This is a genomic window from Rhizobium esperanzae (assembly GCF_002204185.1).
GTDB classification, from domain to species: Bacteria; Pseudomonadota; Alphaproteobacteria; order Rhizobiales; family Rhizobiaceae; genus Rhizobium; species Rhizobium esperanzae.
Genome location: NZ_MXPU01000016.1, coordinates 1 through 109425 on the forward strand (window position 1 = coordinate 1; position 109425 = coordinate 109425).

General features: G+C 62.1%; 107 protein-coding genes, 1 tRNA gene and 6 pseudogenes. 56 read left to right on the top strand and 58 right to left on the bottom strand.

Translation table 11 applies throughout. The features are described 5' to 3' along the window. Nucleotides 1–375, top strand: a 375-nt coding sequence (locus tag B5E41_RS21930; RefSeq protein ID WP_141098796.1) for a transposase, incomplete at its 5' end; no start/stop codon positions are given. 168 nt (nucleotides 376–543) lie between these two features. Here the strand turns inward: B5E41_RS21930 and dxs are convergent. Continuing rightward, nucleotides 544–2460 carry a 1-deoxy-D-xylulose-5-phosphate synthase gene (dxs, locus tag B5E41_RS21935; RefSeq protein ID WP_088396034.1) on the bottom strand — a complete coding sequence of 639 codons (1917 nt, stop codon included), beginning with the start codon at nucleotides 2458–2460 and terminating at the stop codon, nucleotides 544–546. Between the two features lie 263 nt (nucleotides 2461–2723). Between dxs and B5E41_RS21940 the strand changes: the two are divergent. After that, nucleotides 2724–4699: pseudogene (locus B5E41_RS21940) on the top strand (phospholipase D-like domain-containing protein). Between the two features lie 36 nt (nucleotides 4700–4735). Here B5E41_RS21940 and B5E41_RS21945 read toward each other — a convergent pair. The 4 genes from B5E41_RS21945 to B5E41_RS21960 form a co-directional block, all read right to left on the bottom strand. After that, entirely contained in the window at nucleotides 4736–5659 is a 924-nt protein-coding gene (locus B5E41_RS21945; protein WP_077991009.1) for a pirin family protein, read from the bottom strand. 84 nt (nucleotides 5660–5743) lie between these two features. After that, on the bottom strand, nucleotides 5744–6511 hold the full coding sequence (locus tag B5E41_RS21950) for an SDR family NAD(P)-dependent oxidoreductase (RefSeq protein ID WP_088396035.1): 768 nt from the start codon (nucleotides 6509–6511) through the stop codon (nucleotides 5744–5746). A gap of 85 nt (nucleotides 6512–6596) precedes the next feature. Next, on the bottom strand, nucleotides 6597–6848 hold the full coding sequence (locus B5E41_RS21955) for an exodeoxyribonuclease VII small subunit (protein ID WP_012482899.1): 252 nt from the start codon (nucleotides 6846–6848) through the stop codon (nucleotides 6597–6599). Nucleotides 6849–6850: 2 nt separating this feature from the next. After that, complete coding sequence (locus B5E41_RS21960; RefSeq protein ID WP_088396036.1) at nucleotides 6851–7786, bottom strand: histone deacetylase family protein; 936 nt, start codon at nucleotides 7784–7786, stop codon at nucleotides 6851–6853. A gap of 186 nt (nucleotides 7787–7972) precedes the next feature. On the opposite strand from B5E41_RS21960, the gene B5E41_RS21965 reads away from it, so the two are divergent. Beyond that, nucleotides 7973–8374, top strand: a complete 402-nt coding sequence (locus B5E41_RS21965) for an acyl-CoA thioesterase (RefSeq protein ID WP_088396037.1) — start codon at nucleotides 7973–7975, stop codon at nucleotides 8372–8374. Between the two features lie 7 nt (nucleotides 8375–8381). Here B5E41_RS21965 and B5E41_RS21970 read toward each other — a convergent pair whose 3' ends face one another. Next, the gene (locus B5E41_RS21970) at nucleotides 8382–9032 is read right to left on the bottom strand and encodes a GntR family transcriptional regulator (RefSeq protein WP_088396038.1); all 651 of its coding nucleotides are present in this window, start codon (nucleotides 9030–9032) and stop codon (nucleotides 8382–8384) included. Nucleotides 9033–9192: 160 nt separating this feature from the next. Here B5E41_RS21970 and B5E41_RS21975 point away from each other — a divergent pair, with 160 nt between their 5' ends. The 4 genes from B5E41_RS21975 (at nucleotide 9193) to B5E41_RS21990 (ending at nucleotide 14948) form a co-directional block, all read left to right on the top strand. After that, nucleotides 9193–10614, top strand: a complete 1422-nt coding sequence (locus tag B5E41_RS21975; protein ID WP_088396136.1) for a malonyl-CoA decarboxylase — start codon at nucleotides 9193–9195, stop codon at nucleotides 10612–10614. Beyond that, the gene (locus B5E41_RS21980) at nucleotides 10611–12125 is read left to right on the top strand and encodes a malonate--CoA ligase (RefSeq protein ID WP_088396039.1); all 1515 of its coding nucleotides are present in this window, start codon (nucleotides 10611–10613) and stop codon (nucleotides 12123–12125) included. The genes B5E41_RS21975 and B5E41_RS21980 overlap by 4 nt, the downstream gene beginning before the upstream one ends. 93 nt (nucleotides 12126–12218) lie before the next feature. Beyond that, entirely contained in the window at nucleotides 12219–13568 is a 1350-nt protein-coding gene (locus B5E41_RS21985) for an SLC13 family permease (RefSeq protein WP_088396040.1), read from the top strand. Nucleotides 13569–13844: 276 nt separating this feature from the next. Then, on the top strand, nucleotides 13845–14948 hold the full coding sequence (locus B5E41_RS21990) for a helix-turn-helix transcriptional regulator (RefSeq protein ID WP_088396137.1): 1104 nt from the start codon (nucleotides 13845–13847) through the stop codon (nucleotides 14946–14948). 49 nt (nucleotides 14949–14997) lie between these two features. Here the strand turns inward: B5E41_RS21990 and B5E41_RS21995 are convergent, their stop codons facing one another. Next, entirely contained in the window at nucleotides 14998–15384 is a 387-nt protein-coding gene (locus tag B5E41_RS21995; RefSeq protein ID WP_011424271.1) for an ectoine synthase, read from the bottom strand. A 176-nt stretch (nucleotides 15385–15560) separates the two neighbouring features. Here B5E41_RS21995 and B5E41_RS22000 point away from each other — a divergent pair, with 176 nt between their 5' ends. The 3 genes and pseudogenes from B5E41_RS22000 (at nucleotide 15561) to B5E41_RS22010 (ending at nucleotide 18695) form a co-directional block, all read left to right on the top strand. Beyond that, nucleotides 15561–16445, top strand: coding sequence for a LysR substrate-binding domain-containing protein (locus tag B5E41_RS22000; RefSeq protein ID WP_088396138.1), 885 nt, complete (start codon nucleotides 15561–15563; stop codon nucleotides 16443–16445). A 234-nt stretch (nucleotides 16446–16679) separates the two neighbouring features. Further along, a pseudogene (locus B5E41_RS32345) lies at nucleotides 16680–16925 on the top strand (methionine--tRNA ligase); the annotation flags it as partial. Nucleotides 16926–17555: 630 nt separating this feature from the next. Next, nucleotides 17556–18695, top strand: coding sequence for an acyltransferase family protein (locus B5E41_RS22010; RefSeq protein WP_088396041.1), 1140 nt, complete (start codon nucleotides 17556–17558; stop codon nucleotides 18693–18695). A 200-nt stretch (nucleotides 18696–18895) separates the two neighbouring features. Here the strand turns inward: B5E41_RS22010 and B5E41_RS22015 are convergent, their stop codons facing one another. Genes B5E41_RS22015 through B5E41_RS22025 form a run of 3 tightly spaced genes read right to left on the bottom strand, consistent with a single transcriptional unit; the run spans nucleotide 18896 to nucleotide 20766 of the window. After that, entirely contained in the window at nucleotides 18896–19459 is a 564-nt protein-coding gene (locus tag B5E41_RS22015) for a biotin transporter BioY (protein WP_011424275.1), read from the bottom strand. A gap of 24 nt (nucleotides 19460–19483) precedes the next feature. Next, nucleotides 19484–20092, bottom strand: coding sequence for an energy-coupling factor transporter transmembrane component T family protein (locus B5E41_RS22020; protein ID WP_088396042.1), 609 nt, complete (start codon nucleotides 20090–20092; stop codon nucleotides 19484–19486). Further along, complete coding sequence (locus B5E41_RS22025; RefSeq protein WP_088396043.1) at nucleotides 20092–20766, bottom strand: energy-coupling factor ABC transporter ATP-binding protein; 675 nt, start codon at nucleotides 20764–20766, stop codon at nucleotides 20092–20094. The genes B5E41_RS22020 and B5E41_RS22025 overlap by 1 nt, the downstream gene beginning before the upstream one ends. A 345-nt stretch (nucleotides 20767–21111) precedes the next feature. On the opposite strand from B5E41_RS22025, the gene B5E41_RS22030 reads away from it, so the two are divergent. Beyond that, nucleotides 21112–22302: a winged helix-turn-helix domain-containing protein gene (locus tag B5E41_RS22030; RefSeq protein ID WP_088396044.1), complete on the top strand. Its 1191-nt coding sequence runs from the start codon at nucleotides 21112–21114 to the stop codon at nucleotides 22300–22302. Between the two features lie 305 nt (nucleotides 22303–22607). Here the strand turns inward: B5E41_RS22030 and B5E41_RS22035 are convergent, their stop codons facing one another. Beyond that, a complete protein-coding gene (locus B5E41_RS22035; RefSeq protein ID WP_088396045.1) occupies nucleotides 22608–23522 on the bottom strand; it encodes an NmrA/HSCARG family protein in 915 nt (304 codons plus the stop codon). A gap of 144 nt (nucleotides 23523–23666) precedes the next feature. Between B5E41_RS22035 and B5E41_RS22040 the strand changes: the two genes are divergently transcribed. Beyond that, a complete protein-coding gene (locus tag B5E41_RS22040) occupies nucleotides 23667–24653 on the top strand; it encodes a LysR family transcriptional regulator (RefSeq protein ID WP_088396046.1) in 987 nt (328 codons plus the stop codon). 79 nt (nucleotides 24654–24732) lie between these two features. Here B5E41_RS22040 and ribB read toward each other — a convergent pair whose 3' ends face one another. Then, entirely contained in the window at nucleotides 24733–25836 is a 1104-nt protein-coding gene (ribB, locus tag B5E41_RS22045; protein ID WP_088396047.1) for a 3,4-dihydroxy-2-butanone-4-phosphate synthase, read from the bottom strand. Between the two features lie 8 nt (nucleotides 25837–25844). Further along, nucleotides 25845–26942: a chorismate synthase gene (gene aroC, locus B5E41_RS22050; RefSeq protein ID WP_088396139.1), complete on the bottom strand. Its 1098-nt coding sequence runs from the start codon at nucleotides 26940–26942 to the stop codon at nucleotides 25845–25847. A 328-nt stretch (nucleotides 26943–27270) separates the two neighbouring features. Between aroC and B5E41_RS22055 the strand changes: the two genes are divergently transcribed. The 3 genes and pseudogenes from B5E41_RS22055 (at nucleotide 27271) to B5E41_RS32350 (ending at nucleotide 28092) form a co-directional block, all read left to right on the top strand. Beyond that, a complete protein-coding gene (locus B5E41_RS22055; RefSeq protein ID WP_003569889.1) occupies nucleotides 27271–27531 on the top strand; it encodes a DUF1344 domain-containing protein in 261 nt (86 codons plus the stop codon). A 119-nt stretch (nucleotides 27532–27650) separates the two neighbouring features. Further along, complete coding sequence (locus B5E41_RS22060; RefSeq protein WP_088396048.1) at nucleotides 27651–27893, top strand: DUF1902 domain-containing protein; 243 nt, start codon at nucleotides 27651–27653, stop codon at nucleotides 27891–27893. A 4-nt stretch (nucleotides 27894–27897) separates the two neighbouring features. Then, nucleotides 27898–28092, top strand: a pseudogene (locus tag B5E41_RS32350) (type II toxin-antitoxin system HicA family toxin). An 18-nt stretch (nucleotides 28093–28110) separates the two neighbouring features. Here B5E41_RS32350 and B5E41_RS22070 read toward each other — a convergent pair. From B5E41_RS22070 to B5E41_RS22085, 4 genes are all read right to left on the bottom strand, one after another. Further along, nucleotides 28111–28701: a histidine phosphatase family protein gene (locus B5E41_RS22070; protein WP_088396049.1), complete on the bottom strand. Its 591-nt coding sequence runs from the start codon at nucleotides 28699–28701 to the stop codon at nucleotides 28111–28113. A gap of 20 nt (nucleotides 28702–28721) precedes the next feature. Then, a complete protein-coding gene (fabI, locus tag B5E41_RS22075; RefSeq protein WP_011424285.1) occupies nucleotides 28722–29540 on the bottom strand; it encodes an enoyl-ACP reductase FabI in 819 nt (272 codons plus the stop codon). Nucleotides 29541–29661: 121 nt separating this feature from the next. Then, a complete protein-coding gene (locus B5E41_RS22080) occupies nucleotides 29662–30870 on the bottom strand; it encodes a J domain-containing protein (protein ID WP_088396140.1) in 1209 nt (402 codons plus the stop codon). Between the two features lie 298 nt (nucleotides 30871–31168). After that, the gene (locus B5E41_RS22085; protein WP_088396050.1) at nucleotides 31169–31627 is read right to left on the bottom strand and encodes an RT0821/Lpp0805 family surface protein; all 459 of its coding nucleotides are present in this window, start codon (nucleotides 31625–31627) and stop codon (nucleotides 31169–31171) included. 65 nt (nucleotides 31628–31692) lie between these two features. Between B5E41_RS22085 and pdxH the strand changes: the two genes are divergently transcribed. Further along, a complete protein-coding gene (gene pdxH / locus B5E41_RS22090) occupies nucleotides 31693–32313 on the top strand; it encodes a pyridoxamine 5'-phosphate oxidase (RefSeq protein WP_088396051.1) in 621 nt (206 codons plus the stop codon). A gap of 4 nt (nucleotides 32314–32317) precedes the next feature. On the opposite strand, the gene B5E41_RS22095 is transcribed toward pdxH, so the two are convergent. Then, nucleotides 32318–33355 carry a polysaccharide deacetylase family protein gene (locus B5E41_RS22095; RefSeq protein WP_088396052.1) on the bottom strand — a complete coding sequence of 346 codons (1038 nt, stop codon included), beginning with the start codon at nucleotides 33353–33355 and terminating at the stop codon, nucleotides 32318–32320. Nucleotides 33356–33567: 212 nt separating this feature from the next. Between B5E41_RS22095 and B5E41_RS22100 the strand changes: the two genes are divergently transcribed. Continuing rightward, nucleotides 33568–34851 (top strand): D-alanyl-D-alanine carboxypeptidase family protein, encoded by a 1284-nt coding sequence (locus B5E41_RS22100; protein WP_088396141.1) that lies wholly within the window; start codon nucleotides 33568–33570, stop codon nucleotides 34849–34851. Nucleotides 34852–34927: 76 nt separating this feature from the next. Next, nucleotides 34928–35245, top strand: coding sequence for a nucleoside triphosphate pyrophosphohydrolase family protein (locus B5E41_RS22105; RefSeq protein ID WP_088396053.1), 318 nt, complete (start codon nucleotides 34928–34930; stop codon nucleotides 35243–35245). A gap of 45 nt (nucleotides 35246–35290) precedes the next feature. Here the strand turns inward: B5E41_RS22105 and B5E41_RS22110 are convergent, their stop codons facing one another. Next, on the bottom strand, nucleotides 35291–36304 hold the full coding sequence (locus B5E41_RS22110) for an inorganic phosphate transporter (RefSeq protein WP_088396054.1): 1014 nt from the start codon (nucleotides 36302–36304) through the stop codon (nucleotides 35291–35293). After that, complete coding sequence (locus tag B5E41_RS22115; protein ID WP_088396055.1) at nucleotides 36304–36945, bottom strand: DUF47 domain-containing protein; 642 nt, start codon at nucleotides 36943–36945, stop codon at nucleotides 36304–36306. Before B5E41_RS22115 ends, B5E41_RS22110 begins: the two co-directional genes overlap by 1 nt. A 259-nt stretch (nucleotides 36946–37204) precedes the next feature. On the opposite strand from B5E41_RS22115, the gene B5E41_RS22120 reads away from it, so the two are divergent. Then, nucleotides 37205–37702 (top strand): NUDIX hydrolase, encoded by a 498-nt coding sequence (locus tag B5E41_RS22120; RefSeq protein WP_088396142.1) that lies wholly within the window; start codon nucleotides 37205–37207, stop codon nucleotides 37700–37702. Between the two features lie 32 nt (nucleotides 37703–37734). On the opposite strand, the gene B5E41_RS22125 is transcribed toward B5E41_RS22120, so the two are convergent. From B5E41_RS22125 to B5E41_RS22135, 3 genes are all read right to left on the bottom strand, one after another. After that, complete coding sequence (locus tag B5E41_RS22125) at nucleotides 37735–38226, bottom strand: GNAT family N-acetyltransferase (protein WP_088396143.1); 492 nt, start codon at nucleotides 38224–38226, stop codon at nucleotides 37735–37737. Between the two features lie 16 nt (nucleotides 38227–38242). Then, nucleotides 38243–39658 (bottom strand): metalloprotease TldD, encoded by a 1416-nt coding sequence (gene tldD / locus B5E41_RS22130; RefSeq protein ID WP_088396056.1) that lies wholly within the window; start codon nucleotides 39656–39658, stop codon nucleotides 38243–38245. Between the two features lie 407 nt (nucleotides 39659–40065). Next, nucleotides 40066–40722: an invasion associated locus B family protein gene (locus B5E41_RS22135; RefSeq protein WP_088396057.1), complete on the bottom strand. Its 657-nt coding sequence runs from the start codon at nucleotides 40720–40722 to the stop codon at nucleotides 40066–40068. A 316-nt stretch (nucleotides 40723–41038) separates the two neighbouring features. On the opposite strand from B5E41_RS22135, the gene coxB reads away from it, so the two are divergent. The 8 genes from coxB (at nucleotide 41039) to plsY (ending at nucleotide 47912) form a co-directional block, all read left to right on the top strand. After that, nucleotides 41039–41923 (top strand): cytochrome c oxidase subunit II, encoded by an 885-nt coding sequence (gene coxB / locus B5E41_RS22140; RefSeq protein ID WP_064800920.1) that lies wholly within the window; start codon nucleotides 41039–41041, stop codon nucleotides 41921–41923. Nucleotides 41924–41941: 18 nt separating this feature from the next. Continuing rightward, nucleotides 41942–43642, top strand: a complete 1701-nt coding sequence (ctaD, locus tag B5E41_RS22145; RefSeq protein WP_088396058.1) for a cytochrome c oxidase subunit I — start codon at nucleotides 41942–41944, stop codon at nucleotides 43640–43642. Nucleotides 43643–43708: 66 nt separating this feature from the next. Continuing rightward, a complete protein-coding gene (locus B5E41_RS22150) occupies nucleotides 43709–44659 on the top strand; it encodes a heme o synthase (RefSeq protein ID WP_088396144.1) in 951 nt (316 codons plus the stop codon). Continuing rightward, complete coding sequence (locus B5E41_RS31845) at nucleotides 44659–44799, top strand: hypothetical protein (protein ID WP_004672998.1); 141 nt, start codon at nucleotides 44659–44661, stop codon at nucleotides 44797–44799. Before B5E41_RS22150 ends, B5E41_RS31845 begins: the two co-directional genes overlap by 1 nt. Beyond that, on the top strand, nucleotides 44796–45404 hold the full coding sequence (locus tag B5E41_RS22160) for a cytochrome c oxidase assembly protein (RefSeq protein ID WP_064809744.1): 609 nt from the start codon (nucleotides 44796–44798) through the stop codon (nucleotides 45402–45404). The genes B5E41_RS31845 and B5E41_RS22160 overlap by 4 nt, the downstream gene beginning before the upstream one ends. 60 nt (nucleotides 45405–45464) lie before the next feature. Then, the gene (locus tag B5E41_RS22165) at nucleotides 45465–46343 is read left to right on the top strand and encodes a cytochrome c oxidase subunit 3 (protein WP_064800923.1); all 879 of its coding nucleotides are present in this window, start codon (nucleotides 45465–45467) and stop codon (nucleotides 46341–46343) included. Nucleotides 46344–46713: 370 nt separating this feature from the next. Continuing rightward, nucleotides 46714–47193, top strand: coding sequence for an HIT family protein (locus B5E41_RS22175; RefSeq protein WP_088396060.1), 480 nt, complete (start codon nucleotides 46714–46716; stop codon nucleotides 47191–47193). A 32-nt stretch (nucleotides 47194–47225) separates the two neighbouring features. Continuing rightward, nucleotides 47226–47912 carry a glycerol-3-phosphate 1-O-acyltransferase PlsY gene (gene plsY, locus B5E41_RS22180; RefSeq protein WP_088396061.1) on the top strand — a complete coding sequence of 229 codons (687 nt, stop codon included), beginning with the start codon at nucleotides 47226–47228 and terminating at the stop codon, nucleotides 47910–47912. Between the two features lie 339 nt (nucleotides 47913–48251). On the opposite strand, the gene B5E41_RS22185 is transcribed toward plsY, so the two are convergent. After that, the gene (locus B5E41_RS22185) at nucleotides 48252–48893 is read right to left on the bottom strand and encodes a chloramphenicol phosphotransferase CPT family protein (RefSeq protein WP_088396062.1); all 642 of its coding nucleotides are present in this window, start codon (nucleotides 48891–48893) and stop codon (nucleotides 48252–48254) included. Nucleotides 48894–49011: 118 nt separating this feature from the next. Between B5E41_RS22185 and B5E41_RS22190 the strand changes: the two genes are divergently transcribed. The 5 genes from B5E41_RS22190 (at nucleotide 49012) to rnhA (ending at nucleotide 52689) form a co-directional block, all read left to right on the top strand. After that, nucleotides 49012–49392 carry a DUF983 domain-containing protein gene (locus B5E41_RS22190; RefSeq protein ID WP_088396063.1) on the top strand — a complete coding sequence of 127 codons (381 nt, stop codon included), beginning with the start codon at nucleotides 49012–49014 and terminating at the stop codon, nucleotides 49390–49392. Next, nucleotides 49385–50140: an SURF1 family protein gene (locus B5E41_RS22195; RefSeq protein WP_088396064.1), complete on the top strand. Its 756-nt coding sequence runs from the start codon at nucleotides 49385–49387 to the stop codon at nucleotides 50138–50140. The genes B5E41_RS22190 and B5E41_RS22195 overlap by 8 nt, the downstream gene beginning before the upstream one ends. Nucleotides 50141–50216: 76 nt before the next feature. Beyond that, nucleotides 50217–51218: a 4-hydroxy-3-methylbut-2-enyl diphosphate reductase gene (gene ispH, locus B5E41_RS22200; protein ID WP_088396065.1), complete on the top strand. Its 1002-nt coding sequence runs from the start codon at nucleotides 50217–50219 to the stop codon at nucleotides 51216–51218. A 53-nt stretch (nucleotides 51219–51271) separates the two neighbouring features. Next, the gene (locus tag B5E41_RS22205; RefSeq protein WP_088396066.1) at nucleotides 51272–52237 is read left to right on the top strand and encodes a homoserine kinase; all 966 of its coding nucleotides are present in this window, start codon (nucleotides 51272–51274) and stop codon (nucleotides 52235–52237) included. After that, on the top strand, nucleotides 52234–52689 hold the full coding sequence (gene rnhA / locus B5E41_RS22210; RefSeq protein ID WP_088396067.1) for a ribonuclease HI: 456 nt from the start codon (nucleotides 52234–52236) through the stop codon (nucleotides 52687–52689). Before B5E41_RS22205 ends, rnhA begins: the two co-directional genes overlap by 4 nt. A 274-nt stretch (nucleotides 52690–52963) precedes the next feature. On the opposite strand, the gene B5E41_RS22215 is transcribed toward rnhA, so the two are convergent. The 3 genes from B5E41_RS22215 to B5E41_RS22225 all read right to left on the bottom strand — a co-directional run bounded on the left by B5E41_RS22215 (nucleotide 52964) and on the right by B5E41_RS22225 (nucleotide 55043). Next, a complete protein-coding gene (locus tag B5E41_RS22215) occupies nucleotides 52964–54040 on the bottom strand; it encodes a zinc-binding metallopeptidase family protein (protein ID WP_088396068.1) in 1077 nt (358 codons plus the stop codon). An 86-nt stretch (nucleotides 54041–54126) separates the two neighbouring features. Then, nucleotides 54127–54318 carry a CsbD family protein gene (locus tag B5E41_RS22220; protein ID WP_088396069.1) on the bottom strand — a complete coding sequence of 64 codons (192 nt, stop codon included), beginning with the start codon at nucleotides 54316–54318 and terminating at the stop codon, nucleotides 54127–54129. A gap of 119 nt (nucleotides 54319–54437) precedes the next feature. After that, nucleotides 54438–55043, bottom strand: a complete 606-nt coding sequence (locus B5E41_RS22225; protein WP_088396070.1) for a YqgE/AlgH family protein — start codon at nucleotides 55041–55043, stop codon at nucleotides 54438–54440. A gap of 141 nt (nucleotides 55044–55184) precedes the next feature. On the opposite strand from B5E41_RS22225, the gene B5E41_RS22230 reads away from it, so the two are divergent. From B5E41_RS22230 to B5E41_RS22250, 5 genes are all read left to right on the top strand, one after another. Continuing rightward, nucleotides 55185–56021, top strand: coding sequence for a protein-disulfide reductase DsbD domain-containing protein (locus tag B5E41_RS22230; protein WP_176439459.1), 837 nt, complete (start codon nucleotides 55185–55187; stop codon nucleotides 56019–56021). Nucleotides 56022–56101: 80 nt separating this feature from the next. Next, the gene (locus tag B5E41_RS22235; RefSeq protein WP_020920584.1) at nucleotides 56102–56587 is read left to right on the top strand and encodes a peroxiredoxin; all 486 of its coding nucleotides are present in this window, start codon (nucleotides 56102–56104) and stop codon (nucleotides 56585–56587) included. A 403-nt stretch (nucleotides 56588–56990) separates the two neighbouring features. Then, on the top strand, nucleotides 56991–57740 hold the full coding sequence (locus B5E41_RS22240; RefSeq protein WP_088396071.1) for a metal ABC transporter ATP-binding protein: 750 nt from the start codon (nucleotides 56991–56993) through the stop codon (nucleotides 57738–57740). Beyond that, nucleotides 57737–58609: a metal ABC transporter permease gene (locus tag B5E41_RS22245; protein WP_088396072.1), complete on the top strand. Its 873-nt coding sequence runs from the start codon at nucleotides 57737–57739 to the stop codon at nucleotides 58607–58609. Before B5E41_RS22240 ends, B5E41_RS22245 begins: the two co-directional genes overlap by 4 nt. Before the next feature lie 16 nt (nucleotides 58610–58625). Further along, nucleotides 58626–59528: a metal ABC transporter solute-binding protein, Zn/Mn family gene (locus B5E41_RS22250; protein WP_088396073.1), complete on the top strand. Its 903-nt coding sequence runs from the start codon at nucleotides 58626–58628 to the stop codon at nucleotides 59526–59528. A 32-nt stretch (nucleotides 59529–59560) separates the two neighbouring features. Here the strand turns inward: B5E41_RS22250 and B5E41_RS22255 are convergent. From B5E41_RS22255 to thrC, 7 genes and pseudogenes are all read right to left on the bottom strand, one after another. Continuing rightward, nucleotides 59561–60082: pseudogene (locus tag B5E41_RS22255) on the bottom strand (molybdate ABC transporter substrate-binding protein); the annotation flags it as partial. Nucleotides 60083–60124: 42 nt separating this feature from the next. Continuing rightward, nucleotides 60125–60433, bottom strand: a complete 309-nt coding sequence (locus tag B5E41_RS22260; RefSeq protein WP_088396075.1) for a Dabb family protein — start codon at nucleotides 60431–60433, stop codon at nucleotides 60125–60127. Between the two features lie 107 nt (nucleotides 60434–60540). Continuing rightward, nucleotides 60541–60960, bottom strand: a complete 420-nt coding sequence (locus tag B5E41_RS22265; protein ID WP_088396076.1) for a hypothetical protein — start codon at nucleotides 60958–60960, stop codon at nucleotides 60541–60543. A 108-nt stretch (nucleotides 60961–61068) separates the two neighbouring features. Then, nucleotides 61069–63981, bottom strand: a complete 2913-nt coding sequence (locus tag B5E41_RS22270; protein ID WP_088396077.1) for a sensor domain-containing phosphodiesterase — start codon at nucleotides 63979–63981, stop codon at nucleotides 61069–61071. Then, nucleotides 63978–64592 (bottom strand): GNAT family N-acetyltransferase, encoded by a 615-nt coding sequence (locus B5E41_RS22275; RefSeq protein ID WP_011424324.1) that lies wholly within the window; start codon nucleotides 64590–64592, stop codon nucleotides 63978–63980. Before B5E41_RS22275 ends, B5E41_RS22270 begins: the two co-directional genes overlap by 4 nt. A gap of 28 nt (nucleotides 64593–64620) precedes the next feature. After that, the gene (locus B5E41_RS22280) at nucleotides 64621–65916 is read right to left on the bottom strand and encodes a M16 family metallopeptidase (RefSeq protein ID WP_088396078.1); all 1296 of its coding nucleotides are present in this window, start codon (nucleotides 65914–65916) and stop codon (nucleotides 64621–64623) included. Between the two features lie 3 nt (nucleotides 65917–65919). Then, nucleotides 65920–67344, bottom strand: a complete 1425-nt coding sequence (gene thrC, locus B5E41_RS22285; RefSeq protein WP_088396079.1) for a threonine synthase — start codon at nucleotides 67342–67344, stop codon at nucleotides 65920–65922. Nucleotides 67345–67606: 262 nt separating this feature from the next. On the opposite strand from thrC, the gene B5E41_RS22290 reads away from it, so the two are divergent. Continuing rightward, on the top strand, nucleotides 67607–68254 hold the full coding sequence (locus B5E41_RS22290) for a hypothetical protein (RefSeq protein ID WP_176439464.1): 648 nt from the start codon (nucleotides 67607–67609) through the stop codon (nucleotides 68252–68254). A gap of 687 nt (nucleotides 68255–68941) precedes the next feature. Here the strand turns inward: B5E41_RS22290 and B5E41_RS22300 are convergent. Together B5E41_RS22300 and B5E41_RS22305 are read right to left on the bottom strand one after the other, a co-directional pair. After that, entirely contained in the window at nucleotides 68942–69631 is a 690-nt protein-coding gene (locus B5E41_RS22300) for an HAD family hydrolase (protein ID WP_088396082.1), read from the bottom strand. A gap of 157 nt (nucleotides 69632–69788) precedes the next feature. Beyond that, nucleotides 69789–71174, bottom strand: coding sequence for an MFS transporter (locus tag B5E41_RS22305; protein ID WP_176439460.1), 1386 nt, complete (start codon nucleotides 71172–71174; stop codon nucleotides 69789–69791). Nucleotides 71175–71291: 117 nt separating this feature from the next. Between B5E41_RS22305 and B5E41_RS22310 the strand changes: the two genes are divergently transcribed. Beyond that, nucleotides 71292–72191: a LysR family transcriptional regulator gene (locus B5E41_RS22310; protein WP_088396083.1), complete on the top strand. Its 900-nt coding sequence runs from the start codon at nucleotides 71292–71294 to the stop codon at nucleotides 72189–72191. Nucleotides 72192–72311: 120 nt separating this feature from the next. Here the strand turns inward: B5E41_RS22310 and B5E41_RS22315 are convergent, their stop codons facing one another. From B5E41_RS22315 to B5E41_RS22330, 4 genes are all read right to left on the bottom strand, one after another. Further along, nucleotides 72312–72755: a hypothetical protein gene (locus B5E41_RS22315; protein ID WP_020920598.1), complete on the bottom strand. Its 444-nt coding sequence runs from the start codon at nucleotides 72753–72755 to the stop codon at nucleotides 72312–72314. A 9-nt stretch (nucleotides 72756–72764) separates the two neighbouring features. Continuing rightward, the gene (locus B5E41_RS22320; RefSeq protein ID WP_011424337.1) at nucleotides 72765–73109 is read right to left on the bottom strand and encodes a hypothetical protein; all 345 of its coding nucleotides are present in this window, start codon (nucleotides 73107–73109) and stop codon (nucleotides 72765–72767) included. A gap of 51 nt (nucleotides 73110–73160) precedes the next feature. Beyond that, nucleotides 73161–73631 (bottom strand): hypothetical protein, encoded by a 471-nt coding sequence (locus tag B5E41_RS22325; RefSeq protein WP_064686239.1) that lies wholly within the window; start codon nucleotides 73629–73631, stop codon nucleotides 73161–73163. 230 nt (nucleotides 73632–73861) lie between these two features. Beyond that, nucleotides 73862–74548, bottom strand: coding sequence for an ArsR/SmtB family transcription factor (locus tag B5E41_RS22330; RefSeq protein ID WP_020920601.1), 687 nt, complete (start codon nucleotides 74546–74548; stop codon nucleotides 73862–73864). 69 nt (nucleotides 74549–74617) lie between these two features. On the opposite strand from B5E41_RS22330, the gene B5E41_RS22335 reads away from it, so the two are divergent. From B5E41_RS22335 to B5E41_RS22345, 3 genes are all read left to right on the top strand, one after another. Next, on the top strand, nucleotides 74618–74947 hold the full coding sequence (locus B5E41_RS22335) for an NIPSNAP family protein (RefSeq protein ID WP_088396084.1): 330 nt from the start codon (nucleotides 74618–74620) through the stop codon (nucleotides 74945–74947). Then, complete coding sequence (locus B5E41_RS22340; protein WP_088396085.1) at nucleotides 74944–75294, top strand: antibiotic biosynthesis monooxygenase family protein; 351 nt, start codon at nucleotides 74944–74946, stop codon at nucleotides 75292–75294. The genes B5E41_RS22335 and B5E41_RS22340 overlap by 4 nt, the downstream gene beginning before the upstream one ends. 105 nt (nucleotides 75295–75399) lie before the next feature. Continuing rightward, on the top strand, nucleotides 75400–76542 hold the full coding sequence (locus tag B5E41_RS22345) for a site-specific DNA-methyltransferase (RefSeq protein WP_088396086.1): 1143 nt from the start codon (nucleotides 75400–75402) through the stop codon (nucleotides 76540–76542). A 98-nt stretch (nucleotides 76543–76640) separates the two neighbouring features. On the opposite strand, the gene B5E41_RS22350 is transcribed toward B5E41_RS22345, so the two are convergent. From B5E41_RS22350 to mutY, 3 genes are read right to left on the bottom strand one after another with little or no spacing between them, the layout of a single operon-like run. Continuing rightward, nucleotides 76641–77006 carry a nuclear transport factor 2 family protein gene (locus tag B5E41_RS22350; RefSeq protein ID WP_088396087.1) on the bottom strand — a complete coding sequence of 122 codons (366 nt, stop codon included), beginning with the start codon at nucleotides 77004–77006 and terminating at the stop codon, nucleotides 76641–76643. 4 nt (nucleotides 77007–77010) lie between these two features. Further along, complete coding sequence (locus tag B5E41_RS22355; protein ID WP_088396147.1) at nucleotides 77011–77625, bottom strand: HAD family hydrolase; 615 nt, start codon at nucleotides 77623–77625, stop codon at nucleotides 77011–77013. 2 nt (nucleotides 77626–77627) lie between these two features. Continuing rightward, the gene (gene mutY / locus B5E41_RS22360; protein ID WP_088396088.1) at nucleotides 77628–78731 is read right to left on the bottom strand and encodes an A/G-specific adenine glycosylase; all 1104 of its coding nucleotides are present in this window, start codon (nucleotides 78729–78731) and stop codon (nucleotides 77628–77630) included. 96 nt (nucleotides 78732–78827) lie between these two features. Here mutY and B5E41_RS22365 point away from each other — a divergent pair, with 96 nt between their 5' ends. The 6 genes and pseudogenes from B5E41_RS22365 to B5E41_RS22390 all read left to right on the top strand — a co-directional run bounded on the left by B5E41_RS22365 (nucleotide 78828) and on the right by B5E41_RS22390 (nucleotide 86046). Continuing rightward, the gene (locus B5E41_RS22365; RefSeq protein ID WP_088396148.1) at nucleotides 78828–79319 is read left to right on the top strand and encodes a DUF721 domain-containing protein; all 492 of its coding nucleotides are present in this window, start codon (nucleotides 78828–78830) and stop codon (nucleotides 79317–79319) included. 76 nt (nucleotides 79320–79395) lie between these two features. Beyond that, on the top strand, nucleotides 79396–79671 hold the full coding sequence (locus B5E41_RS22370; protein WP_064800958.1) for a type II toxin-antitoxin system ParD family antitoxin: 276 nt from the start codon (nucleotides 79396–79398) through the stop codon (nucleotides 79669–79671). Further along, nucleotides 79661–79963, top strand: a complete 303-nt coding sequence (locus tag B5E41_RS22375; protein ID WP_088396089.1) for a type II toxin-antitoxin system RelE/ParE family toxin — start codon at nucleotides 79661–79663, stop codon at nucleotides 79961–79963. The genes B5E41_RS22370 and B5E41_RS22375 overlap by 11 nt, the downstream gene beginning before the upstream one ends. A 143-nt stretch (nucleotides 79964–80106) precedes the next feature. Continuing rightward, nucleotides 80107–80877: a DsbA family protein gene (locus B5E41_RS22380; protein WP_176439465.1), complete on the top strand. Its 771-nt coding sequence runs from the start codon at nucleotides 80107–80109 to the stop codon at nucleotides 80875–80877. 323 nt (nucleotides 80878–81200) lie between these two features. Further along, a complete protein-coding gene (locus B5E41_RS22385) occupies nucleotides 81201–84662 on the top strand; it encodes a chromosome segregation SMC family protein (protein WP_088396091.1) in 3462 nt (1153 codons plus the stop codon). A gap of 239 nt (nucleotides 84663–84901) precedes the next feature. After that, nucleotides 84902–86046, top strand: a pseudogene (locus B5E41_RS22390) (IS4 family transposase). A gap of 243 nt (nucleotides 86047–86289) precedes the next feature. Here B5E41_RS22390 and B5E41_RS22395 read toward each other — a convergent pair. Then, entirely contained in the window at nucleotides 86290–86940 is a 651-nt protein-coding gene (locus tag B5E41_RS22395) for a glutathione S-transferase family protein (protein WP_088396092.1), read from the bottom strand. Nucleotides 86941–87418: 478 nt separating this feature from the next. Here B5E41_RS22395 and B5E41_RS31850 point away from each other — a divergent pair, with 478 nt between their 5' ends. After that, nucleotides 87419–87577, top strand: a complete 159-nt coding sequence (locus B5E41_RS31850; RefSeq protein ID WP_164517758.1) for a hypothetical protein — start codon at nucleotides 87419–87421, stop codon at nucleotides 87575–87577. Between the two features lie 185 nt (nucleotides 87578–87762). Further along, the gene (gene ppdK / locus B5E41_RS22405; protein WP_088396094.1) at nucleotides 87763–90429 is read left to right on the top strand and encodes a pyruvate, phosphate dikinase; all 2667 of its coding nucleotides are present in this window, start codon (nucleotides 87763–87765) and stop codon (nucleotides 90427–90429) included. 10 nt (nucleotides 90430–90439) lie between these two features. On the opposite strand, the gene B5E41_RS22410 is transcribed toward ppdK, so the two are convergent. Together B5E41_RS22410 and B5E41_RS22415 are read right to left on the bottom strand one after the other, a co-directional pair. After that, a complete protein-coding gene (locus B5E41_RS22410) occupies nucleotides 90440–90715 on the bottom strand; it encodes a hypothetical protein (RefSeq protein ID WP_176439461.1) in 276 nt (91 codons plus the stop codon). Between the two features lie 401 nt (nucleotides 90716–91116). After that, entirely contained in the window at nucleotides 91117–91308 is a 192-nt protein-coding gene (locus B5E41_RS22415) for a hypothetical protein (protein WP_088396149.1), read from the bottom strand. A gap of 103 nt (nucleotides 91309–91411) precedes the next feature. Between B5E41_RS22415 and B5E41_RS22420 the strand changes: the two genes are divergently transcribed. After that, nucleotides 91412–91657 carry a hypothetical protein gene (locus B5E41_RS22420; RefSeq protein ID WP_088396096.1) on the top strand — a complete coding sequence of 82 codons (246 nt, stop codon included), beginning with the start codon at nucleotides 91412–91414 and terminating at the stop codon, nucleotides 91655–91657. Nucleotides 91658–91689: 32 nt separating this feature from the next. Here the strand turns inward: B5E41_RS22420 and B5E41_RS22425 are convergent, their stop codons facing one another. After that, entirely contained in the window at nucleotides 91690–92076 is a 387-nt protein-coding gene (locus B5E41_RS22425; protein WP_088396097.1) for a hypothetical protein, read from the bottom strand. A 231-nt stretch (nucleotides 92077–92307) separates the two neighbouring features. On the opposite strand from B5E41_RS22425, the gene B5E41_RS22430 reads away from it, so the two are divergent. Then, nucleotides 92308–93213 carry a DUF1499 domain-containing protein gene (locus tag B5E41_RS22430; protein ID WP_088396098.1) on the top strand — a complete coding sequence of 302 codons (906 nt, stop codon included), beginning with the start codon at nucleotides 92308–92310 and terminating at the stop codon, nucleotides 93211–93213. Between the two features lie 409 nt (nucleotides 93214–93622). Here the strand turns inward: B5E41_RS22430 and B5E41_RS22435 are convergent, their stop codons facing one another. The 3 genes from B5E41_RS22435 to B5E41_RS22445 all read right to left on the bottom strand — a co-directional run bounded on the left by B5E41_RS22435 (nucleotide 93623) and on the right by B5E41_RS22445 (nucleotide 95865). Then, nucleotides 93623–94303 carry a peroxiredoxin-like family protein gene (locus B5E41_RS22435; RefSeq protein WP_088396099.1) on the bottom strand — a complete coding sequence of 227 codons (681 nt, stop codon included), beginning with the start codon at nucleotides 94301–94303 and terminating at the stop codon, nucleotides 93623–93625. 114 nt (nucleotides 94304–94417) lie between these two features. Next, the gene (locus B5E41_RS22440; RefSeq protein WP_088396100.1) at nucleotides 94418–95416 is read right to left on the bottom strand and encodes an extracellular catalytic domain type 1 short-chain-length polyhydroxyalkanoate depolymerase; all 999 of its coding nucleotides are present in this window, start codon (nucleotides 95414–95416) and stop codon (nucleotides 94418–94420) included. Continuing rightward, nucleotides 95413–95865 (bottom strand): NUDIX hydrolase, encoded by a 453-nt coding sequence (locus B5E41_RS22445; RefSeq protein ID WP_011424357.1) that lies wholly within the window; start codon nucleotides 95863–95865, stop codon nucleotides 95413–95415. Before B5E41_RS22445 ends, B5E41_RS22440 begins: the two co-directional genes overlap by 4 nt. A 200-nt stretch (nucleotides 95866–96065) precedes the next feature. Here B5E41_RS22445 and B5E41_RS32355 point away from each other — a divergent pair. Further along, nucleotides 96066–96236 (top strand): annotated as a pseudogene (locus B5E41_RS32355) (VOC family protein); the annotation flags it as partial. Between the two features lie 15 nt (nucleotides 96237–96251). Here B5E41_RS32355 and B5E41_RS22455 read toward each other — a convergent pair. From B5E41_RS22455 to B5E41_RS22465, 3 genes are read right to left on the bottom strand one after another with little or no spacing between them, the layout of a single operon-like run. Beyond that, entirely contained in the window at nucleotides 96252–97973 is a 1722-nt protein-coding gene (locus B5E41_RS22455) for a saccharopine dehydrogenase family protein (RefSeq protein ID WP_088396101.1), read from the bottom strand. Then, entirely contained in the window at nucleotides 97970–98419 is a 450-nt protein-coding gene (locus B5E41_RS22460) for a thiol-disulfide oxidoreductase DCC family protein (RefSeq protein ID WP_088396102.1), read from the bottom strand. The genes B5E41_RS22455 and B5E41_RS22460 overlap by 4 nt, the downstream gene beginning before the upstream one ends. Before the next feature lie 21 nt (nucleotides 98420–98440). Further along, entirely contained in the window at nucleotides 98441–99349 is a 909-nt protein-coding gene (locus B5E41_RS22465) for an MBL fold metallo-hydrolase (RefSeq protein WP_088396150.1), read from the bottom strand. A gap of 165 nt (nucleotides 99350–99514) precedes the next feature. Here B5E41_RS22465 and B5E41_RS22470 point away from each other — a divergent pair. After that, nucleotides 99515–99589: transfer RNA gene (locus B5E41_RS22470), tRNA-Gln, on the top strand. A 405-nt stretch (nucleotides 99590–99994) separates the two neighbouring features. Further along, the gene (locus tag B5E41_RS22475) at nucleotides 99995–100678 is read left to right on the top strand and encodes a hypothetical protein (RefSeq protein ID WP_088396103.1); all 684 of its coding nucleotides are present in this window, start codon (nucleotides 99995–99997) and stop codon (nucleotides 100676–100678) included. A gap of 209 nt (nucleotides 100679–100887) precedes the next feature. Here the strand turns inward: B5E41_RS22475 and B5E41_RS22480 are convergent, their stop codons facing one another. The 5 genes from B5E41_RS22480 to B5E41_RS31855 form a co-directional block, all read right to left on the bottom strand. Next, a complete protein-coding gene (locus B5E41_RS22480; RefSeq protein WP_088396104.1) occupies nucleotides 100888–102066 on the bottom strand; it encodes a GIY-YIG nuclease family protein in 1179 nt (392 codons plus the stop codon). Further along, nucleotides 102059–104128, bottom strand: coding sequence for a DEAD/DEAH box helicase (locus B5E41_RS22485; RefSeq protein WP_088396105.1), 2070 nt, complete (start codon nucleotides 104126–104128; stop codon nucleotides 102059–102061). The genes B5E41_RS22480 and B5E41_RS22485 overlap by 8 nt, the downstream gene beginning before the upstream one ends. Before the next feature lie 4 nt (nucleotides 104129–104132). Continuing rightward, nucleotides 104133–106910, bottom strand: coding sequence for a class I SAM-dependent DNA methyltransferase (locus B5E41_RS22490; protein ID WP_088396106.1), 2778 nt, complete (start codon nucleotides 106908–106910; stop codon nucleotides 104133–104135). Nucleotides 106911–107196: 286 nt separating this feature from the next. Next, a complete protein-coding gene (locus B5E41_RS22495) occupies nucleotides 107197–107970 on the bottom strand; it encodes an SDR family NAD(P)-dependent oxidoreductase (protein ID WP_088396107.1) in 774 nt (257 codons plus the stop codon). A gap of 133 nt (nucleotides 107971–108103) precedes the next feature. Continuing rightward, nucleotides 108104–108274, bottom strand: a complete 171-nt coding sequence (locus B5E41_RS31855; RefSeq protein ID WP_176439462.1) for a hypothetical protein — start codon at nucleotides 108272–108274, stop codon at nucleotides 108104–108106. Here B5E41_RS31855 and B5E41_RS22500 point away from each other — a divergent pair. Continuing rightward, nucleotides 108273–109409 (top strand): Fic family protein, encoded by a 1137-nt coding sequence (locus B5E41_RS22500; protein WP_088396108.1) that lies wholly within the window; start codon nucleotides 108273–108275, stop codon nucleotides 109407–109409. The two genes, B5E41_RS31855 and B5E41_RS22500, sit on opposite strands and share 2 nt — an antisense overlap. Nucleotides 109410–109425 lie beyond the last annotated feature (16 nt).

Genomic DNA, 109425 nt, shown 5'->3' on the forward strand with positions numbered 1-109425 from the left:
GTGCGCGAGGAACTGCTGACCTCAGTGCCGGGTGTCGGGCCGACAACGGCGCGCACGCTACTGGCCGAACTGCCCGAACTCGGCAGCCTCGATCGGCGCCAGATTGCTTCGCTGGCAGGGCTTGCCCCCTGGACGCGGCAATCGGGCAAATGGAAGGGCAAGAGCTTCATCGGCGGCGGCCGCGGCAAGGTGCGGGCCGTGCTGTTCATGGCCGCCCTCGTCGCCAGCCGCTACAATCCCGACCTCAAGGCCTTCCGCGACCGCCTGGTCGCGCAAGGCAAGCCCAAGATCGTCGCAACCGTCGCCACCATGCGCAAGCTCCTCACCATCCTCAATGCCATCATCAGGGACGGACGACCATGGCAAAACGCTTGACAAACAAGACAGTCGCTCTCCCCGAGGGGAGAAGAGATATGCCGCAACGTCTCGATTCCCTCTTCTCCCCTCGGGGGTCCGAAGGACGGGTTGAGACCCGTGGCTCAACCCCGGTCGGTGCCCGTAGGGCGGATGAGGGGGCCACACGGCGCGCCCTCACAAAGTCACTTACCCAGCAACCCCAACCGCAACCCCGCGGCCCAGCGCCCGGAACACGGTCGAGACGATCCCGGCGCGGTCGAGCCCTGCATGGGCGTTCATCGCTTCGGGCTTGGCCTGTTCCATCCAGATATCGGGCATGACGAGCGAGCGGATCTTCAGCCCGTTGTCGAGCAGGCCTTCGCCCGAAAGGTACTGCATCACCTGGCTGCCGAAGCCGCCGACGGAGCCTTCCTCGACGGTGATCAGCATTTCGTGGTGGCGGGCGAGCTGGCGGATCAGCTCGTGGTCGAGGGGCTTGGCGAAACGCGCATCGGCAACCGTGGTGGAAAGCCCGGCGGCATCGAGATCTTCGGCGGCAAGCAGACAGTCGGCAAGCCGGGTGCCGAAGGAGAGCAGCGCCACTTTGGCGCCTTCCTTGACGATGCGGCCCTTGCCGATCTGCAGGATTTCGCCGCGCGCCGGCATGTCGACACCAACGCCTTCGCCGCGTGGATAACGGAATGAGATCGGGCCGGCATCATAGGCGGCGGCCGTGCGCACCATGTGCTTGAGTTCGGCCTCATCGGCTGCCGCCATCACCACGAAGCCTGGCAGGGTGGCGAGGAAGGCGGTGTCGAAGGAGCCGGCATGGGTCGGCCCATCGGCGCCGACGAAGCCGGCGCGGTCGATCGGGAAACGCACCGGTAGTCCCTGGATCGCCACATCGTGCACGACCTGGTCATAGGCGCGCTGCAAAAAGGTGGAATAGAGGGCGGCGAACGGCTTGTAGCCTTCCGCAGCCAGGCCGGCGGCGAAGGTCACCGCATGCTGCTCGGCGATGCCGACATCGAAGCAGCGCGACGGAAAGGCTTCGGCGAGTTTGTCGAGGCCGGTGCCGTTCGGCATGGCGGCGGTGATGCCGACGATCTTGTCGTCGAGGGCAGCTTCCTGCACCAGCGCTTCGGCAAAGACGCTGGTATAGCTCGGCGCATTCGGCTTGACCCGCGCCTGCGCGCCGGTAATGACGTCGAACTTGTTGACACCGTGATATTTGTCGGCCGCGGCTTCCGCCGGCGGATAGCCCTTGCCTTTCTGGGTGACGACATGGATCAGCACCGGGCCGCGCGCATTGTCGCGCACGTTGCGCAGCACCGGCAGCAGATGGTCGAAGGAATGGCCGTCGATCGGCCCGATATGATAGAAGCCCATCTCCTCGAACATGGTGCCGCCGGTGACGTAGCCGCGGGCATGCTCGACGGCGCGGGTGATCGCCCGGTCGATATTCTTGCCGAGATAGGCCGTCAGTTTCTTGCCGAAGTCGCGGAAGCCCATATAGGTGCGCCCGGAGGCGAGGCGGGCGAGATAGGCGCTCATTGCGCCGGTCGGCGGCGCGATCGACATGTCGTTGTCGTTGAGGATGACGATGAGGCGTGCGTCGAGCGCGCCCGCATTGTTCAGCGCCTCATAGGCCATGCCGGCCGACATTGCACCGTCGCCGATGACGGCGATGACGCGGCGGTCGGTCTTCTCGAGATCGGCGGCGATCGCCATGCCGAGGCCGGCCGAGATCGAGGTCGAGGAATGCGCCGCCCCGAAGGGATCATATTCGCTTTCGGCCCGGCGGGTGAAGCCGGAAAGCCCGTTTTCCTGGCGCAGTGTGCGGATGCGGTCGCGCCGGCCGGTGAGGATCTTGTGCGGATAGCACTGGTGGCCGACATCGAAGATCAGCCGGTCATTGGGCGTATCGAAGACGCTGTGGATGGCGATTGTCAGCTCGACCACGCCGAGACCGGCGCCGAGATGACCGCCGGTGCGCGACACCGCATCGATCATTTCGTCCCGGACCTCGCGGGCAAGCTGCGGCAGCTCGCGATCCTCGAGCTTGCGCAGGTCGGCGGGATAGACGACCTGGTCGAGCAGGGGGGTCTTCGGCAGTTGTGTCACGGGCGGGCGCTCTTTCTTGCTTTTCCTCGTTTCGCTTTATTCGATTAGATCGGGGCAAAACAAGTGCATTTCAGGAACCGAAGGTTTTCACCTTAGAGCATGGCGGAAAAAAGTGTGAGCGGTTTCGGAAGATATCACTTTCTATTTCTGTGAGTTGCATTCGCCTGATTTGCCCAGCCGAGCGAACGCGCGGAAAGCCGGCGAGCAGCTTGAATATGACACGGAATGGTAGCACTGTTGCCGCACTGGCTGGGGGACAGATCATGGGAACGATTGTTGCAGCGCATGCCTATGTCAACAACGAGGTCGCCTATGTGGCCTGGGACATCGATGCCAAGATCGAGGGATGCCTCGGGTTCGAAGTCGTCCGCGTTTATCTCGACGAGCAGGGAAACGTGGCGAAAAAGCTTGATGGCAGCGAGGACCGTGTGACCTGCGCCGCCTGGGTCGCCTTCAAGGGACAGCGCAATCCGCACTGGCTGCCGCAAACCACCTCGCTCTGGCCGGTGCAGAAGTTCTCCTGGCGCGACCTGACGTTGCGCAAGCGGCGCAACGAAATGAAACGGCGGCCGGACGAGGTCCGCGTGCGCTATGAAATCCGCCCGCTCGGCAACCTGAAACCGGGCATGCAGGCCGCGCCCGATCCGACGCCTCAGACGGTCGAGATCAACAGCGGGACGACAAGGGCAAGCCGATCGAGAAGAACGGCAGCTTTGAGAAAATCGCGGTCAAGGCCTATGAAGGGCCGCCGCGGCCGCTCGGTTATCTCGGGCCGGCCGTCTCCTCCAATCCTGTGCACGTGACGCGTAAGCGCGGCCAGTTCGAATCCAGCTTCACCAACGGCATCCTTGCCGCGCAATGGTTGCGCAACGTTCTGCTGGAAGACGGTGTCAAGCAGCCGAACGAGCTGATCGACATGATCTCCAATCCGGAAAACGGCATCCGCAAATATCTTGCCGGCGATGTCATCCCGATGCTCAGGGACTTCATGAATGCGCCCGGCCGCTTCCTTGTCGCCCTCTATGAGCTGGAGGACCTGGAACTGCTCGACCTGCTGCTTGCCAACAAGGACAAGCTGCGTATCATCCTCGCCAATACGGGAAAAGTCGGAGATGACTGGGATGTGCGCAATGCCCACGCACGCACGGCGCTGATCGACGCCGGCGTCGAGATTCACCACCGTATGTTCAACAATTCGAGCCAGATCGGCCACAACAAATTCGTCGTACACATCCCGCCGGGTGGTGGCGATCGCAGCGTGTTCACCGGCAGCACCAACTGGACGGCCACCGGCCTTGCCGGCCAGTCCAACAATGCGCTGATCGTCAGTAACGATGCGGTCGCCGCGGCCTATGTTTCCTATTGGGAGCGGATGCTGGAAGACAATGCGACGCTGGAAGCGCCGGTCGAATTCGACGACGGCATGCCCGACAACCAGCAGAGCAAGGCGTTCCGGCACTCGAACGAAACGCCTTGGCTCATCCCGACCGGCAATGGCGCTTCGATCGAAGCATGGTTTTCGCCGAACATGCAGAGCCGCAAGAAGGGCAAGGCGACGCCGCCCGACCTGCGTGAAATCTACCGGCTGATGCGCCGTGCCGAGCACGCCGTGCTGTTTCTCGCCTTCTATCCCGGCCAGTCAGGCAGGGATTGCATCGTCGGCGAGGCGATCGATATCGGCCTCAAGGATCAGAAGCTGATCGTCACCGGCGCCGTTTCCAGCCCGCAGGCCATGCCCAATTACGTCGCCGGCAAGAAGAACGACCCCGACGATGAGGACGACGATGTCGACGCCGTCTCGCCCCATACGTTCGACGAGGCCAATGTCTCGATCGTCCGCGCCTCGCGCATCGACGACCGCCAGCTGCTGGCGGATTTCGGTGCGGAGGAGCTGACGGCCAAGAAAGTCGGCGCCATCATTCACGACAAGGTGCTGGTGATCGATCCCTTGTCGGAGGACTGCGTCGTCGTCCTCGGCAGCCACAATCTCGGCTTCAAGGCCTCTTACGCCAATGACGAGAACATGTTGATCGTCAAAGGCGACCGGGCGCTTGCCGAAGCCTATGCCGTCCACATCCTCGACGTCTACGATCACTACCGTTTCCGTGCCGTCGAGGCGGAGCTGAAGCGGCAGGGCAAGAAAGGCTGGTCGGGCTTTCTGAACGTCGACGACAGCTGGCAGGACGGCTACATCAATCGCACGAAGGGTGCGCTGACGCGCTATTTTGCGGCGGGTTGACGTTCGCACGTTGCCGGCGGCGCTGCATCGCCGCCGTCACCCTTCCGGCAGCGGCACGAATTCCTCTTCGTCGCCGGGAACGATATCGAAGCGGCCAGTGCGCCATTCCTCCTTGGCCTTTTCGATCCGTTCCTTCGACGAGGAGACGAAATTCCACCAGATATAGCGCTTCGAGTTCAGCGCCGCGCCGCCGAAGAGCATCAGGTGACAGCCGTCGCTGCCGGCTTCGAGTGTGATCGGATCGCCCGGCCGGAAGACCAGCAGCTGATCGGCGGCGAAACGGTCGCCCGATATGACGACCTCGCCGGAGAGCACATAGACGGCGCGCTCCTCATGGCCGGCGCCGAAGGGAAAGCGCACGCCGGGTTGTAGGTTGAGATCGACATAGAGCGTGTCGGAGAAGGTGCCGACCGGCGATGTCATGCCTTCGAACGAGCCGATGACGACCCGCCCGCGCACGCCTGATGTTTCGATCAGCGGCATCTCTGTCTTTTGCGTATGGGCGAAGGAAGGATCGATCTCCTCCTTGTCGTCGGGCAGCGCCAGCCAGGTCTGCAGCCCCGACATCAACAGCGGGTGGCCGCGCAGATTGTCGGGCGTGCGCTCGGAATGCACGATGCCGCGGCCCGCCGTCATCAGGTTGATGTCGCCGGGGCGAATAACCTTTTCGGTACCGAGGCTGTCGCGATGGCGGATCTCACCGTCGAAGAGATAGGTGACGGTCGACAGGCCGATATGCGGATGCGGCTTGACGTCGAGCGCCTCGTTGGGCTTCAGGATCGCCGGTCCCATGCGGTCGAAGAAGATGAACGGCCCGACCAGCCGCCGCTGCCTTGTCGGCAGGGCGCGCCGCACCTGAAAGCCGCCGATATCGCTGGTGCGCGGAATGATCAGATTCTCGATCGCGTCACAGGCGAAGGCATCGCCGGGCAGGGGATCTTTGCCGGGAAAGAAGGACATGCGGATCTCCGATCTCAAAACATCCACGAAAGATAGTGCCTGGAGTTCCGCGCGCCAATGAAACGCGTTTCGCAGGGCACCCGCTCAGATCGCGGTGAAGCCGTTATCGACGAAGAGGTGGGCGCCGTTGACGAAGTTCGACTCGTCGCTGGCGAGATAAAGGGCGGCCCGCGCCACATCCTCGGGCTCGCCGATCCGCCCCTGCTGGGCGGCAATGGCGGCGTCCGAGACGTCGACGCCGAGCGCCTGCAGGTCGGCCACCTCCCGCAACCCGTGCGGCGTGCGGATGAAGCCAGGGCAGACGGCGTTGCAGCGGATGTTGCGATCGCGGAATTCCACCGCAATCGCCCGGGCAAACATATGCACGGCGCCCTTGGTGGTGTCGTAAAGCACTTCCATCGGCGTGGCGGCTACCGCCGAGATCGACGAGGTGCAGACGATCGAGCCGCCGCCGGCGGCAATCATCTTCGGCAGCACGGCCTTGGTCATCAGGAACATCGAACGCACATTGACGGCGTGCAGCCAGTCCCACTCCTGAAGCGTCGTTTCCAGGAAGGGTTTGATGACGATGGTGCCGGCATGGTTGAAGAGCACGGTCGCTGCGCCGTAGCGCTCCTCGACGCCGGTGACGGCAGCATTGACGGCTCCTTCATCCGAAACATCGGCCGTCCAGTGGTCGGCCTCACCGCCGGCATCGCGGATTGCCTTGACGGTCTCGGCCGCCGCCTGGCCATTGCGGTCGATGATTGCGACACGCGCGCCTTCGGCCGCAAACAGCTTCGAGGCAGCACCTCCCATGCCGGTGGCGCCGCCCGAAATGATGGCGACCTTGCCCTTCAATCTGTCCGTCATTTGTCCGTCCCCTCATGGTTCTGGGGGATCATAGATCGGTCGCAAGCCGATCTACAAGCGCCTTCGAAAGGCTGCTTCGACCCGCTCAGGCGCCATCCAGCGGCTCGACGCCCTGCGGCTTGCCGGCGCGGTCAAGCCGGATCTTTTCGATGCGGTTTTCGGCGGCCGAAAGCAGTGTCTCGCAATGTTTCTTCAGCGCTTCGCCGCGCTCGTAGATCTCGATCGATTCATCCAGCGCCACGTCACCGCGTTCCAGCCGGGCGACGATGCTTTCGAGTTCGGCGACCGCCTTTTCGAAGGAAAGGCCGGCCACTTCCGGCTTGGCGCTGTCAGTCATTCTCAACCCTTCATCATTCGCAGAATATGCATGCCCGCCGATTCGGCGAGCCCTTCCAGATCATAGCCGCCTTCGAGCAGGCTGACGACCCGGTTCTTCGCGTGCCGGTCGGCCAGTTCCAGGACGCGGCCGGTCGCCCAATCGAAATCCTCGCCGGTCAGGTTGATCTGCGCCAGCGGATCGCGGTGATGCGCGTCGAAACCGGCGGAGATGATGATGAGATCCGGTCGGAAATCATCAAGCGCCGGCAGCACGCGCGATTTGAACGCCTCGCGAAAATGGTCGCTGCCGACATTCGGCGAAAGCGGCGCGTTGACGATGGTGTTGTGCTTGCCCTTCTCATCCTTGGCGCCGCTGCCGGGATAGAGCGGCATCTGATGCGTCGAACAGAACAGTACCGAGGGGTCGTCCCAGAAGATATCCTGGGTGCCGTTGCCGTGATGCACGTCCCAATCGACAATCGCGACGCGCTCGGCGCCATGCCGCTTCTGCGCATGGCGGGCCGCGATCGCCGCATTGTTGAAGAAGCAGAAACCCATCGCCGTCGATTTTTCGGCATGGTGCCCGGGTGGCCGGGCGGCGACGAAGACATTGTCGGCGGCGCCGGAAAAGACGTCGTCCACCGCCGCCATCGCCCCGCCGATGCCTGTCAGCGCCGCCTGCAGGCTCTTGACGCTGGCATAGGTATCGGCTTCCAGCTGGTTGATCCGATCGTCCTCCTCCGGGATCTCCCGCATCACGGCGGTCAGATGCTCCTCCGGATGCGCGAGCAGCACCGCATCCTCGCTAGCCTCAGGCGCCTGCCGGCGCTCCAGCCGTTCGAAATTCGGATGTTCCAGCGCCACATTGATGGCGCGGATCCGGTCCGACCGCTCGGGATGGCCGGAAGGCGTCACATGTTCCAGGAAGATCGGGTGTTCATAAAGACGGGTGCTCATGGAGACACTCTATCGGCCGCTTCTGTCATGATCCACAGCAGATGGGGCATTGCCCGCCGATTTCAACAAGTGCTCCCGCGGCACCATCTCGCCGGCGGCATTATAAATTCGTGTCATCTCAGCCGTTTACTTCGAAAAACCACGTGCTACTGTCGTTAACGGGGAATTTTGCAGGCAGAGTTGTTGATGAGTCAGTCGAAACGCCCGGGTGTGACGGAAATACATGTGCCGTTTCGCGATGTCGATATGACCGGCCGGATGTTCCTGGCTTCCTATATTTCCTATGCCGAATCCGTCATTGCGAGCTTCTGGTCGGCGCGGCCCGAGGTCGAGGACGAACCGGTCTATAACGCCAGCAAGATTACCTGCGTTCTCCACCGCCCGCTGCATTACGACGAGCCGGCCCTTTTTACCGCCGCCGTCGACAAGATCGGCGTGCGTTCCATCGGCTTCCTCGTTTCGATCGACACCGGCGAGGAGCGCGCCGCCGAGGTGGAAATCATCTGGCAGGCCCGCAGCGGCGAGGATCAGCAGCCGGTCTCGCTGCCGGAGGAAACGCGCGACTGGCTTTACAGGTTTTTAGATTAGAGCAACTTTATCTGGCAGCCATGCTTGCGACCAGATCGCTGAACCTTTCTCCCTGAATGCCGACATGGGTTCGCAGCAGGCGGCGGGCTTCATCTCCGTCTCCGGCAAAGATCGCGTCGACGATGGCGCAATGTTCTAAGAAGGACGTCGACAGGCGGTTGCGCACGCGCAGTTGCAGACGGCGATAGGGCCGAAGGCGTCGATGCAATTGCGCGCATTGCTCCTGCAGGAAATCGCTGCGGCTGGCGGCGTAGATGGCCTTATGGAACTCCTCATTGTCGTAATAGTAGGCATCGCTGTCACCGGCGGCGGCGGATTGTTCGCAGCGGCTGTGAGTGGCGGCGATCGCCTCGTGGGAGGCCTTGTCCAGCCGGCGGGCGGCGAGCGATCCCGCCAGCCCCTCGAGCTCGGCCATCACCTCGAACATCTCGTAAATGCGGTGCGGCCCCGGATCGATCACGACGGCGCCCCGGCGCGGACGGATTTCGATCAGCCCGATGGCGTCAAGCTGCATCAGCGCTTCGCGCACCGGCGTTCGCGATACGCCGAACCGGTTGGCAAGCACGGTTTCGTCAAGCCGTTCGCCGGGGGCGAATTCGTAGGAAAGTATCGCATTTTCAATCTCATCCCGAAGCCACCGGCCGACATTCTCGGACATTTGTCTCACATCCTTCATACATAGACGTCATTCTTGTATACACAAATATTGATCTCGTGTACGAAAGATGACAATCTACATACTACCGGCGAAGCCCGGCGATGGGAAGCGATGTCCGATGGCTGCATCGAGCGGCGTCTTCGAAAGAGAGGAGAATGGCATGCCCGAGGCTTCTTTCTTCACCGACATGCTGCAAAGCATCACGGATCACGGTCGCCAGCTTTTGTTTTCCGGCTCACGCAACACGCAGGCCGCCGCCAAAGCCGATCTTCAGACCCTCTGTGAAATGCTCCTGTCGAGCCGGGGTGAAGCATCTGGCATAGCCCTTGCTGCCGAAATACTCGATCGCTGGGGCGCGCTCGAGAGCGAGGATGCGCAGAAATTCTTTCATATGCTTCATGAGAAATTCGGGCCTGATGCAAGCAAGCTCGACCAAGCGATTGAAAATTACCGCACGGACAAGAGCTCCGCCGCGGTCATTGCGCTCCACCGGGCAGCCGAGCCGCGGCGCCAGGAACTGCTGCGCCGGTTGAACCATGCGCCGAACGGCACCGCCAGGCTGGTGCGGATGCGTCAGCAGCTGCTTGCTTCCGAAAACCGATCCGAAGCCTATCACGCGGTGGACGCCGACTTCACGCATCTGTTCGGTTCCTGGTTCAATCGCGGCTTTCTGACGCTGCGGCCCATAGACTGGACGACGCCGGCCTATATTCTCGAAAAGATCATCGAATACGAGGCCGTGCACGAGATCGCTGGCTGGGAGGAGTTGCGCCGTCGTCTGGCGCCGGCCGACCGTCGCTGCTTTGCCTTTTTTCACCCTCGACTGGCCGACGAGCCGCTGGTCTTCGTCGAGGTAGCGCTCACCCGATCCGTGCCGAAGGCGATCGCAGATGTGCTCGACGAGGGGAGGGAGCAGATCAATGCCGACGAGGCGACGACGGCCGTCTTCTATTCGATCTCCAACTGTCAGGACGGCTTGCGCGGCATCTCCTTCGGCAATTTCCTGATCAAGCAGGTCGTCGAAGATCTGCGCAAGGATCTGCCGGGCCTCAAGAATTTCGTGACGCTGTCGCCCGTCCCGGGCTTTGCCCGCTGGCTCGCCAAGGTGCGCGCGACCGGCGATCGGTCCCTATCCCAAGCGGCGTTGGAAACACTGACCATGCTCGACGATCCGAACTGGCCGGGCAGCGAGAGCAGCGCCGAAGAAGTGAAGCGCGTGCTGCTGCCGCTTGCGGCCCGCTACTTCCTGACCGAACGCACACCGGAGGGCCGCCCCGTCGATGCCGTCGCCCGCTTCCATCTCGGCAACGGCGCCCGGCTCGAAAGGGTGAATTTTCTCGGCGACCGCTCGCCCAAGGCGCTCCAGCAGGCGCACGGTCTGATGGTCAACTATCTCTACAAGCTCGACGACATCGTGGCCAACCACGAGGCCTTGGCGCAGCGCGGCGAAGTCATCGCCTCGCCCGCCGTCAAAAGCATGCTCAGCCAGAGCGACGAAGGCCGCCGTGGCGGCAATGGCCAGCAAGGTTCTCGAGCATTCGCGCAACTGATGAATTCCACGCTTGGAGGAGGGCGAAAGTGAGCAACCATCTTTTCGACGCCATGCGGGCGGCTGCGCCCGCTGACGCACCGTTCATGCGGACCGGCAGCGGGCAGACATGGAGCTATGGCGACGCCTTCGCTCTTTCCGGCCGCATTGCCGGCGCGATGGACACGCTCGGCATTCGACCCGGCGACCGGGTTGCGGTGCAGGTCGAAAAAAGCGCCGAGGCATTGATCCTCTATCTCGCCTGTGTTCGAAGCGGCGCCGTCTACCTGCCGCTCAACACCGCCTATACGCTGGCCGAGCTCGATTACTTCATCGGCGACGCCGAGCCGCGTCTGGTGGTCGTTGCCTCGGGCGCTCGCGAAGGCGTCGAGACGATCGCCAAACGTCACGGCGCGATCGTCGAAACGCTCGACGCCGATGGCAGCGGCTCGTTGCTCGATCTGGCGCGCGACGAGCCGGCCGACTTTGTCGACGCTTCGCGCTCCGCCGATGATCTGGCCGCGATCCTCTACACCTCGGGAACGACGGGACGCTCCAAAGGGGCGATGCTCACCCATGGCAATCTGCTGTCGAACGCCCTGACCTTGCGGGACTACTGGCGCGTTACCGCCGAAGACCGGCTGATCCATGCCTTGCCTATCTTCCATACGCATGGGCTGTTCGTCGCCACCAACGTGACGCTGCTCGCCGGCGCCTCGATGTTCCTGCTGTCGAAATTCGACGCCGACGAGGTCATTTCCCTGATGCCGCAGGCAACGATGCTGATGGGCGTGCCGACCTTCTACGTGCGCCTCCTGCAAAGCCCGCGCTTCGGCAAGGAGGCGGCAGCCAACATCCGCCTCTTTATCTCAGGCTCGGCGCCGCTGCTTGCTGAAACACACACCGAGTTCCAGGCCCGGACCGGTCACGCGATTCTCGAGCGTTACGGCATGACCGAAACCAATATGAACACCTCCAATCCTTACGACGGAAAACGGATTGCCGGAACGGTCGGCTTGCCGCTGCCCGATGTGACGGTGCGCGTCACCGATCCCGCCACGGGGCAAGTGCTGCCGCCGGAACAGACCGGCATGATCGAGATCAAGGGGCCGAATGTCTTCAAGGGTTATTGGCGCATGCCGGAAAAGACCGCGGCCGAATTCACCGGCGACGGCTTCTTCATCAGCGGCGATCTCGGCAAGATCGACAGCGACGGCTATGTGCATATTGTCGGCCGCGGCAAGGACCTGGTGATCTCAGGTGGCTACAACATCTATCCGAAAGAGGTCGAGAGCGAGATCGACCGGATCGAGGGCGTGGTCGAGAGCGCCGTGATCGGCGTGCCGCATCCCGATTTCGGGGAAGGCGTGACGGCCGTCGTGGTGCGCAAGCCCGGCGCGGCGCTGGATGAAAAGAGCATTGTCAGTGCCCTGCAGGATCGTCTCGCCCGCTATAAACAGCCCAAACGCATCATCTTCGCCGAGGACCTGCCGCGCAATGCGATGGGCAAGGTCCAGAAGAACATCCTGCGGCAGCAATACGCCGATCTCTACACCGGAACGTAAGACGGCCGCCCTCTGGGAGGAGGGCGAGCGGGTATCCGCATCGATATCGCAAACAGCAACCACGGCGCTGGAGGCGTCGGAGGGAGGGGAATCATGGGTATTGAAATACTGGCCATAGGCCTGCTCATCGCTATGTTCATCGTTGCGACGATCCAGCCGATCAACATGGGCGCGCTCGCCTTTGCCGGCGCCTTCGTGCTCGGCTCGATGACCATCGGGATGAAGACCACCGATATTTTTGCCGGCTTCCCGAGCGATCTGTTCCTGACGCTGGTCGCTGTCACCTACCTCTTCGCCATCGCGCAGATCAACGGCACCATCGACTGGCTGGTCGAATGCGCCGTGCGCCTGGTGCGTGGACGCATCGGCCTGATCCCCTGGGTGATGTTCCTCGTCGCCGCCGTGATTACCGGTTTCGGCGCGCTTGGGCCGGCTGCGGTCGCCATTCTCGCGCCGGTCGCCTTGAGCTTTGCCATCCAGTACCGCATTCACCCGGTCATGATGGGGCTGATGGTGATCCACGGCGCGCAGGCGGGCGGCTTTTCGCCGATCAGCATCTATGGCGGCATCACCAACCAGATCGTCGCCAAGGCCGGCCTGCCTTTCGCGCCGACCTCGCTGTTTCTCTCGAGCTTCTTCTTCAACCTCGCGATCGCGGTGCTGGTCTTCTTCGCCTTCGGCGGCGCAAAAGTCATGAAGCACGCGCCGGCAACATCACCTGGCCCCTTGCCCGAACTGCATCCCGAGGGCGTGTCGGCGTCGATCAGGGGCCACGGCGGCACGCCGGCAAAGCCGATCCGGGAGCATGCCTACGGCACGGCGGCCGATACCGCTGCGACACTGCGTCTGAACAATGAGAGAATTACCACCCTGATCGGCCTAACGGCGCTCGGCATCGGCGCCCTGGTTTTCAAGTTCAATGTCGGCCTCGTCGCCATGACCGTCGCCGTCGCCCTCGCGCTGCTGTCGCCGAAAACCCAGAAGGCGGCAATCGACAAGGTCAGCTGGTCGACCGTGCTGCTGATAGCAGGCATCATCACCTATGTCGGCGTCATGGAGAAGGCGGGTACCGTCGATTACGTGGCGAACGGCATATCCAGCCTGGGCATGCCGCTGCTGGTGGCGCTCCTGCTTTGCTTCACCGGCGCCATCGTCTCGGCCTTCGCATCCTCGACCGCGCTGCTCGGCGCCATCATCCCGCTGGCCGTCCCCTTCCTCATGCAGGGCCATGTCAGCGCCATCGGCGTCGTCGCCGCCATCGCCATCTCGACGACGATCGTCGATACCAGCCCATTCTCCACCAATGGTGCGCTGGTGGTTGCCAATGCGCCGGATGAAAGGCGGGAGCAGGTCCTCAAACAGCTGCTGATCTACAGCGCACTGATTGCCATCATCGGCCCGATCGTCGCCTGGCTGGTGTTCGTCGTGCCGGGGCTGGTTTGACGAGGAGCCGGTGAACCCCTCGCTTCCGCCGTGGGCCATTGCCCGCGGCGGTCAAAGCATTGACACGGTGGGAGAGGCATTCCGAGTTCCAAGCTGAGGTCGAAGGCGTCAACCGCAAAGATCTAATGCCGGCGGAGCTATAACGTGCTGTGGTTGTAGTATTGATCGCTTCACGAAATAGAGAAGATGTCGTTAATTCGAATTTTGTTGCAATTGCGAAGGCGAGGCTATTCAATATTCGAAGATGCTTTCATTCTGCGATGTTGAAATTTGATGATGATTCAATCGACGGACGCCTCATCTATTCTGATCGATATGATTTATGGAAGTCTCTTCGGAGAGTGCAGCTGGCAGGATTTCCTGGATCGCCTTGCACAGACGTCGCCGGGCGGCAAGGCCGCGCTTCACTACCATGACCTGGCCTCTTCGGTTGCCCATGTTCCCTTCATGTCAGGATTTTCGCAGTCCGAGATCGATCAGTTCACCAGCCACTTTGGCTCGGTCAATCCCTGGATTCCGAAACTGGATCTCGTGCCGGTTGGCCAGGGCATCTGCGGCGACGAGATCGTTCCGCGCGCGGAGCTGATCAGATCGGAATTTTACAATGACTGGCTGAAGCGGCAGGCCGGATGCGAGACGAGCATTGGCGTCTCGATCATTCGCGAGGAAAACCGCACCTTCATCCTGTCGACCTCGACGTCGTCAGCCGACCCCGATCTCAACAGCGAGGCGGCCAAGCTTTACACGCAGCTCGCGCCGCATCTGAAGAGGGCCTTCGATTTCATCCGCAAGCGCGATCTCTTCGCGCCGCACGAGCAGGTAGCGCAGACCCTGTTCGACAGCATCGGCGTCGGATTGATCTATGTCTCGGAGCAACGAAAAGCCCGTCGCTGGAATAAAAGCGCAGAGGCATTGTTGGCCGCCGGCGTGCCTGCTCGGATCGCCGCGGACGGCACGCTCGCACTTCAATGCGAGAAGACGGCTTCGGTTCTCGAATTCCTGACCTCCAGAACCGGTGTGCAGACCAAACCGCACACGGCAATCGTCAAGGGCGGGAACCAGGACAATTATCGCATCACCCTCTTCCGGCTACACTCCGATACATTCATAGAGTTCCTGGAGGGGCCGACCGTGGCGGTGATCGTCGAGCCGATGGTGGCGACGCCGCTCAACGAGCGGCGCGATTTGCTGATGCAGCTTTATAAGCTGACGGCAACGGAAATCAGGATCGCGTCGAGCATTGTATCGGGGCAATCGCCCAGAGAAGTGGCGATGGCCGACGATATCAGCTACGAGACCGTCAGAACCCACCTGAGAAACATCTATGCCAAGCTCGGGGTCAATTCCCGGGTCCGCCTGGTGTCGCTGCTGATGCGGTGAATTCTCGAGGCGCAAGCCCGGTCTTCATCCGTGTGCGGGATCGCCAGCCTCAATATTCCGAACCGCTGCTGTTGTTCAGATCGTGACGCTCCGTCCCCTTTAGCGGCGGATTGAAGATGCTGACCAGGATGAGATCCTCGTCCTTGCCACCCCGCAAATAATGGCGATCATGTTGGTCGAGAACGTAGATGTCGCCGACGCGGATGGGAAAGACATTGCCATCCATATCCTCGACTTCGCCTTCTCCCTGAATGCAATAGCAGGCTTCCAGATGGTTGCGGTACTGCAGCAGCGCTTGCGTGTTGGCGCGAACGACAGTGTGGCAGACCGTAAACCCCATGCCGTCATCCCGCGTCAGCAGACGATGGCTCGTGCCATTGCCCCAATCGACGAAACGCTCGGTCTGCTCCACGTCTTTCAGGCTTCTCACAAACATGTTCTTCTCCTCGAAAATGGCGGAGATGGTTCGATCTCCATGATCCATTAGGGCCTGAAATCTACGCTTCGTTCAAATGATCTAAATTGCGCAAACTGTTAGGATAATTTACGTGTTTTCTCCTGGGTTTGATGTGGGCAAAGGAGTCGATCCCGGCTCTCATGGAATCCAAACATATGCAGCTGCCGCCGCTGAACGCATTGAGGGCCTTCGAAGCGACAGCCCGGCTGATGAGCCTGTCAAAAGCCGGAGACGAGCTGCATGTGACCCACGCCGCGATCAGCCACCAAATCAAACATCTGGAGACGTGGCTGGGGCGCAAGCTGCTCCAAAAATCCGGACGCGGCGTTGCGCTAACGCCAGCAGGTGCCGAATATTATCTGGCCGTCTCCGGCTCATTGGCAGCCATCGCCCACGCAACGGGCAATATGCGCCGAGACCACAATATGCGCTCGATCACCGTCGGCTGCATTCCTTCGATCGCGTCGCGCTGGCTGGTTCCCGCGCTTCCGTCTTTCCGGGAGAGTGATCCCGACCTTGACGTCAGGATCGTCTATGCAAGAGCGGAAGAACGCTTCGATGACGAAAGCCTGGATGTTCTCATCACCATGGGGGAAGACCTGTCGGAAGGGCGGGAGAGCAGGCTGCTATTCTCCCGGCGCAACCAGCCGGTGGCGAGCGTCCATTATCTGGCAAAGCGGAATTGGGCTATCGAGAACGTTCCCTTTGCCACGGCCGACCTCCTGCATGACGAATCCATGGACGGCTGGAGAGAATGGTTCCGCAAGGCCGAGATAAAGCCAGCCGCGCCGATCCGCGGGCCGATCTTTCAGGACTTCAACATCCTTGCCACGGCAGTGATCGCCGGCCATGGGATCGCTCTATGTCCTGTCGAGGTGTTTCGGCGAGAGATCGAACGCGGCGACCTCGTCGTGCTTTCGGATATCTCCACGGCCGAGACCCAGGGATATTACCTGATCACCAGCTCCTCGGCGAAGAAGCCGGTGCGTCGTTTCGCGGAATGGTTCATGAAGGAATGCCAAGCCGTTGGACTGCGGTAGAACCGTGCGGAGATGGACGCTGAAGGCGAAATGCTCGGGAGGAGCGATCGGCACAAACGCGGATCAAGGTGCGCGCTTGTTCGAAACGGCCCTTGATGCTAGGAAAAGTGCATGGACAAAACCGTGATCAGCACTTTCGTGATGATGATGCCGCGCTCATAGCGTGGCGGGTTTCGTGCGTCCATAATGCACCAGCGACCGCCCTCGAGGCGGTCTTTTCATGGGTCGATCCGTCTCGCCGGCAAAACTCCGGAAGGCCGAACGGCGGCCGCTGCCCGTCTTGGCGCCAGCCTGGCGGAACAGGTATACGGCCTCGCCATCATTGCCCGTTGCCTCCTGCCGTTCCTGCCGGGCTCGGCCGCAGTGCTGCATGCCAGGCTCGGAATACCGTCTCCTCGCCTCTATCGGGATCCGTTGATCGTGGATGGGGTCAAAGCCGCCCCGCAAGCCGTCCTCTTTCCCCGAAGAACCGCCGCGTGACGGCCGCAGTCCAGACAAAATACTCTGCGCTGTAAACTTCGGCAGCGCAGAGGAGGGCCTCAAGTGACAAGGAGAGGTTTTCCAGCAAGTCATGAAACTTTCATATTGAGGCCATTGCGAAAACCAAAGAATAGTCTACACTTTTTGTCAGGAAACAAGATTTCCTGAAGCAAACGAAAGGAAACTGATTGGATTCTTATCTTCTGACGACCATGCTCGTCGCTGGTGTCCTGGCCTTTGCCCTCACGGCGGTAAGAGCAGGGACAACCACCCAGACCACCGCAAACACCAGGCGCAGTCCGGATTCAGGTGGCGATGGCGGAATTGGGATCGAGGTCTCTGATGACGGGGGCTGCGATGGCGGCGACGGAGGTGGCGGGGACGGAGGTGGAGGAGACTAGATCAAACGGAAATCGATAGAATCCCCCGACCGCCTCAAGGCGGTTTTTTGTTGCCCGAACAACACTACAAGCCCGGAATCTCAGACCCGCGCGGAGATTGCAGAACTGATCTGACGGGCTGATAGACGAGCGAATCCGGCACGCAATTCAATTTTGGGGTCGTCGCAGCAAACATGTGCCCTATCTCAGTCGGGTCGGCGCTGGGGCGAAGGTGTTGGAGACAATCAATATGGCAAAGTCTGCGGCTGGAAGCCCGTATATTTACGGGATCGACGCACTGCGATTTGTATGCGCGCTCATGGTGACCGTATTTCATCTTGGATTTGCTTCCTGGGCTTCGCCTTTATATCTCCGACCGTATCCAATGCCCGAGATCGAGAACATCGCCCAACCCGGCTGGGTCGGCGTCGAATTGTTCTTCGTCATATCGGGCTTCGTCATCGTTAACTCCGCCGCTTCCGCCAGCGCCGTGTCCTTTCTCAAAGGGCGCATTCTGCGGCTCTATCCGGCGGTATGGATCTGTGCATCGCTGACGCTCACCATCATCGCGACGCAAGACGTCAACAGGCGCATCCTCTGGAATTATCTGCGCTCGATCACGCTCTATCCCGGCGGGCCATGGATAGACGGCCAATATTGGACCCTGGCATGCGAGATCTGTTTCTATGCCATCGTCTTCATCATGTGCGCGACCCGGCAAAAGACGAGGATGCCCGCCCTGGCGCTCGGCCTGTCGTTGGCCAGCACGGCATTCATTGCGCTGTTATACGCCTTTCCCGATGCAGGCATCCCGGCCATATTCACCGAGACCGCCTGGCGGGCCATTCCCTTCTATTATGGCTGCCAATTCGCTATCGGCATCTACATATGGCTGCTGTCTCAGGGTCGGATGAACCGAATTTCCTGGCTGGGTTTCCTCTGCGCCCTGGCGACGGGGGCTGTTCAGATCTACATGGCAGGCGAGAACACCAGCGACCGTACGCTCGCCGCAGCGGGCCATGCCTTCTCGTCATTTCCCGCGATCGCAATCTGGGCAGCGGGGCTGGCGTCGATCGTTGCAAGCGTCGGATACAGCAAGCGAATCAGTCGCCTGCCGGCCTCCTTCCTTCAATCGGTGAAGACCCTCGGCTCGATGACCTACCCGCTCTATCTCCTGCATTTCGCCATCGGCGTCCAACTTCTCGACTGGCTGACTGCTCTGGGATTGGCGCCGCTCCCGGCGCTGGTTCTTGCCGTCGCGATTGTTTGCGCAATGTCACTTGCGGTGTGCAAATGGGGAGAGCCGCCGATCCGCAGGGTGCTGCGAGAGTTCCTCGACCGGCTTGGGCAGCGCGCCGCCGGATTTCAGGCGAAGGAGTCTCGGGCTTAGGGAGAATCGAGGAGAAGGTAGGCCGGAGGCGTAATGACGTCCGATTTCCCCGTCTCGGTTCTTGCCTTGAAGTTTACCCCACCCTCCGTCCTGGTCGGGCTTGACACGCGCATCCACGCGACTTCCTTCAACGCAGAATGGCCGCCTTGGCGCGGAAGGCGGCCATTGTCGGTATGCTCAGCAAGTCGGCCGTTACGCGCTCAAGCGCGCGCCGGCAGCAGGGGATAACCGACCATGACGGCGCGACCGAGGAGGGCAGCGACGACGGCCTTGATCACATCGCCCGGAATGAAGGCCATCGAGCCGACGAAGGCTTTCGTGAAGCCGAGGCCTGCGACCGTTGCGAGATAGGTGATGCCGAAGGCGTAGAGCACGACGATGCCGCCGATCATGGCGGCGAGGAAGAAGCTCACTGTCTGCACCAGACCGGACTGCCCGTGGTTGACCAGCCGCTCGCTGAGATAGCCGGTGACGAAGGCGCCGAAGATCCAGCCGACGAGGAAGCCTGCTGTCGGCGAGGCGAAGATCGCCAGACCCCCGCGGCCGCCGGAAAGCACCGGCAGGCCAATCGCGACCAAGAGCAGCACGATCAGCACGGCGATCGCGCCGCGCCGGGCGCCGAGCACGACGCCGGCCATCATGACGCCGAGCGACTGGGCGGTGATCGGCACCGGAATGAAGCCGAGCGAAATCGGCGGCAGCAGGCCGAGCGCCACGATGATCGCGGCAAAGAGGGCGGTAAGGACGAGGTCGCGGGTGCTCATCATGAACTCCGTATTAAGAAATCGTTAACTTCCATGCCGCCGAATGCGGCGCGCGTCAATCGCAGCGGCGACATTATCCGCATCCCTGAGCGTCAGAATGATGAGCGGCGCAAGCAGGCTCGTCGGCCGGACCTTCAGCCCGCGAGCTTTGTGCGCCTCGCGGATCGCCTGATAGCGGTTGACGATCTCTGGAACGAAACGCAGCACCAGGCCGAGCGCGAGGCCGATATCGTCGGCCTGGACCCGGCCGGTGCGTTCGAGCGGGCGGGCGAGCGCCGTCACCTCGTCGATGAACTCGGTAATGGTCGTCGTCGCCGTCACGCTGGCGGCGAGAAGCATCAGCGCCGTCAGTCGCAGCACCGGCACGAGTGCCGCCTGCCAAGGGTTGAAGATGAGGTTGAAGAGGGCGACAACCGCAATCGTCAGGAAGATCGGCCGCAGCCGTAGCAACGCCTCGCCGATCGGCAGGCCGACCGTACCGTAGAGAACCGCCGCCACCAGCACGGCGCCCGAGAGCAGAAGCAGATTGTGGCTGATGAACAGCAGGATGGCGAAGGCCGTCAGCGACAGGAGCTTTGCCCGCGGCGAGAGCCGGTGCATGCGGCTGTTGCCTTCGACGTAGAGCGATTGCATCAGGCGGCGATCTCCCTGTAGCGGGCGATGGCTTCGGCCGCCGGCGCATCGGCGGCGAGCCGACCCTCGTGAAACACGAGCACCCGCTCGAAACCGGCGATCAGCTCGAGGTCGTGGGTGATGACGATGGCGCTTTCCGGCAGTCCGGCGATGATCCTCTCGACCAGCGCGCGGTTTTTGATGTCGAGCTGGTTGGTCGGCTCGTCGAGGATGAGAATGCCCGGGCCGGTCGCCAGCACCGAGCAGAGCGCGGCCACCTGCAGCTCGCCGCCGGAAAGCTCGTGCGCTCGGCGATCGGCCAGCGCCTCGGCGCCGAAGCGGGCCAGCACCTCCTCGACCCTTGCCTCGATCTCCGCCTTGCTGAGGCCGCGCCGCTTTAGCCCGAAGGCAATGTCGTCCTTGACGATCGGCAGGATGATCTGGTTCTGCGGCGACTGAAAGATGAAGCCGACATCGGTGACAACCGTCTTCTCGTCGGCCGTATCGCGGCCGTTGACGATGACGCGGCCGGTGGTCGGCTTGGTCAACCCGTTGATCAGCCGCGCAAAGGTGGTCTTGCCCGAGCCGTTCAGCCCGATGACGCCGATGCGTTTGCCGGTGATGGCGAGCGTCAGCGGCTCCAGCGCCACCCGCGCTCCGAAACTGACACCCGCACTTTCGAATTGAATGTTCAAACCAACTACCTTGCATTCGGTGACGTGACACAGGAGGTCAACATCATGCGACGCTTGAGCGCCTTATATTGGGGAGATTTACGAAACAGCCCCTCATCCGGCTGCCGCCACCTTCTCCCCGTAAACGGCGCGAAGGGGATATGCCGCGACCTCTCCGTCCCCAGTTGCCTCTCATGGGGCACGTCCCCTTTCCCCGTCAGAACGGGGAGAGGGCTAGGGTGAGGGGCAGAAATCGGCGCCAACCTGACAGCGCTCCTTCTATACGGTTGACCCTCCTCGGTGAAAGAGCAAATCTCGCTGTCGATATCGGGTGGCTAGGAAGATTTTCCGCGGTATGATGCATCCATGACGAATCTGCTCTCCAATGCCGACGCCCGCCGGGTCTTCCTCGCCAAGCAGGGCCTCAGTGCCCCGCCGAACCGCGCCTTGACCAGGGCCGGCCTGCTGCAGTTGATCCACGATCTCGGCTTCGTCCAGGTGGACAGTATCCAGACGGTGGAGCGGGCGCATCATCAGATCCTGTTTTCCCGCAACCAGACCTATCGGCGCGAGCATCTGAAGGCACTGCTCGAAAAGGAACGCGCGCTGTTCGAGCACTGGACGCACGATGCCTCGATCCTGCCCAGCGCCTTCTTCGTCTATTGGAAGCACAAGTTCCGCCATCAGGAGAAGGTCCTCGTGGAGCGCTGGCGCAAATGGCGCGGCGAGGGTTTCGAGGCGGCTTTCGAGGAGACCTATGAGCGTGTGCGGCGCGACGGCGCGATGCTGGCTCGCGACGTCAAGGCCGATGGTCATGTTTCCGGCGGTTGGTGGAACTGGCATCCGAACAAGACGGCGCTCGAATATTTCTGGCACACCGGCAAGTTCGCCATCGCCGGCCGCTCGAATTTCCAGAAGATCTATGATCTGACTGAGCGCGTCATCCCGGCCGAATTCCGCGAGCCGGAGGTCAGCCGCGAAGACTTCGTCGACTGGGCCTGCCGCAGCGCGCTCACCCGCCTCGGCTTTGCCACGCATGGCGAAATCGCAGCCTTCTGGAACCTTGTCTCGCCTGAGGAAGCCAAGGCCTGGATATCAGCCCATCGCGATGAGCTGACCGAAGTGCTGGTCGAGCCGGCGCTCGGGGCCAAGGCGCGGCCGTCCTGGGCCTTTGCCGATTTCCTCTCGACGCTAGACAGCCATCCGGACGCCCCGCCGCGCATCCGCGTCCTCAGCCCTTTCGACCCGATGATCCGCGACCGCAACCGCACCGAACGCCTGTTCGGCTTCTTCTACCGCATCGAGGTCTTCGTGCCGGAAGCCAAGCGCGAATATGGCTATTACGTCTTCCCGCTGCTCGAAGGCGACAGGCTGATCGGCCGCATCGATATGAAGGCGGACCGGAAGAAATCGACGCTCGATGTCAGGCGGCTGTGGCTGGAACCGGGCGTCAAGCCGTCGGCCGGAAGGCTGGAGAAGCTGGAAGCGGAACTGGAGCGGGTGGCGCGGTTTGCCGGGGTGGAAAAGGTGGTGTTGCTGGAGGGGTGGAGAGGGTAAGCGAATTATCCGCTGCCCGTTACCGCGCTCTCGCAAGCGAGGCCGTAATAAGTGCCGGCCGAATGTAACGCCAGCAGCGGTATGTCTCTGTACGCGGCCGGCGAGATTGGCAAGAACGCCAACCACGCTCTCCGTCATCCCAGGCCTTGAGTCTGGGATCCATGCCACGACTGCCGGTGGATGCGGCGTGGATGCTCGGCTCAAGGCCGAGCATGACCGAGGGTGGGGTAGGCAGGAGAGACCATTCACCGCGCAGACGCGCGGTTCAGAAATGCTCTGGTGCCTGATTTTAAGTGGCGTGATGTTCAAGCGGAAGCTGCGCCGAGCCGGAAATTGTCCCGAGCCCATGATGCAAATGTAGTCGGCATCTTGCCTGCTACCCTGTTCGCGAGCGAGATTTGATTGTCGTGTGAGCCCGGTCCAAGATAGGTGTAGGTCTCGTAGTAGGCCAGCGTATCACCTAACGCGTCAGCCCCGGGGAAGAAGCCTGCGTACACCTCCCGAGGAACCTGGGTGAACGAGACCTTGTGGCCCAACTGGTTCAATGTGTCTACGAGTTCATTGAAGCTCATGAAGGCGCCGACCAGCGGAAGATACGCGCCGTTGCCAGTTTCTTCCGGATGTGCGAATGCACCAGCCACGATGTTGCCCAGTTCGTTGATGTCGCCAGCGTGAAGGCAACGTACCGTCGGATCGATAGGCAGCGTCCAACCCAAGCTTCCATCCTGCTGCACTTGCGGACCGTATGGTCCCGCGAAGTTCTGATAGTAGGCGGGCGGTATGACAAAGGTGTGCCGTGGAAATCCGGCATTCTTCACAAACGAGTCAACCTTAGCCTTCCCGGTGAATTGGGGAACGTCGAACTTGCCGCCGCTGATCGCCTCGACGTTTGGAAGGGTCGACCAGATGAGATGGTTGACGCCTGCAGCTTTCGCGGCCTGAATTGCCGCTGTTGCCTGCTTGATCTCGTCGATGCCGTCTTGCCAGAAGTTGGTGACGAGAAAGACGCCGTGCACGCCGTCGAGGGCCGCTGCAATCGTCTCCGGCCGGTCCAGATCTGCCGCGACGACTTCGTCTGCGACGCCCTTGTACTTGCCCGGGTCGCGCGAGAGCGCGCGCACATTGAACTGGCCGCTCGTCTTCAGGGCCCGCACAACGCCGCCGCCCTGGTTGCCCGTCGCACCGAACACGGCGATCAGTTTCTTTCCGTTGGATACCATCTGTAGCTCTTTCACTTTCAGCTTGAGGCGCGGCGCGCTGACGCGAAACCGGCCCTCTCGATCATCTGCGGCACCATCTTGCGGCGGATCGAAATTCGTAACAATGCTTCAACAGTTGACATCATTTGCCAGGATTTGATCCATATGAGCGATCCCGTGGAAACCGCCGAACTCGTCGCCTTCACCAAGACGGTCGACGCCAAGTCCCTCTCTCGTGCCGCCGCCGAGCTGCGCGTTCCGCGCGCGACCGTGAGCCGCCGTCTTGCTCGCCTCGAGGAGCGTCTGGGCGCGCGGCTGCTGCGCCGCACCACGCGCAGCCTTGTCCTCACGGATATCGGAGAGGTGTTCTATCGGCAGGCCTGCATCGCGCTTGAGGCCGTGCGGCTCGCCGAACAGAGCGTGCGGATGACCGACGATGTCATGCGCGGCGATCTACGCGTCTCGGTGCCGCCGATGATGAGCGTGAGCTTCCATGCGATGCTCTGCGAATTCGCCAGCCTCTACCCAGAGCTGCGCGTCCATGTTCACATCTCGAACCAGCTCGTTGATATCCTCCACGGCGGCTACGACGTCGCGCTTCGTGCCAGCAGCCAACTCCAGCCCGGCCTCATCGCGCGCACGCTTTTTCGCGACCCGATGATCGCCGTCGCGGCGCCCGCCTATCTGGCCGGTCGCGGCACGCCGCGTACGCAACGCGATTTGCGGACCCACCGCTGCCTTCTTGGCTTTGCGCGCGGCGAGCTGCCGGAGACCCACTGGCCACTGGCCTCTGGCGGTAAGCTCCACGTCGACGGCGCGTTCTTTTCGAACGACATCGCCCTGTTGCGCGACGCCGCCATAAGCGGACTTGGCATCGCGCTCCTTCCGCGTGGTCTCGTGTCGCCGCACCTCGAAAGCGGGGCGCTCGTGCAGGTGCTTGCCGGCGTCGTCGGCGCCGAAATGCAGATCGCGCTCGTCTACCCCGAGCGCGCGTTCTTGCCGCCTCAAGTGCGCGCTTTTATCGACGCGGTCGCGGCCTGGGTGCCGCGGGAGCTTGTCGCAAACCAACATAATTCACAGCGCGAGCCGTCGGGCGGCGTAACACGGGCGAAGGAGGCTGCGCCTCGCTCGAGCAAAAGAGCTCCCAGCTAGTTGTCTTTCGCTGGCGACGATCGGTGGGTCAGTTTCCACCGATCTCAGCCGCTCGCATTTATGCGGGGCACTGCCTGGACTAGCAGATCTCCGTCTTGCTGATCTTGATCCCGAAACCTTCCAGGCCGACATAGTGGCGCTCGCGGCTGGTGAGCAGCTTGATCGAGCTGACGCCGAGGTCCTTGAGGATCTGAGCGCCGAGGCCGATTTCCAGCCATTCGCTTTCGCGGCTCTGCGCTTCGGCATGGGCTTCGCGGCCCTGGTTGCGGGCCTTGCGGCCATTGTCGTAATGGCCGACGCCGACAGAGCCCTCTCGCAGATAGACGATGACGCCGCGGCCTTCGGCAGCGATCTTCTCCATGTAGAAATCGACCGGGCTCTTCCTGCCGAAAAGGTCCTCGGCAACGTTTTCCGGATGCAGGCGCACGGGGATGTCGACGCCGTCGCGGATGTCGCCGAAGACAACGGCGAGATGCTGCATCGGGTCCCAGGGCAGGGAATAGGTATGGGCCTTGGCCTTGCCGAACGGCGTGTCGATGTCGAAGCTCGCGCCGTGCTCGACCAAAGTTTCCTTGCGCTGGCGATAGGCGATGAGGTCGGCGACGGAGACGAGCTTCAGCCCGTGCTTTTCGGCGAAATCGACCACCTGCGGCCCGCGGGTGACGGTGCCGTCATCGTTGACGAGTTCGGAGATCACGCCGATCGGCGGCAGGCCGGCGAGCCGGCAGAGGTCGACGGCGGCCTCCGTATGGCCGGAGCGCATCAGAACGCCGCCTTCGCGGGAGACGAGCGGGAAGATGTGGCCGGGACGGACGAAATCGGCCGCCCCGACATTCGGATTGGCAAGGTTGCGTACCGTCAGCGTCCGGTCGTCGGCGGAGATACCGGTCGTGGTGCCGTGCTTGAAATCGACCGAGACGGTGAAGGCCGTCGTGTGAGCCGAATCGTTCTCGGCTACCATGGCGTTGAGGTTGAGGCGCTTGGCCTCTTCCTTCGGCATAGGCGCACAGACGATGCCTGAGGTATGGCGCACGATGAAGGCCATCTTCTCCGGCGTGGTGTGCACGGCGGCGACGATCAGGTCGCCCTCGTTCTCGCGGTCATTGTCGTCCATGACGACGACGATTTCGCCGGCCTCGAAGGCCCTGATGGCGTCGACGACGCGTTTCTGATCGTAAGACATGGACGCTCCTATTTCAGACGGCCGGTCTGGCCGCGGTCGCGAAGGTAATGATCGGCAATGGCGCAGGCGACCATCGCCTCGCCGATCGGTACGGCGCGGATGCCGACGCAGGGATCGTGCCGGCCCTTGGTGCGGACGTCGACATTCTTGCCGTCGGCATCGATCGACTGGCGTTCGGTCAGGATCGACGAAGTCGGCTTGACGGCGAAACGCGCGACGATCGGCTGTCCCGTCGAGATTCCGCCCAGAATACCGCCGGCATTGTTGGAAAGGAAGATCGGCGTGCCGTCATTGCCCATGCGCATTTCGTCGGCATTGTCTTCGCCTGAGGTTTCGGCGGCGGCAAAACCATTGCCGATCTCGACGCCCTTGACGGCATTGATCGACATCAGCAGCGAGGCGATGTCCTGGTCGAGCTTCGAATAGATCGGTGCGCCGAGACCGGCGGGCACGCCTTCGGCAATCACTTCGACGACCGCGCCGATCGACGAGCCGGCCTTGCGGACGCCGTCGAGATACTCCTCCCAGACAGGCACGATCGCCGCATCCGGAGAGAAGAATGGGTTCTGCCCGATCTGCTCCCAATCCCAGTTGCTGCGGTCGATCTTGTGCTTGCCGATCTGCACCAGCGCGCCGCGCACTGTAACACCCGGTACGACGAGGCGGGCGATGCCGCCGGCCGCAACGCGGGCGGCAGTCTCGCGCGCCGAGGAGCGGCCGCCGCCGCGATAGTCGCGAATGCCGTATTTGAGGTCATAGGTATAATCGGCATGGCCGGGGCGGTATTGCCGGGCGATCTCGCCATAATCTTTGGAGCGCTGGTCGGTGTTCTCGATCAGCATGGAGATCGGGGTACCGGTTGTCGTCATCGTCTCGCCGTCGGCGTCGAGCATGACGCCGGACAGCACCTTCACCAGATCGTCCTCGCGCCGCTGTGTGACGAAGCGCGATTGTCCGGGCTTGCGCTTGTCGAGCCAGACCTGGAGATCTTCGAGCTTGAAGCGCAGCCCCGGAGGGCAGCCGTCGACGACGCAGCCGAGCGCCGGACCATGGCTTTCGCCCCAGGTGGTTACGCGGAAGAGATGACCGAATGTATTGTGCGACATGTGTTCCCACGGCGGCGCCTTGGGCCGGTCGCCGCCGGCCGCGCCATTGCTTGAAAAGGCGCGACACTCATAGGCCAAAAAACCGCCGAGGCAAAAGCCTTTCTTTGCGTCAAACCGGCAGTGGCGGAAATGCTGTTTCCGTCCTTGCAACGGAAGGGCCGTCACGAAGCCCGAAGGAAAAGGCGTGGTTAACGCAGCGTCTTGATTATGTTTAAAATGCGATTCATCAATTGGGCGGGAAAAGCCATCCTTACGGGCAATTTTCGCCATATTCAGGAGATTATCTGTGGCCAGTGTTCTCGTGCAGCGTTTCAAGAGGATTGTTGCCATGCGTTTCGTCGTCGCCACGCTTTTGGCCACAGCAAGTTTCCTGTCGCCGATGAGCGGTTTCGCCGAGAGCGCCGATGTCGAGGCGACGATCAAGAAGGTCGACACGGCCAATCTGGTGCTGACGCTCGACGACGGCAAGACCTATCAGGCACCGGAGGAGTTCAACTTCGACGGCCTCGAAGCCGGCGTCAAAGTGATCGTGTTTTATACCGAAGTTGACGGCAAGCGCGTCATCAACGATCTCGATATCGTCAAATAGGCGCCTAACACCCAGATCGGCGTATAAAGTTCAGTTTTATTCAGTTACATATGTACACTGTGACGCGGCGATGGATGCCGGCCGCGCGGAACAATCGCGTCCGTTATGGAGAATGGTCTATGAAGCACGCCTCGATCATAGTGCGCGCGGATTGGGATGAAGAGGCTGGCGTTTGGGTTGCCAGCAGCAACGATATCGAAGGGCTGGCCGTTGAGGCAGATACCCTCGAAGCCCTGGAGCCGAAGGTTGTCGCAGCGATCACCGACCTTTTCGAGCTGAACGGTTTTACCTCGAGCCTGCCGGAGATCCCCATTCACATCATGGCCGAGCAGCTCGTTCGCATTCCCAATCCTTCCTATTGAGCGCATGGCCGGCTATCTCCGTGAGCTCAAAGAATTACTGCTGAAAGCCGGCTGCGAATATGTGCGGCCGGGAAAGGGCGACCATGAAATCTGGTAGAGCCCGATTTCTGGCCGTCATTTCACGGTCGATCATGGTGTAAAATCCCGCCACACGGCGAATGAAACGCTAAAACAGGCCGGACTTCCGAAGGCATTCTGATCGAGACGCCGACGAGGCCTACAGCCAGACGATCGTCCGGTCACTGGTGTCGATCCTGACGATCTGGTCCTGCGGGATGCCGCCTTCGGCAGCGCTGCTTTTCGGCAGGTCGGCGATCATCTGGAAAAACGTGCGAATGACGCCGCCATGGGTGACGCAGACCGTCGGGCGGTCGACGGAGCGCAGCCATGCGCCGGTGCGCCAGGAGAGGATTTCGTAGCTTTCCGCATCATCGCCGGGCGGGATGAAATCCCATTTCGAGGCGTTGCGTTCGGCCACTCGCTCGGCCTGCGTCGCCCTCAGTTCCTTGAGTGTCGAACCCTCCCAATCGCCGAAGGAAATCTCCACCAGTCTCGGATCGGTGCGATAGGCAAGCGGCGGCAGGCCCATGGCGGCGCGCATGATTTCCATGGTCGCGCGCGTGCGCCCGAGCGGGCTTGCGACGAAATCAAACTCGCCAACCGTCTCGCCAAGAATTTCCGCAAGCGCGATACCGTTCCGCCGGGCCTGTTCCAGGCCGATGGCGTTCATCGGAACGTCCTTCTGACCCTGCAGGCGGCGCTCGGCATTCCAGTCCGTCTGACCGTGTCTGATCACATAGATAAGCACGGTCCAGACTCCGGAGGCATTTAGTCCTTGACGACCGAAATATCGGGCGCGTCGACCGCCTTCATGCCGATGACATGATAACCGCTGTCGGCATGGTGCACTTCACCGGTGACCGAGCGCGACAGGTCGGACAGTAGATAGAGGCCGACATCGCCGACTTCCTCGATGGTGACGGTGCGGCGCAGCGGGGCGTTATATTCGTTCCACTTCAGGATATAGCGGAAATCGCCGATGCCGGAGGCGGCGAGCGTCTTGATCGGCCCGGCCGAAACGGCGTTGACGCGGATGTTCTGCGGCCCGAGGTCGACGGCGAGATATTTGACGCTGGCTTCGAGGGCGGCCTTGGCGACACCCATGACGTTATAGTTCGGCATCACCTTCTCGGCGCCGTAATAGGTCAGCGTCAGCATCGAGCCGCCTTCCGTCATCAGCTTCTCGGCGCGGCGTGCGACCGAGGTGAAGGAGTAGACGGAAATCTGCATCGTCTTGTTGAAATTATCGGGCGAGGTGTCGATGTACCGGCCGGTCAGCTCGTCCTTGTCGGAAAAGCCGATCGCGTGCACGAGAAAATCGATCTTGCCCCAGAGCTTTTCGACATTCTCGAAAACCGCGTCGATGGTGGCTTCGTCGGCGACATCGCAATGGCCGACCAGCGTCGCGTCGATTTCGGCGGCGAGCGGCTCGACACGCTTCTTCAGGGCATCGCCCTGATAGGTGAGCGCAACCTCTCCGCCCTGCGCATGAATGGCCTTGGCAATACCCCACGCAATCGAACGATTGTTGGCGACACCCATGATGACGCCGCGTTTGCCTGCCATGAGGCCGGATGCTTGAGCCATATTTCGCTCCCTAGGATTCTGATCGATCCTGCCTATGGCATAGGCCGTTAATCGGTTCAAGCTTGGCCTGGATCATCAACTGTTAGGGATCGTAACAAAGGGTGCGAATGTCATAAAAATTTCACAGGAACAGGCCTTCGCGCATGCTCCGCATGAGATCGGTGATCTTGTCGTCGGGTTTTTCCCACAGGATGATGCGCAATTCGACGACGAGATCGCCTCTGCTGCCGTCTTCACGCGGCAATCCCTGGCCGGGAATCGCGATCGTCTTGTCCGAGCCCGACCATGCGGGAACGGTGATGTACAAAGGCCCGGCCGGGCCGTCGATGTGTGCTTCGGTGCCGAGCACGGCATTTTCGATGCTGATCGGCAGCACGGCGTGCAGGTCGAAACCGTCGACGGTAAAGCGCGGGTCGGGGGCGATGCGGATATTGACGACGGCGTCGCCGCGCTGCATGCCCGGCAGCTTGAAGCCCTGTCCCTTGAGCCTGATCTCGTGACCATCGGTCGTGCCCGCCGGTAGCGCGAAGCCGATTTCGCGGCCCTCCGGCAACGATGCGGTGATCCAGCCGCTCTTCAGCACGTCGTCGATCGTGACCGTCGCCGTCGTCACCTCGTCAGGCGCTTTCTCCATGCCGGTATCCTTGGCGCCGGTGAAACGGCGCACCAGCGATGTCAGGATGCTGAGCGGCAGCGACAGGTTGGCGCCGGCATTATTTGACGTCTCGCCGGGTTCCTCGTCGGCTTCGGCGGCCTCGCCATCCATGCGCTTACCCGCTTCGGCATGTGTCTGGCCCTGTGTTTGCTGAGAATGCGTCTGCTGATTCTGTGTTTGCTGATTCTGGGCCTGCTGGTTCGGGGCCTGCTGGGCGCGGCCTTGCGTCTGGCCGCCCGCCGCAGCGCGCGCCTGCGCGCCGAAAATGCGTTCCACCATCTCCTCGGCGCCTTCGCCGGCACCGGTCTGCTGTCTCTGGCAGTCGGCCGCGACCTTCTGGGCAGCCCGGGCAAGCTCTTCCATCACCCGCTCGGCATTGGCCTGCGCCGCCTTGGCGCGAGCCGCGGCCTCGCGCGCAGCCTGGCGCTGCTGCATGATCGTCTGTTCCTGCTTCTTGGCTTCCGCCATCCGCACGGCATTGTCGAACAGGCTGCGTTTGCGCGGGTCTCTCAGCGTTTCGTAGGCGCGGCCGATCTCGGCGAACCGAGCCGTCGCCGTCGGATCGCCTTGGTTGTGATCGGGATGGGCTGCTTTGGCCATGTTGCGCCAGGCCGCCTTGATCTCGTCTGCCGCCGCGTCGCGCTTGACGCCCAGAATTTTGTAAGGATCGCGCATGTCAAAACCGCCGGTGTTGCGATGCGGGCGCCTGTCCTTGCCCGGCATCCCCGCCCAATATCGAAGTCCAATATCAACATGTGAGGCGCCACCGGCTGCAAAGGCAGGGAGAGCCACTCTCAAAGCCGATCGTGCGGCCGAGTTGCTAATCACTTCTTATTTCTGTGGGGGGATGGGGAGTGTTTTGCCGTAAATGGTTAGCTCTTTGCTAAGCATTCTCCACAAAGCCGGCGGCCGTTAACCTGTCGCGCGCCGAATCGCAGATTGAATCCTGCCGGATCAGCTTTCCCGCCGGAGATTAACTTTCCGGCTGGAAGCTCAAGAGCTGCCAATTGCCGCCGCCGACGAGGCAGGTCTTGCCGTAGAATTTGGCGATGCCGACATAGGAATGCCGCGTCGTGCGGAACTGCCTGCAGACCTGGCCCGATTCGTTGTTTTCGACGATCGTGTCGATGACGCCGGCGCTGCCGGTGGATGCATTCGCCCAGGGAAGCGGCTGGCCCTCGAGCTTGTTGACATCGGCCGACGTCACGGCGTTGCGCACCGTCATTTCGTCCGAGAGGGTGTCGGTGCTCGGCGGCGTCTGCGGCACGGTGCCGGTGGCCACCGACCGATCGACCTTGGCTTCGCTCAGGAAATCCATCCCGCCCGCAAGGCAGCCGGAGAGCGACAGCATTGCGGCGCCGACAACCAGGAAGACGCTGCTGCGTTGCCGCAGGCCCTTTGTATGGCGATATGACTTTGCTATGACTTCCACCCTGCGTCCTGTCCAGTTATCAAAAGCTGGGCGAGTTTTGAATAATCCGGGGCATTTGAACCAATATGTCGGCAAACGAGTTAACAAGCGGTGACTTTACCGAAAGTGGCGAGCCCTTCAAGCTCTTTGCCGAATGGCTGAAGAAAGCGGAGGCCTCCGAACCGAACGATCCCAATGCCGTGGCGCTGGCAACGGTCGACGAGCATGGTCTTCCCAATGTCCGCATGGTGCTCCTGAAGGGATTCGACGATGACGGTTTCGTCTTCTACACCAATTTCGAGAGCCAGAAAGGTCGCGAAATCTTGGGGCAGAAGAAAGCCGCCATGTGCTTCCACTGGAAAAGCCTGCGCCGCCAGGTGCGGTTGCGCGGGCCCGTCGAGATCGTGAGCGACGCCGAAGCCGACGCATATTTCAAGACGCGGGCGCGCGGCAGCCGCATCGGCGCCTGGGCCTCCAAACAATCGCGTCCGCTCGAAAGCCGATTCGCGCTGGAGAAGGCGGTGGCCGAATACACCGCCCGCTACGCGATTGGCGAGATACCCCGGCCTCCCTATTGGTCGGGCTTCCGCATCCGGCCGACCTCGATCGAATTCTGGAAAGATCAGAATTTCCGCCTGCATGACCGCATCGAATTCCGACGACCGTCGCCGGTCGGAGCGTGGGAAAAGGTGCGGATGTATCCCTGACCGCTTACCGACCCATCAGCTTCAGCGGAATGCCGGAGGCAAGCGCCGAGACGTAGCGCCGCTTCTGGTAGAGGCCGTTCAGCGACATACGCGGGAGATAGTTGTTCGTACCGGCTGCCGGCAGCCCCGGTTGCGTGGTGACGGCGACCGAAAAGCCCAGCCGGCCGGCAATCGCCGCCTCGCGGGCGGTCGCAGCTTCAGGCGTGCCGTAGGGATAGGCGATCGCGGCGGGACGGACGCCGGTCAGCGCCTCGACGTAATCGGCCGAAACCTCCATCTCGATCCGCGCTTCGGCCTCCGAGAGCCGGGCAAGGGCGCGATGGCTGATCGTATGGGCGCCGAGCGCTGCAAGCGGATGTCGGGCGAGCCGCTGCAATTGCGCCGGCACCATCACCAGATCGCGCACGATATCGGTCGGCTCGATGCCGTTTTCCCGGGCGAGCATATCGAGAGTGGCAACGGCGCGCGCCTCGTCGAAGCGGTGGATATACCGGGCGAAGCGGTCGAAGGCATCCCATTGCTGCCACCGCCCGTCGAGCGCCAGCCGCTCGCTGCCGCGGCCGAAATCGAAGCGGATTTCTTTTGCCTGGCGCAACAGGACGGCGAGCGTTTCCCACCAGATGCTGTGGGAGCCTTCGGCAAAACCCTTGGTGACGAACACGGTGAAAGGTGTCCGATGCCGCTCGAATACCGGCAGCGCATGCTCCATGTTGTCGATGTAGCCGTCGTCGAGCGTAAAGGCCGCAAACGGTCTGCCGCCCTCCGGCTCGGACAACAGCGCCGGCAGCTCGTTAAGCGGCACGAAGCGATAGCCATCGCGGGTCAGCCGCCGCAGTGCGGCATCGAGAAAGTGCGGGGTGATTTCGAGATGCGCGTTCGGCGCAAAAGTCTCTGCGCGCTGCGGGCGGACATGATGCAGCGTGAAGATGACCCCGCGCCCGCGCGCCTGGCGCATGAGGCCGGCCGCGGCGATCAACCAGGACACCTCGAGCCCGGCGCCGATCGCCGCCCTTTTTGCCAATCGCTTCAATTGCCCCGTCATGCGCCGCCCATTGCTTTTGCGGCAAACTAGCAACCGCAGCTTAAGCCTTGCTCCCGATTTTGCACAACTTCTTTCGTTTTTTGTTAACCAAGACGGTGAAAAGGCTAGAAAAATGGTAGGCGTTGCCGCAAAGTCGCGCCAAACTTGCGGCTTCTGTCACATTACGACACATGGCCGGCCCGATCGAGAGCCAGCGCATCAGGGGGAACTCCATGAGAAAGCTTTTGGCGGCTGTTTTGACCGTAACGCTGGCCGTTTCGGCGCCGCTTGCGGCTCTTGCCGGTAGCGCCTCGCTGATCCTCGATGCCCGGACCGGCAAGGTGCTGGCATCAGAAAACGCCGATACGCTCAACCATCCGGCCTCGCTGACGAAGATGATGACGCTCTATCTCACCTTCGAGGCGCTGAAACGCGGCAAGATCGCCTGGGATACGCCGATCAAAATGTCGAAATACGCTGCCGCGCGGCCGCCGACCAAGCTCGGCGTCAAGGCGGGCGGCACCATCACGGTGCGCGAGGCGGTCTATGGCATGATCGTCAAATCCGCCAATGACGCCGCCGCCGCCATGGCCGAGACGCTCGGCGGCTCGGAGAGCGGTTTTGCCCGGATGATGACGGCCAAGGCCCGCCAGCTCGGCATGAGCCGCACCGTCTTCGTCAATGCATCGGGCCTGCCGAACAGCAGCCAGGTGACGACGGCGCGCGACATGTCGACGCTCGGCGTGGCGCTGATGAAGAATTTTCCCAACGAATACCGCCTGTTTTCGATGGCGAGCTTCAACTTCCGCGGCAAGACCGTGCGCGGCCACAACAATCTCATGTACCGCTACCAGGGCATGGACGGCATCAAGACGGGTTATACCAACGCGTCGGGCTTCAATCTCGTCAGCGCCGTCAGGGACGGCAACCGCCGTGTCGTCGGCGTCGTGCTCGGCGGCCGCACCGCCCGCAGCCGCGATGCCAGGATGGAGGCACTGCTCGACCGCTATCTCGGCCGCGCCTCGTCATCAGGCGGCGCCAGGCTGATGGCGAGCGTCGGCGCCAGGGAGCCGGTGGAAGTCGCTTCCGCGTCTGACGCTTCCGACGTTCCGGTGCCGCTCAACGCGCAGCGCCCGGACGAAGATCTCGCAACAAAGAGCTTGGCTTATGCCGATGACGCCGTCGTGCCGATGGAGCGTCCGGTCGCGATGGACGAGATTCTGAATGCCGGCAAGGCCGTCAAGGCTCCGGCCGAGAAGACCGATGGAACCTGGCAGATCCAGATTTCGGCCGCGCCGAGTGCCGATGCGGCGCGAGCGCTTCTTGCACAGGCACAGTCGGAAGGCGGCGCGCCGCTGGTTTCCGCGTCGCCCTACACTGAGGCGGTCGGAACGGGCGCCAACAAGATCTATCGCGCCCGCTTTGTCGGCTTCGCCAGCAAGGATGCCGCCGTCTCCGCCTGCGATGCGCTGAAGCAGCGCTCCTACGACTGCATGCTGCTGCCGGACCACGGCTGATCGCCGCACCCAGCCAATCCACTCTGGACAAGCATCGGGAATCAGCGTCTCTTCCATAAACAGAAGGGGAACGCCGATGTTGAGATCGCTTGCCGACCAGTTCGAAACCTCATCAGCCAAATATGCCGCGGCCAACGGCATCGAACGCGACGCCGACTGGTTTCTGTTGAAGCTGCAGGAGGAGGTCGGCGAACTCACCCAGGCCTGGAACCGGCTGACCGGCCGCGGTCGCCGCAGGGAGCGGACGCAGGAAGAGCTCGACCGCGACCTCGCCGACGAGACCGCCGACCTGCTCGGCCATATCCTGCTTTTTGCCCGCCGCAACGACATCGACCTTGCCGCCGCGATCGAACGGAAGTGGCGGTTTCAGCCGGCGCAGACACTGGAGGCGTAAGCACTCCGGCATCGCGCATCCGGATCCGAGAGATCGCGACCGACTTTAGAAGATTGCGCTCAATCCGGTTACCAGCCAGAACGAAAGCGCCGAAATCATCGCGGCGGCGGGCAGGGTGATGATCCACGCCACCACGATATTGCCCGCCAGACCCCAGCGGACCGCAGACATGCGCCTTGCAGCGCCGACGCCGACGATGGCGCCGGTTATGGTGTGGGTGGTGGAAACCGGAATGCCGAGCCAGGTGGCGCCGAAGAGCGTCAAGGCGCCGCCCGTTTCGGCGCAGAATCCTTGCATCGGGTTCAGCCTGGTGATCTTCGAGCCCATCGTATGGACGATGCGCCAGCCGCCGAACAAGGTGCCGAGCGCCATCGCCGCCTGGCATGAAATCACCACCCAGAGCGGCACGTGGAAGCTGCCACCGAGATAGCCCTGCGAGTAAAGAAGCACGGCAATGATGCCCATGGTCTTCTGGGCATCATTGCCGCCATGACCGAGCGAATAGAGCGACGCCGACACGAATTGCAGGAAACGGAAGGACCGATCGACCGCAAATGGCGTTTGCCGGATGAAGATCCAGGTCACCGCCAGGATGAGGAACAGTGCCAAAAGAAAACCGATCATCGGCGACATGACGATGGCGGCGGCGGTCTTGAGAAGACCGCTCCAGACGATCGCGCTCAAGCCGGTTTTGGCAAGGCCCGCACCGACCAGCCCGCCGACCAGAGCATGGGATGAACTGGAGGGAATGCCGAAGACCCAGGTCACGACATTCCAGACGATGGCGCCAATCAAGGCCGCGAAAATCACTTGCGGCGTGACGATCGCCGGATCGATGATGCCGGTCCCGAGCGTCTCGGCCACATGCAGGCCGAAGAATAGGAAGGCGATGAAATTGAAGAATGCCGCCCAGAAGACCGCATATTGCGGCCTCAGGACCCGTGTGGAGACGATTGTTGCGATCGAGTTGGCCGCATCATGCAGGCCATTGAGAAAATCGAACAGCAGCGCGACGCCGATCAGGCCGACAAGAAGCGGAAGAGCGAGTGCGACATCCATCAGACATTCTCGATCACGATGCCGCTGATCTCGTTGGCGACGTCCTCGAAACGGTCGACCACCTTCTCCAGCTCGCCGTAGATTTCGCTGCCGATCATATAGGCCATTGCATTGCCGCCGCCGTGCCGGCGGAACAGATCCTTGAGCCCCTGCTCGTGCAACTCGTCGGAGCGACCTTCCACCCGCGTGACCTGCTCGACGATGGCAGAAAGCCGCGGCGCATTGGCGCTCATGCGATCAAGCAACGGAATGGCCTCGGCAATGAGATTGGCAGCTTCCACAACAGTCTTGCCCATCTCCTGCATCCCCGGATCGAAGCTGGTCTGCTCGAAGAGCCGGATGGTTTTGACGGTCTTGTGCATCATGTCGATCGCGTCATCCATGGATTGGATGAGATCCTTGATGTCGCCGCGATCGAAAGGTGTGATGAAGCTCCGCCGGACGGCCTGCATGACTTCGCGCGTTATATCGTCGGCCTGATCTTCCAGCCGCACGATCGTTTCGCATTGACGCTCGATCTCTATTCCCGACAGCAACCTGTCCAGAGCCTGTGCGGCGTCGACGATCGTTCTGGAATGTTGTTCGAAAAGGACGAAGAACCGGTCTTCGCGCGGCATCAACTTTCGAAACCAACCCAGCATGAACACCTCGTGATCTTTGGTCTGCGCTATAGGCGACAAGCCGTCCTAAACCGTATCCCATTGAAGAGATAGGGGTGAATTTCAGTTTATGACAGATTTGTGACAGTCGCCCTTGAAATAGAGATATAGTTGAGGAACATTGCGGGGAGCCGAACACTGGTTCAGCATCCCAAGCTTCTTTTTCACGATTGATCTATCGCTCAGGAGATTACCATGGCTTCCGCCACCAATGCTGGCCGGCCCGCGGCGGCTGAAGCCGATGCCGAAGAAAGCTAGATCCTATCTTGGCCGGCTGGCAAGCGCGACCGATCAGCTCTTAAGGGGAGAAGCAATCGAGCAGTTTGCGGCGATCTGCTATCGAAAAGTCGGCGACAACTTGGTTGAGGTCCTGCTGATCACATCGCGCGACAGTGGCCGCTGGATCATTCCCAAGGGCTGGCCTATTACGAAGCTTCCGCCCCACCAGGTCGCCGAGCGCGAGGCTTGGGAGGAGGCCGGGGTGAAGGGTAAGGCCAGGAAGCGCCCCTTTGGCTTCTACACCTATATCAAGACGCTGGCCAACGGGGAACGCGTTCCTTCCGTCGTTCAGGTCCATCTCTTGCAAGCTAAAAAAATAGACGAGAATTTTCCGGAGGAAAAACAACGAAACAGCCGATGGCTCCCGCCGCTCGAAGCCGCCGCTCTCGTCCGCGAGCCCGAACTGAAAAGCTTGCTCGGCAAGGTTGAAAGAGCGGTGGTGAAGCCGCCTAAAGCCTGATGCCGAATGTCGGGATGGCTCCAGCTCTTTCGTCAGCCGACCTTGTAGCGATAGAACTTGCTGTCCACCGCCATCAGCGGAAACGAGCGGGGCAGGGCCCCCTTGGTGATCTCGGTAAAGCCGTTCTTCTCGTAGAAGCGATGGGCGGCGACGAATTTGTCCGTCGTGCCGAGGAAGATATCGGTAAGGCCGGCATCTCTGGCGTGATCGAACAGACGCTCGAGAAGCCGCGCCGCTACGCCGTGTTCGCGACCGCGAACCTCGGCGGCGACGAACATCTTGCGCAGTGCCGCCTGATTGTTGCCGATGTCCTTCAGCCCAAGCGTGCCGACGATCGCGCCGTCCTTGACGGCGACCCAGAACTCACCTTTGCCGGACTGATAGAAATCCGGGATGACCCTGAGATCCGGCTGGGCATCGGCTGTGATGTCGATGCCGAACTCCTCGCGCTGGATCGGCAGGATCACCGACAGCACGTCATCGGCATCGCCTTCGGCAAAGGGTCTGATTTCGATCGCTGCCATCATGAAATCCTCAGCCTCAGGTCTGCGTGCCGCCGACGGTGATCTGATCCATGCGCAGATGCGGCTGGCCGACGCCGACCGGAACCCATTGGCCGGCCTTGCCGCAATTGCCGATGCCGGTATCGAGCTTCATGTCGTTGCCGATCATCGACACCCGCTTCATCGCATCCGGGCCGTTGCCGATCAGCATCGCGCCCTTGATCGGCGCGCCGAGCTTGCCGTTTTCGATCAGATAGGCCTCGGTGCAGCCGAAGACGAATTTGCCCGAGGTGATGTCGACCTGGCCACCGCCGAAGGAGACGGCATAGATGCCCTTCTTCACCGAGGCGATGATTTCATCCGGCGTCTTGTCGCCGCCGAGCATATAGGTGTTGGTCATGCGCGGCATCGGCACGTGGGCATAACCCTGCCGGCGGCCGTTGCCGGTGGGCGCCATGCCCATCAGCCGGGCATTCTGCCGGTCCTGCATGTAGCCGACGAGCTTGCCATTCTCGATCAGCACGTTGTAGCCGGACGGCGTGCCCTCGTCGTCGATGGTGATCGAGCCGCGGCGGTTGTCGATCGTCCCGTCGTCGACGACGGTAACGCCGGGAGCGGCGACGATCTGGCCGAGAAGCCCGGCAAAGGCCGACGTCTTCTTGCGGTTGAAATCGCCTTCCAGCCCGTGGCCGACGGCCTCATGTAGCATCACGCCCGGCCAGCCGGAGCCGAGAACGACGTCCATGGTGCCGGCCGGCGCATCGATCGCTTCCAGATTGACGAGTGCCTGGCGCAGCGCCTCGTCGGCGACGTATTGCCAGCTGCCCTCGGCAATGAAATCGCCGAAGCCGATGCGCCCGCCGCTGCCGTAGGAGCCGCTCTCCTGCCGCTCGCCTTCACCGACGACGACGGAAATGTTGATGCGGGTCATCGGCCGGATGTCGCGCACGCGATGGCCGTCGGCACGCAGGATGTCGACGACCTGCCAGCTCGCCGCGACCGAGGCCGTGACCTGCCGCACCTTGTCGTCCTTGCCTCTAAGATAGGCGTCGATATCCTGCAGGACCTTGACCTTCTCCTGGAAGCTCGGCTGGCCGATGGGGTTCTGGTCGCCGTAGAATTTCTTGTTGGTGCCCTGGGGAGCGGCGGCATAGGCGCCGGAATAGCCGCGCGTCACCGCGCCGACCGCATCGGCCGCCCGCTTCAGCGCCGCCACCGAAAGGTCGCCGGCATGGGCATAACCCACGGCTTCGCCGGCAACGGCGCGCAGCCCGAAACCTTGTTCCGTATTGAAGCTGCCGCCCTTCAGCCGGCCATTGTCGAAGGTCAGCGCCTCGGCCTGGGCATGCTCGATAAACAGCTCGCCGTCATCGGCGCCGGCGAGCGCCTGGGCGACGAGACCACGCATCGTGGCTTCGTCGGCATCGAAAAGCGTCAGGAGATCGGTGGTCATGGTCTGGCTCCAATGGGCATGCGGGAATGCGCTTACTCACCTAGATAGGGCTCCAACTGATAAAGAGTGAAGCCCTGTCGCGGAATATTCTGTGTCAGGCAAGATTTCTAGGAGAAGGTGCCCGGCGGGTGGGACGAAGAAGCGCGCGGCATATCTCTTCTCCCCCTCGGGGAGAATGTGCCGGCAGGCGGGTGAGGGGGGCACACGGCACACCCTCTCAACTCCTGTCCAACCACGCCGATGGCAGCGACTCTAAGACAGTCGAGACCATGCCAGTGCGGCCGAAGTCCGGATGAACGTTCTTCCTATTGGAAGGCCGGCTTTGCGGCCCCCTCATCCGCCCTCCGGACACCTTCTCACCGAGGGGAGAAGAGGGACCGACAGGCCGCGGTACATATCAGCAGCCCTCAAGGCAGGGCGTCGAAACCTTCGGCGAAGCCCTTGAGGTCGACGGGGATGCCGATGCCTTCTTCCGGGGTCTGGAAGACGATGAAGGTGGCCTGGGCGCCGCTGCGGAAGGTCTTGAGCAGTTCGTCCTCGAGCACGACCTCGGCATAGCAGCCATCGGCGAAGCAGCGGACGAAGTAGGCGCGGCCGATATCCTTGCCGTCGACATTGAGGCCGAGGCCGTTCGGCAGGAGCACGCCGAGCGGCGCCAGTACGCGCAGGATCTTCGATTTGCGATCGGCCGTCTTCAGCACGACGACGGAAAGCCCGACCTCCGGCCGGTCCTCGGCGATGACGTTCTGCATCAGCGCGCATTGTTCCGTCGCCGCGCCGGCCGGCTTGTCGCAGACGACAGACCAGGCGCCGTGGTTTGATTTCACCGTGCCCGGCGCCTGCGGCTGGGTCTGGCCGGGCGTCACCTGGATATTCGGGTTGGCAGCCGGGGGCTGCTGCGCCGGGGCAGGGGTGGCCGGTGCTGGTGTGGTGGGTTGGGCTGGGGAAGGGGCGGGTTGCTGTGCGAAGACGGGCGTCGTCGCTGCGGCCGCGATGCTGGCAGTCACGAGAAGCGACCGCGCGAGGGAACGGAAACCCATGGAAACCTCTGGATATCGAATCATTGCGGCTATTGTTGAAGCTGCCCACCGGAAATGAAAAGCCCCACCCCGTGAAAACCGGGGGACTGCGGCAGAAATTGGACCTTTGTCAAATAATGTACGGGGGGGCGGATCGGCGGGAAAGGGCATTTTTCATATGCCGATGAAAAACTTGGGATGTTTTGCCGTTCGGCCTGCCTGTGCTTTAAGCAAAAATGCCGCATAGACAATTGCTCCTGCCTGTTGCGGCAAATGCCAAACTGTGGTTTGAAGCGCTGAAGATGGCAAGGATTCTGCGTTCGATTTTGCAGGTCAAGCGCTCGAGGGAGATAATAAGGTGATGAAGAAGGCTTATGCAGCTCTGACCGCACTGGTCTGTCTGCTTTTTGCTTCCGGCACATATGCCGACCAGCCGACGCCGTGGCAGGCGACGCTGCAGCCGGCGGCGACGCCGATTATGCGGGAAATTCATTGGTTCGAACAATATACCCTGTGGTTTATCGTTCCGATCACGCTCTTCGTTCTGATCCTGCTCATCGTCGTCTGCTTCAAGTTCCGCGCCGGCGCCAATCCGGTTCCGTCGCGCACGAGCCACAATACGCTGATCGAGGTCATCTGGACCGTGGGGCCGGTCCTGGTGCTGCTCTTCCTCGCCATTCCCTCGTTCAACCTTCTGACGGCGCAGCTGACGCTGCCCGAAAATCCTGACGTGACGATCAAGGCGACCGCCACCCAGTGGCAGTGGAACTATGAATATGAAGGGTCGGGCGACAGCCCGCTGGCCTTCGATTCCTACCTCTTGAAGGATCAGGATCGCGCCGCCGCCGGCAAGGAAGACAAGTCGGTCTATCCGAGACTTCTCGCCGTCGACAACGAGCTGGTGCTGCCGGTCAACAAGACGGTCCGCGTTCTCGTGACGTCTGCGCCGACCGACGTCATCCATGCTTTCGCCATGCCGTCCTTCGGCATCAAGATCGACGCCGTGCCGGGCCGCCTGAACGAGACCTGGTTCAGGGCCGAGCGCGAGGGCCTGTTCTATGGCCAGTGTTCCGAGCTCTGCGGCAAGGACCATGCGTTCATGCCGATCGCCATCCGCGTCGTCTCCGAGGACAAGTACAAGCAGTGGCTGACCACGGCCGCCAGCGACCTGCCCGGCGCCTACAAGACACTCATGGCCGCAACCGATGGTCCCGCCAAGACCGTCGACGTTGCCGAAGCACAGTAATTAAAGGGGATCGGGACAATGGCTGGACCTTCCGCTCACGACGATCATTCTCACGCCCACCACGACCATGCGCATGATGATCACGATCACCATGATCACGGGCATAAGCCGAGCTTTGTCAATCGCTGGCTGTTCTCGACCAACCACAAGGACATCGGCACGCTCTACCTGATCTTCGCGATCATCGCCGGTATCATCGGCGGCGCGCTGTCGGTGGCCATGCGCATGGAGCTGCAGGAGCCGGGCATCCAGATCTTCCACGGCCTGGCCTCGATGGTCTACGGCTATGAGGGCGATGCCGCCATCGACGGCGCCAAGCAGATGTTCAACATGTTCACGACGGCGCATGCGCTGATCATGATCTTCTTCATGGTCATGCCGGCGATGATCGGCGGTTTTGCCAACTGGATGGTGCCGATCATGATCGGCGCCCCGGACATGGCTTTCCCGCGCCTGAACAACATCTCCTTCTGGCTGATCGTTCCGGCCTTCGCGCTGCTCCTGCTGTCGATGTTCGTCGAAGGCCCGGCTGGCGCCTACGGCACCGGCGGCGGCTGGACCATGTATCCGCCGCTGGCAACGAGCGGCACGCCGGGACCGGCGGTCGACCTGGCGATCTTCGCGCTGCATATTGCCGGCGCCTCGTCGATCCTCGGCGCGATCAACTTCATCACCACGATCCTCAACATGCGCGCGCCCGGCATGACGCTGCACAAGATGCCGCTGTTTGCCTGGTCGGTGCTGATCACCGCCTTCCTGCTCTTGCTATCGCTGCCGGTTCTGGCAGGCGGCATCACCATGCTGCTGACCGACCGGAACTTCGGCACCTCCTTCTTCTCGCCGGAAGGCGGCGGCGACCCGATCCTCTACCAGCACCTGTTCTGGTTCTTCGGTCACCCCGAGGTCTACATTCTCATCCTGCCGGGCTTCGGCATGATCAGCCACATCATTTCGACCTTCTCGAGGAAGCCGATCTTCGGTTATCTCGGCATGGCCTACGCCATGGTCGCGATCGGCGCCGTCGGCTTCGTCGTCTGGGCCCACCACATGTACACGGTCGGTCTGTCGCTCGATGCGCAACGCTACTTCGTCTTCGCCACGATGGTCATCGCCGTTCCGACGGGCGTGAAGATCTTCTCCTGGATCGCGACGATGTGGGGCGGCTCGATTTCGTTCCGCACCCCGATGATCTGGGCGATCGGCTTCATCTTCCTGTTCACGGTCGGCGGCGTTACCGGCGTCCAGCTTGCCAATGCCGGTCTCGACCGTTCGCTGCATGACACCTATTACGTCGTGGCGCACTTCCACTACGTTCTGTCGCTCGGCGCCGTCTTCGCGATCTTTGCCGGCTGGTACTACTGGTTCCCGAAGATGACCGGCTACATGTACAACGAGTTCCTCGGCAAGCTGCATTTCTGGGTCATGTTCATCGGCGTCAACCTGGTGTTCTTCCCGCAGCACTTCCTCGGCCTCGCAGGCATGCCGCGCCGCTACATCGATTATCCGGATGCCTTTGCCGGCTGGAACTACGTGTCCTCCGTCGGTTCCTACATCTCGGCCTTCGGTGTGCTGATCTTCCTCTTCTCGGTCTTCGAAGCCTTCGCCAAGAAGCGCATCGCCGGCGAAAATCCGTGGGGCGAGGGTGCGACGACGCTGGAATGGCAGCTGCCTTCGCCGCCGCCTTATCACCAGTGGGAACAACTGCCGCGCATCAAGTAAAGCGCGCGGAAAACCGGACGCCGCACTCGATACGGCGTCCGGCATGAGTAAATTCAGGACGGAATGATGACGGTTATCGACAATCACGAGGCGCTTGCAGAGGACGGCGAAATGTCGGAAGCGAGCGCGCGCGATTATTTCGAGCTCTTGAAGCCGCGGGTCATGTCGCTCGTGGTCTTCACCGCCTTTGCCGGTCTCGTGCTGGCGCCGGGCCACATCAATCCGATCCTCGGCCTGATCGCCATCCTTTGCATCGCCGTCGGCGCCGGCGCCTCGGGCGCGCTGAACATGTGGTACGATGCCGATATCGACGCCGTCATGAGCCGCACCGCCAAGCGCCCGATCCCGGCCGGCCGCGTCGCCCCATCGGAGGCGCTTGCGTTCGGTCTGGTGCTGTCGGGCTTTTCGGTTGTCATTCTCGGCCTTGCCGTCAATTGGCTGTCGGCCGGCATCCTCGCCTTCACCATCTTCTTCTACGCCGTCATCTACACCATGTGGCTGAAGCGTTCGACGCCGCAGAACATCGTTATCGGTGGTGCCGCCGGCGCCTTTCCGCCGATGATCGGCTGGGCCTGCGTGACGAATTCGGTGACGATCGAGAGCACCGTTCTCTTCCTGATCATCTTCCTGTGGACGCCGGCGCATTTCTGGGCGCTTGCCCTGTTCAAGATGCGCGATTACGAGGCCGTCGGCGTGCCGATGCTGCCGAACGTCGCCGGCGAGCGGGTGACCAAGCATCAGATCGTCGCCTATGCGGTGCTGACCGCGATCTGCGCGGTATTGCCATCCGTCCTCGGTTTCGCCAGCTTCGCCTACGGCCTTGTCGCCGCCGCCCTCGGGGCGATCTTCATCTACTGTTCCATCGCCGTCTGGCGCATGCCGGATGGCGATCTGAAGATGATCCCCGCAAAGAAGCTCTTTGCCTTCTCGATCTTCTATCTCTTCGCCGTATTTTCAGCCCTGATGATCGACCGGCTGGCTTCGGTCTTGGTTTCGCACGCTGGAGGTTGGTTCTGATGGATCTGGTCAAGCTCACCGAAAAGCAGATGAAGTCGCGCCGCAATCGCAATATCGCCCTCGGGCTGGTGCTGGCCGGTCTTGTCGTCCTCTTCTATGCGATCACGATCGTGAAGATCGGCGGGGGAATGGCCGGATGAGCGAAAAAGCTGCCGCACCCAGGAAGCAGGGCCGCAACAACGGCGCCGTCGTGTTGATGTGCCTGAGCTTCGTCTTCGGCATGGGCGCGATGAGCTATGCCGCCGTGCCGCTCTACCGCATCTTCTGCCAGGTGACCGGCTATAACGGCACGACACAGCGCGTCGAGCAGATGTCGAGCGTCGTCCTCGACCGCAAGATGCGCGTCACCTTCGACGCCAATGTCGCCCCCGGCCTGCAATGGGATTTCAAGCCGGTCGAGCGCGAGGTCAATCCGAAGATCGGCGAAACCATCCAGGTCAATTTCGTCGCCGAGAACCGCTCGAACGAAACTCAGCGCGGCCAGGCGGTGTTCAACGTCACGCCGGGCGAAGCGGGCGCCTATTTCAACAAGGTTCAGTGCTTCTGCTTTACGGAAACGGATCTGAAGCCGGGCGAGAAGCTGGAAATGCCGGTCGTGTTCTATATCGACCCTGAAATCGTCAAGGCGGTGGAATCGAAGGATATCCATACCGTGACGCTGTCATATACGTTCTACCCGAAAGAGGGTCCGAAGCCTCTCGCTTCGAATGAGGGTGGAGCGGTGAAGATTGAAAAGAAACTTTGATCAAGGCTCGTTTCCGGCTATGCCGGGGGCGAAGTGAGGAAGACATCCGGGGATAGCCACATGGCCGATGCGCATCAGAAGAACCACGACTACCACATCATCGATCCGAGCCCGTGGCCGATTCTCGCCTCGCTCGGCGCCTTCATCATGGCGATCGGCGGCGTCTGCTATATGCGTTACCTGAACGGCGGCTCCTTCAAGCTCGCCGGCGCCGAACTCGCCAATCCCTGGCTCTTCTTTATCGGCCTCGTGCTGGTTCTCTACGTGATGTACGGCTGGTGGGCCGATACGGTAAAGGAAGCCCATGAGGGCTCCCACACCCGCGTCGTCTCGCTGCACCTGCGTTACGGCATGATCATGTTCATCGCTTCGGAAGTGATGTTCTTCGTCGCCTGGTTCTGGGCCTATTTCGACGCCAGCCTGTTTCCGAACGAGGCCATTCAGGCCTCGCGCATGGCCTATACCGGCGGCGTCTGGCCGCCGAAGGGCATCGAAGTCCTCGATCCCTGGCACCTGCCGATCTACAACACCGTCATCCTGCTGCTTTCCGGCACGACGGTGACCTGGGCGCACCATGCGCTGCTGCACAACGACCGCAAGGGCCTCGTTCAGGGCCTGACGCTGACCGTGCTGCTCGGCATCCTGTTCTCCAGCGTGCAGGCCTACGAATATGCCCACGCTCCGTTCGACTTCAAGAATTCGATCTACGGCGCGACCTTCTTCATGGCGACCGGCTTCCACGGTTTCCACGTCCTCGTCGGCACGATCTTCTTGCTGGTCTGCCTGCTGCGCGCGCTGCGCGGCGATTTCACCCCGAAGCAGCATTTCGGCTTCGAGGCAGCCGCCTGGTACTGGCACTTCGTCGACGTCGTCTGGCTGTTCCTGTTCTTCTGCATCTACGTCTGGGGCGGCTGGGGCGCTCCGGTCGCCGCAGGCTGATCGGGACGGAATAAATGAAAAAGGCGGGCTCGGTGCCCGCCTTTTTTGTTGACGATTTCGGCTTTGCCTCGCGAACTTCCTCATACTCCTTCATTGACCCGAGCATCCACGCCGCGAGCATTTTGTTGGTTGCTGGCAGGGTAGGGCAACGGGCCTCGACGAAAGAACGAAAGACGGATCTCTTGGAGTGCTGCGTATGGATGCTCGGCTCAAGGCCGAGCATGACGGAGGTTGAGGGGCACGCTTGGCAAGAGGCGTGAGGCAGGGTGCAAGATGCGAGGTGCCCATCGGCGCTCAGCGACGGATAGAAGCACTACGGCGGCCGATACGCATTCGCGCATATCCGCAGACCCGACCAGGAGGAATGGCAATGCAGATCCCCGATCGATTCCTCGTTGCCGAGACGGAGGGATGGCTGGTGAATCACCGGATCAATTCCGCTCTTCCCGGTTATCTCATGATCAGCTCCAAGACGAACACGAACGATCTGTCGGAGTTGCCCGAGGCAGCTTTAACGGAGCTCGGGCCGCTGCTGGCGAGAGTTCAGAATGCGCTGAAACGGAAACTGAACGCAGGGCGCGTCTACATCGGCCGGTATGGCCATTCCCCCGGTTTTCCGATCCATTTCCACGTGATCCCGATCTATGAGTGGGTGGAGGAATTGTTCTGGAAAGACAGCCGATATCGCGTGCTTCAGAATTTTGCCGATGGACCGGGAGAGACCCCGACGGATGGCGCCGAACTGACCCTGTTCGTCTGGCGCGAATTCTGCGAGCGCGCGGAGCCGCCGCCGGTTCAAGGCCGGTCCGTCGCGGAGACCATTGAATTATTGCGAAGGGCAATGCGATGATACACCGATAGGTCGAGCATCGAGAAGGCGCCATGGTTTTTTGGGCAGCGAGTTTGTTTGCATTGGCGATTGGCTACCTCATCGGTTCCACGCCCACGGGCTATCTTGCCGGGAAACTGCTTAGAGGCATCGATATTCGCGACCATGGCTCCGGATCCACCGGCGCAACGAACGTCTTGCGAACCCTGGGGAAATGGCCTGCGTCGGCGGTGCTTCTGGTGGATGTGCTGAAAGGCGCGGGAGCGATCCTGTTTGCCCGTTGGTTTTATCCGTGGCTCCGCAGAGTGCTGCACGACATGCCGCCGGCCGCACTTGATCTGCAAGCCTGGCTGCCTTGGGCTGTTTGCCTGGCCGGACTTGCCGCATTGCTCGGTCATAGCCGTTCGATCTGGCTGCATTATAAAGGCGGCAAATCCGTCGCTACCGGGCTCGGCCTGTTGCTCGCAATATCCTGGCCCGTCGGTCTTGGCGCCCTTGCGGTTTTTGGCGTCGTGCTCGCCATCTTCAGGATTGTTTCCCTCGGGTCGATGCTGGCGGCTTTGACGGCAATCGCTCTCATCTGCAGCCTCGAGCAGCCCTTGCCCTATCGGTTGCTGGTGATCTCAGGCGGTGCCTATGTGATCATACGTCATCGCGCCAACATTCGCCGTCTGCTGTCAGGGATGGAGCCCCGCCTGGGGCAAAACAGCGCGGAATCGAAAACGGCGTCGCAAAGTTAGAGCGGCGACCTGGGGTTGACGCCCGATGCGTCCGTTGCGCGGCCACAACCGACTGGGTGGAGGGACGGAACGGAAAGGTCGCGGCAAATCTCTTCTCCCCTTGGGGAGAAGGTGCCGGCAGGCGGATGAGGGGGCTACACGGCACCGCGCCCGTAACCGCCTATCCCACTAAAGCGACATGGGCGAGACAATGCTGGCGCGGTCGAACTTCCGCAACGTTTGGAAAGACCTGTTTCTGCGGCCCCCTCATCCGCCCTACGGGCACCTTCTCCCCGCTGGGGAGAAGGGGAGTCGTCAAGCCGCGGCATGCCTTTGCCCATTTGGGCCGCGCCGCTTCTCTCACCGCCCGCCGGCGATCCGTTCGAAGGCAGAGGGTGTGGGAATGCCGAGATCCAATTGGTGGCGGATCGCTTCGGCGCATTCCAGTGTGGTCAGCACCGAGGTATCGACCTCCATGTCGTAGGTCCCGGGGCGATGAACCTCGTCCTGCCAGCGCTGCACCGGTTCGGGGACCGGCATCTCTTCGGAGGCTCTTGCATAGAGTGTCTCGCGCCCTTCTTGCTTGATCTCGCGCCGCTGCATGATCGTCTCGATCGGACAGCGCACGCCGACGAACAGCACGGAGAAACCCTGCAGGCGCCGGGCGCAATCGGGAAGAATGCCGAGCGGCTGCGAGTAGCTGTCGTGATGGCCGAGATCGGCGACCACATTGAGCCCGAATCCAGCATGGATGGCGATGGATTCGTAGAGCGAGGCATAGAGAAACGGCACCAGTTCCTCCAGATCCGGCCGCTCGCCCCCTGGCCTCAGTCCGATGCCGGGCAGGTAGCGCTTCGGCGTCATGGCATTATAGGCGTCGACGCCGAGATTGATCCACGGGCCTTCGAATTCCTCCTGGATCGCACGCGCAATGCTGGATTTGCCGCTTCTGGGCGCACCGTTCAAGATAATGATCTGTCCGGCATGGCTGTCATTGGTCATCAGTCTTCTTCTTCTGTTTGGCGCGAATCGCTCAGGGACGTCGTGCAGGCATTTCCATTCGGGATGCGAATACTTTATGGGAGAGTTAAGGCAGCATGGAATTGTCGGAAGGAATCGCATGAGCGAGGACAGCGCCCATTATCCACCCCTCGATCCGGTGAAAACCGGTTTCAAAGGCTGCTGCCCGCGCTGCGGCCATGGCAAGCTGTTCGATGGCCTGCTCGGCCTGAAGCCGCGTTGCGCCTCCTGCGGCCTGGATTATTCCTTCGCCGATTCCGGTGATGGCCCGGCGGTCTTCGTCATCCTCATCGTCGGCTTCATCATCATCGGCATGGTGCTGTGGCTGCAGGTCAATTACGGGCCGCCGATCTGGGTGCATATCCTCATTTTCGGGCCGCTGACGATCATCCTCTCGCTTCTGACACTGCGCTGGTTCAAGGGCATCCTGATCGCCATGCAGTACCGCCATAATGCCCGCGAAGGACGTCTGAGTGACTGACGTTGATCATGCCGTGGCGCGCCGCCGGCTGCCTGTCATAACCGGCATTCTGGTGCTGATCGCCCTTGCCATCCTGGTTTCGCTCGGCACCTGGCAGCTGCAGCGCCTCCACTGGAAGCAAGGCCTGCTCGATGATATAGCCGCGCGCCAGGCTGCCGCGCCGGTGCCGCTCGCCGATATCGAGGCAATGGCCGCGTCCGGCGGCGACATCGAATACCGCAAGGTCACCGCCACCGGCCGTTATATCAACAATAAGGAGCGGCATTTCTTCGCCACCTGGCACGGCCAGACCGGCTTTTATGTCTACACCCCGCTCGAGCTTGCCGACGGGCGCATTCTCTTCGTCAACCGCGGCTTCGTTCCCTATGAGAACAAGGAACCGGAAATGCGCATGCAGGGCCAGCTGACCGATCAGCAGACGGTCACCGGGCTCGCGCGCGCCAAACTTGCCGGCAAGCCGTCCTGGCTGGTGCCCGACAATGACGTCGCCAAGAACATCTTCTACTGGAAAGACCTCGACGTCATGGCCGAGAGCGTCGGCTTGGAGAAGGCGCGCGTCATCCCGTTCTTCGTCGATGCTGATTCCACCCCCAACCCGGCCGGCCTGCCGATCGGCGGCGTCACCCAGGTGGATCTGCCGAACGATCATCTGCAATATGCCCTGACATGGTACGGGCTTGCCGCCGTGCTCGTCGTTGTGGTGGCGATCTCCTGGTTCCGAAAACCCGGCAAGGCTCCTCGGCAATAGTATCGCTTCAATTCCCGGCCATATTGGGCTAGAGGTCCCTTACTCCCACGCTGAACGGAATTTTGACGGAACGGACATGACTATTGCGGCGAAACCTCCCTTGACGATCAGGCTCTGCGGTCCGCGCGGTTTCTGCGCCGGCGTCGACCGCGCCATCCAGATCGTCGTGCTGGCGCTCAAATCCTATGGCGCGCCGGTCTATGTGCGCCACGAGATCGTCCACAATCGTTATGTCGTCGAAGGGCTGGAGGCCAAGGGCGCCGTCTTCGTCGAGGAGTTGGACGAGATCCCCGCCGAGCATCGCGCCCAGCCGGTGGTCTTCTCCGCTCACGGCGTGCCGAAATCGGTGCCGGAGGATGCGGCGAGCCGCAATCTCTTCTATCTCGACGCCACCTGTCCGCTCGTGTCCAAGGTTCACAAGCAGGCGATGCGCCACAATCGCCTCGGCCGCCACGTCGTCCTCATCGGCCATGCCGGCCACCCGGAAGTGATCGGCACGATGGGGCAACTGCCGGAAGGTTCGGTTTCGCTGATCGAGACGATCGAGGATGCCGATGCCTACGCCCCCGCCGATCCCGACAATCTCGGTTATGTCACCCAGACGACGCTGTCGGTCGACGATACGGCCGGCGTCATCGCCCGCCTGCAGGAGCGATTTCCGCACCTGACCGCGCCGGCGGCGGATTCGATCTGTTATGCGACGACCAACCGCCAGGAAGTGGTGAAGCAGGCGGCCCCGGGCTGCGATCTCTTCATCATTGTCGGCGCGCCGAATTCCTCCAATTCCAAGCGTCTCGTCGAAGTGGCGCTGAGGGCAGGGGCGAAGAAATCGATCCTGGTGCAGCGCGCCGCCGAGCTCGACTGGGAGGAGATCGGCGCGATTTCGACGCTCGGCCTTTCCGCCGGCGCCTCGGCGCCGGAGGTGATCGTCAACGAGATCATCGAGGCTTTCCGCGCCCGCTTCGATGCCCGCGTCGAGCTGGCCGAGACGGTGCAGGAAACCGAAAACTTCTTGGTCAACCGCGAATTGCGCAGCATCGAGCTGACGACGGCCGACATGGCCTTTGTCAACGGCTAGGCCGCCACCGCGTCCCGGTCATCACCATCCACAATACAGAGACGAGACCTCCCTTGGCAGTCTATACCGATATCGCCGAAGACGATCTGAAATGGTTCCTGACGGAATATGATGCAGGCACGCTGCTCTCCTATAAGGGTATCGCCGAAGGCGTCGAAAATTCGAATTTCCTGCTGCATACCTCCAAGGCGCCGCTGATCCTGACGCTTTATGAGAAGCGTGTGGAAAAGAGCGACCTGCCTTTCTTCCTCGGCCTCATGCAGCATCTTGCGGCCCGCGGCCTTTCCTGCCCGCTGCCGCTGCCGCGCCGCGACGGCGCCTTGCTCGGCTCGCTCTCCGGCCGGCCGGCAGCGCTGATTTCCTTCCTCGAAGGCATGTGGCTGAGAAAGCCGGAGGCAAAACATTGCCGCGAAGTCGGCAAGGCGCTGGCCGAAATGCATGTGGCCGGCGAAGATTTCGAGCTGAAGCGTCCGAACGCGCTGTCGCTCGAGGGCTGGCGGGGGCTCTGGGAAAAATCCGAGGCGCGTGCCGATGAGGTCGAGCCCGGCCTGCAGGGCGAGATCCGCAACGAACTCGATTTTCTCGCCGCCGCCTGGCCGAAGAGCCTGCCGTCCGGCGTCATCCATGCCGACCTTTTCCCCGACAACGTCTTCTTCCTGGGCGATCAGCTCTCCGGCCTGATCGATTTCTATTTCGCCTGCAACGACCTGCTTGCCTATGACGTCTCGATCTGCCTGAACGCCTGGTGCTTCGAGAAGGATGGCGCCTATAACATCACCAAGGGCATGGCGATGCTCGAGGGTTATCAGAGCGTCAGGCCGTTGAGCGAGACGGAGATCGCCGCCCTGCCGGTGCTCGCGCGCGGCTCGGCGCTGCGCTTCTTCCTGACCCGGCTCTATGACTGGCTGACGACGCCGAAAGGCGCCATGGTCACCAAGAAGGACCCGCTCGAATATCTGCGCAAGCTGCGCTTCCACCGCCAGATCGGCTCAGCTGCAGAATACGGGCTCAGCCTATGAAACACGTCGATATCTTCACCGACGGCGCCTGCTCCGGCAATCCCGGCCCCGGCGGCTGGGGCGCCGTGCTGCGTTATGGCGACGTCGAAAAGGAGCTTTGCGGCGGCGAGGCGGAGACGACCAACAACCGCATGGAACTGCTGGCAGCGATCTCTGCCCTGCAGGCGCTGAAGACCCCTTGCGAGGTCGATCTCTATACCGACAGCGCCTACGTCAAGGACGGCATCTCCAAATGGATATTCGGCTGGAAGAAAAACGGCTGGAAGACATCGGACAAGAAGCCGGTGAAGAATGCCGAGCTCTGGCAGGCGCTGGAAGAAGCCCGCAACCGCCACAAGGTGACGCTGCACTGGGTCAAGGGCCACGCCGGCCACCCGGAAAACGAACGCGCGGATGAACTTGCGCGCCGGGGCATGGAGCCCTTCAAGAAGGGCAAGGCAGTTTCGTTTTAGGGGTGTGCGGTTTTGCCGTTGCGCACCTCTCTCTATATTAAAGCACTGGCGGCATGAATGTGCCCGTCGGTTCAACCCAATCTCCGTCATGCTCGGGCTTGACCCGAGCATCCACGCCGACACCTACCAGCAGGGGCATGGATCCTCGGCTCAAGGCCGAGGATGACGGAATATGTGGTGTCGTCCCGGCCAATTCGTCCCCGAAAGCCGACAACGGGCGGAGGCGGACTCATCCGATAACGAGCACGGGATGAGGATGGGAGAGGCTTTGCTCTCACTGCTGCGGCGCCGTCGCCCCGGCCTGGATCAGCCGATGCAGATATTCGAGCTTGGCCACGACAGGCGACGACAGCACGAAGGGATAGGAATCCGGCTGGCCCATGCTGCGCTGGATGGCGTTGATCGCGATGCTGAGCGGCACCCAGGCGCTGACGAGCTGTTCGGCGCTCTTTGCCCTGTAGGGAAGGAAATCGACCTCGCCTGCTATTTCCTCGTGGCCGCGCGGATCGATGGCGATGCCGAAGGCGCGGGCGGTCTCCAGTGTGTCGACGATGTGGAGGTAATGCGCGAAGCATTCGGCGAAATCCTCCCATGGGTGCGATGCGGCATAGGCGCTGATGAAATGATCCTGCCATCCCAAAGGCGGGCCGCCGGCATAGTGTTTTTGCAGGGCGGCCGCATAATCCTGCCGTTCGTCACCGAAGACGGCGCGGAATTCAGCAAGGCCGTCGCGATCGCGCACCAGTTTGTTCCAGATGAAATGGCCGGTCTCGTGGCGGAAATGGCCGAGCAGCGTGCGATAGGGCTCGTTCATCGAGCTGCGCGCCTGTTCGCGCGTCGCGTCGTCGGCTTCGGCGGCGCGGATGGTGATCAGGCCTTCCTCGTGGCCGGTCATAGCAGGCACGACATTGCCGTTGCCCTGCAGGGAATCTTCGAGGAAATCGAAGACCAGGCCGCCTTGCGGATCTTGGCCGCGATCGGGATGCGGCAGCTTCCAGCGCAAGAGCGAATAGAAGAGATGACGCTGCGCCTGGCCGATGCGCCGCCAGCGGTCGATGCCGTCCTGCATGTCGGTATTCGGAACCAGCCGGTTGTGGCGGCAGGCGGTGCAGAATTCACTGTCGCTCTCGCCCTCCACCAGCCAGTTGCAGATGTCGAGGCCTGAATTGGCGCAGAAGCGCACGTGCCGGTCGGAATCGGAAACGAGCTGCCAGACCGTCTCGTCGCGCGGCTCCAGCGCATGCATGGCGAGGTCGCCGGGCAGGAAGCCGAGGCGATGGTTGCAGCGCACGCACCGGCGATTGTCGAAGTGGACGACCTGGTCGCAATTGTCGCAGGCAAAAAGTTTCATCGTACCGTTCTCTGCAAGGCAGCGGCGAATTAAAATGCCTGCTGCGCGCGTGCGCAGCAGGCCGGGTGAGGGGCTGAGCTGTTGGTTCAGAGCCGATCGACGGCGCCTTTGAGCTTGTCCTTGACCTTGCCTGTTGCGACCTGTCCCTTGCCCTTGGCTTCCTGGACGTCGCCCTCGGCCTGCATGTCGCGATTGCCCGTGGCCTTGCCGGCGGCCCGCTTGGTCTTGCCGGCAATTTCGTTTGCCTTGCCTGAAATCTTGTCGCTGGTGCTACCCATCTGTGATGTCTCCATGCTTCGGCGTCGGACCTGTCGTCCGCGCGGAAAGGGAACGTCACTGGCGGCTATTCGTTCCCGCGACCGTCAGGGAGCCGCGACCGTCTTGCGAGCCGCGACCGTCAGGCGTGGCCGGCCTCGGCCGATAGCATGGCGGCGTTGATGCCCATGCCGGCAAGCGCCCGCTCGTACTTGTCGTCGAGGTTGCGGTCAAAGATCAGTTCCTCATTGGCCGGGCAGGTGAGCCAGCCATTGTTGGCGACCTCGTTTTCGAGCTGGCCGGCCGCCCAGGAGGAATAGCCGAGCAGCATGGTCGCGCGCTTCGGCCCGGCGCCCTTGGAGATGGCGCGCACGATATCGAGGGTCGCCGTCAGGCAGATGTCGTCGCTGACCGGGATTGAGGAGTCGCTGGCATAATCGTCCGAATGCAGCACGAAACCGCGGCCGCTCTCCACCGGGCCGCCCGTCTGGATCGGGAAATCGCGCGCCCGCTGCGGCAGCACGATCGGTTCTTCCTGCTTGATCATGTCGAGATGCTGGAGCACGTCGGTGAAGGTGAGGCTCTGCGGCCGGTTGATGACGAAGCCCATGGCACCGGCATCCGAATGCGCGCAGATGTAAATCACCGTGCGCGCAAAATTGCGGTCTTCCATGCCCGGCATGGCGATGAGGAACTGGCCATCGAAGAAGCCACGTTCCCGTCTGTTCTTCAGCGTAGATAAGGACATCGTTCCTCCTGCTGCCAGACCGCATCAAGGCCCCGACAAGAGAAAGATGGGCCAATGTCACAAATCAATCAACCGAAAATGAAGATTTAAATGGCTGCTTCTTCTGGCGGCCGGAGAGCACTTTCGGTAAACCGTTGTTCCATGATGATTATTTTCATGGCCCCGCGTCGGCTTTTGATGGCGGTCATTTCCGTGACCGCGGCTCTCGGCCCTTTTTGTTCCGCCAGGGCGGAAATGAGCGCCTGGGCCGAGGCCGAGGGCGGCCGCATGCGCCTCGTGGCGCTGGCGCCCGACGCCGGCGGCAAAATCCGCGCCGGCCTGCAGATCGAACCGAAACCCGGCTGGATCACCTATTGGCGCGAGCCCGGCAACAGCGGCATTCCGCCTCAGGTCACCATCGCGCCGGCCAGCGGCGTCACGCTCGACGCCATTGGCTATCCCGTCCCGAAGCATTTTTTCAAAGACGGGATCGAGGATATCGCCTATGACGCGCCGGTGACGTTGCCGCTGTCGTTGATGGCTGGGAAAGGCGAGATCAAGATCGACGCCTCGGCCTTCATCGGCATCTGCAAGGATATCTGCGTTCCCTTCCAGGCGAATTTGAGCCTGAAGCTCGGCCGCGCCATGCAGTCGCATCCGGAGGAAGAGGCGATCCTTGCGGCCGCTGATGCGACGCTGCCGAAACCGCCTTCGGATGATTTCAAGGTGACGGCGCATGCGATCTCACCTGATCGGAAGACGCTGTCGCTGACGCTCGCCTTGCCGGGTGGCGGGAAGGGCGCCCCCGATATCATCGTCACCGGCCCGAGCGGTTATGCCTTCACCAAGCAGAGCGGCGGCAAACGCGATGGGGCCACCTTCAAGACCGATATGGCAATCGGCAAGCTGCCCAAGGATTACGACATGTCAGGCAAGCGCTGGGGCGTGCTTGTTATCGATGGCGACAGGGCGATAGAGACCACGCTTGCCTTTGACTGACCGGCACTTATAGTCGCCACCATCCCCCGCGGCGCCCGCCGCAGAGCCCGCACCCAGCAACAGAACCCGAGGAGAAAACCATGACCATCGCGATCGGCGACAAGCTTCCGGCCGCCACCTTCAAGGAAAAGACCGCCGACGGCCCGGTCGAAATCACCACCGAGCAGCTCTTCGCCGGCAAGCGCGTCGTGCTCTTTGCCGTGCCGGGCGCCTTCACGCCCACCTGCTCGCTGAATCATCTGCCGGGTTATCTCGAAAACCGCGACACCATCCTCGGCAAGGGCGTCGACGACATCGCCGTTCTCGCCGTCAACGACTGGCATGTGATGGGCGCCTGGGCGCAGTCTTCGGGCGGCCTCGGCAAGATCCACTTCCTCGCCGATTGGGACGCCGCCTTCACCAAAGCCGTCGGTCTTGAAGCCGACCTCTCCGCCGGCGGCCTCGGCCTGCGCTCCAAGCGCTATTCGATGCTGGTCGAAGACGGCGTGGTCAAGGCCCTCAACGTCGAGGAAAGCCCCGGCCAGGCGACGGTTTCCGGCGCGGCGGCGATGCTGGAACTGCTCTGAGTTTTGATTCCGAGAGATGAAAAGGGCGGCGGCCGTTCGGTCGCCCTTTTTGTTGTTTGTTGACGACGTCGGCGCACCCGCCTCGTCCTTCGAGGCCCCTGCGGGGCGCCTGAGGATGAGGCTCTCTGGAACGTCGGCGCTTGCTTCTCTGAGCCTCATCGCCGCCCAGACAAAAGGCGAGGCAGACAACCGCGGAATTCACCAACGTCCCGCTCCGCCTCAATCTTGCCGCAATCGTTATAACATAACCGTAATGTTATTACATTGTAGGATCAGCCATGTCGCCGAGCCCCGACCGCCTTACCATCAGCCTTATGGGACAATCGGCCTTATTGAGGGTAGTCGGCGTCGCACTGGTCATTGCCGTTCTCTGGCTCGCCATCCACTGGGCGGTTCTGCTGCCATGACGCCGTTGATCCGTCTCGACGATCTCACGATCGCCTATGACCGTCACCCGGCCGTCCATCATGTCTCCGGCGTCTTTGCGCCGGGCAGCCTGACGGCGATTGCCGGGCCGAACGGGGCGGGCAAGTCGACGCTGCTGAAGGCGATTATGGGGGAGCTTCGCCCGGCCGAAGGCAGGGTCGAGCACCGGCTGGCACGGGCGGAATTCGGCTATCTCCCGCAGGCGGCCGAGATCGATCGGCGCTTTCCGATCTCGGTCATCGACACCGTCATGCTCGGCGCCTGGAAGGCGAGCGGAGCCTTCGGCCGCGTGGCACCCGCCGATGTGAAACGGGCGGGCGAGGCGCTGGCCGCCGTCGGTCTCGATGGTTTCGGCAGGCGCCATGTCGGCTCGCTCTCGGCCGGCCAGTTCCAGCGTGTGCTCTTTGCCCGCCTGCTCTTGCAGGATGCCGGCGTCATCCTGCTCGACGAGCCGTTCACCGCAATCGATGCCCGCACGACCAGGGATCTCCTCGATATCGTCACCCGCTGGCATGGCGAGGGCCGCACCGTCATAGCCGTGCTGCATGATTTCGAGCTCGTCCGGACGCATTTCCCCCAAACCCTGCTGCTTGCCCGCGAACTGGTGGGCTGGGGGCCGACCGGCGACGTCATGTCCTCTGCCAATCTTCTGAAAGCCCGCGCCATGGCCGAGCGCTGGGATGAGGATGCGGCGGCCTGTGAACCGGAAGAGGCGCCGGCGGCATGACGGCTTACGATCTCTTCCTCGCGCCCTTTGCCGATTTCGGTTTCATGCGCCGCGCCCTTGTCGCCTGCCTCTGCCTCGGACTCGGCTCTGGGCCGATCGGCGTCTTCCTGATGCTGCGGCGCATGAGCCTGATGGGCGATGCCATGAGCCATGCCGTGCTGCCGGGGGCGGCGCTCGGTTATCTCATTGCCGGCTCGCTGTCGCTGACGGCGATGGGCCTCGGCGGTCTTGTCGCCGGCCTGTCGGTGGCGCTGCTGTCCGGCGCCGTCAGCCGCATGACGGTGCTGCGCGAGGATGCAAGCTTTGCCAGCTTCTATCTCGCCTCGCTGGCGCTCGGCGTACTGATCGTCTCGCTGCGGGGCTCGAACATCGATTTGCTGCACGTGCTCTTCGGCACCATCCTGGCGATCGATGCGCCGGCACTTTACCAGATCGGTGCGATCACCTCGCTGACGCTTCTCATCCTCGCCGCCATCTACCGGCCGCTGGTGGCCGAATGTTTCGACCCGGGTTTCTTGAGAGCCGTCGGCGGGCGCGGGCCGGTCTATCACGTCCTCTTCCTGCTGCTGGTAGTGCTGAACCTCGTCGCCAGCTTTCAGGCGCTCGGCACGCTGATGGCGGTCGGCCTGATGATGCTGCCGGCGGCCATCGCCCAGCTCTGGTCGCGCAGCCTGCCTGTCATGATGCTGATCGCCACCGTCAGCGCCGCCGCCTCCGGCTATCTCGGCCTGATCGCCTCCTACCATCTCGAACTCGCCTCCGGCCCGACGATCATCATGACGGCGGCGCTGTTCTACGCCGTTTCAATCCTCTTCGCGCCTTCCGGCATCGCCCGGCGCTTCTTTCCTCGCCCGCATCTGAAGGGCTGATTTCAAGGAGACTTCGATGATATCGCACAGACTGCTTCTCTCGGCCGCCGTAGTTCCCGCGCTGATGGCGCTGTCGGCCGCGCCCGCTTTCGCCGAAACGCTGAAGGTTGTGGCGTCCTTCACCGTGCTTGCCGATGTGGTCAAACAGGTCGGCGGCGACCATGTTCATGTCACGAGCCTCGTCGGGCCTAATGGCGATCCTCATGAATTCGAGCCGTCGCCGGCCGATGCGAAGAATTTGAAGGCGGCCGAGGTCACCTTCGTCAGCGGCGAAGGGCTGGAAGGCTGGATGGAGCGGCTGATCACCGCCTCGGGCTACAAGGGCAAGCCGGTGACGGTCTCCGATGGCATTGCCACCCGCACCATGGAAGAGGACGGCGAAAAAATCACCGATCCGCATGTCTGGAACAGCCCGGTCAACGTCAAGGTCTGGGTCGCCAATATCGAAAAGGCGCTGTCATCAGCCGATCCCGCCGACGCCGCCGCCTTCAAGGCCAATGCCGAGAAATACACGAAGACGCTGGATGAGCTGAACGCCTATGCCCATGCGAAATTCGACGCGATCGCCGAGGATCGCCGCAAGGTGCTGACCAGCCACGACGCCTTCGGCTATTTCGGCCGCGAATACAAGGTGAGCTTCCTGGCGCCGCTCGGTCTCTCCACCGAGAGCGAGGCCTCGGCCGCCGGCGTCGCCAAGCTGATCGAACAGATCAAGAGCGAGCACGTGAAGGCCTATTTCTTCGAAAATTCCAACGATCCGCGCCTGGTCAAGCAGGTCGCCAAGGCTACCGGCGCCGAACCCGGCGGTGAGCTCTTTGTCGAATCGCTCTCCGATGCCAAGGGCCCGGCGCCGACCTATGAGAAGATGTTCCGCTACAATGTCGACCAGCTCGCCGCGGCCATGGCCAAGTCGAGCTGAGGACCGAGGCCTCGGGGTCGTGCGCCGCTGCGCTAGCGGCGCTCGACACCCTTTGCCGTCAGGATATCGTCAACGGCAGTCGAGGTCAGAAACGCCGAGAGCTGCCTGGCGGCTTCTGCATCACGCGGATCGGCGCTGACGCCGACGGCGAAGTCGATGTAACTTTGGAGCTCTGCCGGAAACCGGCCGGCGAGCACGACGTCGGGAGCGGCTGCGAGAATCGACGTCACGGGAACGACGGCCAGCTCGGCCTCCCCACGGCTGACCGCCGCCGCCGTCTGCCCTCCCGGTACGGCCACGAGTTTGGGCTTCACCTCATCGGCTATTCCCAGGCGATCCAGCAAACCGCAGAAGTAGCTGCCGCTGGTTCCGTCACTGGCGTAAGCGATCGTTTCGGCGCTCTTCAATGCGTGTACGAATGCGACGACCGATCCCATGTCGAGTGGCCGGCTGCCCGCCTTTGCGGCCACACCCATCCCGACTCGGCCAAACCTGACCTGGCTCCCTGCCTTGACCTTCCCCGTGGCAGTCAAGTCCTGAACCATGGACGGATTGATGAACGGATCGCAGCTGCGTTCCGCAACTGCCGGCCGTTCTCACAGATTGAGGTCGAAGACCAGGATGCCGGCAAGGCCGCCATCCGTCGAGGAGACGATACGCTCGCCGACGGCCACATGGGCGGGATGGACGAGATAGGCATCCCGCGCTTCGGCGCTTTCGAAGGTCACCGCAAAACCATCGACGAAGCCGGCATGCAGGCCTTCGGGTGAAACATTCGGCCCGTATTTGATATCCAATATGCCGGGGATGACCTGTTTCAATGCGACGATCGCGTCGAACAGCGATTGCTTGTCGTCCATCGTCATCGCCGTCTTCAGCCGCAGGAACACGCAGTGCAGGATCATTATGGTCCTCCCGATTTTCTCGAGAGGAGAATAGCGGCCAAAGCCGGGAGGGCAATGAGATTTATTTTTGACGCCGGTCGTTGGCCGAGCGCCGGAGGAGGCCGGGCCTACATCTGGTCGGTCGCCGCCATGTCACGATTATAGATCTTGTGGACGAGCTCGCCGGCGTGAGCACGGGCTTCGTCCTTCTGTGCCGGCGTCATTGGCCGGCAGGTGTTCCTGAGGTTGGAGCGGTCGAGCACGGTGGCCGCACCCGAATTGGTGATGACGAGGTGCCAGCTGCAGGAGGCGACCCTGTCGACGACCACCGCGCCATGGCATCCGGAAGACAGGCAGAAAGCCACGGTCTGCTGCGCGGCGTGATCGCCCTTCTGTGCCAGCGCCAGCGCCGTCTGGAATTCCTCGGCCCATCGTTCACAATGCTTCACCCCAGGCATGCACGACCTCATGACGGGATGGATGTCACCGGCCTGAAGCGGCGAGACGAAAAAGGCGCCGATCGAGAGGGCGAGCAGAAGCTTGAGCATCGAAAATTCCTTGCGTGATAAAGGAGTGGCGCACATTGCCGGCCGTCGGTCAATGGCCATTTATGGGAAGGCGCGCCGGGAAGAACCCGTAAAGGCGATCGCTTTCCCTCACGCCCGTTTCGTCAGCGGAAACCGGTCGCGAAGCAGCCGCAGCACCGAGTCCGATGGCATCGGTGGGCCGAAGAGATAGCTCTGACCGTAGCTGCAGCCCATTTTGGCCAGTTCGATCGCATCCTCGTTGGATTCGATGCCTTCGGCTACCACCTTCATCTCGAGCTCGCGCGCCATCGATATCACCGATCGGAGCACGGTCGCCTTCTTGTCGCTGCTGTCGCGCACCAGCGCCTTGTCGAGCTTGATCGTGTCGAAGGGGAAGCGGGTGAGATAGGCAAGCGACGAGTAGCCCGTGCCGAAATCGTCGAGCGCCAGGCCAATGCCGGCTTCTTTCAGCTTCTGCAGCACCAGGCGGGCCTGTTCCGGATTTTCCATCACCATGGATTCCGTCAGTTCCAGCTTGAGCCGCGAGGGTGCGCAATGGGTCTTGGCGAGAACCGAACGCACGTCGTCATAGAGCTCGTTGTTGAGCAGTTGCACGCTCGACAGATTGATCGACACGAAGATCGGCAGTTCGCCGGTCTGGGTCTGCCAGCTCATCAGGTCGTTGGTCGCCTGTTCCAGCGCGAACATGCCGAGCGGGCCGATGAGATCGGAGGCCTCGGCGATGGGGATGAATTCGGAGGGCGGGATATTGCCGCGCTTGGGATGTTCCCAGCGCATCAGCGCCTCGAAGCCGGCGACTTCGACATCCTCCAGCCGGGCGATCGGCTGATAGACCATCGACAGTTCCTTGCGCTCGATGGCGCGGCGCAGATCGGTTTCGAGCTGCAGCCGGTCGGTGCCGAAATCGCGGAAGGCCGGCTGGAACGGCTCGACGCGGTTGCCGCCGGCCCGCTTTGCCCGATACATCGCAAGCTCGGCGTCGCTGAGCAGGCCGGTCGCGCTCTCCTGCCGGTCCACCCAGGAGGCGAGCCCGATCGAAGCCGTCAGGATGATCTCGCGATTGGCGAAGTTGATCGGCACCATGATCGCCTTGCTGACCGCATCGGCGAAATCGGCGACCTTGGCCGGGTTGTGTTCGGACACCAGGATCAGACCGAACTGGTCGCCGGCAAGCCGCGCCAGCGTATCCTGCTGCTTCATCAGCCGGCGAAGGCGCCGCGTCAGCGCGATCAGGATATTGTCGCCGGCGGCCACTCCGAGGGAATCATTGACCAGCTTGTAGCGGTCGATGTCGATGACCATCACCGTCGGACGCAGCGTCTCGCCGCCCGGCGCCAGCGCCAGCACCGACTGCAGCCGGTCGAGGAAGACCTGTCGGTTCGGCAGGCCGGTCAGATTATCGTGCAGCGCATCCTGCAGCAGCCGCTCGACGGAATTCTTCTGCTCGGTGACGTCGACGATCGTGCCGACGCAGCGGATGATCTCGCCGTTGGAGCCGAGCACCGGCCGGGCGCGGATCAACAGCCAGTGGAAATGCCCGTCCTCGGCGCGGATGCGGAACTCGTGGTTCAGCCGGCCGCGGCGGTGTTCGAGCAGCACGTCGAGTGTGGCGCGGAAGCGGTCGCGGTCGTCAGGGTGAAGCCGCGGCAGCCAGTTGCGCGCCGCCCCGTGCATGGCACCTGGGGAGAGGCCGAGTTTGACCGAGACGTCGGGAATGGTGACGACGCGGTCGCGCGCCACGTCCCAGTCCCAAACCATGTCGCCGGAACCGGTCAGCGCCAGCGATTGCCGCTCGAGATCGGAAAACAACCCCTGCTGGAACGCGCCGCCGGCAAAGGCGTGCTGCATCACGGTAAAGCCGATCAAAAGCACGATCAGCACCAGGCCGCCGCCGAGCGCCGGCTGGATGATGTCGTTGTCGAGCCGGCCGGTGACCGTCAGCCACGCCCCGAACAGCCAGACGAGCGTCAGCGCCCAGGCCGGCACCAAGAGGATGGCGCGGTCGTAGCGGTTGAAGCCGAGATAGATGATCAACAGCAGCCCGGTCGCCGCCGTCAGCGCGAAGGACAGTCTGGCGATGCCGGCGGCGATCGACGGATCGTAGATCGCCACGCCGAAGAGCAGGGCAAGGCCGAGCACCCAGGCGAGTGTGGCGTAACCGAGATGCGCATGCCAGCGGTTGAGGTTCAGATAGGTGAAGAGGAAGATGACGAAACTCGAGGCGAGCGCCACCTCCGCGCAGGCGCGCCATATTCGCTGGTCGGCCGAGGCGACGCTGATCAGCTTGCCGAGGAAACCGAAGTCGACGCAGATGTAGCCAAGCACCGCCCAGGCGAGTGCTGCCGTCGCCGGCAGCATCGACGTGCCCTTGACGACGAAGAGGATGGTGAGGAACACCGCCAGCAGACCGGCAATGCCGAGCACGATGCCGCGATAGAGAGTGAAGGCGTTGATCGTGTCCTTGTAGGCGTTCGGTTCCCAGAGATAGATCTGTGGGAGCTCCGGCGTCGACAGTTCGGCGACGAAGGTGATGACGGCGCCGGGGTTCAGCGTGATGCGGAAGACGTCGGCCTCGTCGCTCGGCTGCCGGTCGAGCGCAAAGCCTTCGCTCGGCGTAATCGCGCTGATCCGCTGCGAGCCGAGATCCGGCCAGAAGAGCTTGGAATTGACCAGGCGGAAATGCGGCGCGACGATGACCCGCTCCAGCTGTTCCTCCGAGACATTGGCAAGCGCAAACACCGCCCAGTCGCCCTGGTGATTCTCCGAGCTCGCCCGGACCTCGATGCGCCGGCGGATGCCGTCGGCCCCGGCCGCCGTCGAAACCTGAAAGGCCTCGCCCTGGTTGGCGTAGATCTCGGTCGTCGCGGTGAGATCGAGCGCGGTATCGTCACGGGAAATCTTCACCGGCTCGGCCGCCTGGGCAACGCCCGCCGAAAGGGCGAAGACCGCCAGGAAAAGGGCTGCGATCACCGCGATCACTCGTCCGGACGGTGACTTGGGCAGCATGCTGTTTCTGGTCATCGGCTGTCGGTTTTCCTGCCTTTATCCGTATCTGTGGCGAGCCGTGAGAACATCACGTGGTCGTGCCACTGACCGTTGATCTTCAAATATCCGCGCAGATAGCCTTCCCGTTGAAACCCGGCCTTTTCAAGCAGACGCATGCTGCGCGCGTTATCTGGAATACAGGCTGCTTCAATACGGTGCAACTCAAGCCCGGAGAAGATGTAAGGAATAACCAATTGAAGCGCGGCGTACATATGCCCCTGGCCGGCATGGCGTTCGCCCATCCAGTAGCCGATCATGCAGCTTTGTGCCGCACCGCGCCTGATATAGCCGATGGTGATGCCGCCGACGAGAGTGCGGTTTTCCTTGAGGAAGATGAACAGCGGGATCGACTGTCCCGAGGCATATTCCTGCTTGCCGCGGATGACGCGGGCGCGGTAGGCGCCCTCCGTCAGCTCGTCGCGCCGCCAGGTCGGCTCCCAGGGTTCCAGGAAGTTGCGGCTTTCGGCGCGCAGCCGGTGCCACTGGTTGAAATCCTGATAGCGCGGCAGGCGCAGGAGGTATTTCTCATTCTCCAGCTCCACCGCATCCGGCTGCCGCGACAGGAACCGAAACACCGATTTTGGCATCGATCACTCCCGGCAGACGGACGTCGGCTCAGCTGGCCTGCATCGTCTTCGGCGCCGGGACCGAAAGCGAGGCGATGATGTCTTCCATCGGCGCGAGCTGTTCCAGCGGCCCGATTGCCGACAGCGTCGGCACCGTGTCGAAGAACAGCCGGCCGGCGAGATCGGTCAGCCGCTCGATGGTGATGCCTTCCAGCCGTTCCATCATCTCCGGATTGGAGATCGGCCGGCCGTAGAGCATCATCTGCCGTGCGATCTGGCCGGCGCGGGCGGCCGGGCTCTCCTGGCCCATCAGCAGCTGGGCGCGGATCTGGGCGCGGGCGCGCTCGATTTCCTTCTGGTGGATCTCATTGGCCGATTTGTGCAGCTCGTCGATGATGACCGGCACCAGCTCCGGTAGGTTTTCGCCGCCGGTCGCGGCATGAATGCCGAAGATGCCGGTATCGGAAAAGCCCCAGTGGAAGGCATAGACGGAATAACAGAGACCGCGGAATTCGCGCACTTCCTGGAACAGCCTGGAAGACATGCCGCCGCCCAGGATATTGGCGAGGATCTGCGAGCAGTAGAAATCGCGGGCGTGGTAGGGCTTGCCCTCGAAGCCGAGCAGGATCTGCGCATCCATCAGGTCGCGCGGTTCGCGCACGCTGCCGCCGACATAACGCGCCGTTTCCATGACCGGCGGGGCGGATGGCGATGTCGGCAGGCTGGCGAAGCGATCCTCGACCATGCGCAGGAATTCTTCATGATCGACGGCGCCGGTCGCTACGACGAACATGCGGTCGGTCGTATAGTTGCGGCCGAGATAGGTGCGGATCTGCTGCGGCGTGAACGAAACGACGGTCTGTGGCGTGCCGAGGATCGCCCGCCCGAGCGTCTGGTCGCGATAGGCGGCCTCCGAGAACTTGTCGAACACCACGTCGTCGGGCGTGTCGTTGGCGGCGTTGATCTCCTGCAGGATCACCTGCTTCTCGCGCTCCAGCTCCTCCTCCTCGAAGGCCGATTCGGTCAGGATGTCGGCGAGGATATCGACGGCGAGCGGCACGTGGTCTTTCAGTACGCGGGCATAATAGGAGGTCGTTTCGGTCGAGGTGGCGGCGTTCACCTCGCCACCGACATCCTCGATTTCCTCGGCGATCTCACGGGCCGAACGGCGAGCCGTGCCCTTGAAGGCCATGTGCTCGAGCAGGTGGGCGATGCCGTGCTCGTCTGCCGTCTCGTTCCGAGATCCCGATTTGATCCAGACACCGAGCGCCACGCTTTCAAGGTGCGGCATGGTTTCTGTGACTACTGTCAGCCCGGATTTGAGCCGGGTGCACTCAACTGTCATTGGCTATCTTTCTGCGCCTGCCGTCGTCTTGCCGCGGGCGTGTTTGCCGATAAAGGTTTGAACGGCTTTCAGCTCCGGTTCGATGATCTGGAAACGCTCCTCCCTTTGCATCAGACCAGCAAGCCACGTCGGAAGCGCCGGGTCAATACCGCAGGCGGATTTTACGGCGGCGGGGAATTTCGCCGGATGTGCGGTCGAAAGCGTCACCATCGGCGTATTCGGTTTCTCTTTCTTGGCGGCGACGAAGACGCCGATCGCCGAATGCGGATCGAGGAGATAGCCGGTTTCGGCATGGGTCTTGCGGATCGTCTCGGCCACTTGCCGCTCGCTGGCGCGCCCGGCGCGGAAGTCGCGCCGGATGGTTTTCAGCGCTTGTCCGCCGATCTCGAATCCGCCTGACTGTTTCAGGCTTTCCATCGCCGCGCGCACCTTCGAGGCGTCGCGCCCATGGGCTTCGAACAGCAGCCGTTCGAAATTCGACGAGATCTGGATGTCCATCGACGGCGAGCTCGTCGCCTTGACCGCCTTCATGTCGTAGCGGCCGGTCTTCAGCGTCCGTGTCAGAATGTCGTTTTCGTTGGTGGCGATCACCAGCCGGTCGATCGGCAGGCCCATGCGCTTGGCGCAGTAGCCGGCGAAGATATCGCCGAAATTGCCGGTCGGCACCGTGAAGGATACCTTCCGGTCCGGCCCGCCGAGCGCCACCGCCGTGGTGAAATAATAGACGATCTGGGCCATGATGCGCGCCCAGTTGATCGAATTGACGCCCGACAGGCTGACCTTGTCGCGGAACGCCGCGTCGTTGAACATCGCCTTGACGAGGTTCTGGCAGTCGTCGAAATTGCCCTCGACGGCGAGCGCATGCACATTGGCGGCCGTCGACGTCGTCATCTGCCGCTGCTGCACCGGCGAAACCTTGCCGTGCGGGAAAAGAATGAAGATATCGGTGCGCTCACGGCCGGCAAACGCGTCGATCGCCGCGCCGCCGGTATCGCCCGAGGTGGCGCCGACGATCGTCGCGCGCTCGCCGCGTTTTTCCAGCGCATAGTCCATCAACCGTGCCAGCAGCTGCATCGCAACGTCCTTGAAGGCGAGCGTGGTGCCGTGGAACAGCTCCATGACGAAGCTGTTCGGCCCGGTCTGAACGAGCGGCGCGATCGCCGGATGACGGAAGGTGCCGTAGGCCTCGTCGATCATCGCCCGGAAGGTCGCCGCGGGGATCTCGCCATTGGTGAAGGGCCACAGGATAGTGAAGGCGATTTCCTGATAGGTCTTGCCCCTCAGCGCGCGGATTTCCTTCTTCGAAAACTGCGGCCACTCGCGGGGAACATAGAGCCCGCCATCGCGCGCCAGTCCCGTCAAAAGGGCGTCGCAAAAGCCGAGGGCAGGGGCCTCGCCGCGGGTCGAGATATAGTCCACGTTGGTCATCCTTGATCTATCGCTGGAAGAAATACGGCCGGGCCGGGCCGTGGGCCGCTCCGCCGGAAACCGGCAGGGGCTGCGCTTGCGGCCATACCATCGCCGTTATCTTGTTGAAGTTGCCCGCATCCGGCGGCGAAAAGTGCATCAAAACGGCGCGTACCCAATCGATTTTTGTTTGCGCCGCTGATATAGACCATCGCAAACCGTCGTGAAAGGCCTCACGGAAAAGACTGAGGCCTCCAAGAAACGCTTGTGCAAAGGGTGGAACATAGTGCTCGGCAAGGTCTCGCGTCTTATCATCTCCGCTTCTTTCGTTGCCCTGCTTGCCGGCTGCAACTCGCTCGGCATCGGCGGCGACAACAAGCCGGAGGCGGCGCCGACCCAGCCGAACGGCAATGCCCAGATCATGCCGCTGGCGCCGGCCAACCCGTCCTCGAACAACCCCTCGATCGGCACGGCCAAGACGGCGCAGGGCACCGTCGCCCCGGTCGTCCAGGGCGCCTGCCCGCAGATCTTCATGCGTGACCAGGACGCGATCTTCCGCACTTACGCCAAGGGCAAGAAGGACGATCCGCAGCAGATCGTCGTCCAGGCCTCCTTCGGCGACTATACCCGCCAGTGCACCTTGAACGACACGAACCTGACGATGACCGTCGTCGCCCAGCTGCGCCTCATCACCGGCCCGGCCGGTGCTCCCGGCCCGGTGACGCTGCCGATCCGCGTCAGCATCCTCGACGGCGAGAACGTGCTCTATTCCGAGGTCACCAAGTTCCCGACCGAAATCCCGCCGGGCTCACCGGGCACGCAGGTCATCTTCCGCAAGGAAGGCATCAAGATGCCGGTCGGCGCCGGCGCGCTGGTGCGCGTCAATATCGGCTTCGACACCCAGCCGGCGAAAAGCAAGAAGAGCAGCTGAGTTATTGCCTGCTCATGGGAGCAGTTCTGCGCGACGCGAGACAAAAGGGAAAGAGCATTTGCTCGATGTGAAGAAGAGGCATTCCTCGTTCCAGAGCTCTCGCCTCTTGCCAATCGTCCTCCTCGAACTCCGTCATCCCAGGGCTTGACCATGGGATCCACGATCCGGCACTCGGCTCCTGCAGTTGCATGCCGTGCCCCTTCACCACGCCTTGCCAGCCGCATGGATCCCAGGGTCAAGCCCTGGGATGACGGAGGAGAGGTGGTGCCGCGATCGATAACTCCGCGGCGCGGAGAGAGATGGTGCCGGATGCATTTGCCCGCCGGCGCATCAGAGGTGGTGCCGGGACCATCGGCTCAGCTACGGCGATGAAGCGATGCCGGATCCGGCGCCCACGCTTCGGCGAAGGCGACGTCTCAAGCTGCTTCGGCGGTGCGTTTGGCAACAACGCCAACCACACACTCCGTCATCCCAGGGCTTGACCCTGGGATCCACGACCCGGCACTCGGCTTCAATGATTTTCCTGCAGCTGCACTCCATCGCTCCTGACGCAGCGCCAGCCGCATGGATCCCAGGGTCAAGCCCTGGGATGACGGAGGAGAGGCGGTGCCGGCAGGCATCCGCCCCGTCGGCGTGGAGGAGAGGTGGTGCCGAGACGCGTCGGGCTCAGCAGTCGCGCAATAGGCCCTAAAGTACGCCTTCCCAAGCCGCCAGCGCGGCAACCACGCCTGGCAGGTCGTTCATGCGCGAGATCACCGTTTCGGCGCCGGCATCGGTCAGTTTGTCGGCATGGGCGGGGTAGCTGTGCGAGGCGCCGGTGAAGCCGATGACGCGCATGCCGGCGGCGCGCGCCGCGTGCACGCCGTGCACCGAATCCTCGACGACGACCGTCTTCTCGGGAGAGACGCCCATGCGGGTTGCGCCGTGCAGGAAGATATCAGGCTTCGGCTTGACGCGGTCGGCGCCGAGATCCTTGGCCGAGAAGATGTTGGGTGCGAATAGCGGCTTCAGGCCCACTTTGCCGAGCATCATGTCGAGCCGCTTGGCGCTCGAATTCGAGCAGATGCAGCGCTTCATCGGCAGCCTGGAGACGGCGAATTCGACGCCTGGGATCGCCTTGACGTCGTTCGCCAGCCTGATGTCGAGTAGCTTCTCGGACTTTTCGAGCAGCGAGGCCGAAAGCGGGATGCTGGCCTCGCGCTCGACCTGCAGCAGGATATTGTGCCAGGTCATGCCGGCGAAACGCTCGCCCATTTCCTCGACGCTGATCGGATATCCGGCGTCCGTCAACAGCGCGGATTCGACCTCCGCGGCGATGATTTCGGAATCGACGAGAACGCCGTCGCAGTCGAAGATGATGAGGTCGAAGCCTTCCATATGTTCACGCCTTGCTGGAAATCTGGTCTTGTCCGGGGATGCTGCGGCTTTACACGATGACCGGGCAAAGCTCAACCTGATCGCAAGCATGGCTGCGATGCGGCAGGCGACCGGCTCCGTGAAACCACTGTCGCCGGACGCCCAAGAAGCGCGCAGTTCAGGCCGCTACAGCCTGCCCCATTTCGTAACGAGCCCGGCTCAGACTGACCATGCCGGCGATCGCCGTGCAGCCGGCTGCAATGGCGACCGCGACGTTCAGCGCTGCCGACAATGGCAGCGTCGCGAAAATGATCGACATCGAAATCCCGCCCAGGGTTTGGCCGAGAAGCCGCGCAGTCCCTTGCATGGCGCCTGCCGCACCGCTTCTGGCTTTTGGTGCCGAAAGCAGCAGAATTCGGTTGTTGGGAGTCTGGAACAGTCCGAAACCGAGGCCGGCGATCACTGTACCGACGAGAAATCCGATACCTCTCGGGTCAGGCGGCGTGAGGCCGGCCACCAGAAGGCCAAGCGCCATGAGCGCCCCGCCGATCGCACAAAGCCATGATGTTTTGACCCGGTTTGCCAGACGTCCCGAGATGGGCGCGATGAATGCGGTCGCGGCAGGCCAGGGCATCATGTAGAGACCAGCCAGAACCGCCGTCATGTGCAGCCTGTGTTGAAGGTAGAAGGGCAGGGCGATGTAGCTCAGCATCTGTCCGCAGAAGCAGGATACCGAGGCGATCACCGCCATGCGGAATGCCGGCGCCGCCAGCAGATCCGTGGGAAACAGAGGCACGTCACTGTTTCGTTCCAGACGCAGCAGGCCGCAGAGGCAGGCGAGTGAGGCGGCGATGAGCGCGGCACCGCTGACCGGCGCGGTGGCTATCCGGTCGGCTCCTGAGAAGAACAGGATGAACATCAGCGTATTGGCCAGCAACGCCTTTGCCTTCAGCTCCCGCTTTACGCCCTCCACGTGGCCGAGCAGCCCGCCGCCGAGGAGAACGATGACGCCGAGCGGTAGATTGACCGCAAACAGCCAGGGCCAGGTCGCGACGGAAAGAATGGCGCCGGCAATGCCTGGGCCCGCGGCGGAGGAAATCGCGATGACCATGGCATTGATGCCGATGATCGGACCCAGCATGCGTTGCGGCAAGGCCTGGCGCAGGTTCATCATCGCCAGCGCCATGATCGCACCTGCGCCAAGGCCCTGGGCGAAACGCGCAAGGATCAGCAAGGGCAGGTCGCCCGCCAAGGCGCAGGCTGCGGAAGCCGCGGTGAACAGCGCAACGCCGATCAGGAAGACCCGCCGGGCGCCGTAGATCTCGCCGAGCGCCCCACATGGAAGAATGGCGACGAGCACGGCCAACTGGTAGGCCGAGACGACCCATACGGTGTTATCCGCTTCCGCCTGCAGCGAGAGCGCAATCGACGGCAAGGCGACATTGGCGATCGCTCCGTCCAGTACGACGAGAACAACCGCCAGAAGCAGGAGGGCGACCGCCAGATAGCGTCGGGGCGATGCCAGACCTTCTTGAGAAACGGGTGCGGTGTAGGTGAGAGACATGGGAAATCCTCGGTGTGCCTGGGATAGAGACTAGTTAGCCCCGGCCGGGACATTGCGCCAGACGCAACGGAAGCAATGCTCAGTTGCGTGTGGCGCCACGTCTGATAGGATTGCGCCATGTCCGATCTCGATCTGAACCTTCTCGTCGCGCTGGATGCTTTGCTGGCCGAACAAAGCGTATCGGCTGCCGCCCGCCGAGTTGGCCTCAGCACATCCGCCATGAGCCGGACATTGTCACGCTTGAGGACTGCGCTCGGTGATCCGATCCTGGTGCCGGCCGGCCGCGGCATGGTTGCGACACCCCATGCCCTGACGATTGCCGAAGACGTGCATCTGTTGAAAGACGCTGTGAAAGCGGTGTTGAGCCCGCCATCGACCCCCGACATTCGGGAGGTGAAGCGCCACTTCACGATCCGCGCCAATGAAGCCTTCGTGCTTCTCTATGCCGCGGATCTGAGCGCCGCAGTGACGAACGCCGCGCCGGGAATAAGGCTTCGCTTCGCGCCGAGATCCGACAAGGACGTGCAGGCATTGCGGGAGGCGGCAATAGATCTGGACATCGGCGTGCTCCCGCGCGACAGCGGGGAGCTCCGTTGCCAGAGCCTCTTCGAGGATCGGTTCGTCGGCGTCGCAAGGGTGGGGCATCCGATCTTCGAGGCAGACCGGATAACGGCCGAGCGGTATGCCGCCTGCGGCCACGTGCTCTTCTCGACGCAGGCGGACTATGCCGGTCCGGTCGACAGGGCGCTCGCCGAACTGGGCTTGCATCGAGATGCCAGACTGATCGTGCCAAGTTTCCCGGCCGTGATCGCAGTTGCAGCCGCATCCGATCTGATCGGTTCGGTTCCGAAGTCTTACTGCAAATCCGCGGCGACGAGAGAGATCAGAACCTTCGAACTGCCGGTCGCCGTGCCGGGTTTCAACATCGTCCAGGCCTGGCACCCGCGCATGGACGCAGATCCCGCTCATCGCTGGCTGAGAGCGCTCATTTTCGAGACGTTCCACTCGATGAACTGAAGACGGGCCGGTCAGGGCCCCAGCTCTTCACGAAGACGCAGATATCCGCAAGCGCTTCGACGCCGGCTCATCGAGGGTCATGGGCTCGCCTCGGTCCGAGTGAAGCGAGCCCATCTAACCTCACTGCTCCGGCAGGATGATTTTCTTGGTGGTGGTACTCTTGACCGGCTTCTCGCCGGGCACATGCGACATGGTGCGGGTCGTGCTTTGCAGCGTGTCGCCATCGGTGCTGGTTTTGGTGCGGGACTTGCTGAACGTTCCCTTGTCGACCGCCTGGGCCTTGGTCTGTGCCTTGAGCTTGTCGCCATTGTCATTGATGTGCGTCTTGCTCTGCGCGTTGCCGTCGACGGTCGCGGCACTGCCTCCCGATCCGATCGAGGATGTCGTGCCGCCGTCGGTCCGGCAGGCGCCGGCGGTTCCGACCGAGCTTGCCGAGGTGTCTCCGGCCGAAGCGCTTCCGGCGGTTCCGACCGTTCCGGCCGCGTTGCATTCCTCCGCAAGACCGACCGAAGTGGAGGCGAGCAGCGCGATCGAGGCCGCTGCAATAAGGTTGATAGGTTTCATTGCCGTCTCCTATTTCGCAGGTTTCGTTACCGAACAGGTTCCATCGGAACGCTTGGTGATGACGGTGCCGTCAGGCCGGGTGATGCTTGCGGTGGAATAGCTGTCGACGCTACCCGATCCGGCCGAGGAGCCGGCAGAGGCGGATGACGAGGACGAGCCGGCCGACCCGCTTCCAGTTGTGGTCGAGGAAGACACCTGCCCATTGCCAGCCGTCACGGTGGTGGACGTATTACCCGCCTGTGACTGAACGATCGTGCAGGTCGTTCCGTCATCGAGCTTGATCTCCTCCGACATGGTTGGGCCGGCGATCACAGCGAGCGAAGCGGCGAGTGCGATTGTGGAAAACCGGGTCATTGGTTTATCTCCCAAGGGTTTGGCCGACGCCGCAAGGGCGCCGGCCCGGGATTATTTGCAGTCCTCGGTGCCGGGGGCATCCTTCTTGACCTGGCCGGGCGCGCAGCCCTTCTTGCCCTGGTTGTCATGCGAGGTGCCTGCCGCACTGCTGCCGGTGCCGACCGTGCTGCCGGTCTTGTCTCCGTCAGCCGACGAAGCCCCGGTGCCGACGCTCGATGCCGCATTCGCATCGCCCGAGCCTGCGGCCGAACCGCCGGTGCCGACCGTGCTGCTGGACGTGCCGCCGCCGGCCGATGAGCCGCCGGTGGCGGTGGTCGAAGACGTGCCGGATTTGCAGGTCGTCGTACCGTCCGGGCAGGTGCCTCCGGCAGAGCTGCCACCAGTCCCGACGGTGCTGCTCGCAGTTCCGCCGCCGGCCGTCGAACCGCCGGTTCCGACCGTGCTTGACGATTGCGCAAAGCCGGACGCCGCCGTGCCGGCCAGAAGGGCCGCCGCCAATGCCAAATGTGTTACCTTCATCATGGTGAAATTCCTCCGTTTGTTGTTGAGCAACTGCCGCATCCGGAGAGGATGGACAGCTCCCTGACAAACTTCGGTTGGATCAGGCTGTTCCTATGCTGGGCATTCAGTCGGAAAGGCCTCGGACCTTGGTCTGAGCCGCAGCAGCAGGAGGGCTGTTCGCGGGAATCATTTAGTCCGATGGCATCGAGCGAGCGCCGGCCGAGCTCGCTCGGCTGCAGCTTCGCAACCATCTACCCCTCGACCGGAAACAGCCTCAGAAACTGTCGGTCGCCTTCCGGCGAAAAGAGGATCGAGCGGCTTTCGGCGGTGCGCCGGGCCCAGCCCTTGTCGAGGAAGCTCGACAGCAGCGCCTTGCCGAGGCTGCCGGCCAGATGCGCTCGTCTTTCGCTCCAGTCGAGGCAGGAGCGGCAGAGCGGGCGGCGCGACGATTTGAGGGCGCCGACATCGATGCCGATGCCTTTGAGGTCGTTTTCGCCCTTTTCCGTCAGTGCCAGGCCGTCGCCGACCGCTGCGATCGAGCCTGACGCAATCAGGCTGTCGAGCATGCGCACGCCGTAATCGCCGGCCAGATGATCATAGCAGATGCGCGCCTTGCGCAGCGCCGGTTCCTTCGGTCCCGGCCGGTGGCGCAGATGCCCGCGCCCGGCGGCAAAGCCCATCATGCTTTCGATCAGCCGGGCGACGGCCTCGTCGGCCAGCGTAAAATAGCGATGGCGCCCCTGCTTGCGCTGGGCAAGCAGCCCGCCGGCCTCGAGCTTGGCAAGATGGGAGCTCGCCGTCTGCAGCGTGATGCCGCCGACGCCGGCAAGCTCGGTTGCGGTCAGCGCCCGGCCGCCGGTCAGCGCCGCCAGCATGTTGGCCCGCGCCGGATCGCCGATGAGCGCGCCGATCTGCGCAATGTCAGGACCTTCCTTCATAGTTCGATCGTAACCGAAACATCGCCGTCAGGCAATGTGCGAAAACGGGCTGGCACAAAGGAGAACCCGATGATCACCTGCTTCATTCGCTACGAGATCGACCCCTTCAAGAAGGAGGCCTTCGCCGAATATGCCCGCAACTGGGGCCAGGCGATCCCTCGGAACGGCGCCGACCTGATTGGTTATTTCGGCCCGCACGAGGGATCTGCGACGACGGCTTACGGCGTCTACAACATCGAAAGCCTCGCCGCTTACGAAACCTATCGCGCCAGGCTGGCCGCCGACCCGCTCGGCCGCGACAATTACGAATTCGCCCGGCGCGAAGCCTTCATCCGCAAGGAGGACCGGATCTTCCTCAAAAACGTCTCAGCCCCTCACGCCAGGCTGGTGCTGCCATGATCGCCGTCATCTTCGAAGTCATGCCCTATATGGGCGAACGCCACAAATATCTCGATCTCGCCGGCGAACTCAGATCAGAGCTAGAAAAGATCGACGGCTTCATCTCGATCGAGCGTTTCGAAAGCCTGACGAACCGCGGCAAGCTGCTGTCGCTCTCCTTCTTCCGCGACGAAGAGGCGGTCAAAAAATGGCGCAACCTCGAAGCCCATCGCGCCGCCCAGCAAGCCGGCCGCGGCGGCATCTTCGCCGATTACCGCCTGCGCATCGCCAGCGTCGTGCGCGACTACGGCATGTTCGAACGCGACGAGGCGCCGGCCGATAGCCGCAGCGTGCATGATGCGGCGTGACTGGGGCAATTAATTCCCGAAATCGGCCACCCCTTCAGGCTTTGGTAACTAAGTTGCGTAACCATAACGGAGAGTTAAGCGTACAGCGTATGAGTGAGTATCAGAATGGCATCAGTTTTTCCGCTTGCCGACCTCAAGGCCTCCGTCAAGTCGGATTCCCGGCCGGACTCCTGGGTTGACACGATCATCAAGGGTGACTGCGTCAGCGCCCTTGAAGCCTTGCCCACCCACTCCGTCGATGTGATCTTTGCCGACCCGCCGTATAATCTCCAGCTCGGCGGGTCGCTGCACCGTCCCGATCAGTCGCTGGTCGATGCCGTCGATGACGAATGGGATCAGTTCGCCTCCTTCGAGGCCTATGACGCCTTCACCCGCGCCTGGCTGCTGGCCTGCCGCCGTGTCTTGAAGCCGACGGGCTCGATCTGGGTGATCGGCTCCTATCACAATATCTTCCGCGTCGGTGCGACGCTCCAGGATCTGAACTTCTGGATCCTCAACGACATCATCTGGCGCAAGACCAATCCGATGCCGAATTTCAAGGGTCGCCGGTTCCAGAACGCCCATGAGACGATGATCTGGGCAAGCCCCAATGCCAAGGCCAAGGGATACACCTTCAATTACGATGCGATGAAGGCCGCCAATGACGACGTGCAGATGCGCTCCGACTGGCTGTTCCCGATCTGCAACGGCAATGAGCGGCTGAAGGGTGAGGACGGCAAGAAGGTGCATCCGACGCAGAAGCCGGAAGCGCTGCTTGCCCGTGTCATCATGGCCTCGACCAAACCAGGCGATATCGTGCTCGATCCCTTCTTCGGCTCCGGCACGACGGGCGCCGTCGCCAAGCGTCTCGGCCGTCACTTCGTCGGCATCGAGCGCGAGCAGGATTATATCGATGCGGCATCGGCCCGCATCGCCGCCGTCGAGCCGCTCGGCAAGGCGGAACTCACCGTCATGACCGGCAAGAAGGCCGAGGTTCGCGTCGCCTTCAACGTGCTCGTCGAAAGCGGCCTGATCAAGCCCGGCCAGGTGCTGACCGACGCCAAGCGTCGCTACAGCGCCATCGTTCGGGCCGACGGTACCGTCGCATCAGGCGGCGAGGCCGGCTCCATTCATCGCCTCGGCGCCAAGGTGCAGGGTCTCGATGCATGCAACGGATGGACCTTCTGGCATTTCGAAGACGGGCAATCCCTGCGCCCGATCGACGATCTGAGGTCCGTCATCCGCAGTGATCTGGCAAAGGTGGAGTGAGCAGCGCCTTCGCGGGATCGAGATACCTTCTTCCGGTTTCCTCCAGTTGCGGAAGAAGGCCAAGGCGCCCGGGGTTCAAACCTCGGGCGTCTTCTATTTTAGAAATCCTTGTAGTCGGTGACGTCGACGCGGACGATGCGGCCGACCGTATTGAAGGTGATCGTCTCCTCGCCCTCGCGGATCAGCGGCTTGCCTGTCTTGCCGTGGGTGGCGCGGAGCGACCAGACGGCCCGGCCCGACAGCGGCGTCAGTGTCTCCACAAGCGAATTTTCCGCCGTCTGATCGGGATAATCGTCGAAATAGCGCCGGAAGGCGGCCATGATCTCGCTCCGTCCGGCAAGGCTGCCGACGCCATTCGAGACATAGGTCGCGTCCTCGGCGAAATAGGCCTCGATTGCGGGAAAATCGAGAGCGTTGATGGCGGCGTGGAAGCGCTCGATTTCCTCTGCCGGGTCGAAAGCCATGGTCTCAGACCTTCAATCCGTAAGCGGCGAGATCGTTGCGCAGCTTCTCGGCGCCCGAAAACAGCACCGCGTTCCAGCCGAACGTCTTGGCGCCTTCGACATTAACAGGCGCGTCGTCGATGAAGATCGTTGCCTTGGGATCGAGGCCAAAGCTGTTCGTATGGCTGTCGTAGATCGCGGCATCCGGCTTGATCAGGCCGACATCGCCGGAAACGGTCACGCCGCGCGGCAGCTTGAGGAAGGGAAAGCGCTCCTGCGCCTCGCGGAAGGTGTCGGAGGCGAAGTTGGTCAGCATCGTCACGTCGCGGCCTTCGGCGATCAGCCCTTCCATGATGGCGACGCTCTCGTCATAGGCGTGCGGCACCATCTCGTGCCAATATTTGCGAAAAGCGCGGATGTGCTCTTCGCGGGCCGGGTGCTCAGCAATCAGCAGCGCCTCGGCCTCTTCCCAGGTGCGGCCGCGGTCCTGCTCGATGTTCCAGTCGTGGGTGCAGATATTGGCGAAGAACCAGTTGCGCTCCGTTTCATCGGGAATGAGGCGTGCGAAGGGAAGGTGCGGATCGTAATGAATAAGGACTTTGCCGATATCGAAAACGATATGTTTTATCTCAGTCGTCATGGTCATGCCTTGGATGTTTTGAATGCGAGAGGAATAGCCGCTGCAATTGCTTTTTTCATGATGGTCGGCAACGCCTGCGCTTCAAGATTTGTAACCGGCTCCCACCATTCGTCATTCACGCCATCGTTCGGCTTCGGCTTTGCGGCGATCGCCACCCGCCAGATCGACAGTCGGAGCTCGAAATGGGTGAAGACATGGATCACGGTGCCGCAGGCCTGCCAGGCCGCCTCGAAGGGCGCGGCCGCAGAAGAGGTCTCGCCGTCGAGCCGCGCCGTCCAGGCCGTCGTCGGTACCTCGGTCATGCCGCCGAGCAGCCCGCTTTCGGCGCGCCGCCTGAGCAGGATCTCGCCATCGCCGCTCACCGCGATAAAGGCCGCGCCATGGCGCACCGGCTTTTCCTTCTTCGCCGCCTTGACCGGAAAGAGCTCGGGGTCGGAATGCTTCAGTGCCTGACAGGCATCGCGGAACGGACAGAGCGAACAGGCCGGCCGCTTGGGCGTGCAGATCGTCGCTCCGAGATCCATCATTGCCTGGGCGAAATCGCCGGGCCGGCCTGACGGCGTCAGCAGTGCCACCTTCGCCTTCATCGCCGGCTTGGCGGCTGGAAGGGGCGCTTCGATCGCATAAAGCCTTGAAATCACCCGCTCGACATTGCCGTCCATCACGGCAGCCTGCCGATTGAAGGCGATGGCAGCGACGGCTGCAGCGGTATAATCGCCGATGCCCGGCAGCGATTTGAGGCCCTCTTCGGTGTCGGGAAAAACGCCGCCATGCTCTTTCGCCACGGCCTCGGCGCATTTCTTCAAATTGCGGGCGCGGGCGTAATAGCCGAGCCCCGCCCAGGCGGCCATGACAGCGTCGTTCTCGGCCGCGGCTAGATCGGTCACTTCGGGCCAGCGCTCAAGAAACTTCTCGAAATAGGGTTTGACCGCCTGAACCGTCGTCTGCTGCAGCATCACTTCGGAAAGCCAGACGCGATAGGGATCGGGTTTGACGCCGCGTGCCGCCATGCCGGGTGAGATGCGCCAGGGCAGGTCGCGGTGATGGCGGTCGTACCAGTCGAGCAGGGGCTTGGCGGAGGGCGTGTCGAGTATCGTGATCGTCATGATTTGCCGGGATCGGGGGAAGTGCCTATACTTGGCGAAGCAATGCCGCGCGATCAAGTCGGTCCCGTCACTTCGCGGCAGCGCCCAAGGTTTTCGATGAGTTATCCACGCAAAGGTGCAAAGCAGATTTCCGAGCTGGCGAACGGGCTGATCGATCCCGTCCTGGCGCGCCGCGCCGGCATCAACACGGCGCTGCTCGGCTCCTGGAGCGAAATCGCCGGCGAGGATTTCGCCGATTGCACCCGGCCAGAGAAAATCGCCTGGGCCCGCGGCGGCGGCGATGACGGCAGCTTCCGCCCCGGCGTGCTGACGATCGCCTGCGAAGGTGCCCGCGCACTTTTCCTCACCCATGCCCAGGGCGAACTGATCCAGCGCATCAACAGCTTCTTCGGCTTCGCCGCCGTCCACCAGATCCGCATCGTCCAGAAGCCGGTCTCCCAGGCCATCCGCCGCTCCCGCACTCCGCCGCCACTGAAGGGCGAAGCCGCCCGCAAGCTCGAAGGCATGATGGAAGGCATCGAGGGCGACAAGCTGCGCCAGGCGATCCAGCGGCTGGGCACCGCGGTGATGGGCAAGCGGGGACGATGAACTGCGCCAAATGTCAAACTTCACTTGAAGTGCTCCACGGGTGTATTACACTGTAATCATCTGACGGAGGCACAGGATGCGCAGCAGCAAACCCATTACGGTCACGCTCGGCAGTCAGCAGAAAAGCTTGGACGCCCGGCTGCAATCGGGTGCCTATAGCTCTGCAAGCGAGGTTATCCGAGCTGCTTTGCGCGCGCTCGACCGGGAAGAAGATGCGATCGACGAAATCATGCGCCAGAAAATTCGCGAGGCTATCGACGATCCGGGTTCGGATATTGATGCCGATACGGTGTTTGAGCGGCTCGAACATCTCCATGCCGAACGCGTGAAGGCTGGGCGCGGTGGCGTTTAAGGTCGCGTTTCGCCCCAGGGCGGAGAAGGATCTGTTTGATATTTATGAATTCATTGCTGCCGATAATTTTCCGGCGGCGATCGAATTCATTCGCCGGCTGAGACAATTCTGTCATCAGTTGGAAGACATGCCGGAAAGGGGATCGCCGCGCGAGGATTTTGCTCCGGGCGTCCGCATTTTGGTATTCGAACGGCGTGTGACCATTGCTTACCGGATCACCAAGCATCGGGTACAAGTGCTGAGGCTGTTCTACGCTGGCCGGAATACGCCTTCGGCCTTCCACCGAAACTGAGAATCACGCATTTCGGGCTCTCGGTCCCATGACGGTCACAATTCTTTGAAGGAAGTTGGTTCGCCGTGGCTTGTGGGCGGCCCTCGGCCGTTATATCGCACAGTCATGCCGTCACTCTCATTACCTATGGGGAACCCATGCAGATGTCCGAAATGCAACTGACGAAACGCCGCCTCCTGGGTGGGATCGCCATCGCCGCAGCTGCCGCAGCGCTTGTCGCCTGCAACGACAGCAAGGACGCTGCCGATGCGTCGTCTTCCGGCAAGACCATGGCGGACGGCACCAATGTCGATACCATTGAGACAGCAGCGACGACGGCGACCGACATGCCGCAGTCCGACGGCGATGTCGATATGGCCGAGGTGCTGAAGCCCGGCGCCCTGCCTGAGATGGCGCTTGGCAAGGCCGATGCCCCGGTCAAGATCGTCGAATATATGTCGATGACCTGCCCGCATTGCGCCCATTTCCACAACACCACCTTCGACGCCATCAAGCAGAAATATGTCGATACCGGCAAGGTGCAGTTCATCATCCGCGAATTCCCCTTCGACCCGCGCGCCGCCGCCGCCTTCATGCTCGCCCGCTGCAGCGCCGCCAATCCCGGGCAGCTGAGCACGCCGGAACAGTATTTCCCGATGGTATCAATGCTGTTCAAGCAGCAGCAGGTCTGGGCCGCCGCCGATGACGGCCGCGCCGCACTGCTGCAGATGTCGAAGCTTGCCGGATTTACTGAGGATAGCTTCACGAAATGCTTGACGAACCAGAAGCTTCTGGATGAAGTGAACGCCACGCGGGAAAGGGGATCGAAGGATTTCGGCGTCAACGCCACGCCGACCTTCCTCATCAATGGCAAGCGCTACTCTGGAGACATGCCGGTTGATACTATGTCGAAGCTTATCGACAGCCTCATCTGAACCGGATCGTTCGACCATAACGGGCGACGGCGAAAGCCGTGCGCCCGTTTTTTGTGGCTGCTTAGTGGCGGGGAACACCCCCCTCTGTCCTGCCGGACCCGGGGTCGAGCCACGGGTCTCGACCCGTCCTTCGGACCCCCACAAGGGGGGAGATCGGCTGGGGGAGACGTCTCATCCATGGTGACCCCTCTCACGACTGCGCCTCGTAAGCGCTCCATTGTTTGGGGAAGGCCTAGCCGCTTGCCGATCTCCCCACCTGTGGGGGAGATGCCCGGCAGGGCAGAGGGGGGTTCCAAGCCCTCTGAGCGCCCCGGAGCTTCTGCATGAAGTTCAACAAGCTGCGCCTGGTCGGCTTCAAATCCTTCGTCGAGCCGACGGAATTCATCATCGAGCGGGGGCTGACCGGCGTCGTCGGGCCGAACGGCTGCGGCAAGTCCAACCTCGTCGAGGCGCTGCGCTGGGTGATGGGCGAGAATTCCTACAAGAACATGCGCGCCTCCGGCATGGACGACGTGATCTTTTCCGGCTCGGGAAACCGCCCGGCCCGCAACACCGCCGAAGTGGCGCTTTATCTCGACAATGGCGAGCGCACCGCGCCTGCCGCCTTCAACGATGCCGACGAGATCCAGGTCACCCGCCGCATCGAGCGTGAGCAGGGCTCGCTCTACCGCATCAACGGCAAGGAAAGCCGCGCCAAGGATGTGCAGCTGCTGTTTGCCGACGCCTCCACCGGCGCCCGCTCGCCCTCGATGGTCGGGCAGGGGCGCATCGGCGAGCTGATCCAGGCAAAGCCACAGGCCCGCCGCCAGCTGCTCGAAGAGGCGGCCGGCATCTCGGGCCTGCATTCGCGCCGCCACGAGGCCGAACTGCGGCTGCGCGCCGCCGAAACCAATCTCGAGCGCCTCGACGACGTCACCTCGCAGCTCGAAAGCCAGATCGAGAGCCTGAAGCGCCAGGCCCGCCAGGCCAACCGCTTCAAGACGCTGTCGGCCGATATCCGCGCCCGCGAGGCGATGCTCCTGCATATCCGCTGGGTGCAGGCCAAGGAGGCCGAGGCCGAGGCCGACAGCGCGCTCAACCAGGCGACCGTCATCGTCGCCGAAAAGGCGCAGGCCCAGATGGAAGCGGCGAAGAACCAGGGCATTGCCAGCCTGAAGCTGCCGGAACTGCGCGAGGGCGAGGCGCGCGCCGCCGCCGCCCTGCAGCGCCTGCAGATCGCCAGGAGCCAGCTGGAGGAGGATGCCGGCCGCATCCTGCGCCGCCGCGACGAGCTGACCCGCCGTCTCGCCCAGCTTGCCGAGGATATCCGCCGCGAGGAGCGGCTGGTGGCCGACAATGCCGTCATCCTCGCCAAGCTCGACGCCGAAGAGGTCGAGATTTCAGAGGTGCTGGCCGATTCCGGCCGGCATGCCGAGGAGAGCCGCGAAGCCTTCGAAGGGGCGGCGGCAAAACTTGCCGACAGCGAACGCGTCTTCGCCCAACTGACGGCCGAGCGCGCGGAAGCCGCCGCCGGCCGCAACCAGCTGGAGCGCGCCATCCGCGATCTCGCCGACCGCCGCATGCGCCTCGAGCGGCAGATGAACGAGGCCAACCAGGAACTTGCGGCTATCGGCGAGAAGATTTCAGGCCTGCCGGATCCCGACGAGAAGCGGGCGATCGTCGAGGCCGGCGAAATCGCACTTGCCGATGCCGAAGCCGCCGTCCAGACGGTCGAACAGGCGCTGGCCGCCGCCCGCCAGGCCGAGGCATTGTCGCGGGCCCCGGTCGATCAGGCCCGCGCCGGCCTGAATGCGCTGGAAACCGAGGCCCGCACCATTTCCCGCATGCTCGCCGCCGGTGCGGCGTCCGGGAAATTTGCGCCGGTTGCCGAAGAACTGAAGGTCGACCGCGGCTTCGAAACGGCGCTGGGGGCAGCACTTGGCGACGATCTGGAATCGCCGCTCGATGCCGAGGCGCCGGCCCATTGGTCAGAGAATGGTGATGGCGCCGGCGATCCCGCGCTTCCCCCAGGCGCCACGCCGCTGCTTGCCTATATCAGCGCCCCGCCGGCGCTGACCCGCCGCCTGCGCCAGATCGGCCTGGTCGCGGAAGCCGACGCGCGGGCGCTGATGGCGGCGCTGAAACCCGGCCAGCGGCTGGTGACGAAGGAGGGCTCCGTCTATCGCTGGGACGGCCATGTCACCGGCGCCGACGCGCCGAGTGCGGCGGCGCTGCGCCTTGCACAGAAAAACCGGCTTGCCGAACTCGAAAGCGAGGCGGAAATCGCCCGCGACGTGCTTGCCGAGGCCGAGGAGCGGCAGACAGCGGCGGCCGAAGCGATCCGCATCGAGGAGCGGCGGTTGGCCGAGGCCCGCGACATGAGCCGCCTGTCGGCGCGCCATCTCGGCGAAGCGCGCGAGGCGCTGGCTGCCGCCGAGCGTGCCTCCGGCGATTTGATCCGCCGCCGCGATGTCGTCAGCGAGGCTGCGAGCCAGCTCGGCGCGCAGCTGGAAGAGATCGGCATCCAGGAGGAAAATGCCCGCATCGAGCTGGAGGACGCGCCCGATCTGACCGAGATCGACGAGCGGCTGCGCTTCCAGCAGGCGGAGGTGGCGACCGATCGCGGCGCGCTCGCCGAGGCCCGCGCCCGTCATGAGAGCCTGGCAAGGGAAAACGAGGCCCGCCAGCGCCGCATCATGGCGATCGGCCAGGAGCGCGAGACCTGGCGCCAGCGGGCGGCAAGCGGCGAGGACCATGTCGCCACACTGCGCGAGCGCGAGGAAGAGGCGCGCGAAGAGGCGGCCGATCTGGAAATGGCGCCGGATGAATTCGACGACAAGCGCCGCGCTCTGCTCAACGAATTGCAGAAGGCCGAGGAGGCGCGGCGTCATGCCGGCGATCTGCTCGCCGAAGCCGAACGTATCCAGCGCGAGGCCGACCACAAGGCGGCGACCGCGCTTTCCGAACTTGCCGAATATCGCGAACGCCGCGGCCGCGCCGAGGAGCGTCTGGTTTCGGCCCGCGAGCGGCGGCACGAAAGCGAAAGCCGCATTCGCGAGGCGCTGAACGTGCCGCCGCATGAGGCGCTGCGGCTCACCGGCCTGCAGCCGATGCAGGCGCTGCCCGACCCGCGTGAGGTCGAGCGCGAGCTGGAGCGGCTGAAGATGGAGCGCGAGCGGCTCGGCGCCGTCAACCTGCGCGCCGACGAGGAGCAGAAGGAGCTGAGCGAAAAGCTCGAAGCCTTGATCAAGGAGCGCGACGACGTCATCGACGCGATTCGCAAGCTGCGCGGCGCCATCCAGAGCTTGAACCGCGAAGGCCGCGAACGGCTGATCGCCGCCTTCGACGTCGTCAATGCCCAGTTCCAGCGGCTCTTCACCCATCTCTTCGGCGGCGGCACCGCCGAACTGCAGCTGATCGAATCCGACGATCCGCTGGAGGCCGGCCTCGAAATCCTGGCGCGGCCGCCCGGCAAGAAGCCGCAGACGATGACGCTGCTCTCGGGCGGCGAGCAGGCGCTGACGGCGATGGCGCTGATCTTCGCCGTCTTCCTTACCAATCCGGCACCCATCTGCGTGCTCGACGAGGTGGACGCGCCGCTCGACGACCACAATGTCGAGCGCTACTGCAACCTGATGGACGAAATGGCGGCCTCCACCGAAACCCGCTTCGTCATCATCACCCACAATCCGATCACCATGGCCCGCATGAATCGCCTCTTCGGCGTCACCATGGCCGAACAGGGCGTCTCTACCCTGGTCTCCGTCGACCTGCAGACGGCCGAACGCCTACGCGAGATCGCGTGAGGTTTTGCAGGGGGCTGTGGATCCGTCCGCCGCTGTTTTGCTGCGGCTGTCACCCCACCCTCCGTCCTCCTCGGGCTTGACCCGAGGATCCATGCGGCATCCACCAGCGCCAGCCCGTGGATCCCAGGCTCAAGGCCACGGCTGTCCGGTTTAAATTTGGTGGACATGGCGCACGGTGTTGATTCTACTCGTATTCGGATGTTTGGCGACAATCCCGGACACGAAAGAGGAGCAACACCGTGCGGCATGAGAATAGCGTCTTTCATGATCTGTTGAAGCGGATTCCGTGGGCGGCCTTCGAAAGACTTGTGGAGGAGCATCAGGCCGACAAGCACGTGCGGCGGCTGTCGACGAAGAGCCAGTTGGTCGCGCTGCTCTACGGCCAGCTTTCCGGGGCCGTCAGCCTGCGCGAGATCGTCGGCGGCCTGCAAAGCCACGCAGCGGTCTTTACCATCTCGGCGCCCAACCGGTGTCACGCTCGACCCTTGCCGACGCCAATGGCCGGCGCCCGAGTGCGGTTTTCGCCGAGCTGTTCGCGCAGATGGTGTCACGCGCCGGGCGTGGGCTCAAGCGGGCCGTCGGCGAGGCGGTCCATCTGATCGACAGCAGCAGTCTGCGCCTTTCCGGAGCGGGATCGGACTGGGCACGCTTTTCCGATCAGGCCTGCGGCGCCAAGGTTCACGTCGTCTACGATGCCAATGCCGAACGGCCGATCTATGCGGCGGTGACGCCGGCCAATGTCAACGACATCACCGCCGCCAAGGTAATGCCGATCGAGGCGGGCGCCACCTATGTCTTCGACCTCGGCTATTACGATTTCGGCTGGTGGGCGAAGCTCAATGCCGCCGGCTGCCGCATCGTCACGCGCCTCAAATCCCATACCAGATTGGCCGTCACAGAGGAAAAAGCGGTTAGCCCGGATGGAACCATCCTGTCGGATCGGGTCGGCCTCCTGCCGCAGCGCATGGCGAAAAGCCGCAGGAATCCGATGAGCGGGCCGGTGCGGGAGATCTGCGTGCAGATCGAAACCGGCAAGATATTGCGCATCCTGTCCAACGATCTCGATGCCCCGGCAGAGGAGATCGCCGCGCTCTACAAGCGCCGTTGGGCGATCGAGCTGTTCTTCCGTTGGGTCAAGCAGACGCTGAAGATCCGCCATTTCCTCGGCAACAGCGAGAATGCCGTGCGCATCCAGATCGCCGTCGCCCTGATCGCCTACCTGCTGCTGCAGATGGCCAAGGCTGACCAGACCACCGTCACAAGCCCGCTCGCTTTCGCCCGCCTGGTGCGCGCCAATCTCATGCACCGCCGCAGGATCGACCGGCTGCTGCAACCCACCGCCACTCCGCCACACCATCTCCACCAGATGAGCCTCCAATGGTAACGAATTTAAACCGGACAGCAGTGGCTCAAGGCCTGGGATGACGGAGATTGAGGGGACGGAGCGGCAGGAGGCGCGGACCGGTGGGGCGCGTCATTGCATTTCCCTTCGGCCATCCGTCGCCGTTCTGCTGCCGAGGTCGCCCAGCTGCTCGCACGCCTTGCGGGGATAGGCATTGTTGCGCCGCGCCGCGCATGCTCGTTCGCCATGGCCGAATGCTCGGCCCTGACACCGGCCCGCCTGGGATCAGCCCGCCGAGGCGGCCTGGAAGACCGCTAGCTGGGCGGCGAAGGCGCGTTGATAGGCCGGCCGCGCTTCGCCGCGGGCGACATAGGCGGCGAGGCTCGGATAATCGTCCAGTATGTTGGATGACTTCAGCCGCAGCAGCACCGACACCATCAGCAAGTCACCGGCGCTGAAGTCGCCGTCGAGCCAGTCGGCGTCGCCGAGATGGGCGGAAAGACTGTCCAGTCGCTTGCGGATGCTGCTCTCGAGGGCGCGCAGGCGCTGCTCGTACCAGGGCTCGTCGCGCTCAAGGATCCTGGCGAGGCTGTGCTCGAAGATCGGCGTCTCCACCGTGTTGAGTGCGGCAAACATCCAGGCGATCGCCCGCGACCGGCCATTGGCAGCCCTAGGCAACAGGCCGCCGTGACGCTCGGCGATATGCAGGACAATCGCGCCGGATTCGAACAGGGTAAGATCGCCTTCCTCATAGGTCGGGATCTGCCCGAAAGGCTGGCGCGCCAGATGCGCCGGCTGCTTCATCGTCTCGAATGAGACAAGGCGAACCTCATAGGGTTGGCCCGCTTCCTCGAGCGCCCAACGAACGCGCATGTCACGCGCCAAGCCGCGGCCGCGATCGGGCGAACGTTCAAAGGCGGTAATGATGATCGTCATCGCTTTCTCCATCGCTTGTCTGCATTGAAGACGTGTGGCCCAACGGGATTCCGACACTCACCGCCGTCGGGCGTTTCGAGAGGGTCGCATCGACGACAAGGCGGTTGTTCATCGGCCCGTCGGGACTCTCGAGACGGACTCCGCACATCGCGCGCAATTTTCCCGCATTCGGCGATAAACACCAAAAAAGGTCGGCTGTCTTGGCGTCCGTACCCCATTTGGATGATGCTCTTTTCTCTGACTTGCATTAGAAGTTGTTTCAACGCAACCTGATGACTTGCTGAAAAACGGGCGGTCAGCGTTGTGCATTGTCGAATTTGCGATGCGCTTTTCGGGTAGAGGGCAGGACCCGGAAGCTGTTTGAGCAATCCCGGGAAATCCTGAGGTATTGCACAAACGAAGATCAGGGCGGTTCCATGAACCGTCCTGGGTTGAGGGACCCCCCGTCCGGTTTTCCTGGCCGGACGGAAACAAGGCTTTGCGGGACATTGTTGCAGTCCCGCAAAGCTTTTTTTATGCCTTGTTCACATCAGGTGCGGTTCAGGCCTTCGACCGCTTGATTGCGAAAATTATTGTGCGCCGCAGCATTTTCGCCGCATTTGTGGATTTTCATTTCAACACCAAGGCATTAAGCTAATTCCTAAGTTTGTTGACGGACGTCGCTTTCTACTCGGCGTCATCCTCGGCCTTGTGCCGAGGATCTGCTGCCCTATCAAGCGGATGCAGATGCTCGGCACAAGGCCGAGCATGACGAAAGAAAAGTTGGCGGCGTTGTCGACAGCTGAGGGATCACGCTGATCCTTCCGTGGTGTTGGGGGGAAGATGACCAAGTGGGTCTACAGGTTCGGCGACGGACAGGCTGAGGGTGGCGCGCGCGACCATGAGATGCTCGGCGGCAAGGGCGCCAATCTTGCTGAAATGTGCGCTCTTGGCCTTCCCGTTCCGCCGGGACTGACGATCGTCAGCGATGCCTGCGACAGCTATTATAAAAATGGCGGCCATATCGACGAGCGGCTGAAGGCCGAGGTGCGCGACGGCATAGCGGCGATCGAAGCGATCACCGGCCGCCATTTCGGCTCCACCAGCCAGCCGCTGCTGCTTTCGGTGCGCTCCGGCGCCCGCGTCTCGATGCCCGGCATGATGGACACCGTGCTCAATCTCGGCCTCAATGACGAGACCGTGCAGGCGCTCGGCCACGATGCCGGCGACGCGCGTTTTGCCTGGGACAGCTACCGCCGCTTCATCCAGATGTATGCCGACGTCGTCATGGGCCTCGGCAACGACGTCTTCGAGGAGATCCTCGAAGACGAAAAGGCCAAGCTCGGCCATGAACTCGATACCGAGCTCAGCGCCACCGAATGGCAGCATGTCGTTTTCCTCTACAAGAGGCTGATCGAGGAGGAACTGGGGCAGCAGTTTCCGCAGAATCCGGAAGTCCAGCTCTGGGGCGCGGTCGGCGCGGTCTTTTCCAGCTGGAAGAGCGCGCGCGCCGTCACCTACCGCCAGCTGCACAATATTCCGGAAGGCTGGGGTACGGCGGTCAACATCCAGGCGATGGTCTTCGGCAATCTCGGCAATTCCTCGGCGACCGGCGTCGCCTTCACCCGCAACCCTTCGACCGGCGAAAAGGCGCTTTACGGCGAATTCCTCGTCAATGCGCAAGGGGAGGATGTCGTTGCCGGCATCCGCACGCCGCAGAGCATCACCGAGGAGGGGCGGCTTTCCTCCGGCTCCGACAAGCCTTCGATGGAAAAGCTGATGCCGGAAGCCTTTCACGAGCTCAGCCGCATCTGCAGCGCGCTCGAGATCCATTACCGCGACATGCAGGATATCGAATTCACCATCGAGCGCGGCAAGCTGTGGATGCTGCAGACCCGCTCCGGCAAGCGCTCGACCCGCGCCGCCATGAGGATTGCCGTCGACATGGTCGATGAGAAAGTGATCACCGAGGAGGAGGCGGTGCTGCGCATCGAACCTTCGAGCCTCGATCAGCTCTTACATCCGACGATCGATCCGCGCGTCAACCGCCAGGTGATCGGCACCGGCCTGCCGGCCTCACCGGGGGCTGCGACCGGCGCCATCGTCTTCACCGCCGAAGAGGCGGTGGAGGCGGAGGCCGAGGGCCGCAAGGTGATCCTGCTCAGGGTCGAGACCAGCCCGGAGGATATTCACGGCATGCATGCCGCCGAAGGCATCCTGACGACGCGCGGCGGCATGACCAGCCATGCGGCGGTCGTCGCCCGCGGCATGGGCATCCCCTGCGTCGTCGGCGCCGGCACCATGCGCATCGATCAACGCAACGAGCGGCTGCTCGGCATCGGCGTGACGCTGAAGAAGGGCGATGTCATCACCATCGACGGCTCGGCCGGCCAGGTGCTGAAGGGCGAGGTGCCGATGATCCAGCCGGAACTATCAGGCGATTTCGGCCGCATCATGGGCTGGGCCGACCGTGTCCGGCGCATGACGGTCCGCACCAATGCCGATACGCCGGCCGATGCCCGCGCCGCCCGCTCTTTCGGCGCCGAGGGCATCGGCCTTTGCCGCACCGAACACATGTTCTTCGAGGGCGAGCGCATCCATGTGATGCGCGAGATGATCCTTGCCGAGGACGAGAACGGCAGGCGGCTGGCGCTCGACAAGCTCCTGCCGATGCAGCGCCTGGATTTCACCGGCCTCTTCACCGTCATGCACGGCCTGCCGGTGACGATCCGCCTGCTCGATCCGCCGCTGCACGAATTCCTGCCGAAGACCGATGACGAGGTGGCCGAAGTCGCCTTCGCTATGGGCATGGAGCCCTTGGCACTGCGCCAGCGCGTCGATGCGCTGCACGAATTCAACCCCATGCTCGGCCATCGCGGCTGCCGGCTGGCGATCTCCTATCCCGAAATCGTCGAGATGCAGGCCCGCGCCATCTTCGAGGCGGCGGTGGCGGCCGCCCAGGAGACCGGATCGGCCGTCGTGCCCGAGATCATGGTGCCGCTCGTCGGCCTGCGCTCCGAACTCGATTACGTCAAGGCCTGCATCGATGCCATCGCCGGCGATGTGATGCGCGAGGCCGGCATGAAGATCGATTATCTCGTCGGCACGATGATCGAGCTGCCGCGTGCGGCCCTTCGCGCCCATGTCATCGCCGAAGCCGCCGAATTCTTTTCCTTCGGCACCAACGACCTGACGCAGACCACTTTCGGCATCTCGCGCGACGATGCGTCGGCCTTCATCCCCACCTATCAGCGCAAGGGCATCATCGAGCACGACCCCTTCATCTCGCTCGATTTCGACGGTGTCGGCGAATTGATCAGCATCGCTGCCGAACGCGGCCGGCGCACCCGCAACGACATGAAGCTCGGCATCTGTGGCGAACATGGCGGCGACCCTGCCTCGATCCGCTTCTGCGAGACGATCGGCCTCGATTATGTCTCCTGCTCGCCGTTCCGCGTGCCGATCGCCAGATTGGCGGCGGCCCAGGCGGTCATTGCCGCGAGCAGGTGAGCCGGGTCCGTCAGTGACGATAGCGCCAGCGATCGCGGTAGACATAGGGCCCGTTCAGATCCCAGGCCATGCGGTCCATCATCTCCGCGCTCGCAGCCCGCGATTCGGCCCTGCGGTCGAGATCGATGCGTTGCAGGCAGGTGGCAAAACCATCCGAGCCGCGGCGGAAGCCATAACTCAGGCACTGCCGCTCATCCGCCGCCCGCCGCTCCTCCGGCGTCATCGTCTGACAGGCGGAAAGGCTGGCGGCGAGGCCGAGGAGGGTGAAGATAAGAGTGATGCGCATCGGGGTATTCCTTGCTTTTCCCGGAGGAAATGCCATTCGTGTGCGGGCGTCAAGTTGCGACTGCCGCCCCGGGAGAAGCGCCCGTTTTTCGCGAGGCGCCGGCCACCTGCCGATCTCCCTCCTTGTGGGGGAGATGCCCGGCAGGGCAGAGGGGGGTTCAAAGCCCTCAGTGCGTCGCGGTCGGACGGCTTTCATACTATCAATTGTGGTGATCGTGCCCCTTTGTTTTGGTTCGCGTAGCGGCAGGGGCACCCCCCTCTGTCCTGCCGGACATCTCCCCCCACAAGGGGGGAGATCGGCTGAGGGCACTCTCCTCATTCTCCCTCATTCCTGTGACATCCCTCGGGCAAAGCCCTGAGGACAGGAAGGAGGGAGCGTGAGTATGCGCTCTCATCAGGCTTTCACGCCGCCCCCGCCGGATCGCCGATCGGCAGCAGCGCCGGATCGAGCGGCGGGTCTTGCGGGTTTTTCGCATCGCCGGGGTCCTGCGCCGGTGTCAGCGGCGGTTTTTCCTGGGTTCGGTCGGGAATGCCGGGTGTTGGCGTCGGGCCACGTGGGGTATCGGCATTCGGTATCGGGTCTCTGCTGGGCATGATCGCCTCCTTTTGAAAAAAGGAACGGCAGCCCAGGCAGATGGTTCCACTTTCGCCGCCGGCGATTCCTCTGTATGAGGGGCTTGCAAATATTGGAACGAGCATGGCCATCCGCGATCGATTTTCGAAGAAACTGAACTGCCCGCAATGCGGCAATGCTGGTTTTGCCGAGGCTTCGGAGATCGATGATCCCAAGCGCAAGCACCCGGATTTCAAGGTCGATCAGCTGCCGCGCGGCTTTGGCGTGCAGCGCCCTGCCAATCACCAGGAAAGCTTCATGATCAAGTGCGAGTGCGGCCGCAAGTTCCCCTTCCGCAGCCTGGCGGAAGCCGCGGCCGAGCGGCGCTGAAACAAAGCAATTTCCAGCGCCAAAAGCAGGGTTCAGATCCGCTCCAGCACCTCGATGAAGGCGTCGGCGAAACGCACGAGATGGGCGGTCTCCTCGTCGGGCGCCTGCATGCGGATCTCGGTGCCGTTCTGATCGAGCAGCGCCAGCACGACGCGCATGTTCTCGCCATCGGGAATGCGCAGGACGGCGATGCGGCGGCAATCCTCGATCAGGCCGGCGGCCGGCAGGTCGAACAGCAATTCGCCGCCGGAACGGCCGGCTGCCTGGCGCACCGCCTCGCAGAAGCCGGCATCGCCGCCGGCATAACCTTCGAGTGAAAGTTCGAGCTCGACGAGCTCCATCGGCAGCGCCGGTTCGGTGTGATCGATCCCGCCAAGCGCAGACGCCTGCGGCCTTGCTGCTATCTCGGGTGAAATCATCCCGTCTCTCCTGTCCGTGACCCTGGAGATGAAACCGCGGCAGAATGGCCTTTTTTTTACATATCAGCAAGGTCTTATCAAAGTGGGCGGCCGATTGCCCGGCGGTCTCGGCTGAATTCCATCTGATATTCCGAGACAACAGTTTCAATTCAGCCGAATCTTGCACTAAACAGGGACATGGCGATTTGCGCGTGTTGAGGGCGCGGCGCTGACGAGCAACCGGTAAGTTTGATGGCCATCCGCTACGACCGCCCTGTTTCCAGCGCCGCCCGCTTTTCGCGGCTGCTCGGGGCATTTTCGCTGGTTCTGGCGCTGGCCGTGCTGATCGCCCATCGCTTCGGCGGGCTCGCCACGCCCTATCTGGTGCTGCTGCTGTTCACCGCCGCCGGCTTCGCGCTGCTGGCCGCCCTGCTTGCCGCAATCGGCCTGCGTAGCCTCTGGATGACCGGGGCCGAAGGCGGGCTTGCCGCACTGGCGGCGCTGATCTACGCCGCCTTTCCGCTCGGCATCGGCGCCTTTGCTGCCGAGCGTTACATGACGCTGCCTGACATCTATGACGTCTCCACCGATCCGGTCTCGGAACCGGACTGGCTGTCGCCGCCGAAGGCCGATCAGATCTGGCTGAAGCGCAATCTCGTGACGCCCGAAGATCGCGAAAAGCAGATTTCAGCCTATCCCGAACTGACCGGCCGGCGTTACGAAGGCGCGCTCGACCGCGTGCTGGAAGCGGTGCGCAAGGTCGCCAAGCAGAGCGGCTTTGTGATCGTCAAGAGCACCGGCACGAGCGAGCCGGACCGCGATATCGAGGACAGGCCGGCAAAGCCCGCCCCCGGCGACGATGCCGTGACCGACGCGCCCGGTATCATTCCCGTGCCGACGCCGCGCCCCTATGACGACGACGTCGCCAAGCTGATCCGTGGCGCCAACGGCGTGACGCTGCAGGCGACCACCCGCACCCTGATCCTCGGCCTGCGCTTCGATATGATCATTCGGCTCCGCGAAGAGGCCGAAACCACCTTCGTCGACATCCGCGTCGCCTCCCGCTACGGCCAGCACGACCTCGGCTTCAGCGCCGAAATCGCCGGCGATTATCTGAAGGCGCTCGACGCCGAACTCCTGGGGATTTCAGGTGGGTGAGCAACGGTGGCGCAAGGCGCCAGCAATCGATCCAGTGAATCGATTGCAGCGGCGAACACCCTGAGCCCAAGCTAGGGGCCGGGAGACGGTGCGGCGACTCGACCCTTGTTCCGGTGGCGCAAGGCGCCAGCAATCGATCCAGTGAATCGATTGCAGTTGCGAACGCCCTGAGCCCAAGCGAAGGGCCGGGAGGGGGCGGCAGACTCGACCCGCTTCCGGTGCCGCAAACTCGAGGTCTATTTCGTATTACCAAAGTCCACCACCCTCATCCGCCTGCCGGGCCACCGACCGGGGTTGAGCCACGGGTCTCAACCCGTCCTTCGGACCCCCTCGGGGAGAAGAGGACACGCCGCGAACTCTCTATTCCCCGCACGGTCTCGCATGGCTCCATCGCCGAAAACGGTGCGGATCAGCGTGCAAGATCGCCCACGGCGGCGATGATCTCCGCTGCGGTCGGGAAGATGCAAAGGCTGCTGGGTCCGTCCAGCGCCTCCATTTGTGCCCAGGCGATGGTGCCATTCTGATCGACCAGAAAGTGCCCGACGAGCTGGGTGGCGTGCTTGGCGAAGATCGCCTGATCGGCTTCATCAAGCTCGAAGCGGTCCTTGGCGTTGAGGATTGTGTTGGCTTCCATCGGCTGGAGCGGTTCCGGGAACTCGCCCGTGGGATTGATGCGCGCCGCCTGAAACTGCGCCATTGTCGCGGTGTAGGGCCATTCCGGCGGCTCGCTGCTGCCATCGGGCTGGAACTCGGCATGGGGCACGCCAAAGGCGCGATGCGTGTGGCAGTCCGGATCGCATAGCAGCGTCACCGGCGTCGGACGGTGGCGGAAATACAGGCGAGCGCGTTCCACCGGCGTGTTGATAACGGCCACGGTCTTCACCCCGGCGGCGTTGAGGGTGGGCTCGATGCCGGCAAGCTGTTCGAGCTGGCGTCGGCAGAAGGGGCAGTGCAGCCCGCGAAAGAAGCCGATCAGGAACGGCCGGCCGCTCAAGTCGGCCAAGGAGACCGTTCCGTCGAAATTGGCTGTGGCGAGCTCGAACGCGGGCGCGGTGTTTCCAGGCTGCAGCGGGCGCTTCTGGTCTGCCATGGAATAATTCCTTTCGCGGCTCGTCTCAGGTGAAACGACCGAAATTGAATATAGCACTCGTCGCAAGAAGACCCAGCGCCCGATGTTGAGATCGCCTGAAGTGGCCAGTCATGCTTACCGCCTTGGCAGACGCCACAGACGCATCAGTTCGACCGGAGCCGAGATGTCCGCTGTCAGCACGAATGGGTCTGTCGATCCTGAGCGAGCCGGCCTTCGATTCTTGACGGGAAGACCGTGCCCCATGCCGTGGATTGAATAGAGCGATACGCGGCGTGCACCTCCGGCGTTCCAGGAGGACAACTCGCCCCAAGGCTTCCTCTCGACACGGACGCTGCTTCGATCAACAGCGTTCGCTTCAAGCCATTGATCGACGCAAGCCCTCGCATTTGCCGGGTTGACCGTGCGATCCGCAGTCCCCTGCCAGATGCTGATCGGCGGCCAGGACCGTCGGCCAGGGGAGATTTCGGCAATTCTTGCGCCCCAGCCATCCGAAGGCGCTGTCGCGCCGGACTTCATCGTCCGCAGCGCTGACATTGCATCGCGCACGGCGCCAACCGGCATTCCGGCGACGATGGCGGCACCGGCAAACATATCGGGATAGTTGGCGACCAATGAACCTGTCATCGCTCCGCCGGCAGAAAGGCCGACAATGTAAACGCGCGTGCGATCGGCTCGATGTCGTTTCAGGGCATGGTCAATCATCTGCTTGACGGAAAGCACCTCGCCGCGATCGCGAGCGACCTCGCTCGGACGGAACCAGTTGAAGCATTTGTGAGCATTGTTGCTGTGGATCTGCTGCGGATAAAGCACCACGAACCCTCTCTCCCTGGCCAGTCTCGAGAAGCCGCTGGCGGCGTCCAGGCTTTCCGGCGTCTGGCGGCATCCATGCAGCACCACCACAAGAGCCGGCTTGCTTGGCAGATCTGCGGGCACGAAGGTCTTCATCACGAGCCTTCCGGGATTGCTGCCAAATGCGGCGGTCGTCTGGAGCCTCGGTCGCTCCTGCCTCGATGGCTTGCGGCGAAGCGGGCTCCATGCCTTCTCCAACAAGCGCGCGGCTCTCCGTCGCGTCTTCAGTAGTCCCGACAGCGATTTGGTGAAGCCGAGCTTCAAAGGACCACGCCTTCAAGCCTGGAAAGCAGAGCCTTCAAGCCGGGCTGTGCCGCATCTCGGATCGCGACTTTCAAAGGAAACCATTTCTGTTTGCGCGTGCCCTTCTCGGGGAAATCAAGTTGCGCCTCGACGACGTGCAGCAGATGAACGGTGACATGGTAGTGATGCGGCGAGCTGTCTTTGCGGTAGCTGAACGAACCGAAGGCTGTCGCCTCCACATCGCCAACGACGCCCGCTTCCTCGAAAGATTCCCGCCTTGCCGCTGCAGGTGTCGTCTCGCCGGGGTCGAGATTGCCTTTCGGAACGCCCCATCGTCCATTCCGACGACTTCCCACGAGAAGGATGCGAAGCTGCCCGCTTCCGTTTCTTCGATAACAGATCGCACCCGCCTGCTGAACATCGCGGACGGTTGCGATTGTCGAGTTGGATTGATCGTGAGCGTGGAGCATGGCTGTTTTCGATTTTTCCTATCTTGCTTCAGAGCTGTAGCATCGAACCATGACAGTCTGGTCCGTGTTGAGTTGGTTCCTCCGGCAGCCGGAGTTCACGTTGTCGTCCGAGACCCAAAACAAGCTCGACCCGCACAGGAAGCCCTCAACGCCGTGGTTGGTTCCGATCTTTTGCGAGAACCGGCAAGGTCCGCGCAGGGGATGTCGATGCGGAATTCGCGCGGCTCATGGACCAGGTCACCTTCGTGCACGCACCCAAGGATCTGCGGTGGGACAATCGGACAGCGCAGTTTTCCGATCCCGAGGGCATACGCGTTGCCCTCCATACGCCCGTCACCGAAGCCGATAGACGTCGTTTCGCCGGCCGTTGATGCCGGGCAAGCGCCTCACTCCAGCACCAGCCACCCCGAATACCGCACCACCAGCCCCGTCAGCCGCCCGCCGATCTCGACGTGAAAATGAAAGCGCCCATCGCGCTCCTCCTCATAGGTCTCGCCGCCAGGCGCCAGGAACAGCGGCAGCGGGACCCCGAGAAACCGCCAGCCGCGCACGACAAGCCGTAGCCTCTGCCCCTCCGGCACCAGCGCCAGCAGCACCCGGAACGGACCGAAGACCTCGGCGAGCAGGTGCCGGGCGCCGCCCTTGCCCTCGGCCTGCCAGCTGCGGAACGTCTTGCCCCCGAATGTGCGCGTCCAAATCTCCCTGTCGCCATCGGCGGCGAAGCGCACCGCGACCGGCACATCGTCGCCCGCCGGGGGAAAGCCGATCACGCCGGCGACGAGCCGGGCGATGAACCCGCCGCCGCGCTCGATCCGCGCCCGGCCGGAGGCGAGGCGCGTGCCGCCGGCATGGATCGCGGCAAGGGCGGGCGGCAGCTGCTGCCAGGCGCTGCCGAGAATGCGCCGGTAGAGCGGCTGGGCCTCCTCCTCATAGTCCAACCGGATGCCTGAGGTGATCTTGAACCGCCGGAAGGCCGCTTCGAAATCCGCAAGCGACAATTCCCCCGCCGCCGGCCGCGCGCCGCTCTCGGGCCGGATGCCTTCAAGCTGCCGGCGCACCAGTGCCTCGACGCCGATGACGGGAATGAACGGCCCGTCATCGCCTTCGGCAATCAGATCCCAGCTGGATGTGATCCGCCGCCCATCGCGATCGAGGCCGCCGGCACGCACGAACATGCCGCCGCGATGCGCGCCGAGGGCGAAGCGGTGGCTGGCTTCCTGCAGCACCCGCGAAAACGGCCTGAGCGACGGCAGCAGCCGGAGGCGCACCAGCCGCGCGGCAAGCCCAAGCAGCCGCTGCAGCGCCTGCGGCTCGGTGCCGACGCCGGTGAAGGTCGATTGCAGGCCGGGAACGTGCTGCGGCAGCAGCGCAAGATCGGGCGCATCGACCAGCAGGAAATTCCGGCTGGCGAGCGGCGCCACGCCGGGCGGCGCGATCGTCACCCGCATGTCGTCGATGAGCCCGGACCCTGCGGCCGGCCGCCCCTCGCGCAGCACCGCCACCGGCTTGCCGGCATAGCTCGATATCGCCCTGACGACATTGAGGCCGATCTTCACATGCGCCGACGGTGCAATGCCCGCCGCCACGCTGTCGATACGGGAGAACTGCGGCGCCATCGCCGCGAGCGCCGCGAAGGAGAGCGCCGGCAGGCTGCTGAGGCCGGAGAGCGCAAAAACGCCCTTAGCCCTCGCTTCGGCATCGAGCCCGCCGATGCCGGCGACGAAGCCGGTGCTGTCGGCAAGATCGGCATAATCGATGTCGAGCGCGATGCAGGCGCGCACGACCTTATAGGGGTCTTCCCCGAAACTCTGGAACGGCCCCGAGGCATCGACGACGAGATCCGGCCGCAGCCGCGTCAGCTGCTCGATGAGATCGCCGTCACGATCGAAGGCGACCGCCTGCAGCCACGCGCCGAGATCGTTGCTGCCGAGGCGCCCGGCCCAACCTCTCGGCGAGCGCAGCTCCGCCACGAAATCGTCAGCCTTTTCGAGCGAGCGCCCGGCAATCAGCAGCCGGAGCCTGGGTTCATCGCCGAGCAGCCGGGCCAGCCGCCCGCCGAAAGTGCCGTAGCCGCCGATGATCAGCAGCGAGAGCCGGCCGCCGCTCATGTGATGAACCGGCTGCGCTGCTCCGCCGTCGGCACCATGCAGCTCTGCCGGCCGGCAATCTTCAGCCGGTTGCGGGCGATGAATTCATAAAGCGCATCGGCAAGGCGGCGCGGCAAGAGCCGGAAGAGCTTGACCAGCGAATAGGGAAAGCCGAGGCCGGCCACCATGCGGATCGTGCCATCCGACTTGAAGAAGGCGCGGCCATTCTCGATGAGGATATTGGTTTCATAATCGCGCTCGTTCAGCCCATAATGCCGGTAAAGCGCTTGCCCAAGCGGCGTCTGGGCGGCGAGGAAGCGGTAGTGCCGCTGCCTGTCGCGCTTCAGCACGAATTTCACCCAGCCGGAGCAGAAGACGCATTCGCCATCGAAGACGATCAGCGGCTGGTCATCGGCAAAGTCAGGCACATCGGGATCGTTGCGATAGCTGTAAGCGGCGCGCGCCATGGTAATCTCCCCATCTCACGCTTACAACAGCCGGTAGGTGGCGGCAAGAGAAGGCGGCCCATCCGCCGCGATCTCGCCGCGCTCGACGAGATCCTCGATATGGGCGAGCACGGAAAGGGCCGCCGCCCCATGCAGCTTCGGATCGGTCTCGTGATAGATCGCCTTCACCATCTCGGCAATCCCGCGGTCGCCCGCCCGGATGCGCTCGAGGATCGCCCGCTCGCGCCTGAGGCGATGCGCCTTCAGGCTCTGCAGGAAGGCGGCCGGCCGCGTCACCGGCCCGCCATGGCCAGGCAGCAGCAGGCCGTCCTGGCGCTCGATCAGCCGCTCGAGCGAAGCCATGTAATCGGCCATCGAACCATCCGGGGGCGCGACGATCGAGGTCGACCAGGCCATGACATGATCGCCGGAGAACAGGATATCGCGGCCTTCGAGCGCGAAGGCGGCATGATTGGCCGTGTGCCCCGGTGTGGCCACCGATGTCAGCGACCAGCCATCGCCGGATAGGGTCTGCCCGTCACCGAGCGCGATATCGGGCACGAAGGCGAGATCCGAGCTTTCGGAAAAGGGATTGATCTCGCCATCCCTGAGCGGCCGTGCCGGCCGATGCGGCCCCTGGCCCACCGTCACCGCCCCGGTCGCCGCCTGCAGCCGGCGGGCGAGCGGCGAGTGGTCGCGATGCGTGTGGCTGACGAAGATATGCGTCACCTCCCGCCCGGCAAGCGCTGCCATCAGCGCGTGAAAATGCGCCTCGTCCTCCGGCCCGGGATCGATGACCGCCACCGAGGAAGCGCCGACGATATAGCTGTTGGTGCCGTAAAAGGTGAAAGGCCCGGGATTCTCCGCCGTGATCCGCTCGACCCCAGGCGCCACCGGCACGGCGCGCCCATAGGCCGGCTCGAAAGCAAGGTCGAATGCGGGGCTTTCCATGAAGGCGATGATCTCGCGGCCGATGACGTCGCCCATTCCTAGCATGGGCCGCTGCACTCTGCAGCGCATAAATCTGCCCGATGCGCAACTTAGTCATTGTGACAGACGGAGAGCTTTGCTAATCAGGCGTCGATTTGAGCCGGCGCTGTGCGCCGAAAGCTCTGGTGGGGCGTAGCCAAGCGGTAAGGCAGCGGTTTTTGGTACCGCCATCCCCTGGTTCGAATCCAGGCGCCCCAGCCAAGATTTTTATCGGTCCTCTCTCGAACCGTTGCGGTCACTTTCGCGCTGCCGCGATGAGGGGCGAAAAACGCTGTAACTGCACTGCCGTCATTCTAGATATCGGCCGTCTAACGCGACTAGCTTTTCTGAGCTGCCTATCCGAGTGCAGGCAAGTTGGAAAGCGATCCGCGCACGCTTCCTTCGGCTTTCGCATGTTTTAAGGCCAAGCTCCGCTTAACCCCTGCCTCACCAGAACCGCGATAGGATATTTTACCAATAATGTGGATTATATGAATTTCATAGAAGATTGTTATTGTTGTTGTTGGGAATAAATTTATATTGTTAATTTAGCTCCGATTTAATATTGATATAATATGCGAAATCCATCAAACTAAAGGGAGTTACTGGAAGCGAAACGAGAAAGAAATGACTAACATTTATGCGACGCCTGAAAAGGTTCAATATGCCAAGAGGCTGTTTGAAATCGGTATCGAATATCTTGAGAGGGAGGGCTATGAAATTTCACGGGTTCCGCGCGCCGGAAAAAAGAGCTTGCGCCGTGTGAAGAAGGGGAAGGAAGAATTCAACGTTGCTGTTCGAACGTCACAGGACCAGTGGTTTGCGTTCCCCCGCAATGACAGCACTGGCAAGTGGTTGGGTATGGATGATGTGGATGTCCAACGGGTTATTGTCGTTGCCCTTAATACCCGTGAGGAGGGGAAGGAAAAGATCGCTCTCGTTCACGACTTCAAGGCCTCAGAGGTCCGCGACCGCCTGAACAAGAATTATAGGGCACGCCACGCCGCAAATCCGAACATCGATATCTCGCACGGAAACTGGATTTCCCTTTATAATGAGGAGGTGAGTGAACCGACTTCGTACGTGGGGGCGGGCATTGGATTGGCGTTTCCGCCCTGCGATCGAGTGCCGCTGTTTGGCGTAGCCAGCAATGACGTCGAAGAAGAGGACCTAGCAGATGCCGATGAGCCGATGCCGGCTGCCTCGGCCCCGGTCATCGATGAACCGCTTACCATCCCCGAAGCAAAGCGCCGTTTGGCGCTTACGTTTGGCGTTGATCCTTCTGCCATTAAGATCCTAGTTGAGGGCTGACCGAAGTCAAGAACACATGCTCGCCCTACCGCCGGCCGAAGTGGTTGCCTCTGCCCTCGCCAATTCACTGGCGTGGGCAATATGCATGGTTCATCGAACTTTCTCTGTCTAAATGGCTGATGCCGACTGATGGCGTGCGCTGGGAAAGACCCGTTCACAACGTGACGTCAGGTATTCGGCTATGACGTTATCAGGACAGTAGGTTACAGCTATTGAAATCGGCGGAGCATCGCTGCTGATGGGTCGTACTCGTACGACTTTATTGTCCCATCCTTCACTCTCGCTACGACCTCGTTGATCACGTGCAGCGGCACCAGATACCATTCCTTCGGCTTCACCGGATTTCCGAACCGGTCCTGTATAGTCAAATCAAGCCGCGCCGGAGACAACACGCGGTGCAGGACATTTTCAAGCCGAATTCGGTTGATGTTAAAGAGCTTATAGGTCGCGACGACTTCGACATCAGCAAGGAGATACGTGGACTCGAGAGCCGCCTGAGCGATCCGCGCCTCAACAGTCCCGCCAGTGACCCCTATCTTGTGAATCAAGTCCCGGTGCGCGGCGACTTCAGGATGATCGGACTTGCTTCGCAGGACGTAGATGGTGCCGCTCGCAAGGTCTTCGTTGTCCGCTGCCCCGCCGAACAAAGGCCCTGCATTCGGCTCTGTTATTCGGCGTCCGGCATCATCCTTGTATAGAGCACGCTGAAACGATCTGAGCAGCAAATCGCTTTCAGTGCCGTTGTCGAAGACGACACGAAGGCGCCGATCCAGCCGGCCGTAGTCCGTCTTGAATTCGTCGCCTAACGCGGCGACAAACGCCACCTGGCCGCCCAGAATGAAGAACTCCCCCTGCTTGACGTCCGCGTCTTCTCCAAAACGCCGTGTTTCGCGCGCGGCCTTGTCTAAGTCATCCTTGACTCGAGCGAACAGCGGCCTGAACATTTCGAAGTCAACGCACGGTGTCCGCTCGGCGACCTCCTCCGCGGCGCGAACTTCAGCGCGGGGCTTTACATGAGTCAACTCCATGAGGTTCACATCGCCGATCGGCTCAGCACCAAGTTCAGCCAACAGAGCGTCGTCGTCCACCTCGCCGTCATTGCCCGCGGCAGGCGAAGTCGCCAGTAACCCATATTGGTCAAATTCCCGAAGCAGTGTGCAGCAATCCTGTTGCGCACGCAGCCTGCTGAGGCGCACGGCATAGAGGCGTTCGAAAATATCGCGGCCCTCGCCGTGCTGCGGCACGCGGCCATGTTGTTCGCGGAACCGGACGATGTCCTCGAATCCCGCAATGATCCGTTCTTCGCGTGGTGTCCTTGTACTTTGCTTCTTGGCCTCTGGTGCCGCACCGAGTTCGGCGAGCAGGTCATCGTCAGAAATATCAACCATTCTTCTGCTGCTCTACATGCCGCTTCAACGCGACCACGCCTTCCGCCATGCGTTTTTCCCAAGCATCGGCCGATGTAATATCAGGCGCGCGGCCGCGCTCCTGCATGAACCTCCTGGCGCGCAACGCCAGGTCCCGCGCTTCCTCGTAGGGAATACTAATTTTCTTGCTGGCAATCACCGCGGCAACCTGCTTCAGAGTCTGCTCGCTCATGGATTTCGCGAGGATCGAATAAGCAGCCTCAAACGGGTTGATCCGGTCGATCATATCGATATCGAGATTGCGAACATCCATGGCGAACTTTCGAACCCCATCTATAAGTGCTGATCCGCCCGTCAGTTGTCCGGATTCTTCTAATTCTGCTGCGACGGCTTTCGCCTTCTGCGTCAGATTCAGGGCCGCAATGGCGTGCTGCCGGATGGCTTCCTGATCGATGTCGCTGAGTTCGGGGTAGCGATCTCTGACGATCTTGCCCATACGGACTTGGGTCAGTTCCTCCGGCACGGTCTCGTCATCGAACAATCCTTTCTCCAGAGCGGGTTTGTCTTGCACGAACGCTGTGATGACCTCGTTAAGGTCTTCCTGGCAGATGCGCTTGGCTTCGTTGCTCTGGGGCGTGACAAGGCCGTTGATCTCAAAGTGGAACTGACCCGTCGCCTCGTTGAAACCAACATTTGTTCCCTCAGGGTCATAGCCCTTTTCGCCGTAATCGAAGTCCTGAAGCGGCCCGCTGTCTGCGTTCTTCGGCGTGAAATTGAACTTCGGCGCAAGCACCTGTTCCATCAGCAGACTGGCGGCAATCGCCTTGAGTGTGTCGTTGACGGCGTCCACGACCGCCTCTTCACTGGCGTCGGGTTCAGCAATCAGGTTGGTGAACCGCGCCGAAGATTTGCCGGGGGCGTCACGGGTAGCCCGACCAATGATCTGGATTATCTCGGTCAAGCTGGCACGATAGCCGACCGTCAACGCATGCTCGCACCAAATCCAGTCAAAGCCTTCTTTGGCCATGCCGAGCGCAATGATGATGTCGACGTGATCGCGGTCATTTTTATGGTTGGAGTCTTTGAGCGCAGAAACGACTTTGTCCCTTCGTGTCGCCTCGTCATCGACCAAGTCAGCGACCTTAATGAGACGTCCATCAGCCAACCGCACCAAATGGAATCCGGTTTTGGCGTCTTCACCCTCCCAGGTGCCGAGAGCGTCCATTATCTCGTTGACCTCTTTCACCTTGTCTTTGGTGCTCTCGCGAGAATTCACGTTTGGTATATGAACGATCGTCTTGAGGGCGGGATCGAGGACCTTAGTGATGGCGTCGAGATAGCGGCCGGAATAGAAGAAATAGCCGATATCTAGCGACTTCAGATGATCGTAACCGTTGAGTTGCTCATAGTAGGTGTAGGTGACAGTGACGAACTTCGACTCGTCTTGGGGCGCAAGCACGGCCTCGGCGTCGCCACGAAAATAAGACCCCGTCATGGCGACCAGATGGACGCGGTCACGGGACAGGAACTGCCCGAGCTGCGTCCCGAGTTTGTTGTCCGGGTTCGAGCTCACATGGTGAAACTCGTCTACCGCAATCAGGCAATCATCAAACGATTCGATGCCGAGGTCTTCGACGGCAAAGCGAAATGTTGCGTGGGTGCACACCAGCACCCGGTCGTCGCTCTCAAGGAACTGGCCGACGGCCCTTACCTTTGATTTGGCGACGGACGTGTTCTCGATGCCGGCGATGTTGCAGAGGTTCCACTGTGGTTTCACGGTCCAGTCGGCCCAGAAGCCGTAATTCGATAGTGGTTCGTCGGCAAAACTGCCGCCGATCGACCGTTCGGGCACAACGATGATTGCCTTGCGAACATTTTGATTGTGGAGTTTGTCGAGGGCGATGAACATCAGCGCCCGAGACTTACCCGACGCTGGCGGTGACTTAATCAGCAGGTATTGCTCTCCACGATGCTCATAGGCGCGCTCCTGCATAGTGCGCATGCCGAGTTCGTTGGCCTTGGTGGATGCGCCCGTTCCTGCCGTCCGCATGGAAACCGACGGAATTGTCCTTGTCGTGGTCATGAGGTTAGGCCGCACCTTTCCGTGTCGGTTTCTTCCGTGCCTTTTCGGCGTTCATTTTGGTGTGCAAGTCAAAGAGTTTCTCAAGGCGCTCCGTGTCGTTGCGAAACCTACGACCGATGTAAATGCGCTCCAAGACTTCGTCGTTTCGCTCATGGGCGGCCCGCAGGTCGGCAGGCATGGTCTCAGGGGCGTAAAGGTCAGCGATTGTTGCCGGGAAACTCGCTTCACGCGCAAGCAGGATACCTTCGGCGCAACGTGTCAGGTCGGCCTTATTCTTTTCCGTCAGCACCGGAACCGGGAAGGTATTCCAACCAAGAGTATTGGAATATGAAAAGCGCATTTCCAATCGAACGCACACTGTGCCGATCCAAACCCAGTGAAGTCTTGAGGCGATAAGAGCCATGTTCCAAAGCGGAGCATCGTATATTGCATAAACCTTGTTGGTCACAGTTGTATTGTTGTCCAAGAGGCCGCACGGGAGGAACTCACGGTTCTCGGAGGTGATTGCCGGAACAGCAATCGTCTGATTTCGTCCAATGTTCATTTCACGCATTTGATGAGCGCGACGTGCCATTTCATTGGCGCCTTTATCGCAACTAGCAAGTCGCATCGCACGGACTCCTTCTATGCGACGTCGAATGCTTTCGATCTCCATTGCCTCATGAAGATATTGGTCTTCAATCCAGATGCAATATCGGTCGATGCCGCGAATAAATTCTGCTGAGCCGAATATCCGTCTAACGAACCGTGCCTTCTGCGTCGCGGTTAGGTTAAGCTCCTTCAGTTCATCAGATGACAATAGGAGATGTCCGCCGTCATAGGGCATGTTGCCCCTGACCATTTCTGGCAGACCGCTGACAGCCTTTTGGGCTTTATCGACTACAATATTCTGTCCAGGGACCAAATACGCATTTATGTATTCCGCCTCTCGGGCGATCACCGTGCCGTCTTCTTGAATTGAGAAAAGGCGCCGAAATTTTTCGGCATGATTGGAAATGCCGACAATAATAACGGTAACGCCCGCATTGTAGCTGGCGAGGTTCGCCCATTTGAAACTGGTATGGGCAAAGCAGATGGTATGCCCCGTTTCGAAGATGAGAGGCCAAAGGATCGGAACTTGCTGTCCCTGGCAAACAGAGTTGGTGGACACAAATGCAGCGACGGCGTTGGTCTTTGTGCCGTAGTCCGCCGCTTTCATGAACCAACCCGCTACGTAGTCGAGCGATTTCCAGCTCGGCGTCCTTCCATCAAAAATCGACTTCAGGTCAGACTTCTGCTCGTTCGATTGCCAAGTTGAACCTAGATAGGGCGGGTTTCCGCAGACGTAGATTTCGCCGCCTTCGTTGTCAAAATCAATTCGTGATTGATCAAGCGGCGTATGAAAAAGATCGTCAGCATGTAGTTTAACGGCTGCCCCATTTGGCGGGCAGATACTCACCCAATCAAGCCGAAGCGCATTGCCGCAAACGATCCAATTCTCGGCGTTAAGCGGTAAAAATTCTGCCAATGCTTCCTTCTGCCCTCGATAGATCACATCGCACTGATATTCGGCGATGATCAAAGCGAGACGCGCTATTTCGGCGGGGAAATCCCGAAGCTCTATGCCGCGAAAATTGGTCAGCGGGATTTCAGTACGCCGACTGGGTTCTCCGCGGCGCTTGTTGATCTCCGCCTCAATCTCGCGCATCTGCTTATAGGAGATAACGAGGAAGTTTCCAGACCCGCAAGCAGGATCAAAGACCCTGATCCGTGATATACGGCGTCGAAGGTTGAGAAGCATGCGAGAATTCGTGCCGGCTTCTTCCAGCCTGGCCCGTAGATCGTCCAGAAAGAGCGGATTCAAAACTCTGAGGATATTCGGAACGCTGGTGTAGTGCATGCCGAGCGCGCCGCGCTCGTCGTCATCGGTTACGGCCTGGATCATCGACCCGAAGATATCTGGATTGATCAGCTTCCAGTTCAGTCCGCCGATATGGAGAAGATAAGACCGTGCAATCTTACTGAACTTCGGCACCTCGGTGCTGCCGGAGAACAGGCCGCCGTTTACATAGGGAAAGCCGTTCGCCCACCGCGGAAGACTTGCCTTTGATCTATGCTCAATTCTAATATTCATTGCCCGGAATAGAGTACTAATGACTTCATGAGTATTCGAGGAATCCCGTTCGCTCATCTGGTCGATGGTGGAGGTGAACACGCCTTCCCCGTTGAAGATATCAGTGTCTTCCGCGAAAAAGCAGAAGATCAGCCGGGCCATGAAGTGATTCATGTCCGGGCGGCGCGCTGCCGTTGCCCACTCGGGATTTTCCTTGAGAAGCTCGACGTACAGCTTATTCAGACGTCCCGTCGCTCGGATATCAAACGAGCTTTCTCGGATCTGCTTGACGGTCGTGATCCCCGCTAGCGGGAGGAAGAAGCCGAAATGATCTGGAAATTTCTGATAGGCGCAGGCGATAGTCTCGCCGCTGGCAAGGTCCTCGGCCTCGAATGAGACGCCATCGGTCGCGAGAATGAACTTCGCTTTATTTGAGGCCGTCTTTGGGCTATTCCGCAGCGCGATCAGCATTTCGCCGACCATGCCTTCGGAGCACGTGGCAAGGTGGATATTGCTTTTCTGCAGGACGCCGCCCGTCACATCGGAAGTATTTGCCGATGCCGTGCGGAGCCGCTTAATGGTAGTTTCCTTGTTGCCAAACGCGGCGAGAAAAGCGAACGGAAACTCCGTGGCATCAAACGGCTTATTGGCAAGTTCGGATACGGCTTCCTCGATTTCGACCGCGTTCATTTCTCTGACACTCTCAATAACTAGATTTCTGGGCTTCTCAGATGCCGATGGGCATGAATAGCGGAGCGAGAATGAGTCGTCACCGGCGTCGGAGGTGTTACGCGGCACTCGTCTGCGGTGATTAGAGAAACCTGTGTACGATGGAAAATTGCAACCCCGTACTCTCCGCTCCGCCTGCGCGGCAATTCGTTGCCATGTCCGGGCAGTTGAGCTGTCGCATGCATTGCTTTGCGCTATTCGTCGAGATGCCACTGCGGTCGGCTTGCCTGCTAGCAGACTACGATCTTCAAAGAGTTGTATGCCGAACCCCAGTCAATTCCGCAAGCCTCCCCACCAACGCATCCTGAAACACGGCATCACCCACCTCCGCCGCAGCCTCCCGCTGCTGCCGGTGATACCAATACCCGCCGCTGACCTTGGCGGCAGCATCATCGCTCGTCGCCAACCACGTCTGCGTGAGGTGCCCCATCTCCAAATCATCCGGCGCGCCGGCGCCGCCCATCTTGGTCGGCACCCAGCCGGGATCGACGGCGTTGCTGAGGACATCCGGCCAGTGGCGGGCGAGGGCGGTGGCGAGGGTGGCGATGTAGAGCTTGCTTTCCGAATAGGCTTGGCTGGCGTTCCATGGCCGCCGCTTCCAGTCGATATCGTCGAGGCTGCTGGCGCCGCTGCGGTGCATGCCGCTCGTGAGATAGATCAGGCGGTGGGGCCGCGTGATCCAGGCGGTGAGGAGATAGGGGGCGAGCACGTTGACCGCCAGCGTCTTGGCGTGACCTTCCGGCGTTTCGCCGCGGCTGCGTTCGAGGTAGATGCCGGCATTGTGGATGACGGCGTCCATGCGGCCGATGGCGTTGACCTGGTCGGCGATGGAGCGCGTCTCGGCAGCGCTGGCGAGATCGCCGATGACGAGGCCGAGGGCGGTGGCTGACGTCTCTGCGATGGCGGCGGCGCGCTCGCGGGAGCGGGCGTGGAGGACGACGTCATGGCCTTGGCTGATGAGGGTGCGGGCGGCGGCGAGGCCGAGGCCATCGGTGGAACCGGTGATGAAGATGCGGCTCATGGGGTTTCCTTTTGCGGTGGCGTGGTGCGTTTGCCCATTTCATTGCCAGCTTTGGTGTGAGCTTCGGATAGAGCACGCGGAGGAGCAGCGTAGAGTTTTGCCTCCCGGTCCAAGAGTCAAATCTCGTTGGCTCTCAAAAAAGAGCAATTTCAGATCTCAAGCCGGGTTGACTCTCACGAGGCACACTCAAAATAGTTTGTCTTTCAATATCTGCGGTTTTTGATAGACAAGCCTCGTTGAGTTGATAATGATGCAGACAAGGCTGTTTGCCTGACAAATTTCCTGAAATCTGAAAGTCAAGCATGGCCAAACATCCGAACCTCGACCTATCAGATGCTGTAGAATATCACTACGACCAGTTTCCTCCAGAGAGGATTGACGCCAACCAGCTTATAATGCCCATTGCTTCGGCATCAGCCGCGCTTGCCCGCTACGATCAGATGCTCAAAGGCATGCACAATAGCGAAATCCTGCTTGCGCCACTGCGCAATCAGGAAGCTGTCGTCTCATCCCGAATGGAAGGAACCGTAAGTACTCTCGACGAAGTCCTGCGGTATGAGGCAGATCAGGAGGAAGGCGGTAACGAGCCGGAAGGCCATTATCGAAATGAAGCGATCGAAGTCTTCCTCTATAGCCGAGCCCTGACCGCGGCGCAGCGCAGTATCGAGCAAGGCGCGCCCCTTTCAAGCTTCCTTATCAAGAGCGCTCACAAGGTTCTGCTCGGCTTTGGCCGAGGTGCACATCTTTCTCCCGGTGAATTCAAGGTTGAGCAAAATTACCTGGCCGACCGCATGCGCCGCAAAGTGCATTTTGTCCCGATGCGTCCGGAGCAGCTCAATGATGGTATGGAGAGACTTTTCTCATTCGTCGAAGATAGGAATTGGCAGATACTGATCAAGACAGCCGTCGCCCACCTTGAGTTTGAGGCATTGCATCCGTTCAAGGACGGCAATGGCCGGATCGGGCGGATGCTCATCACCCTGATGCTATGGAAATATGGAGCAATATCCGCTCCTCACTTCTACATTAGTAGCTACTTCGAGGATCGACGCGACGAATATATTGACAGGATGCGCGAGGTTTCGAAGTCCGGTGCGTGGACCGAATGGGTTGTGTTCTTTCTAGAGGCGCTTGAAACCCAGGCTAATAAGAACCTTGCTACCGCAGAACGGATTCGCGACCTTTATGACGAGCTTAAGCGGGAGTTTCCGCAGATCCTCACATCTCAATGGAGCACCTCGGCTCTGGATTTTTTGTTCTCGCGTCCCGTCTTCCGGAACAATGTATTTACAAGCAAGTCGGGGATTCCGGAAGCAACTGCGCATCGGTTCACGCGCATACTAGTCGAGAAGGAGCTCATTAGAACATTGGAGCCCTCCGCAGGCAGGCGTCCGGCTCTGTACAGCTTTGAGCCACTGCTGCGGATTGTGCGCGAGTAGCTGGCGCCGGCCCAGG

What these genes read in the sequence shown, in the direction of transcription:
- plsY (WP_088396061.1), top strand. Translation starts at nt 47,226, where the DNA reads ATGGTTTTTTGGGCAGCGAGTTTGTTTGCATTGGCGATTGGCTACCTC.
- B5E41_RS22175 (WP_088396060.1), top strand. Translation starts at nt 46,714, where the DNA reads ATGCAGATCCCCGATCGATTCCTCGTTGCCGAGACGGAGGGATGGCTG.
- B5E41_RS22275 (WP_011424324.1), bottom strand. Translation starts at nt 64,592, where the DNA reads ATGCCAAAATCGGTGTTTCGGTTCCTGTCGCGGCAGCCGGATGCGGTG.
- B5E41_RS22135 (WP_088396057.1), bottom strand. Translation starts at nt 40,722, where the DNA reads ATGATTCGATATCCAGAGGTTTCCATGGGTTTCCGTTCCCTCGCGCGG.
- B5E41_RS22320 (WP_011424337.1), bottom strand. Translation starts at nt 73,109, where the DNA reads ATGACCCGGTTTTCCACAATCGCACTCGCCGCTTCGCTCGCTGTGATC.
- B5E41_RS22015 (WP_011424275.1), bottom strand. Translation starts at nt 19,459, where the DNA reads ATGAGCACCCGCGACCTCGTCCTTACCGCCCTCTTTGCCGCGATCATC.
- B5E41_RS21965 (WP_088396037.1), top strand. Translation starts at nt 7,973, where the DNA reads ATGAGTCAGTCGAAACGCCCGGGTGTGACGGAAATACATGTGCCGTTT.
- tldD (WP_088396056.1), bottom strand. Translation starts at nt 39,658, where the DNA reads ATGACCACCGATCTCCTGACGCTTTTCGATGCCGACGAAGCCACGATG.
- B5E41_RS22480 (WP_088396104.1), bottom strand. Translation starts at nt 102,066, where the DNA reads ATGGTTGATATTTCTGACGATGACCTGCTCGCCGAACTCGGTGCGGCA.
- B5E41_RS22185 (WP_088396062.1), bottom strand. Translation starts at nt 48,893, where the DNA reads ATGACCAATGACAGCCATGCCGGACAGATCATTATCTTGAACGGTGCG.
- B5E41_RS22280 (WP_088396078.1), bottom strand. Translation starts at nt 65,916, where the DNA reads ATGACAGTTGAGTGCACCCGGCTCAAATCCGGGCTGACAGTAGTCACA.
- B5E41_RS22230 (WP_176439459.1), top strand. Translation starts at nt 55,185, where the DNA reads ATGATGATTATTTTCATGGCCCCGCGTCGGCTTTTGATGGCGGTCATT.
- B5E41_RS22430 (WP_088396098.1), top strand. Translation starts at nt 92,308, where the DNA reads ATGGCCATCCGCTACGACCGCCCTGTTTCCAGCGCCGCCCGCTTTTCG.
- B5E41_RS21975 (WP_088396136.1), top strand. Translation starts at nt 9,193, where the DNA reads ATGCCCGAGGCTTCTTTCTTCACCGACATGCTGCAAAGCATCACGGAT.
- B5E41_RS22460 (WP_088396102.1), bottom strand. Translation starts at nt 98,419, where the DNA reads ATGGCGCGCGCCGCTTACAGCTATCGCAACGATCCCGATGTGCCTGAC.
- B5E41_RS22325 (WP_064686239.1), bottom strand. Translation starts at nt 73,631, where the DNA reads ATGATGAAGGTAACACATTTGGCATTGGCGGCGGCCCTTCTGGCCGGC.
- B5E41_RS22190 (WP_088396063.1), top strand. Translation starts at nt 49,012, where the DNA reads ATGAGCGAGGACAGCGCCCATTATCCACCCCTCGATCCGGTGAAAACC.
- B5E41_RS22215 (WP_088396068.1), bottom strand. Translation starts at nt 54,040, where the DNA reads ATGAAACTTTTTGCCTGCGACAATTGCGACCAGGTCGTCCACTTCGAC.
- B5E41_RS22410 (WP_176439461.1), bottom strand. Translation starts at nt 90,715, where the DNA reads ATGCGCATCACTCTTATCTTCACCCTCCTCGGCCTCGCCGCCAGCCTT.
- B5E41_RS22110 (WP_088396054.1), bottom strand. Translation starts at nt 36,304, where the DNA reads ATGGATGTCGCACTCGCTCTTCCGCTTCTTGTCGGCCTGATCGGCGTC.
- B5E41_RS22500 (WP_088396108.1), top strand. Translation starts at nt 108,273, where the DNA reads ATGGCCAAACATCCGAACCTCGACCTATCAGATGCTGTAGAATATCAC.
- B5E41_RS22365 (WP_088396148.1), top strand. Translation starts at nt 78,828, where the DNA reads ATGAGTTATCCACGCAAAGGTGCAAAGCAGATTTCCGAGCTGGCGAAC.
- B5E41_RS22435 (WP_088396099.1), bottom strand. Translation starts at nt 94,303, where the DNA reads ATGGCAGACCAGAAGCGCCCGCTGCAGCCTGGAAACACCGCGCCCGCG.
- pdxH (WP_088396051.1), top strand. Translation starts at nt 31,693, where the DNA reads ATGTCGGCAAACGAGTTAACAAGCGGTGACTTTACCGAAAGTGGCGAG.
- B5E41_RS22120 (WP_088396142.1), top strand. Translation starts at nt 37,205, where the DNA reads ATGCCGAAGAAAGCTAGATCCTATCTTGGCCGGCTGGCAAGCGCGACC.
- B5E41_RS21955 (WP_012482899.1), bottom strand. Translation starts at nt 6,848, where the DNA reads ATGACTGACAGCGCCAAGCCGGAAGTGGCCGGCCTTTCCTTCGAAAAG.
- B5E41_RS22060 (WP_088396048.1), top strand. Translation starts at nt 27,651, where the DNA reads ATGAAGCACGCCTCGATCATAGTGCGCGCGGATTGGGATGAAGAGGCT.
- B5E41_RS22250 (WP_088396073.1), top strand. Translation starts at nt 58,626, where the DNA reads ATGATATCGCACAGACTGCTTCTCTCGGCCGCCGTAGTTCCCGCGCTG.
- rnhA (WP_088396067.1), top strand. Translation starts at nt 52,234, where the DNA reads ATGAAACACGTCGATATCTTCACCGACGGCGCCTGCTCCGGCAATCCC.
- B5E41_RS31845 (WP_004672998.1), top strand. Translation starts at nt 44,659, where the DNA reads ATGGATCTGGTCAAGCTCACCGAAAAGCAGATGAAGTCGCGCCGCAAT.
- B5E41_RS22355 (WP_088396147.1), bottom strand. Translation starts at nt 77,625, where the DNA reads ATGACGACTGAGATAAAACATATCGTTTTCGATATCGGCAAAGTCCTT.
- B5E41_RS22125 (WP_088396143.1), bottom strand. Translation starts at nt 38,226, where the DNA reads ATGGCAGCGATCGAAATCAGACCCTTTGCCGAAGGCGATGCCGATGAC.
- B5E41_RS22495 (WP_088396107.1), bottom strand. Translation starts at nt 107,970, where the DNA reads ATGAGCCGCATCTTCATCACCGGTTCCACCGATGGCCTCGGCCTCGCC.
- thrC (WP_088396079.1), bottom strand. Translation starts at nt 67,344, where the DNA reads ATGACCAACGTGGACTATATCTCGACCCGCGGCGAGGCCCCTGCCCTC.
- B5E41_RS22315 (WP_020920598.1), bottom strand. Translation starts at nt 72,755, where the DNA reads ATGAAACCTATCAACCTTATTGCAGCGGCCTCGATCGCGCTGCTCGCC.
- B5E41_RS22310 (WP_088396083.1), top strand. Translation starts at nt 71,292, where the DNA reads ATGTCCGATCTCGATCTGAACCTTCTCGTCGCGCTGGATGCTTTGCTG.
- aroC (WP_088396139.1), bottom strand. Translation starts at nt 26,942, where the DNA reads ATGTCGCACAATACATTCGGTCATCTCTTCCGCGTAACCACCTGGGGC.
- B5E41_RS22220 (WP_088396069.1), bottom strand. Translation starts at nt 54,318, where the DNA reads ATGGGTAGCACCAGCGACAAGATTTCAGGCAAGGCAAACGAAATTGCC.
- B5E41_RS22270 (WP_088396077.1), bottom strand. Translation starts at nt 63,981, where the DNA reads ATGACCAGAAACAGCATGCTGCCCAAGTCACCGTCCGGACGAGTGATC.
- B5E41_RS22490 (WP_088396106.1), bottom strand. Translation starts at nt 106,910, where the DNA reads ATGAACGCGGTCGAAATCGAGGAAGCCGTATCCGAACTTGCCAATAAG.
- B5E41_RS22080 (WP_088396140.1), bottom strand. Translation starts at nt 30,870, where the DNA reads ATGCGCGATCCTTACAAAATTCTGGGCGTCAAGCGCGACGCGGCGGCA.
- B5E41_RS22040 (WP_088396046.1), top strand. Translation starts at nt 23,667, where the DNA reads ATGAGCGATCCCGTGGAAACCGCCGAACTCGTCGCCTTCACCAAGACG.
- B5E41_RS22345 (WP_088396086.1), top strand. Translation starts at nt 75,400, where the DNA reads ATGGCATCAGTTTTTCCGCTTGCCGACCTCAAGGCCTCCGTCAAGTCG.
- ctaD (WP_088396058.1), top strand. Translation starts at nt 41,942, where the DNA reads ATGGCTGGACCTTCCGCTCACGACGATCATTCTCACGCCCACCACGAC.
- B5E41_RS22245 (WP_088396072.1), top strand. Translation starts at nt 57,737, where the DNA reads ATGACGGCTTACGATCTCTTCCTCGCGCCCTTTGCCGATTTCGGTTTC.
- B5E41_RS22240 (WP_088396071.1), top strand. Translation starts at nt 56,991, where the DNA reads ATGACGCCGTTGATCCGTCTCGACGATCTCACGATCGCCTATGACCGT.
- mutY (WP_088396088.1), bottom strand. Translation starts at nt 78,731, where the DNA reads ATGACGATCACGATACTCGACACGCCCTCCGCCAAGCCCCTGCTCGAC.
- B5E41_RS22100 (WP_088396141.1), top strand. Translation starts at nt 33,568, where the DNA reads ATGAGAAAGCTTTTGGCGGCTGTTTTGACCGTAACGCTGGCCGTTTCG.
- B5E41_RS21945 (WP_077991009.1), bottom strand. Translation starts at nt 5,659, where the DNA reads ATGTCCTTCTTTCCCGGCAAAGATCCCCTGCCCGGCGATGCCTTCGCC.
- B5E41_RS22105 (WP_088396053.1), top strand. Translation starts at nt 34,928, where the DNA reads ATGTTGAGATCGCTTGCCGACCAGTTCGAAACCTCATCAGCCAAATAT.
- B5E41_RS22385 (WP_088396091.1), top strand. Translation starts at nt 81,201, where the DNA reads ATGAAGTTCAACAAGCTGCGCCTGGTCGGCTTCAAATCCTTCGTCGAG.
- B5E41_RS21995 (WP_011424271.1), bottom strand. Translation starts at nt 15,384, where the DNA reads ATGTTTGTGAGAAGCCTGAAAGACGTGGAGCAGACCGAGCGTTTCGTC.
- B5E41_RS22305 (WP_176439460.1), bottom strand. Translation starts at nt 71,174, where the DNA reads ATGTCTCTCACCTACACCGCACCCGTTTCTCAAGAAGGTCTGGCATCG.
- B5E41_RS21970 (WP_088396038.1), bottom strand. Translation starts at nt 9,032, where the DNA reads ATGTCCGAGAATGTCGGCCGGTGGCTTCGGGATGAGATTGAAAATGCG.
- B5E41_RS22020 (WP_088396042.1), bottom strand. Translation starts at nt 20,092, where the DNA reads ATGCAATCGCTCTACGTCGAAGGCAACAGCCGCATGCACCGGCTCTCG.
- B5E41_RS22035 (WP_088396045.1), bottom strand. Translation starts at nt 23,522, where the DNA reads ATGGTATCCAACGGAAAGAAACTGATCGCCGTGTTCGGTGCGACGGGC.
- B5E41_RS22010 (WP_088396041.1), top strand. Translation starts at nt 17,556, where the DNA reads ATGGCAAAGTCTGCGGCTGGAAGCCCGTATATTTACGGGATCGACGCA.
- ribB (WP_088396047.1), bottom strand. Translation starts at nt 25,836, where the DNA reads ATGTCTTACGATCAGAAACGCGTCGTCGACGCCATCAGGGCCTTCGAG.
- B5E41_RS22420 (WP_088396096.1), top strand. Translation starts at nt 91,412, where the DNA reads ATGGCCATCCGCGATCGATTTTCGAAGAAACTGAACTGCCCGCAATGC.
- B5E41_RS22265 (WP_088396076.1), bottom strand. Translation starts at nt 60,960, where the DNA reads ATGCTCAAGCTTCTGCTCGCCCTCTCGATCGGCGCCTTTTTCGTCTCG.
- B5E41_RS22335 (WP_088396084.1), top strand. Translation starts at nt 74,618, where the DNA reads ATGATCACCTGCTTCATTCGCTACGAGATCGACCCCTTCAAGAAGGAG.
- B5E41_RS22455 (WP_088396101.1), bottom strand. Translation starts at nt 97,973, where the DNA reads ATGAGCGGCGGCCGGCTCTCGCTGCTGATCATCGGCGGCTACGGCACT.
- B5E41_RS21990 (WP_088396137.1), top strand. Translation starts at nt 13,845, where the DNA reads ATGATTCAATCGACGGACGCCTCATCTATTCTGATCGATATGATTTAT.
- B5E41_RS22370 (WP_064800958.1), top strand. Translation starts at nt 79,396, where the DNA reads ATGCGCAGCAGCAAACCCATTACGGTCACGCTCGGCAGTCAGCAGAAA.
- B5E41_RS22030 (WP_088396044.1), top strand. Translation starts at nt 21,112, where the DNA reads ATGACGAATCTGCTCTCCAATGCCGACGCCCGCCGGGTCTTCCTCGCC.
- ispH (WP_088396065.1), top strand. Translation starts at nt 50,217, where the DNA reads ATGACTATTGCGGCGAAACCTCCCTTGACGATCAGGCTCTGCGGTCCG.
- B5E41_RS22340 (WP_088396085.1), top strand. Translation starts at nt 74,944, where the DNA reads ATGATCGCCGTCATCTTCGAAGTCATGCCCTATATGGGCGAACGCCAC.
- B5E41_RS22260 (WP_088396075.1), bottom strand. Translation starts at nt 60,433, where the DNA reads ATGATCCTGCACTGCGTGTTCCTGCGGCTGAAGACGGCGATGACGATG.
- B5E41_RS22330 (WP_020920601.1), bottom strand. Translation starts at nt 74,548, where the DNA reads ATGAAGGAAGGTCCTGACATTGCGCAGATCGGCGCGCTCATCGGCGAT.
- B5E41_RS22380 (WP_176439465.1), top strand. Translation starts at nt 80,107, where the DNA reads ATGTCCGAAATGCAACTGACGAAACGCCGCCTCCTGGGTGGGATCGCC.
- ppdK (WP_088396094.1), top strand. Translation starts at nt 87,763, where the DNA reads ATGACCAAGTGGGTCTACAGGTTCGGCGACGGACAGGCTGAGGGTGGC.
- B5E41_RS22425 (WP_088396097.1), bottom strand. Translation starts at nt 92,076, where the DNA reads ATGATTTCACCCGAGATAGCAGCAAGGCCGCAGGCGTCTGCGCTTGGC.
- coxB (WP_064800920.1), top strand. Translation starts at nt 41,039, where the DNA reads ATGAAGAAGGCTTATGCAGCTCTGACCGCACTGGTCTGTCTGCTTTTT.
- B5E41_RS31855 (WP_176439462.1), bottom strand. Translation starts at nt 108,274, where the DNA reads ATGCTTGACTTTCAGATTTCAGGAAATTTGTCAGGCAAACAGCCTTGT.
- B5E41_RS22300 (WP_088396082.1), bottom strand. Translation starts at nt 69,631, where the DNA reads ATGGAAGGCTTCGACCTCATCATCTTCGACTGCGACGGCGTTCTCGTC.
- B5E41_RS22165 (WP_064800923.1), top strand. Translation starts at nt 45,465, where the DNA reads ATGGCCGATGCGCATCAGAAGAACCACGACTACCACATCATCGATCCG.
- B5E41_RS21950 (WP_088396035.1), bottom strand. Translation starts at nt 6,511, where the DNA reads ATGACGGACAGATTGAAGGGCAAGGTCGCCATCATTTCGGGCGGCGCC.
- B5E41_RS22150 (WP_088396144.1), top strand. Translation starts at nt 43,709, where the DNA reads ATGACGGTTATCGACAATCACGAGGCGCTTGCAGAGGACGGCGAAATG.
- B5E41_RS22465 (WP_088396150.1), bottom strand. Translation starts at nt 99,349, where the DNA reads ATGGAAAGCCCCGCATTCGACCTTGCTTTCGAGCCGGCCTATGGGCGC.
- B5E41_RS22225 (WP_088396070.1), bottom strand. Translation starts at nt 55,043, where the DNA reads ATGTCCTTATCTACGCTGAAGAACAGACGGGAACGTGGCTTCTTCGAT.
- B5E41_RS22415 (WP_088396149.1), bottom strand. Translation starts at nt 91,308, where the DNA reads ATGCCCAGCAGAGACCCGATACCGAATGCCGATACCCCACGTGGCCCG.
- B5E41_RS22115 (WP_088396055.1), bottom strand. Translation starts at nt 36,945, where the DNA reads ATGCTGGGTTGGTTTCGAAAGTTGATGCCGCGCGAAGACCGGTTCTTC.
- B5E41_RS21985 (WP_088396040.1), top strand. Translation starts at nt 12,219, where the DNA reads ATGGGTATTGAAATACTGGCCATAGGCCTGCTCATCGCTATGTTCATC.
- B5E41_RS22350 (WP_088396087.1), bottom strand. Translation starts at nt 77,006, where the DNA reads ATGGCTTTCGACCCGGCAGAGGAAATCGAGCGCTTCCACGCCGCCATC.
- B5E41_RS22395 (WP_088396092.1), bottom strand. Translation starts at nt 86,940, where the DNA reads ATGACGATCATCATTACCGCCTTTGAACGTTCGCCCGATCGCGGCCGC.
- B5E41_RS21960 (WP_088396036.1), bottom strand. Translation starts at nt 7,786, where the DNA reads ATGAGCACCCGTCTTTATGAACACCCGATCTTCCTGGAACATGTGACG.
- fabI (WP_011424285.1), bottom strand. Translation starts at nt 29,540, where the DNA reads ATGGCTCAAGCATCCGGCCTCATGGCAGGCAAACGCGGCGTCATCATG.
- B5E41_RS22095 (WP_088396052.1), bottom strand. Translation starts at nt 33,355, where the DNA reads ATGACGGGGCAATTGAAGCGATTGGCAAAAAGGGCGGCGATCGGCGCC.
- B5E41_RS22055 (WP_003569889.1), top strand. Translation starts at nt 27,271, where the DNA reads ATGCGTTTCGTCGTCGCCACGCTTTTGGCCACAGCAAGTTTCCTGTCG.
- B5E41_RS22000 (WP_088396138.1), top strand. Translation starts at nt 15,561, where the DNA reads ATGCAGCTGCCGCCGCTGAACGCATTGAGGGCCTTCGAAGCGACAGCC.
- B5E41_RS22235 (WP_020920584.1), top strand. Translation starts at nt 56,102, where the DNA reads ATGACCATCGCGATCGGCGACAAGCTTCCGGCCGCCACCTTCAAGGAA.
- B5E41_RS22475 (WP_088396103.1), top strand. Translation starts at nt 99,995, where the DNA reads ATGACTAACATTTATGCGACGCCTGAAAAGGTTCAATATGCCAAGAGG.
- B5E41_RS22160 (WP_064809744.1), top strand. Translation starts at nt 44,796, where the DNA reads ATGAGCGAAAAAGCTGCCGCACCCAGGAAGCAGGGCCGCAACAACGGC.
- B5E41_RS22485 (WP_088396105.1), bottom strand. Translation starts at nt 104,128, where the DNA reads ATGACCACGACAAGGACAATTCCGTCGGTTTCCATGCGGACGGCAGGA.
- B5E41_RS22445 (WP_011424357.1), bottom strand. Translation starts at nt 95,865, where the DNA reads ATGCTCCACGCTCACGATCAATCCAACTCGACAATCGCAACCGTCCGC.